The sequence below is a fragment of the Pseudomonas iranensis genome, from assembly GCF_014268585.2.
Taxonomy (GTDB): Bacteria; Pseudomonadota; Gammaproteobacteria; order Pseudomonadales; family Pseudomonadaceae; genus Aquipseudomonas; species Aquipseudomonas iranensis.
Genome location: NZ_CP077092.1, coordinates 3,833,110 through 3,946,974 on the forward strand (window position 1 = coordinate 3,833,110; position 113,865 = coordinate 3,946,974).

The following is a 113,865-nucleotide window of genomic DNA, read 5'->3' on the forward strand; positions in this document are numbered from 1 at the left end:
CAAGGGCGGCTGAATCTGCATGGCTGGGTGTATGACATCGAGACCGGCTCGATCGACGCGCTCTCTTCCGATCGCCGCACCTTTGTGCCGCTGGTCGAGCAACCTGAGACTTGCGCGATCAGCGCTAAGACTTCCAACGCAGCCTGACGCCCCGGCCGATGATCGCTCCCACGCTCCGCGTGGGAACGCAGCCCGTGACGCTCTGCGTCACTGGACGCGGAGCGTCCCTAGAGGCATTCCCACGCGGAGCGTGGGAACGATCAGATCAAAAGATCGCAGCCTTCGGCAGCTCCTACACGGCACGGTCCGGGTTTCAAGTCAGCGTTTCACCGTGAGATCAACCTGAGTCATCCGGCTACGCACGGTAAACACGCCATCCCCGGAAAGAATCGCACTGCGCGCAAACAGGCGCCCGCTCTCCCAGTTCGAAAGGCCCAGTTCCGGCTTGTTCAACGCGTACTGGCCATCGACCCAACGGGTGATGCCGTTGCCTACGAACGGCGCATTCACCGCGTTGTAGAAGCGCTCCTGAACCGCCGCATCCTCGCTGATCAACGACACGGTGAATTGCGGGCTGTAACGGTTGAACAGCGCAATCGCCTGATCCAGATCATCGACAATCATCAGGCTGACTTCCGGGGTTTCTTCCCATTCCCACTCGCGGCCCAGCTCCGACTCGGGCAAAGACTCGGCCAGCGCTTCGGTCTGGTAACCCTCGGCGCGATAAACCTCGACTGTTGCGTTCTGCCATTCGCTTGGCAGGCAACTTTCACTGCCCGCGACGATGTGCAATTTGCAGCCTTGGCCGCGCGCAGTACCGGCGTCTTTCAAGGCATTGAGGAACAGCGGCACCAGCTCATCGGCGCGTTCGCGCTGAATCAGACAGACGTTCAGGGTGTTGCAGACCTTGCGGTCCAGCGAGTTGCGCACCACCGCCGCAAAGCGTGTAGTGTCGGCGTCACGGTCGGCGATCAGCCACGCGCCGCCGGTGCCGTGCAGGCTGACGGCAGTGCCGGCCTGCTGAGCAATGCTGCCCAACTGACTGACCGCACGGCCCGAGCCGCGCGCCACCGCCAGCGACAGACGCCGGTCGGCAAACATCGCCCAACCGGCAGCATGATTGACACTTTCGACCAACGACACCGCCCCCACCGGCAAACCGGCTTCGGCCAGCGCCGGGTTCAAGGCGTGAGTGACGATGGCTTGCGCAGTGCCCAACGCATCGCTGCCGATGCGCAGCACAGCCGTATTACCGGTGCGCAACACCCCGGCGGCGTCGGCAAAGACGTTGGGTCGGCCTTCGAAGACAAAGGCGACGATGCCCAGCGGCGAGACCACTTGCTCAACCTTCCAGCCATCGTGCTCAACACTGCTGATCACTTTGCCCCGGGTCGGTGGCGCATCACGCCAGGCGCGCAGCCCGGCAATCATGTCGCGGCGCATGCGTTCATCAGCGAGCAAGCGTGTGGTCGAGCGACCGCGCGCCTTGGCTCGCTCGATGTCGGCGCGGTTGGCGGCTTCGATCTGCGTCCAGCATTCAGGACTTTCCAGGCGCTGAGCAAACAGATCGAAAAACTGGCTGATGGCTTCATCGGACACCGCCGACAACGCTGTGAATGCCGCAGCCGCACGCTCGATTGCCACCGAGGCGGCCTGTTGATCAGCCACGGGGATCAGCAACAACTCGCCACTGACCTGCTCGACCAGCAAATGGTCACCGGGCTGAAACCGCGCGGCCAGTTCGGGGCTGACCACGGTGACGCGGTTACCAGCGAAAGGGATCGGCGTGCCAGCGACTAGACGTTCGAGCGCAAGAGACATGAAGCGGATTCACCATGCAGAGGGCGGCCGGAAAATGTATAGAACACGATCCTGCAAAGCAACACTGCACCCGGTGGGAGCGAGCCTGCTCGCGAAAGCGTCCGACCAGACGACATCGATGCTGAATGTGCCGACCTCTTCGCGAGCAGGCTCGCTCCCACACTGGAAATCGTGGTGTGTCTTCAGAACACCGACCAGCCAATCCGCGAGCTCAGCAGTTCCAGCGCCGCCATCCCCGCCAGCGAGTTGCCGGCCGCATTCAACTCCGGCGACCACACGCACACGCTGAACTGCCCCGGCACCACCGCAACGATGCCGCCGCCGACCCCGCTCTTGCCCGGCAGGCCGACGCGATAGGCGAAATTGCCTGCCTCGTCGTACAAACCGCTGGTGGCCATGATCGAGTTGACCTGTTGGGTCTGGCGGCGCGTCAGTATCTGCTCGCCGCTGTGCTTGCAGAACCCGTCATTGGCCAGAAAGCAGAACGCCCGGGCCAGATCGATGCAGTTCATGCGCAGCGCGCAATGGCTGAAATAGCTACGCAACACCGCTTCGACATCGTTGTGAAAGTTGCCGAAAGACTGCATCAGATACGCCATCGCCGCATTACGCGCGCGATGCTGATATTCGGAGTCGGCGACCTTGCCGTCGATCATGATCTGCGGGTTGCCCGACAGACGCCGGACGAAGTCGCGCATCGACAGTGTCGGCGCAGCGAAGCGCGACTGGTTGATGTCGCAGATCACCAGCGCCCCGGCATTGATGAACGGATTGCGCGGGCGGCCGCGCTCGAATTCCAGTTGCACCAGCGAGTTGAACGGCTGGCCAGAAGGCTCGTGACCAAGCCGTTCCCAGATCGCTTCGCCGGAGTGATCGATGGCCTGCACCAGGCTGAATACCTTGGAAATACTCTGCACCGAGAACGGCGTTTCAGCGTCGCCGGCGCAATACATTTCGCCATCGTTACTGTACACGGCGATGCCCAACTGGTTGGCCGGCACCGTGCCGAGGGCGGGGATATAGTCAGCAACTTTGCCCTGCCCGATCAGGGGCCGGACGGCGTCAAGGATCTCGTTCAACAGCGCTTGCATGCCGGGTTCCGAAAGTCTCGCCCCATGGGATCGCGGGGACACTGGGGCTAGACGCTGCGCCCGCCGGTCGCATCACACCGGCAAGCGCCAGGCAAAATGTTTTAGGCTGAAGCGGACCATTCAGACACAGGAGAGCACCATGCACCTCGAAGGCTCCTGCCATTGCGGCGAAGTCACGTTCAGCCTCGACAGCGCCCATCCTTATCCCTATCAACGCTGCTATTGCTCGATCTGCAGCAAGACCCAGGGCGGTGGCGGTTATGCGATCAACCTTGGCGGCGACGCGACCACTCTCAAGGTTCGCGGGCGCAAAAACATCAGCATTTATCACGCGAAGATGAAAGCTGACGGCGATAACCGCGCCCATCGCAGCAGCGCCGAACGCCACTTCTGTTCGCTGTGCGGCAGCGGTTTGTGGCTGTTCAGCCCGGAGTGGCCAGAGCTGATTCACCCATTCGCCTCGGCGATCGACACGCCACTGCCGGTGCCGCCGGAACACACGCACCTGATGCTTGGCTCGAAAGCGCCGTGGGTTGAGGTCGAGGCGAAGCCGAAGGATCAGCAGTTTGATGTATATCCCGAAGAATCGATCGCCCAGTGGCATGAGCGACTCGGTGTAACTCGCTGAACACCGCGCCCTTCGCGAGCAGGCTCGCTGCCACATTTGGATTGCGATCACCTGTGGGAGCGAGCCTGCTCGCGAAGGGGCCGGGTCAGGCAATATCAATCAGTCCAGATGCGCCCAGGTCATCCTGAACAACGCCCCGCCCCACACCGATTCGCCAACCTCAACCTGCCCGCCATGGGACTGCGACACCCTCCGCACCAGCGCCAGGCCCAGCCCGAAACCGCCAGTACGCCGATCCCGGCTGGCATCCAGTCGGGAGAACGGTTCGAAGATTTTCTCCCGTCCCTCCAGCGGCACGCCCGGCCCGTCATCGCTGACCCGCACTTCATAGTCATCACCATTGCGCTGCAGCGACACCTCGACGCGCTGCTCGGCATAGCGAATGGCATTGCGCAAAAGGTTGATCACCGCCCGCGCCATGAAGCGCGGTTCGATGCTTACCGTGTCGACCTGGCAACCGGCGATCGACAACTGCACGCCCACTGCTTCGGCCTCAAGCGCCACACTGCCGACGACACTGTCGAGCCAGTCGGCCGCGTGAATATTTTCCCGCTTTATCACCGTCGCGCCGTGCTCGAGGCTGGCGTAGGTCAGCAGCTCCGAGACCATCTCCTCAAGCTCACCAAGGTCGGCATACATGTCGGCGATCAGCTCGCGATTCTGGCTAGCGTCGGGTTGCTGCTTGAGCTGATCGAGCTCAAACGAAAGCCGCGCAATCGGTGTGCGCAATTCGTGGGACACCGCGTTGGTCAGTTCGCGCTGGTTGGCGATCAAGCCCTCGATGCGCGCCGCCATCAGATTGAAGTGCTCGGCCAGATCGCGGATGTTCGAGCGCCGCGACAACTGAATGCGCACCGACAGATCGTTGTCGCCGAAACGCTCGGCCGCCAGCCGCAGCTTTTCCAGATCGCGCCAGTGCGGGCGCACCCAGAAAAACAGAACGATGCCGATCAACACCGCGAGCATCATGTAAGCCGCGGTGATGTAGAACGGCATCAGGCTCGGCTCTGGCGGCAGCTTGATGCTGAGCAACTGCGAGCCACCATCGATGTTGCTGATGAACTGCGTGTAATCGTCGCGGATCACCAACAGGTTCCGCGCGAGCTCAGCTTTTTCCTGCGGTGTGAGGGCCAGTTGATCGGCCTCGACCAGACTCAGCGATAGACCGTAGTGCGCCCGCAATGAATCGAGTTTCTGTTCACGCTCGGCGCCCTGGCGGCCTTGCAGATGATCGACCAGCGACCACGCCTGACCACGCACGGCTTCACGGTTGTAATCCTGCGTCTGGCTGTCGAGCAAGGCGTTGAAGGTGTGCTCAACCGTCTGCAAGGCCAGCACCAGACCCACCGTCATCACCAGAAACAGGCCGAGGAACAAGCGCAGCATCTAGAGCTCCCACGCGAATGGATTGAACAGATAGCCCTTGCCCCACACGGTCTTGATGCACACCGGCTCGCGAGGGTTGTCCTTAAGCTTGTTGCGCAACTTGCTGATGTAGACGTCGACGCTGCGATTGAGGCCGTCGAAGGCAATGCCGCGCATGCGACTGAGAATGTCATCGCGGGAAAGAATCTTGCCCGCCGCGCTGGCGAGCAACCAGAGCAATTCGAACTCCATGGTGGTCAGCTCGATCAGGTCACCGGTCAGGCGCACTTCCCGGCAACTGCGGTCGATGCTCAATTGCCCGAACTCGAGGAAACTGACAACGCTGGTGTCCGGCGTCTGCCGCCGTTGCAACGCCCGCAGCCGCGCGAGCAACACCGGCGGTTTGATCGGTTTGATCACGTAATCGTCAGCGCCGGATTCCAGACCGAGGATGTGATCGAGATCGTCTTCCTTGGCGGTGAGGATCACGATCGGCGTGTCCGAGACACTGCGAATTTCCCGGCAGACCTGCAAACCGCTCTGCCCCGGCAACATCAGGTCGAGCACCAGCACTTTCGGCTTGAATTCCAGGAATGCAGCCATGGCCAGATCGCCGCGATGCACCGTGCGCACCTCGTAGCCATGTTGCTCAAGAAAGTGTGCGATCAGTGCGGCGAGACGCTCATCGTCTTCGACCAGCAGAACTCTGCCGAAACCCAGGTTATCCATAACAACCGTTGCCAAGCCAAACGTGGAAGGGCCGATATTATGCTGGCATTCATCGAACACGCGATGACGGCAGACAGCAAAAACCGGCCACTCGGGCCGGTTTTCGGTGATGTTTCATACTCTTAAGAGTTTTTAACAAATTCAGGCGGGCACACCGCTGTGGAAGCGGAATTCCTCGTCCGGCGATTCGATCAGTTCCTGCTCGACCGCACGGACGCGGTCGATCACCTGCGCGACATCCTTAGCATCACCATACTGATAGGCCAATTTGAGATAACCCTGAAAGTGCCGCGCCTCGCTTTTCAGCAAACCGAAATAAAACTTGCCCAGTTCTTCGTCCAGATGCGGCACCAATGCTTCAAAGCGTTCGCAACTGCGCGCTTCGATGAAAGCACCAACCACCAGCGTATCCACCAGTTTCACCGGTTCGTGGCTGCGCACCACCTTGCGCAGGCCCGAGGCGTAGCGGCCGGCGTGCAGCTGACGCAACTCGATCTTGCGTCGTTTCATGATGCGCATGACTTGCTCGTGGTGCACCAGTTCTTCCCGGGCCAAGCGCGACATCATGTTGATCAGGTCGACATGGGCGTGGTACTTGGCAATCAGGCTCAGCGCCGTGCTGGCGGCCTTGAACTCGCAGTTCTTGTGATCGATCAGCAGGGTTTCCTGATCGGCCAGTGCCGCCAGGACCCAGGCGTCGGGCGTGCGGCAGCCAAGGAATTCGTGGATTTCGGGAAGGATCATGGGGCTCACGGTAAAAGGTGTTCGAGCGAAGGGCGCCGATTATACCGGCCTGCCCGCAGACCACCAGCAGCGGCTGTTGATATGCATCAAGTCGCAGACGTTCGGGTAGCAACTATAGTTGTGCAACGCCGTGCCTTTTCTTTGCTGGAGACTCCGCTCATGCAAGCCATTCGCAGCATTCTGGTGGTCATCGAACCTGAACATGCAGAAAGCCTGGCGCTCAAGCGCGCCAAGCTGATCGCCGGTGTCACCCAGGCCCACCTGCATCTATTGGTGTGCGACAAGAAGCATGACCACGCCGGCCTGCTCAGCGTGCTCAAGGCGGCATTGCTCGCCGAAGGGTACAGCGTGACCACCGAACAGGCGTGGAACGAGAGCCTGCACGAAACCATCATTGATGTGCAGCAGGCCGAAGGTTGCGGTCTGGTGATCAAACAGCACTTCCCCGACAGCTCGCTGAAAAAGGCCCTGCTGACCCCGGCCGACTGGAAGCTTCTGCGCCACTGCCCTACCCCGGTGTTGCTGGTTAAAACCGCCGGTTCGTGGAAGGACAAAGTGATCCTGGCTGCGGTCGATGTCGGCAATGCCGACGGTGAGCATCGGCATTTGCACAGCACCATCATTGATCACGGTTATGACATCGCCAGTCTGGCCAAAGCGCACCTGCATGTGATTACCGCGCATCCGTCGCCGATGCTCTCGGCGGCAGACCCGACGTTTCAGCTGAAATCGACCATAGAAGCCAAATACCGCGAGCAGTGTCGAGCGTTTCAGGCGGAGTTCGATGTCGATGACGAGAACTTGCACATCGAGGAAGGCCCGGCGGATGTGTTGATCCCGTTCATGGCGCACAAGCTGCAGGCGGCGGTGACGGTGATTGGCACGGTGGCGCGCAGTGGTCTGTCAGGCGCGTTGATCGGCAATACCGCTGAAGCGGTGCTGGATACGCTGGAAAGCGATGTCCTGGTGCTCAAGCCGCAGGAGGTTGAGGATCATCTGGTGGAACTGACGGCAAAACACTGAGGATTGCCATGCCTGACTGGCGCTTTCGCGAGCAGGCTCGCTCCCACATCTGGAATGCATTTCCCTGTGGGAGCGAGCCTGCTCGCGAAGCTTTTGCTGTTCAGGCGCCGAAGGCGTCTTTCAAAAAGCCCGGGGCGATGTAGCGCTGATAATGCGCTTCCGACAGCAGGAAGAATTCCCGATCAATGGCATCGCGCAGCTCCGGCAGGTTCCAGTCGCGGAACTCCGGCAGCAACACCATCCCGTACGCCTCAAGATTAATGATCACCCGCGCGCCCCGGGCAATCAGCTGATAGGCCCAGCAATATTCCGACTGATGCGGTACGAAGCGGATCTTGCGCTGTTCGAGCTGCTCGCGCAGGCGCGCCGGATCGAAGATTTCGACCTTGCTTGCCATCACTTGTGACAGCAATTGCTCCAGACGCAGCCACACAGCACGCTTTTCCTCCTCGTTGTACCCGTTCCAATGGATCACTTCGTGGTGGAAACGCTTGCAGCCACGGCACACAAGGTCACCGTAAACGGTGGAGCAGAGGCCGACGCAGGGGGTCTTGATGGTCTGATTGGGCATAAATGGGCAGAACACTGAAACGCGGAACAGGCCGGCATGTTAGCCCTTTGTCGGGCATTGATCACCCCTCAAACAGCAAGGTCTCGCCAGCGTCGCAGGTTTGCTCCGGCCGCGCTGATTGCCACGAAAGTCCAATAGAGCGCGACTTACCTTTAAATTTTTTTTGCCGTAGAATCAGCCAGCCTTTTAAGGCGCCAATGTCCGTTAGAAGCTGTTTTCAAAGCGTCACGAGCACAGTCGTTCCTTCAGAGCGGTGTTGGCGAAGGGTTTTTCCAGCGGGGAAAAGCCCAACGCCAACCCTCATCAGCTCCCCGTTCTGCAGGCGTAAAACTTTGAAAGCAGCTTCTGTAAGGAATTGCCGATAATTCTGGCCGAACGACCCACAACGTCGTGAGGCGCATGAGTACGGCAATTTCGGGATGAGCGTCCCGGACACCCATTTGGGACCACTGATGAGGGTAATAACTGTGCTTGAAGCCTACCGCAAACATATCGAAGAGCGTGCAGCCCTGGGTATCGTTCCCCAGCCGCTTAACGCCGAACAAACAGCAGGCCTGATCGAGCTGCTGAAGAACCCTCCGGCTGGCGAAGAAGCTTTCCTCGTTGACCTGATCACCAATCGCGTACCACCTGGAGTGGACGAAGCCGCCTACGTCAAGGCCGGTTTCCTGTCTGCCCTGGCCAAGGGCGAAGCCACCTCCCCTCTGCTGGACAAGAAACGCGCTGTAGAACTGCTCGGCACCATGCAGGGCGGCTACAACATCGTCACCCTCGTTGAACTGCTGGACGACGCCGAGCTGGCGCCAGTCGCCGCCGAAGAACTCAAGCACACCCTGCTGATGTTCGACGCCTTCCACGACGTCGCTGAAAAAGCCAAGAACGGCAACGTTCACGCCAAAGCCGTGCTTCAATCCTGGGCTGACGGCGAGTGGTTCAAGAAGCGCCCGGTCCTGGCCGACAAGATCAGCCTGCGCGTATTCAAGGTCACCGGCGAAACCAACACCGACGACCTCTCCCCTGCGCCAGACGCCTGGTCGCGTCCTGACATCCCGCTGCACGCCCTGGCCATGCTGAAAATGGCCCGTGACGGCATCGTTCCGGACGAGCAAGGCAAGACCGGCCCGATGAAGCAGATCGAAGAAATGCGCGGCCAGGGTTTCCCGATCGCCTACGTCGGTGACGTGGTCGGTACCGGTTCCTCGCGTAAATCGGCCACCAACTCGGTGCTGTGGTTCTTCGGCGACGACATCCCGTACGTGCCGAACAAGCGCGCTGGCGGTTTCTGTTTCGGCAGCAAGATCGCTCCGATCTTCTACAACACCATGGAAGATGCCGGCGCACTGCCGATCGAGTTCGACGTGTCGAACATGAACATGGGCGACGTGATCGACCTGTACCCGCACGCTGGCAAAGTCTGCAAGCACGGTACCGACGAAGTCATCACCACTTTCGAAATGAAAACCCCGGTGCTGCTGGACGAAGTCCGTGCCGGCGGTCGTATCCCGCTGATCATCGGCCGTGGCCTGACCGAGAAGGCTCGCGCCGAACTGGGTCTGCCAGCGTTCGACCTGTTCAAGAAGCCTGAAGCTCCAGCTGAAAGCACCAAGGGCTTCACCCTGGCGCAGAAAATGGTCGGCAAGGCTTGCGGTCTGGCAGAAGGCCAGGGCGTGCGTCCTGGCACCTACTGCGAACCGAAGATGACCACCGTGGGTTCGCAGGACACCACAGGTCCGATGACCCGTGACGAACTGAAAGACCTGGCGTGCCTGGGCTTCTCCGCTGATCTGGTGATGCAGTCGTTCTGCCACACGGCGGCTTATCCAAAGCCGATCGACGTGACCACCCACCACACCCTGCCTGACTTCATCATGACCCGCGGCGGCGTTTCCCTGCGTCCGGGCGACGGCATCATCCACTCGTGGCTGAACCGCATGCTGCTGCCGGACACCGTCGGTACCGGTGGTGACTCGCACACCCGTTTCCCGATGGGCATCTCGTTCCCGGCCGGTTCCGGTCTGGTCGCGTTCGCCGCTGCCACTGGTGTAATGCCGCTGGACATGCCGGAATCGATCCTGGTGCGCTTCAAAGGCAAGATGAAACCTGGCATCACCCTGCGTGACCTGGTTCATGCCATTCCGTACTTCGCTATCCAGAACGGTCTGCTGACCGTCGAGAAGAAAGGCAAGAAAAACGCCTTCTCCGGCCGCATCCTGGAAATCGAAGGCCTGGAAGGTCTGACCCTGGAGCAGGCGTTCGAACTGTCCGACGCCTCGGCCGAACGTTCGGCTGCCGGTTGCACCATCAAGCTGTCGAAAGAGTCGATCACCGAGTACCTGCAGTCCAACATCACCCTGCTGCGCTGGATGATCGGCGAAGGCTACGGCGATGCGCGTACCCTGGAACGCCGCGCTCAAGCGATGGAAGCCTGGATCGCCAATCCTGAGCTGATGGAAGCCGATGCCGACGCCGAATACGCCGAAGTCATCGAAATCGATCTGGCCGAGATCAACGAGCCTGTGCTCTGCGCGCCGAACGATCCGGACGACGCCCGTCTGCTGTCCAGCGTTGCTGGCGAGAAGATCGACGAAGTGTTCATCGGTTCGTGCATGACCAACATCGGTCACTTCCGCGCTGCCGGTAAACTGCTGGATCAGGTCAAGGGTCAGCTGCCAACCCGTCTGTGGCTGTCGCCGCCGACCAAGATGGACGCTCACCAACTGACCGAAGAAGGCTACTACGGCATCTACGGCAAGGCTGGCGCACGCATGGAAATGCCAGGCTGCTCGCTGTGCATGGGTAACCAGGCACGCGTTGAGCCGAACAGCACCGTGGTGTCGACGTCGACCCGTAACTTCCCGAACCGTCTGGGCGACGGCGCGAACGTCTACCTGGCCTCGGCCGAGCTGGCGTCCGTTGCTTCGATCCTGGGTCGCCTGCCGACCGTCGAGGAGTACATGGAATACGCTGGCAAGATCGACAGCATGGCGGCCGATGTCTACCGCTACCTGTCCTTCGACCAGATCGCCGAGTTCCGTGAAGCTGCTGCGAACGCCAAGATCCCGGTCGTTCAAGCCTAACGCTGCAAGGCCATAAAAAACGCCGCCCATCGTGAGATGAGCGGCGTTTTTTTTGATCGTTCCCACGCTCCGCGTGGGAATGCAGCCCCGGACGCTCTGCGTCCCCAAGCGTGACGCAGAGCGTCACAAGAGGCGTTCCCACGCAGAGCGTGGGAACGATCAGTCATTACACAGCCAGCTTGTAAACCAGCGCCGAAATCGCCACCAGTCCCACCGCCGTAACAAACACGTTCGATGCCTGACCGCGATAGCGCGCCATCGCCGGCACTTTGCGAATCGCGTACATCGGCATCAGGAACAGAATCGCCGCAATCACCGGCCCGCCGACGGTTTCGATCATGCCCAGGATGCTCGGGTTCAGCGTCGCTACGATCCAGCAGATCACTAGCATCAACGCCGCCACGATGCGATCCAGCGCCTTGGCGCCCGGGCGCTTGCCGCTCTTGACGATCAAGCCCTTGAGACCTTCGCTGGCACCAATGTAGTGACCGAGGAAGGATTTGGAGATCGCCACGAACGCAATCAACGGCGCCGCGAAGGCGATGGTCGGGTTGCTGAAGTGGTTGGCCAGGTACGACAGGATCGACAGGTTCTGGTCTTTGGCCTCAGCCAGTTGCTCTGGCGACAGGGTCAGCACGCAGCTGAACACGAAGAACAGCACCATCAGCACCATCAGTGCATGAGCGCGAGAGAGGATCTGCGAGCTGCGCTCTTCGGCATGCACGCCGTAGCGGCGCTTCTGATCGACCGCAAACGCCGAGATGATTGGCGAATGGTTGAACGAAAACACCATCACCGGAATCGCCAGCCACAGCGTGTGCAACAGCGCTGACGGCGCTGGCACTTGCGTGGCGGTGGCGAGGATGCCGCCGTTCCAGTGCGGAATCAGGTAAACGGCGAGGAACAGCAGCGCGACGATGAACGGATAGACCATCAGGCTCATGGCTTTGACGATCGCCTGCTCACCGCAACGCACGACGGCCAGCAGGCCGAGAATCAGCACCAACGACAGCAACGCGCGCGGCGGCGGCGTGATGTGCAGTTGATGTTCGAGGAAACTGGCGACCGTGTTGGTCAGGCCGACGCTGTAGATCAGCAGGATCGGGAAGATGGCAAAGAAGTACAGCAGCGTGATCAAGGCACCAGCCTTGATACCGAAATGCTGCTCGACCACTTCGGTGATATCGGCGCCTTCGCGACCGGACAGCACAAAACGGGTCAGGCCACGGTGCGCGTAAAACGTCATCGGGAACGCCAGCAGCGCGAGGATCACCAGCGGCCAGAAGCCACCCAATCCTGCGTTGATCGGCAAAAACAGGGTGCCGGCGCCAATGGCCGTCCCAAACAGTCCCAGCATCCAGGTGGTGTCCTGGCGATTCCAGCTCGAAAGTTCAGCGGGTGCTGCTGCGTCGAAACGCTTTTCGAGGCTATTGGCCTGATCATTCATCCGGTCGGATCTCCGCTTTCCGGTCACTTGCCACTCGGTCAGGATGCGTCGAAAAAACCGACAGACATGCTCCGTCCGAAACAGGGGCGCGATTCTCCGCGATAAATCAATGCAAGCAAAGACTTAGCTGAGGAATGGTTGTGCGGAGCAGATCCAAGGATGGTCGTTTATGGAAAAAACCAGGTCGTTTATGGATACGTCAGATGCCGCAAACGGATAGGTTTTGCACCCACCCATGCGTCATCGAATGCATCTAGAGCGATATGCCGAGCATGAAACCCAATAAAACGCAGTACAGCCCGAAGCCGAAAAGCAACCAGAGCTTGCCATTTTCGCGCTTGTCTCTATTGCGCACCGCTTCGTCATATTCTGCGAACTCTCGCTCAATTTGCTCCAATCGTGCCTTACGGTCATATGTGCTCATACTGATTAACCTTTGAATAATGCGTCTGACGGTTCCGAAGCAAGAAGACTCAAAATTTGAAGAAAACCCCTGCCACCGCAGTGATCGCTGTCAACACTCCACCAAACACTGCAATTGGATAGAGATTCGTCTCTATTGATAATTTTTTTTCTTCAGCCTGAAGCTTCTTCCATTCAGCCACGAGTTTCCTTGATTCGTTTTCCAGCCTGTCGAGCTCCAGATTTTCACGATCGTTATGGAACATTTGCCCTTCTTGGCTGCTGGCGGATCGGTGCCAGCATTTGCATGTACATCGACCGCTATCGTCATGCCCTTATCATCAAACTGTTCCATTCACGCTGACCAGCAGACGCATCTGCCATTCCCGTAGGCAAAATCCGCGAGTCACGTAAGCCCGCTCATACAATAAATCCGCAATATTCCGGACCGACTACCTGCCAGAACCCTGCCTTTGATCTAGCTTGATAGAAGCCACAATCCAAGGAGTCTCCCATGCCACTGGTTCGCGTCGACATCCAGAAGAATCCCGATCCCACTTTTGCCAGGCGCATCGGCGAACAGATCTATGCCGCCCTGCGCACCTGTATCGATGTGCCCGAACACGACAATTTCCAGATCCTCAGCGAGCACGACAGCCAGCACTTCGTGTATGACCCGCAATACCTTGGCATCCAGCGCAGCGACGGCGTGGTGTTCATCCAGATCACCATCAGCGAGGGGCGCACGGTGGAGAAGAAACAATTGCTGTTCAAAACCATCGCCGAAAGCCTGCATACGCAACTGGGCATCCGCCTGGAAGATGTGTTCATCAGCCTTGTAGAGGTTAAAAAAGAGAACTGGTCGTTCGGCAATGGCATTGCGCAATATGTGAGTTGATTCGGCAATGACAGTCGGCACGTTGGCTATCTCAACTCTTAGTTCGAGATGAAGCAACCGTTACTGCACTTTCAGAACTTTCCTACAAAACACACACACATTTAAAATCCTTTCCAAATAATACCTGACCAACCCAACACGCCACTTTGTTACAAGTAACTACGCAAGCCTTGAGCTCACTTTATCTATCTGCCTATATTCCTCCGCCTGAGGTTCAACGGATCGACTCCGCAACTTACTTATTCGGCAAAGAGGATTGAGTATGAAAAATCACCCGAGGAATTGTCTTCTGTTTGCGACATTGCTAATGTCGATCACAACAGCCAACGCCGACATCCGCGAGCTGGCCTCCTCCCCGCGCTGGCTGACGACCAAGGTCTACGTTGAAGGCGCCCCGCAAACCGATGTGAAAACGAGTTACCCTGGTGTTGTCGGCATATCGACGTGGGATCCCGAAACCAACCGCTATGAGTTCTTCTACACCGACACGGGTGAATCCAAATATGACAACGGTGGCGGCGGATACTTTTTTGTAACTGGCGACCAGCAACAACATGTCCTGGTACCGGACAAAGGCCCCGTCAAGACCATCGTCAGACGCTTGGAAACATTGAATAAAAACGAATTCACCTATTCCCGTGAAGTGCCACGCGACATGATTGAAAACAATCCGCCCGTACGCATTCACGTGGTTCACGCGCCCTATACCGGAAGTGTCGAAACAAGATCTGCCATTGCCCGATAAGTACGGAGTTCGATATGAAAAAAACAATAACGTCACTGCTGCTGTCCGCCTCCCTGATGTCCGCTGGTCTGCTTGCGGTCAGCACTGCGCAAGCCTCGACGGCCGCGACAAAGAATGCCGTCGCCGACAACACCATGATGCTGACGGTGTTTCTCAAACACGATCAATCGCGCCCGCTAAGTGAACTGAAGGCGCAACTTGCCCAGCAAGGCTTTTATAAAACCTTCCCGCCTGCCGGCGTCGAAGTGGTGAGTTGGAATATCATGATGGGCATCGGGCAGGTCGTCACCGTGCGCTTCCCGGCCTCCCGACTCGCAGAAGTGAACCTGGCGCTGGAAAATACCGCATGGGGCAGCTACCGCACCGAGTTCTACCCCACCTATGATTTCAAACCGATCGCACTTGCCGAACAGACCAACGCACAGGCAGCCCATTGAGATCGCCGGCACGCCGGATCATCGGTGTGCCGGCGTTCTTGCTTCCTGCCTGAACCCGTCCAGAATCAAAGCACCACTGCGCGAATGCAACGATTGCCAAGCCGCTGCGGATTCAGCACTCTGAGTCGACTTTCGCGACCCACCCGCCGCCAATCACAGGAGCCGCGCAATGCCCGCAACCGTTCTGGTACTGGTTGAAACGATCAATGACTATCTGCCGATTCTTGAACATCAGGGATTCCACCTGATCCTTGCACCAACGCCAGCCGAACGCGCGCAAGCCATCGCCACTCATGGCAGTCGCATCGACGCCGTGCTCACTCGCGGCCCGCTGGGCCTGACTGCGCAAGAGATCAGCGCCCTGCCCGCCCTGAAAATCATCACGGTGATCGGCGCCGGTTATGAACAGGTCGACCTGCAAGCGGCCAGCGACCGCGGGATCACCGTCACCAATGGCGCCGGAGTCAACGCCTCATCAGTGGCCGATCATGCGATGGCATTGCTGCTGGCATTGGTTCGCGACATCCCGCGCTGCGATGCCGCCGTGCGCCGCGGTGAATGGCCGAAAATCATGCGCCCGTCGCTGGCCGGCAAGCGTCTGGGCATCCTCGGGCTGGGCGCGGTGGGCATGGCGATTGCCAAACGTGCCGAGCTGGGTTTCGACATGCAGATCAGCTACCACAACCGCCAGGTGCGCAGCGACGTCGCTTATGCGTTCTGCTCGACACCGACCGATCTGGCGCGAGCCTCGGACTTTCTGGTCGTTGCCACGCCCGGCGGCATTGCTACTCAACATCTGGTGACGCGAGCCGTGCTCGATGCCCTCGGCCCCAAGGGTTTTATCGTCAACATCGCCCGCGCCAGTGTTATCGCAACGGCAGATCTGATCACCGCACTTGAACAACGTCGTATTGCCGGCGCAGCGCTGGATGTGTTCGATCACGAACCGGAAGTGCCTGATGCCCTGAAACACCTCAGCAACGTTGTGCTGACTCCCCACGTCGCTGGGCTTTCCCCTGAAGCCACCCAAGGCACCGTTGAACTGGTGGGGAAGAACCTGATGGCGTTTTTCTCCGGGCAACCGGTGCTGACGCCTGTCGCCCTGCCGCCAAAACTGAGTAACCAGCGCGTGCATTAACGCGCCAGGCATCGTCGAACCGCGCCGATCCTTGGCCCATTCTCAAAGTTGATTATCCAGCAACACGCTAACCTATAAGACCGATCCGCGCTTGTGAGCACCCGAGCGCACCATTAGATTAGCCAATGATGTCTGGCCTCCAAAATAAGCAGAAGGGATAAGCATGGCGCTTACTGACCAGTCCACCCGGATCCGTGCAGGCGAAGAACTTGATGCCAGCCTGATCGATCCGTATCTCAAGGCGCACATTCCCGGCCTGACCGGCACGCCGCAGATCAGCCAGTTTCCTGGCGGCGCGTCGAACCTGACCTACCTGCTGGAATACCCGGAGCAGGAATTCGTTCTGCGCCGCCCGCCGTTCGGCCACAAGGCCAAATCCGCCCACGACATGGGCCGTGAATTCCGCATTCTCAACCAACTGCGCGACGGCTTTCCGTATTGCCCGAAAGCGTATGTGCACTGCACCGACGAATCGGTGATTGGCGCCGAGTTCTATGTGATGGAACGGGTCAAGGGCATCATCCTGCGCGCTGAGCTGCCGCCGGAGCTGGGCCTCGATTCGGCGAAAACCGAAGCATTGTGCAAAAGCTTCATCGACCGTTTCGTTGAACTGCATCGGGTTGATTACAACGCCTGCGGCCTCGGCGATCTGGGCAAGCCTGAAGGCTACGTCGCGCGGCAGATCAAGGGCTGGAGCGAGCGCTACGAAAAAGCCCTGACCCCGGACGCGCCGCACTGGGAAGCAGTCAAAGCCTGGCTCAACGACAAGATGCCGGCCGACCACCCGACCTCCAGCATCGTCCACAACGACTATCGCTTCGACAACGTCATCCTCGACCCGGCCAATCCGATGCAGATCATCGGCGTGCTCGACTGGGAACTGACCACCCTCGGCGACCCGCTGATGGACCTGGGCAACACCCTAGCCTACTGGATCGAAGCCGGCGACCCGGCACCGGTGCAACTGATGCGTCGCCAGCCAAGCCACGCACCGGGCATGCTGACCCGCCGCGAATTCGTCGACTACTACGCCGAGCGCTCGGGCATCCGCATCGACAATTTCGACTTCTACTACACCTACGGCCTGTTCCGCCTGGCCGGCATCGTGCAGCAGATCTACTACCGCTTTTACCATGGCCAGACGCAGGACAAACGCTTCGCGCAGTTCATTCACATGAACAAACTGCTGGAGCAGATGAGCCTGCAGGTCATCCAGAAATCCAGCCTCTGATCCGGGCCAATAACAAGACTTCCAACAAGGGAAACCCATGTCCAAGACTCAGTTGTTCGACCTCGACGGCAAAATCGCTTTCGTCTCCGGTGCCAGCCGTGGCATCGGTGAAGCCATCGCCAAACTGCTGGCCCAGCAAGGCGCCCATGTGATCGTCTCGAGCCGCAAGCTCGAAGGCTGCCAACACGTCGCCGACGCCATCACCGCCGCCGGCGGCAAGGCAACAGCCGTGGCCTGCCACATCGGTGAGATGGAGCAGATCAGCCAGGTCTTCGCCGGGATCAAGGAACAATTCGGCCGCCTCGACATCCTGGTCAACAACGCCGCAACCAACCCGCAATTCTGCAACGTGCTCGACACCGATCTCGGCGCGTTCCAGAAGACCGTCGATGTGAACATTCGTGGCTATTTCTTCATGTCGGTCGAAGCCGGCAAGCTGATGCGCGAAAACGGTGGCGGCAGCATCATCAACGTCGCCTCGATCAACGGCATCTCCCCGGGTATCTTCCAGGGCATCTATTCGGTGACCAAAGCCGCGGTCATCAACATGACCAAAGTCTTCGCCAAGGAATGCGCGCAATTCGGCATCCGCTGCAACGCCCTGCTCCCCGGCCTGACCGACACCAAATTCGCCTCGGCGCTGGTCAAGAACGATGCGATTCTGAAACAGGCACTGACCCAGATCCCACTCAAACGCGTAGCCGACCCAAGCGAAATGGCTGGCGCAGTGTTGTACCTGGCCAGCGATGCGTCGAGCTACACCACCGGCGTGGCGCTGAATGTGGATGGCGGGTTCCTGTCCTGATTTGCACAGCAAATTGCTAACCCATGTGGGAGCGAGCCTGCTCGCGAAAGCGTTGAGTCAGTCAGCTACGTTTTGACTGATACCACGCATTCGCGAGCAGGCTCGCTCCCACAGGGTCACTGCAGGATTGCAGGCCTCGTGCAATCGAGGAATCGCGAATCTTATTGGGTTATGCAACGGGTAGTGGTGATGTGGCGCGTTACTTGCCCATCGACATACATATCCCCGGCAACCTCAGTATTCTCCAGCACCTCACACCGACGTTCCGGCGGTGGCGGCGGCGCGACAGGCGCAGGGGGTGGAGGACTGGAACAACCGGCCAACAGCACAGCAAGAAAAGCCAACGGCAATACGCGTTTCCCAGGATTATTCATAGGACGACCCGCGGTAATGGAAGACAAACTCCCGCAACCCGACCGGCCGCGGAAGACCTGACCACTCATTCTTTATAGCTGAGCACTTTGTTAGCGCCAGTGGATTGGGGTGATTGGCGGGGATTGGCTGTCGGTTTTGCGCAGATTTTCCAGCAGAAGCCTGGATTGGGATTATGGTTGTCGCCGAGGGCCTCATCGCGAGCAGGCTCACTCCTACAGTTTTGATCGAGTGAGTTCAGTAACAACCAGGTCGGCTGTCAGGCCGCCTTCGCGAGCAGGCTCGCTCCCACAGAAAAGCAAAAAGCAAAGCTCATCCGCTCTTCATCACTCAAAACAATGAGCGTTAGCTCGAGTACCGCTTTTGATCTTGATTCACAGGCGACGTCGGAAGGCTGAGTGGAGGGATTGATCCGGGCGTGGGAGCGCAGCGACCGTACGACGCAGTCGTACACAGCGCAAGGAGGTGCAGCGAAGCAAACCGTAGCCGCTGCGCCCGGATCAGTCCCGGAGCGAAGGAACCCGAGCCTGCGAGGGCCGAACGCAGGAGCAAGCCTTTTCGGTTACCTTTTTGCTGGGCCGGCACTCCGGCGTTTGGAAAAGGTGACTCGCCGTAAGGGCGAAACCGCCAGCCGCGACACCCAAAAAAACGGATATACACCCAAAACCCTAAGAGCATGGCCGGCCCAAAGGCCGCCAAGACCAAAGCGCACTAAGCCAAATCCGGATCCCGCGAAGAACGCAAGGAATTGCTCTCAAGCTCATACCGCAACTCATCCACCAACGCCTCGACCGCCCCAGGCGTACGCAGCGAAGCCAGATCCAGCCCGCTGATCACCAGATCCACCTGCCCCGAATCCCGGTGATACAACTTGACCGTCAGCGAATGATCACCATCCACCGAACACTCACAAGCCAGCGGCGCAAAACTGTGCTCGAGCCGAGCGCGCAACTGCGCAAGATTCATCATTGACGTTGTTCCTATGACTGTTTCAGAAGGGGCACGATCGCAAACCCGAAATGGTCTACACCGCACCCCACCAGCCTAAGAACACAACGTCTTGGCCAATACATGAATTTGCACCCTTGTAACTAGTGCATTTGCACCCCTCAGCGCTGGCCCTTGGTGCCCCACTCTCCCGAAAACAAACCGCGCTCCCGAGCCCAGACGATCGCCTCGCTGCGGCTATGCACATCGATTTTCGAGTACACGGTGGCCACATGATTACGCACGGTATTGGGTGCCAGCTTCAACCGCGCAGCGATCTCCTTGTCCGCCAGTCCTTCACAGATCAAGCCCAGCACATCGCGCTCACGGGCCGTCAGGTCAGTGAACGAGGCACTTGGCAACTGCGGCGAGTTGATCTTCTTCACATTGGCCAGCTTCTCGATCAGCGTCCGGCTGAACCACGACGCATCCTTCATCACCTCTTCAATCGCCGCGACCAGCTCCAACTCAGTGCGCTTGCGCTCGGTCATGTCCATCAGCACCAGCAGATAGCAGGACGTGTCGTGAATGTTCACGGTGTCGGCCGAGACCGCACACTCCAGCAACTCCTCGTCCTTCTTGCGCACCGGCACGTCGACCCGATCGACCCGACCGTTCTTCGCCAACGCCGACAATAACCGGGTGCGCGCCCCGTCATCGTGGATAAAGCTCAACTGCGTCACGGTTTTCCCGAGTACGTCATCGCTGTCATAGGCGAGGGTATCGAGGAATGCCTGATTGACGTCGATGACCTCCTGCTTGTCAGCGGTGCAGATCAGAATCGGTACCGGAGTCAGACGAAAAGCCTTGGCAAAGCGCTCCTCGCTCTGACGCAAGGCCACTTCGACCCGGCGCCGAGGCTCCATGTCGACGAAGGAGAACAGCATGCAATTTTCGTCATTGAGCAGCAGCGGTTGACCGGCAACGATCACCTGTTTACTGCCACCGTCGGGGAGGCGCAGTTCCGCCTGCATCTGCGGAATGGTCGCGACATCGCGCAAGCGCTGAACGGCCAGATCGCGGTGATCGGCCTGCTCGAAGATATCGATTTCGTAAGCCGAGGTGCCGATCACCTGATCGCGGGTATAGCCGGTCATTTCCAGAAAGCCCGGGTTGACCTTGATGTAGCGCAAATCGCTGAGACGACAGATCACTGCCGGCGCGGGGTTGGCGTTGAAGGTTTTTTCGAAACGCTGCTCGGCGTTGGCCCAGTCGGTGACGTCGCTCATGATCAGCACCAGCGACTCGGGCTGGCCGACGCGGTCGGTCAGCACCATGCTGCGCACGCTGTGCACCCAGACCCGCTCCGGGTCGTCCACGGACGAGACTTCGATCAGCACATCATTGAACGCCTCGCAGCGGGCGACGCGGCTGATCGGGTAGTTGTCCGGCGGCAAGACATGATTGTTGCGATAGCGCAGCGTGAAGCGTTTGGCGTACTCGTCGGCGTTGCTGCCCAGATCACCGATGGTGCTGACACCGTGCATGGTCAGCGCCGCTTCGTTGGCCCAGAGGATGCTTTTGTCGAGTTCCAGCAGAATCACCCCGTCCGACACCCCGGCGATGATCTGCTGCAACTGGCGACGGTTGGTTTCGGTGGTCAGGACTTCCTGGCTCATTGGATCTCCACACTGTGATGCGGCTAGGTGAAGAGTACGACCGCAGCGGTTCGGGATCGTGCCACGGCCTCAAAATCGCCAGAAATCCCCTGTGGGAGCGAGCCTGCTCGCGAAAGCGCTGGGTCAGATAGGCCATTCGGTGACTGACCCGGCGCATTCGCGAGCAGGCTCGCTCCCACAGGTTTACTGGGTGTGTTTACCTTAGGCGGCACGCTCGCTGTCCGCCACCATCGCCGAAGCCGCGAGCATCGCCCTTAGCAACACCGCGCACCCCGCCGCGAGATCATCCGGTGCGGCATTCTCTATTTCGTTATGGCTGATCCCACCCTCGCATGGCACAAAGATCATTCCCGCCGGGCCTAACTCAGCGAGGAAGATCGCGTCATGCCCGGCGCCACTGACAATGTCCATGTGCGACAGACCCAGCCCTTTCGCGGCGCCGCGCACCGCCTCCACGCAGCCCTTTTCGAAGTACAGCGGCGGGAAGTCGGCGGTCGGGGTCAGTTCATAGGTGAGGCCGTGCTCTTCGCAGGTCGCATCGATCACTTGTTTCACTTCGGCAATCATCGAATCCAGCCGCGCCGGCTCCAGATGCCGGAAGTCGAGGGTCATGCGCACTTCGCCGGGGATCACGTTGCGCGAGCCGGGATAGGCTTGCAGGCAGCCGACCGTGCCGCAGGCGTGAGGCTGATGGCCGAGGGCGGCGCGGTTGACGGCGCCGACGATCACCGAGGCGCCGACCAGGGCATCCTTGCGCAGGTGCATCGGCGTCGGGCCGGCGTGGGCTTCGACGCCGCGCAATTTCAGGTCGAACCACTTCTGCCCTAGCGCGCCGAGTACCACGCCGATGGTTTTCTCTTCGTCTTCAAGGATCGGGCCTTGTTCGATGTGCGCTTCGAAATACGCGCCGACCGCGTGCCCGCTGACCTTGCGCGGGCCGGCGTAGCCGATCGCATTCAGCGCTTCGCCGACGGTGACACCGTCGGCGTCGACCTTGGCGAGAGTCTCTTCGAGGGTGAATTTCTCGGCGAAGACCCCGGAGCCCATCATGCACGGGGCGAAGCGTGAGCCCTCTTCGTTGGTCCAGACCACCACTCCCAGCGGCGCTTCGGTTTCCACGCCGAGGTCGTTGAGGGTACGCAGCACTTCGACGCCGGCGAGCACGCCGAAGCAACCGTCGAACTTGCCACCGGTGGGCTGGGTGTCGATGTGGCTGCCGGTCATCACCGGCGGCAGGCTCGGGTTGCGCCCGGCGCGCCGGGCGAAAATGTTGCCGACGGCATCGACCGTGACGCTGCAACCGGCGTCCTTGCACCACTGCACGAACAGGTCGCGGGCCTGGCGGTCGAGGTCGGTCAGGGCCAGGCGACAGACGCCGCCCTTGACCGTTGCACCGAGTTTCGCCAGTTCCATGAGCGAGGCCCAGAGGCGATCGCGGTTGATGTGCTGATGGGTGGATTGCAGAACGTCTACGGCTGCGTTCATGGGGATCTCCTCAATGCTGATGCCGATAGTGCCCATGCTCTGCGTGGGCATTCATCCATGGACGCTTTGCGTCCGCTGTTGGGACGCGGAGCGTCCCGGGCTGCGTTCCCACGCAGAGCGTGGGAACGATCAGTTTCGGCGGTGTATGGCGCATCGGCTTCGCGAGCAGGCTCGCTCCCACAGTGAGAATGCATTTCCAATGTGGGAGCGAGCCTGCTCGCGAAAAGGCCCTTGCTCACACCGCTGTTTTCACGACCGTAGGCTGCGCCCGCATCACACACAGCCCGTAATAAATAATCCCGCCCAGCGCCGAGCCGGTGAACCAGCCATAGCTGTAAAACCAGCTGAACGCGTCGCTGCCCAGCGACAGCAGGGTCAGCGCCACCGGCACGCCAAAGGCGAGAAAACCCGCCCAGTTCCACGCCGGATACACGTCATCGCGGTACAGCCCGGCGAGGTCCAGCCGCTGTTTCTTGATCAGGAAATAATCCACCACCATGATCCCGGCGATCGGCCCGAGCAGGCTCGAGTAGCCCAGCAGCCAGTTCGAGTACACGGTTTCCAGGCTGATGTCGGAAACGATCAGGCCAAGCTTTTTCAGCAGTTCATGGCCCATCAGCACCAGCCCGACCAGACCGGTGAGCAACACCGCTTTGGTGCGGTTGATCACCTTCGGCGCGATGTTCTGGAAGTCATTGGTTGGCGAGACGATATTCGCGGCAGTGTTGGTCGACAGCGTGGCAACGATGATCAGCGCCATGGCCACAGCGACCCACACCGGGCTCTGGATATGGCCGATCAGCGTGACCGGGTCGGACACGGTGACGCCGACCAGTTTCACCGATGCGGCGGTCATCACCACGCCCAGCGCAGCGAAGAGGAACATGGTCAACGGCAGGCCGAAAATTTGCCCGAGGATCTGATCCTTCTGGCTCTTGGCGTAGCGACTGAAGTCGGGAATGTTCAGCGACAGCGTGGCCCAGAACCCGACCATCGCCGTCAGCCCTGCTGCGAAATAACTGACCACGCTGGCGCCTTCCGGACGCTTGGGCGGGATCGCCAGCAATTCAGTCATCGACACATTGGGCATCGCCCACATCAGCAGGCCAATGCCCACCGCCACCAGCAACGGCGCCGACAAGGTTTCCAGCCATTTGATCGACTCGGCACCGCGAATCACCACCCACAGATTCAGCGCCCAGAACACCATGAAACCGATCACCTCGCCGGTGCCGCCGAGGGATTTCCAGCCCTCGAACACCGAGCCGAGAAACAGGTGAATCGCAAGTCCGCCGAACATGGTCTGGATGCCGAACCAGCCACACGCCACCAACGCGCGGATCAGGCACGGCACGTTGGAACCGAGAATGCCGAACGACGAGCGCAGCAGCACCGGAAACGGAATGCCGTACTTGGTGCCGGGAAAAGCATTGAGGGTCAGTGGAATCAACACGATGACGTTGGCAAACAGAATCGCCAACAGCGCTTCGCCGACGCTCAAGCCGAAATAAGCGGTGAGCACGCCGCCGAGGGTGTAGGTCGGCACGCAAATCGACATGCCGACCCACAGCGCGGTGATGTGCCATTTGTTCCAGGTGCGTTCGCGCACCTTGGTCGGTGCCATGTCGTGGTTGTAGCGGGGACTGTCGAGGACATCACTGCCCGCTTCGAGCTCGAACAAGCCGTCGCGCTCGGTCACTTGTGATCTGGTCTGTTGCATGGCCGCTCCACTGTTCTTCTGATTATTTTTTGCTCATCAGGCGGCTGGCGCATACGGCGCCAGCCGGACGATGGCCGGAGGAACTGACAACTTTCATGCACCGGCCATGGTGTCAGCGGCGGCATCAATAAACGTGCCGTATCTGGCGCTTAACGCGTTGGCGGTGCACTGCACGCTTTGCAACTTTCTGATATTCATCAGTTTTAATTGAATATTCGATGAGTCCGGGAAAACTTGTCTGAACGCTCAGGCTAAACGTCGGGCAAGTTGTCCGAAGTGTCAGGACTCAAACTGGTGCACTGCATTTATTTTTGTCGGTGAACCCGCAACCGCAGCACAACTTCAAGCGGCTGATTTCACATAGGAAATCTTGCTCATATTTCCATCCTGTCAAGTGCGTCAAAATGGTGAGCAGCCTCACCATTTTGGTGATTTTCATTATTTATCTTTATTTATCAGTAGGTTGAAAGAGCCATAAGCTTATAAAAAATATTCTTGATCATTCTTGAAATCGCGACTAGTTTCTATTCCTGACAGCGATGACAGGAATACGAACTGCGCCGCTGTACTTCAATAAAACATCTAGAACCGGCACAAGTCGGTCATGCCTGCGAGGAATCCGGAATGTCTCTGTTGATCCGTGGCGCCACCGTTGTTACCCATGATGAAAGTTACCGCGCCGACGTCTATTGCGCTGACGGCGTGATCAAAGCCATTGGTGAAAACCTTGACATTCCCGCCGGCGCCGAAGTGCTCGACGGCAGTGGCCAGTACCTGATGCCCGGCGGCATCGACCCGCATACGCATATGCAACTGCCGTTCATGGGCACCGTTGCCAGCGAGGATTTCTACAGCGGCACCGCTGCCGGCCTGGCCGGCGGCACTACCTCGATCATCGATTTCGTCATTCCCAATCCGCAGCAATCGCTGATGGAAGCGTTTCATCAGTGGCGCGGCTGGGCGCAAAAGTCTGCGTCGGACTATGGCTTCCACGTCGCGATCACTTGGTGGAGCGAGCAGGTGCGCGAGGAAATGGCCGAGCTGGTCAGCCACCACGGCATCAACAGCTTCAAGCATTTCATGGCCTACAAGAACGCGATCATGGCCGCCGACGACACTCTGGTGGCGAGTTTCGAGCGCTGCCTGGAACTTGGTGCGGTGCCGACCGTGCACGCGGAAAATGGCGAACTGGTCTATCACCTGCAACGCAAGCTGATGGCCCAGGGCATTACCGGGCCGGAGGCGCATCCGCTGTCGCGACCTTCGCAGGTCGAAGGTGAAGCCGCGAGCCGGGCGATCCGTATCGCCGAAACCATCGGCACGCCGTTGTACCTGGTGCACGTTTCCACCAAGGAAGCTCTGGACGAAATCACCTATGCCCGCAGCAAGGGCCAGCCGGTGTACGGCGAGGTGCTGGCCGGCCACTTGCTGCTTGACGACAGCGTCTATCAACACCCGGACTGGCAGACCGCCGCCGGCTACGTGATGAGCCCGCCGTTCCGTCCACGCGGCCATCAGGAGGCGCTGTGGCACGGGCTGCAGAACGGCAATCTGCACACCACCGCCACCGACCACTGCTGCTTTTGCGCCGAGCAGAAAGCCGCTGGCCGCGACGACTTCAGCAAGATTCCCAACGGCACCGCCGGCATCGAAGACCGTATGGCGGTGCTGTGGGATGAAGGGGTCAACTCCGGACGATTGTCGATGCAGGATTTCGTCGCGCTGACCTCCACCAACACCGCGAAGATTTTCAATCTCTATCCACGCAAAGGTGCGATCCGAGTGGGCGCCGACGCCGATCTGGTGCTGTGGGATCCGCAAGGCACACGGACCATTTCCGCCAAGACCCACCATCAGCAGGTGGACTTCAACATCTTCGAAGGCAAGACCGTGCGCGGCGTGCCGAGCCACACCGTCAGCCAGGGCCGCGTGGTCTGGGCCGACGGCGACCTGCGCGCCGAACGCGGCGCCGGACGCTACATCGAACGGCCGGCCTACCCGGCGGTGTTTGATTTGTTGAGCAAGCGGGCGGAGTTGCATAAACCGACTGCCGTTAAACGCTGACCCCTAGTGATCGTTCCCATGCTCTGCGTGGGAATGCAGCCCGGGACGCTCTGCGTCCCATTGGAACGCAGAGCGTCCCTTGAGGCATTCCCACGCAGAGCATGGGAACGATCAACCACTGCCCACCAGAGGCAGCACCTCAATTAGCCATGAGGCCATAAACCGTGATCGAGACCCTGAACCACCTTCCCCACCCGCACGAAAGCGCGGCCGCCCTCGCCGGCCATTTCACTGATCTGGCGCCGCCGCTTAATTCACGGCAAGCGCACCTGGAGGCCTCGCGCTGCCTGTATTGCTACGACGCGCCTTGCGTCAATGCATGCCCCAGCGAAATCGACATTCCGTCGTTCATCCGCAATATCCATCAGGACAACGTCCAAGGCGCGGCGCAGAAAATCCTTTCGGCAAACATCCTCGGCGGCAGTTGCGCGCGGGTCTGTCCGACGGAAATCCTCTGCCAGCAGGCCTGCGTGCGCAACAACGCGCAGGAATGCGCGCCGGTGCTGATTGGTCTGCTGCAACGTTACGCCGTGGACAATGCGCATTTCGCTGAACACCCGTTCCAGCGCGCCCCGGCCACGGGCAAACGTATCGCCGTGGTCGGCGCCGGGCCGGCCGGGTTGTCCTGCGCCCATCGCAGCGCGATGCACGGACATGACGTGGTGATTTTCGAAGCACGGGAAAAGGCCGGCGGGCTCAACGAGTACGGCATCGCCAAGTACAAACTGGTCGATGACTACGCGCAGAAGGAGCTGGACTTTCTCCTGCAGATTGGCGGCATTGAAATCCGCCACGGCCAGAAACTCGGCGCAAACCTCACCCTGAGCGAACTACATCAGCAGTTCGACGCGGTATTCCTCGGCCTCGGCCTGAATGCCAGCAAGCAACTCGGTGTGGCCCACGAAGACGCGCCGGGCCTGCTCGCCGCCACCGACTACATCCGCGAACTGCGCCAGGCCGATGACCTCACGCAACTGCCCTTGGCTGAACGCTGCATCGTTCTCGGCGCCGGCAACACCGCGATCGACATGGCCGTGCAAATGGCCCGCCTCGGCGCGCGCGACGTCAATCTGGTGTATCGCCGTGGTGCCGCAGACATGGGCGCCACCCACCATGAGCAGGACATCGCCAAAGCCAATCAGGTGCGATTGCTGACCTGGGCGCAGCCGGAGCAAGTGTTGGTCGATGATCAGGGCCGCGTGCGCGGCATGCGTTTCGCCCGCACCGATCTGGTTGAAGGCCGTCTGCAAACCACCGGAGAAACCTTCGAGCTGGCTGCCGATGCGATCTTCAAAGCGATCGGCCAGAGCTTCGATGACAATGCTCTCAGCGATCCGTTGGCGCGCGAACTCAAGCGTCAGGGCGAACGCATCGCAGTCGATGAGAACCTGCGCACCAGCGTCCCCGGCGTGTATGCCGGCGGCGACTGCACCAGCCTCGATCAGGACCTTACCGTGCAAGCGGTGCAGCACGGCAAACGCGCCGCCGAGGCGATCAACGCTCAACTGATGCTCAACGTGGAGGCTGCGTAAATGGCCGATCTCTCGATAGTCTTCGCCGGTATCAAAGCGCCCAACCCGTTCTGGCTGGCCTCTGCGCCACCCACCGACAAGGCCTACAACGTGGTCCGCGCCTTCGAAGCGGGCTGGGGTGGCGTGGTCTGGAAAACCCTGGGTGAGGATCCGGCGGCGGTCAACGTTTCCTCGCGTTATTCGGCGCATTACGGCGCCAATCGTGAAGTGCTGGGCATCAACAACATCGAACTGATCACCGACCGCTCGCTGGAAATCAACCTGCGCGAAATCACCCAAGTGAAGAAGGATTGGCCGGATCGCGCGCTGATCGTGTCGCTGATGGTGCCGTGTGTCGAGGAGTCGTGGAAACACATCCTGCCGCTGGTCGAAGCCACCGGCGCCGACGGCATCGAACTCAACTTCGGCTGCCCCCACGGCATGCCCGAACGCGGCATGGGCGCGGCGGTCGGCCAGGTACCGGAATATGTCGAGCAGGTGACGCGCTGGTGCAAGACGTACTGCTCGCTGCCGGTGATCGTCAAACTCACCCCGAACATCACCGACATCCGCGTCGCTGCCCGGGCGGCGCATCGTGGTGGCGCCGATGCGGTGTCGCTGATCAACACGATCAACTCGATCACCAGCGTCGACCTCGACCACATGGTCGCCCTGCCCACCGTCGGCAGCAAAAGCACCCACGGCGGTTATTGCGGTTCGGCGGTCAAGCCGATTGCGCTGAACATGGTCGCGGAAATTGCCCGTGATCCGCAGACCCAGGGTTTGCCGATCTGCGGCATTGGCGGCATCGGCAGCTGGCGCGACGCCGCTGAGTTCATGGCGCTGGGCAGCGGCGCGGTGCAGGTGTGCACGGCGGCAATGCTGCATGGTTTCCGCATTGTCGAAGAGATGAAGGACGGCTTGTCGCGGTGGATGGACAGCCAGGGCTACGCCAATATCGCCGAGTTTTCCGGGCGTGCGGTGGGCAACACCACGGATTGGAAATACCTGGATATCAACTATCAGGTCATCGCAAAGATCGACCAGGAGGCGTGCATTGGTTGCGGGCGTTGCCACATCGCTTGTGAAGACACCTCACACCAGGCGATCGGCAGTCTGAAACAGGCCGACGGTACGCATAAATATGAAGTGATTGATGAGGAATGTGTGGGCTGCAACCTGTGCCAGATCACCTGCCCCGTGGCCGACTGTATCGAGATGGTGCCGATGGAAACGGGCAAGCCGTTTCTGGACTGGAATCATGATCCGCGCAACCCCTACCACGTCGCAGTCTGAAAAACCCCCTCACCCTAGCCCTCTCCCCAAGGGAGAGGGGACTGATTGGGGGATGCTGACAAACTTCGCCGACCTGAAAGAGTTGTTGTGAATCCATAATCGACACGGTCTTTCAGGTCGATGTACCTCTCAATACACCTCGGTCGGCCCCCTCTCCCTCTGGGAGAGGGCTGGGGTGAGGGTAAGCCCTTGATGGTGCTCTTCAAGGCTCCAGCCCGATCCCGCGCAAAATCACACCCGTCACGGTCTGCACCGCCCGCTCGAACTGCATATCCGACAACGGCTGATGATCATTGAGAATGTTCACCTGATGATCGAAGTCGGCGTAGTGCTGGGTCGACGCCCAGATCATGTACAGCAACCCCGAGGGCTCCACCGGCAGAATCCGCTTGTCCTCGACCCACTGACGAATCTTCGCTTCCTTCATCTTCGCCCAGTCATACAGGCTCGCATCCAGCGCCTCGCCCAGGGTCGGCGCGCCGTGGATGATTTCGTTGGCCCAGACCTTCGAGCCATAGGGCCGGCTGCGTGAGTGGTTCATCTTGGCGCGGATGTAACTGCTCAGCACCACGCGCGGGTCGTCGAACATCTCGAAGCACAGCGCGTCCTGCTTCCACACTTCCAATAAATCGAACAGCACTGCGCTGTAGAGCTCGCTCTTGGTGCTGAAGTAGTAATGCAGATTGGAACGCGGCAACTGCACTTCGGCAGCGATGTCCGCCATGGCGGTGCTGCCGAAGCCTTTTTCGGCGAAAACCTTTTCCGCCGCCAGCAGGATTTTCTCGACGTTACTGCGGCGAATTTCGATCTTGTGATTGCCCATGTGGGCTCCCTGACAACAGCGTTGCGCAAGACTAGCATCCGCTCTGATCCGGGCGCGACCGCCGCCAACAAAACTTCGCAGGTACAAGCGCTATGGCACAGCGCTCACATCGATAGGCGTGGGTTCACTCACGCCCAGATTACCTTCGACCTGCCCGGCCATGTGCAGCGTGCCGGCCATCACCCCCGTGGTCGGATTCTGCAGCAGCTTCTGCCAGGCCTTGTCGAAGGTGTTGCCGAGGCTGCTGCGGATCAGCGCTTCGCTGTCGGGGCGGTCGTTGGCCTGGATGATGGCGCGAATGCCGGCAACGCCGACCGAAATCATCGCCCCGGCCAGTTTTCCGGCTGCTGCCGCCACTGCACTGGCGGCGCCGCGCGGGGCCATTTCCGCTTCGATGCGCTGGCTGGCGCGCTTGGCCACCGGGGCCATCGCCGCGTCGGTGGAAGAGATGCCCTTGGCGCCGCCGTCGGTGTGGATCTTGTCGATCAGTGCGGCGTACGCCGGGAGGGTGTTGAGCGGCTCGGTGCTGATGACTTTGAACAGCGACGCATCCCGCGCCGGCGGCGGGCCTAGGGCGATGGCCGGGATCTTCTGCAAGCGTCCGTTGAGCTGCGCAATCGGCACACCGTGACGCTGGGCGATGAGCGGCATCTGCTGCGCCATCAACTGCGCATAGAACGCCGTGGCCTGCGCCAGAATCGCATCCGGATCGATCTCCACGGCGACCGGCGCGAGGACTTTTTCCTGATATTGCTCAAGCAGATACGCCGCCAGCCGTTTCGCCGAAGCGTCCTGCTCGCCGCCGGCGCTGATCGTGTACCAACTGACCTTCATCGACAGCCATTCCTGGGTCCAGTAGCTGCTGAACCAGGGGATGAAATTTTCTTCAGTTTGCTGATAGACCCGAGTGCGCCAATGTTCCATCGAGCCACGGGCGAACAGCTTGACCTGCTCGGTGGCCTGCTGCGAAGCGCTGAGGATCTCGCGGTCGATCTGCTGCCAGGTTTGCGCCGACACCACCACCGCCTGCGGCGCACTCACCGGCGCCCGGGCCGAAGTGGCGCAGCCGGCCAGCAAAAGCAGTGCGGCGACGACCAGCGCGCGCGGGTTCACGGTGGTGGTGTCCTTTGGCTTGGGGAGGTGCAGGTTTGAGTATAGGTGGGTCAGTCGATTTCGATGCTGAAGGTTCCGGCCTCTTCGCGAGCAGGCTCGCTCCCAAATTTGAAATGTGTTGCACCTGTGGGAGCGAGCCTGCTCGCGAAGGCGCCAACAGCAGCACCACAAACCTCAACCATCACCACCATCGATATCCACCATCGCCACGATTGCCTTCCGCCCTCCCATGATGAAAGGCACGATTGACTCATCCGAAACACAGAGGCGTTCACACCATGATCCACACCCAAGTCACCCTCTCCGTGAGTTTCCCGGTGTTCGGCAGCAACTACTACCAACAGCACGTCGTGCCGCGCAAGGCGCAGACGCTGGTGTTCAACAAGGATTTCGACGATCTGCTGATGCCCGCCGCCAGCAACCATTTCAGCAATGAAGTGGTCGGCCTCAACGATCAGTTCCGTTTTCTGAGCGACATACTCGCCACCCATTTGCTCGATCACGAGGCCTCGGTGCCTGCGCGATCCCGCGTCCAGGCGAACGCTCGTTTTTTCAGCTGAAGGCTGATGCACAGAGGGCGTTCCTTTGACGGGAACGCCCTCTTCATTCAATCAGTCATCATCGCGATCACGGTGATAACGACGGCCATCGCGGCGGTCGTCATCGCGGTCGTCCCAGCGCCGGTCATGGTCGTAATAGCGGCCATGGTCGCGGTCGTAGTGCCGGCCATGGCGGTGGTCATCATCAAAATCCGCAATACAGCCGCTCAGCAATACGGCGGCGGTCACAGTGAGCAGCATGGTTGTCGCTTGCTTCATTCAACACTTCCCTAAAACCCAAGGTCTTGACGACGGAAATCGCCACGCTGCCCGCGTCTTCGGGACGCAGTGCGCGCAGCCGCAGATACGACCGGGCAAAAGCGCGTTGATTCAGTGGCCACTATCGACCGTTTGTCGGCTCGTTCGTCGCAGCCGAACAGCGGCGTAACGCCACCTATACTGCTTGCAACCTACCCCCATGCAATGGATCTGCGCCCTCAATAACAATAAGCAGAGGTGGATCATGGTCTGGCAGCAAATCTACGACCCGTTCGGCAACCCGGTACTCTCCACGCTGATGGCCGCAGTGCCGGTAGTGGTGATGCTCGCGGCGCTGGCGTTCTTTCACGTCAAGGCGCATCTGGCGGCGCTGTTGGCGCTGGCGTCGGCCCTGCTGATCTCGATCTTCGCCTTCGACATGCCGGCGGGCATGGCCGGTTCGGCGGCATTGTTCGGCGCGGCGAATGGCTTGCTGCCGATCGGCTGGATTGTGCTCAACATCATCTTTCTGCATCGCCTGACCACCGAAAACGGTTCGTTCAAAGTGCTGCAGGACTCCCTCGCGCGCATCACCGATGATCGACGCTTGCAGTTGCTGCTGATCGCCTTCTGCTTTGGTGCATTCTTCGAAGGTGCGGCAGGCTTTGGCACGCCGGTGGCGGTGACCGGGGCGATTCTGATCGGCCTGGGTTTTTCGCCATTGGCCGCATCGGGTCTGGCGCTGATCGCCAACACTGCGCCAGTGGCTTTCGGTGCGCTGGGCACGCCGATCATCACCCTGGCCAAAGTCACCGGGCTGGACGAGATGGAGCTGTCGATGATGGTCGGCCGGCAGTTGCCGTTCTTCTCGGTGTTGGTGCCGTTCTGGTTGATCTGGGCGTTTGCCGGGTGGCGCAAGATGCTTGAGGTGTGGCCGGCGATTCTGGTGGCTGGAGTGAGTTTCGCCATCCCGCAATTTCTCGTCTCGAACTACCACGGGCCGATGCTGGTGGACGTCATCGCTGCGCTGATTTCCATGGCCTGCTTGACGCTGTTCCTCAAGGTGTGGAAACCGGCGACCATCCACACTTCGGCAGCGCTGTCCGGGCGCGTCGACAACTCCAAGGTCGACGAAGAAACAGTCACCGCCAGCGCTGCGTTCAGCGATCAGGCGCGCCCGGCCGTGATGCGTGCGTGGATGCCGTGGATCATTCTCACGGTGTTCGTGTTTGCGTGGGGCACGCAGGGCTTCAAGAACATGTTCGATACGCGCCCGGTGATCGACCCGGTCACGCAATCGGCCAAGCTCGACCCGCAAGGCAAACCGGTGCGCGAGGCCAACCCGATCTTCGCCCCAGCGGTGACCTTCACCGGTCTGCACCTGCAAATAGAAAAAGTACCGCCGGTTGTCGCGGCGCCGAAAGCCGAGGAAGCGATTTACAAGTTCACCTGGCTGACCGCGACCGGCAGCGGGATTTTGCTGGCGGCGATTGTCGGCGGTCTGCTGATGGGTTATTCGATCCCGCAACTGATCAAGCAGTACCTACGCACGTTGTGGGTGGTGCGATTTTCGTTGATCACGATTGCGGCGATGCTGGCGCTGGGCTTCCTCACGCGCTATTCGGGGCTGGATGCGACCATGGGCCTGGCATTTGCGGCGACGGGGATTTTCTACCCCATGTTTGGCACCCTGCTCGGCTGGCTGGGGGTGGCGCTGACCGGCTCGGACACCGCTTCGAACGTGCTGTTTGGCGGCCTGCAACGAGTGACCTCGGAACAGCTGGGTATCAGTCCGGTGCTGATGGCGGCGGCGAACAGTTCCGGTGGCGTGATGGGCAAGATGGTCGATGCGCAGTCGATCGTCGTCGCCTCCACCGCGACCCGCTGGTACGGGCATGAGGGCGAGATCCTGCGTTACGTGTTCTTCCACTCGATCGTACTGGCGATCCTGGTCGGCGGGCTGGTGACGTTGCAGGCGTATGTCGCACCGTTTACCTCGATGGTTGTAGGTGGGCATTAGATTCAGAGTGAACGCGTCGGCCTCATCGCTGGCAAGCCAGCTCCCACAGGTTTTGATGTTGTGAATGCAATTGGATTAACAAGTCGGAACCCTGTGGGAGCTGGCTTGCCAGCGATAGCGGTGTGTCAGTCGAATCAGTATCAACTGACACACCGCTATCGCGAGCAGGCTCACTCCTACAGGTTTTTTGTGTGATCTGCAGATTGATGAGCTCAGCACATAACTCTTTAGCGCAAATCCGACAAAACCTTTTCCCTCCCGCTGCGGTCACTCCTTTTACGAGACTGGCATGCATGCCGGCGCGCCCGTTTGGGCCTTTTGCAATCCTGCCGCCCGATGAGAGACAAGGAATCGAACCATGCCGATTTCCCGACGCAATTTCATGATCCTCGGCGCCGTAACCGCGACGGCGTTCGCCATGCCCCCCTTTATCAGCCTCAAGGCCTACGCGGCCAGTCTGGAGCAACCGGCCATGAGTAAAGTGACCCTGCAAGTCAACGGTAAACCGCAAACCCTCGAAGTAGACACCCGCACTACCCTGCTCGACGCCCTGCGCGAACACCTGCACCTGACCGGCACCAAGAAAGGCTGCGACCACGGCCAGTGCGGCGCCTGCACGGTGATCGCCGATGGTCGGCGGATCAACTCCTGCCTGACCCTGGCAGTGATGCACGACGGCAGTGAGGTGACCACCATCGAAGGCCTCGGCATGCCGGACAAGCTGCACCCGATGCAGGCCGCGTTCATCAAGCACGACGGTTACCAGTGCGGCTATTGCACCCCTGGGCAGATCTGCTCGGCGGTCGCCGTGCTCAAGGAAATCCGCGACGGTATCCCCAGCCACGTCAGCCCGAGCCTGACCGAGCCGCCGAAACTGATTGCCGCCGAACTGCAGGAGCGCATGAGCGGCAATATCTGCCGCTGTGGCGCTTACTCGAACATCATCGAAGCCATCACTGAAGTCGCGGAGGTGCCGGCATGAGAGCCTTCAATTACAGCCGCGCCGACTCGCCTGCCGCAGCCGCTTCCCAGGCTGCGCAAGTCGAGGGCGCCAAGTTCATCGCCGGCGGCACCAACCTGCTCGACCTGATGAAACTCGACATCGAAACCCCGGTACACCTGATCGACATCAACCACCTCGGCCTGGACCAGATCGAAGCCACGCCCGAAGGCGGACTGCGCATCGGTGCGCTGGTACGCAACACCGATTTGGCCGCCGACGCGCGCGTGCGCAAGGACTACGCCCTGCTCTCCCGCGCCTTGCTCGCCGGGGCTTCCGGGCAGCTGCGCAACATGGCGACCACCGCCGGCAACCTGCTGCAACGCACCCGCTGCCCGTACTTTTACGACACCCACCAGGCCTGCAACAAACGCAACCCCGGCAGTGGCTGCGCGGCGATCGGCGGGGTCACCCGGCAACTCGGAATCATTGGCGTCAGCGACGCTTGCATCGCCACCCACCCGAGCGACATGGCCATCGCCATGCGCGCGCTGGATGCGCAGATCGAAACGGTCAAGCCTGACGGCAGCACGCGCAGCATTCCCATGGCGGATTTCCATCAATTGCCGGGCAACACGCCGCACATCGAAACCAGTCTCACACCCGGTGAATTCATCACCGCCGTGACCCTGCCGGCACCGGTCGGCGGCACGCACATTTATCACAAAGTCCGCGACCGCTCGTCTTACGCGTTTGCCTTGGTCTCGGTCGGTCTGATCCTGCAAAAGGACGGCACCGGGCGCGTCGCCGTCGGCGGCGTTGCGCCGAAACCGTGGCGGGTCGAAGCCGCTGAAGCGCTGTTGCCCAAGGGCGCCAAAGCGGTCAGCGAACGCCTGCTTGAGGGCGCAACACCCACCGATGACAACCAATTCAAACTGACACTGGTCGAGCGCACGCTGGCTTCGGTGTTGGCGCAAGCGAGGGAAACCGCATGAAATTCGACACGCCCGCCACCACCAATCCCATCGACCGCCTGAGGGTCGTCGGCCAGCCCACCGAGCGCATCGAAGGCCCGTTGAAAACCAGCGGCCAGGCCACTTACGCCTACGAGCAACATGAAGCAGCGGCCAATCAGGCCTACGGCTTCATGGTTGACTCGGCGATTGCCAAAGGCCGAATCAAAGCCATTCATCTCGACGAAGCCAAAGCCGCGCCCGGCGTGCTGGCGATCGTCACTGCCGAGAACGCCGGCAAGCTCGACAAAGGCGATTACAACGCCGCGCATCTGCTCGCGGGTCCCGAAGTGCAGCATTACCAGCAAGCCGTTGCGCTGGTGGTTGCCGAAACCTTCGAACAGGCCCGTGCCGCCGCGCAATTGGTCAGGGTCGATTACGAGACCAGCGAAGGCAAGTTCGATCTCGCCAGCGTCAAAGACCTCGGCGTCGAGCCGAAAGACGAACTGCCGGACGTCAATCACGGCGACTTCGACAAGGCCTTCACCGCCGCGCCGGTGCAGTTCGATCAGACCTACACCACACCAGACCAGTCCCACGCGATGATGGAACCGCACGCCACACTCGCCGCGTGGAAAAACGATCATCTGACCGTGTGGACTTCGAACCAGATGGTCGCCTGGAGTGTCGGTGACATCGCGAAAACCCTCGGCCTGCCGAAGGAAAAAGTCCGATTGGTCTCGCCGTACATCGGCGGTGGTTTCGGCGGCAAGCTGTTCATCCGCGCCGACGTGATCCTCGCCGCTCTCGGCGCGCGCATGGCGGGGCGGCCGGTGAAAGTCGCCCTCGCCCGCCCGCAAATGGCCAACAACACCACCCATCGCCCGGCAACGATTCAGCGCATCCGCATGGGCGCCACGGCGGACGGCAAACTGACCGCCATCGCCCATGAAGGCTGGTCAGGCAACCTCGCTGACGGCAAGGTCGAACTGGCCGCGCAACCGAGCCAGTTGCTCTACGCCGCAGAAAACCGCCGCGTCAGCATGCGCCTCGCACCGCTCGACCTGCCTGAAGGCAACGCCATGCGCGCGCCGGGTGAAGCGCCGGGGCTGATGGTGCTGGAAATCGCCATGGACGAAATGGCCGAACAACTGAAGATGGACCCGGTGCTGTTCCGCATCGCTAACGACACACAAGTCGACCCGGTGAAAACCGAGCGGCCGTTCTCCCAACGCCAACTGGTCAAATGCCTGCAGATCGGCGCGGAGAAATTCGGCTGGGATCAGCGCAAGGCGCAACCGGGCAGCCGTCGTGAAGGCCGGTGGCTGATCGGCATGGGCGTGGCGGCGGCGTTTCGCAACAACCTACTGGTCAAGTCCGGCGCCCGCGTACGCCTGGAGCGCGACGGCAAGGTGGTTGTCGAAACGGACATGACCGACATCGGTACCGGCAGCTACACGATCATCGCGCAGACCGCTGCCGAGATGATGGGCGTTGGTCTCCATGATGTGGTGGTGCGTCTGGGCGATTCGGACTTCCCGGTGTCGGCCGGTTCCGGTGGCCAGTTCGGCGGCAACTGCTCGACCGCCGGGGTCTACGCTGCGTGCGTGAAACTGCGCGAAGCGGTGGCGCAGAAGCTGGGGCTGGCGGCAGATCAGGCGGAGTTTGCCGATGGTCAGGTGCGCGTCGGCAGCAAGAGCCTGCCGCTGCGCAACGCGGCTGAAGACGGCGCATTGGTCGGCGAGGACAGCATCGAGTTCGGTGATCTGGCCGAGAAATATCAGCAATCGACCTTCGGCGCGCATTTCGTCGAAGTCGCCGTCGATGCCGCCACTGGCGAAGTTCGCGTACGGCGCATGCTCGCGGTTTGCGCTGCCGGGCGAATTCTCAACCCGACGTCGGCGCGCAGTCAGGTGATCGGCGCGATGACCATGGGCGTCGGCGCGGCGTTGATGGAAGAGCTGGCGGTGGACAAGCGCCTGGGCTTTTTCGTCAACCATGACCTCGCCGGGTATGAGGTGCCGGTGCACGCCGACATTCCGCATCAGGAAGTGATTTTCCTCGAAGAAACCGACCCGATTTCATCACCGATGAAGGCCAAAGGCGTGGGTGAATTGGGGATTTGCGGCGTGAGCGCGGCGGTGGCGAATGCGATCTACAACGCCACCGGCGCGAGGGTGCGGGAATATCCGATTACGCTGGACAAGATTCTTGATTCGTTGCCGGAGATGATCTGAAGCGAAAAGCCTCACCCTAGCCCTCTCCCAAAGGGAGAGGGGACCGATCCGGGTATATTCAGGATGTGCAGCGACGTGAAAGTCTTTCTGTGTATCCATAATCGCAACGGCAAGTTCAGGTCGATGCACATCGCAAGACACCTCGGTCGGCTCCCACTCCCCGGGAGACGCCTGGGGTGAGTCGCATGCTGTTAGCGCACCTGCATGGGGTGCTAGGGGTCGAGTGGATTCACCACCACGCTTGCAGAATGCCGAACGTCTCGAGCATCCCCCAATCGGCTCCCTCTCCCTCGGGAGAGGGCTGGGGTGAGGGACGCGGTTTCACTCGGTCTTTGGATATTGCTCATCACCGACCTGCTCCATCCAGTCCACCACCTTGCCATCCAGCACTTCGGCAATCGCAATGTGACTCATCGCCGTCGTCGGCGTTGCCCCGTGCCAATGCTTGGCGCCCGGGGCAATCCACACGGTATCGCCCGGCCGGATTTCACGCACTGGCTGACCCCACTCCTGCACGAACCCTGCCCCTGAAGTGACGATCAATGTCTGCCCCAGCGGATGGGTATGCCACGCCGTTCGCGCGCCAGGCTCAAAGGTCACGGTCGCGCCGCTGATCCGCGCCTCATCGGTGCCTTTGAACGGCGCATCCACCCGCACCGTGCCGGTAAACCATTCAGCCGGTCCTCTGGCCGACGGTTGCGAGCCATTCGGTGTGACCGTGACACGCGGATTTTCAGTGGCATACACCTCGCCAGCCAGCAGCGAGAGCGTCAGTGCAGAAGCAGCAATCGGGTTCATGGCATTTCCTCCAATAAGTGATGCAACCACTGTAGCGATCCGCACTCTTTGGATAATCGACTAGAATCCGAAAAAACTTATGCAGGACGATCATCAATGCTCCGGGAAAACGCCACCGACCTGCTCGCCTTTCTCGCCGTTGCCCGTGAACGCAGCTTCACCAAGGCCGCCGCCAAACTCGATGTGTCGCAATCGGCGCTCAGCCACACCATTCGCAGCCTCGAAGCGCGTCTCGGCCTGCGCCTGCTGACCCGCACCACGCGCAGCGTGTCGCCGACCGAGGCCGGCGAACACTTGCTGCAAACCATCGGCCCGCGCTTCGAGGAAATCGAAGTGGAACTGGCCGCCCTGAGCAACCTGCGCGAAACCCCGGCGGGCAAGATCCGCATCAGCGCCACCGACCATTCGCTGAACTGGATCCTGCGTCCGGTGTTGCAGGAATTCCTGCCGCAGTACCCGGATGTCGCCGTCGAGGTCTGCTGCGATTACGGTTTCGTCGATATCGCCGGCCAGGGCTTCGATGCTGGTGTGCGCTTGGGCGAAGACGTCGCTCAAGGCATGATCGCTACGCGCATTGGCCCGGACATGCGCATGGCCGTGGTCGGCTCGCCCGCCTACTTCGCCCGACGCGATCCGCCGCAAACCCCGCGCAACCTGACCAACCACGCCTGCAACAACCTGCGCCTGCCAACCAATGGCGGGCTGTATGCGTGGGAGTTCGAAAAGGACGGTGAAAGCCTGAAGGTGCGCGTCGCCGGGCAGGTCACCCTGAATGGCGTGTACCCGTTGCTCGACGCCGCGCTGGATGGTTTCGGGCTGAGCTACATCCCGGAAAACGTCGTCGCGCCCTTTCTGGCGGACGGTCGCCTGGTCCAGGTGCTGGGAGACTGGTGCCCGGCATTTTCCGGTTATCACCTGTACTACCCGAGCCGACGCCAGGCAGCGCCGGCGTTCGCGTTGTTGCTGGAGGCGTTGCGCTATCGCGGTTGACCCGGCTCAGCCCAGCAACGCAATCAACTGATGCCGCTGCGCATCAGTCAGCATCGGCCCAAAACCGGCTCCGGCGTTGTCAGCCATGTAGCGCGGATTGCTGGTCCCCGGAATCACACAGGTCACGGCCGGATGCGCCAGGAGAAATTTCAGCGCCAGTTGCGGCCAGCTGTTGACCTGCACATCCGAGACCCACGCCGGCAGCGGCTTGCCCTTGAGCCGGGTGAGCAAATCGCCGCCGCCAAACGGCCGATTACAAATCACCGCCACCCCACGCTCGCGGCACAGCGGCAGGATGCGTTTCTCGACCGCACGATCATCGAGGGCGTAGTTGATCTGCAGAAAATCCAGCTTTTCGGCTTTCAGCACGGCCTCGACCTCGTCATAGGCCGACGAGGTGTAATGGGTGATGCCGATGTAGCGAATCCGCCCCTGCTCCTGCCATTCGCGCAGGGTAGGCAAATGGGTTTGCCAGTCGAGCAGATTGTGGATCTGCATCAGGTCGATGCGCTCGGTTTGCAGCAGTCTGAACGACTGCTCCATCTGCGTAATGCCCTCCTTGCGCCCGCGCGTCCACACCTTGGTGGCGAGAAACGCCGGCGAGCGCGGTTCGTGGATCGACAGCAATTCACCGGTGGTTTGCTCGGCGCGGCCGTACATGGGTGAGCTGTCGATCAGCGTGCCGCCCTTCCTGAACAGCGCTTCGAGGACGGCGGGCAACTGCCGGTAAACCGGATCGCCCGGGGCGACGTCGAAACCGCGATAGGTGCCCAACCCGACCATGGGCAGTGCCTCGGAGCTGGAAGGGATGGCGCGGGTCTGCATGGTCTGGTCTCCTGCCGTGGGCGGCGCAGTGGCGGTCGGCGCTACGCTGCCGGCCAACGCCCGATCAATGGTGAGCAGCGCCGCAGCTTGGGCCGCCAGCGTGAGCAAGCGGCGACGTGAGTAACCCTCAGTGTGGCGCATGCGAGTCCTCCTGCTGCGCGGATCTGTTGCACGGTGTGTGCGCCGGCTGTCAGGCGCAGTCGCTGAACTACACTGCCACAGCCAACCTCTCTCCCCGTTAAAAGTAGCCGAATGTCCCGAACCCTGATGTCACTCGTCGTTTTCATCATTGCCGTGTACTTGGTGCTGTGCGCCGCGCTGTTCGTATTTCAGCGCTCGCTGATCTGGTTTCCCCAGCCTGCCGCCGTGGTTACAGCGGAGTCGCGAATGAAACTGTCGATGCCGGATGCCGAGGTCTGGGTGACAACCCGAGAGCGCAGCGGATCGCGCGCACTGATCTATTTCGGCGGCAATGCCGAGGACGTCTCGCGCAATCTGCCGGAATTCACTGAGGCGTTTCCTGACTACGCGCTGTATTTCCTGCATTACCGGGGTTTTGCTGGCAGCACCGGCTCGCCATCGGAAGCCGCCATTTCCGAAGATGCGCTGGCGCTGTTCGATCAGGTCTATGCCACTCATTCGCAAGTCGCCGTGGTCGGTCGAAGCCTCGGTTCGGGGGTGGCGGTGCGCCTGGCCAGTCAGCGGCCGGTGCACAATCTGATTCTGGTGACGCCGTTCAACAGCCTCGAGGAAATCGCCGCACGGCAATACCCATGGGTGCCGGTGAAATGGTTGCTCAAGGATCGTTTTGAATCGGGCAAGTACGCGGCGCATATCCGCACGCCGACATTGCTGTTGGCGGCCAGTGATGACGACGTGATTGGACGCAGCAGCACGCAGCGCTTGTTCGAGAATTTTCCTGCGGGCGTGGCGACGCTGAAGGTGGTGCCGGACTCGGGGCATAACTCCATTTCCGAGCGGGGGGAGTATTTGCGGTGGATGGGGGATGTGTTGAATCGCTAGTGGTTGTTTGCCAGTGATAGAGAGGTCGACCGGGGCGGCGTCTTCGCGAGCAGGCTCGCTCCCACAGTTGTTCCGAGTACGCCGTAAGTGCGATGTGGGAGCGAGCCTGCTCGCGAAGGCAGCGGTTCGAACAACAGCAATTCAATTGCATTTGCCGCCACTGAACCAAGTCCAAAAAACCCAGTCCTATCCGCGCCGCCACACACGGCTCCCTCACTCTAGCGCTGTCCCCTTTCAGAGCTGTCCGTCCCATGCGCCACGCCGTTCGTTCGTCTCGCTTCGTTTCGCTGTGCCTGCTGAGCCTGTTCCCCTTTTTCACTGAATCCGCCCACGCCAGTGCAGAGCGCGAACTGGTGGCCGCCATCAATGATTACCGCGCCCATCCGCAACGCTGCGACCGTCGCCCTGCGCAGCGTCTGGCGCCTTTGGCTTTGAAATCGAATCTGGCCTTGCCGATCGGCTATCGCTACGGCGGCGGCATGCGCGAGGCGTTGAAGTCTTCCGGCTATTCAGCAATCACGGTGCGCAGCATCCGCATTATCGGAGCCGAAGACGCCGACGAGGCCTTCGATCAGTTGCAGAGCGATTATTGCGGCGCCTTGCTGGATGCGAACTACGCCGACATCGGCGTCAGCCATTCGCGCAATCAATGGCAGGTGGTGCTGGCGCAACCGGTGCTCGACAGCCGCGTCGGTGACAACCGCAGCGTCGGCAAGGCGCTGCTCGCCGAGGTCAACGCTGCCCGCGCCCGGCCGCGTATGTGCGGCCGCCAGCGCTTTGCCGCCGCGCGGCCATTGAGCTGGAATGCCGCCCTCGGCGCAGCGGCTCAGGGCCACAGCAAAGCCATGGCTTACGGCAATTATCTCGCCCACCGCGATCCCGACGGTGACATGCCGGCCGACCGCGCCCGTGCTGCCGGTTATCGCGGCCGTCAGGTCGGGGAAAACATCGCTGCCGGACAAAGCTCACCAAGCAAAGCCATGGCCGGCTGGCTGGCCAGCCCGGGCCATTGCGCCAACCTGATGAACCCGATGTTCACTCAGGTCGGCGCCGGATTCGCCAGTGAAGCGCGCAGCGACGAAGGCGTTTACTGGACGATGCTGTTCGGCGCGCCGTAAATCACGGCTGACTCCGAGCATTCTCATCGCTTGGCGTGGCCGGGCGCGGCATGACGTGTTGATGGCCGGTCGGGTCGTTGAGCTGGATGACATTACCCTTCTGCCACGCATCAGCCCCCGTTGCGACAGGCGCCGGTTTGATCTCGGCGCGGGCCTTTTTCTTTTCGGCGCTATCAATGCCCAGACGCTGATCGCGCTGGCGGACCATTTGCGCATCGGCCTGACCGTCAGCGGTAAAGCCCATCATCAACTGCGGCACGCCCAGCGGCAGTTGCTTGTCCTGATCGGTATGCCAGGTGTGCCAGGTCTTGCCGTAGGTATTGGCGAATTTTTCCATCAAGCGCGTTTCTGCCACTTGCGGGATGCCCGGCGCCACCAACTGGCCAGAACTGACTTCGTGAGCGTGGCTGTGCCACAAGGCTTTCTCTTTTGCCGGCAATTGCGTGAACAGGCGCTGGCTGATGATGTATTCGACGCCCATCAGCTTGGCTTCAGCGGTGTTGCCGTCGTAAATCACGCACTGGAACACTTCTTCATTGAGCGCCGAGCAGTAGTGGTGCGCTTCCATCTGCGCGCCGGGATGGCCGTTGTAAAAATGGAAACCATCGAGGTACATGTTCAACGCGCGAATTGGCGGCTTGTCCTGCAACCACTGCGCGCCGACTTCGAGCATTTCCGTGTCGGACGCCTTGGCCTGACCCGGTGTCTGCACCGGTGAATCGGTGTTGCTCATCGCGCATCCGGTCAACGCGGCAACCATCAAACCGACGGGAACCCAACGTCCCTGCGAGGTTGAATTACGCATGTTTCGCTCCTCAAACATTCAGTGACGGGCGCGTGCTGGCCCTGTTCTGCAACTGAAAGCAGGAGAACGGCAGAGTTCGAAAAAGCTGCGCGTGGATCAGACTGGAGAGATCGTCGCCAATACACCGATCAGAATGGTCAAGGTCAGAAAGCCGCCGAGAAAAATCGCCATCTTGTACATGTTGCGCTCCTTGAGGCTGGGTGTGCGGTGCACCGGACGCTGCGGGATGAGGTCGGAGGGTGACTGGCCGCACTGCCGGGGCATTCTGAGCCTGTGGCTGTACTGAATACAGAGGCAGATGAAACAGAAAAATACGGATCAGATGCGCATCTGATCCGCTTCGGGGATGAAGCGGTATTCAGCCTGAGATTTGAGGATCCACTTTCGGCGCGGTTGATCTACAGTCATTGCCGACCGACAACAAGAAAAACCGGAGTGACCATGCCCGACCTCGCCTTGCAGCCCAACGTCGCCGCGTCCCTCGAGCGCTGGCACGAGATGATCCGCAGCGGCAATCTCAAAGCCCTGCCCGAACTGCTCGATCCGCAAGCTGTGTTCCGCTCGCCCATGGCCCACACGCCCTACCCCGGCGCGCCGGTGGTGGCGATGATCCTCAACACCGTGTTCGAAGTCTTCGAAGATTTCGCCTATCACCGCGAGTTGGCGACGGCGGATGGCCTGAATGTGATTCTCGAATTCAGCGCCAGGGTCGGCAGCAAGGAACTCAAGGGCATCGACATGATTCGCTTCGATGAGCACGGCAAGATTGTCGAGTTCGAAGTGATGGTGCGGCCGCTGAGCGGGTTGCAGGCACTGGGCGAAGAAATGGGTCGGCGCTTGGGGGCTTATCTGGCCTCCACAAAAGCCTGAGTCCAATCACCGCAGCGTTGGAGCTGACGAGTGCAACGAGGCTGCGATCTTTTGATCCTGATCTTGATCTTCAAACGTCAAAGTCAAAGTCAAAGTCAAAGTCAAAAGATCGCAGCCTCGTTGCACTCGTCAGCTCCTACCAACCAGGAATAAAAAACCCACTGACCGTCGCCGGTTCAGTGGGTTTTGTGTGTCAGGGTTCTGCTTACAGAGCCATGTCACGTGCAGCGTTTTCCTTCGGCGCTACGGCTTTGTCAGCCACAGGTGCCGCCGGAGCAGCTACCTGACCGATCGCTGGAGGCGTCGGCAGTTCGAGGATTTTCGCGGTGTAAGCCCACTCGGCAGCCACTTTGGCCGGATCGCTGTTCAGCTGGGTGCCGTAGCTCGGCACGATCTGGTGCAGCTTGGTCTGCCACTCAGGGGTTGCGACTTTGTCTTTGAAGACTTTCTGCAGCACGCTCAGCATGATCGGTGCAGCGGTCGACGCGCCTGGCGATGCGCCCAGCAGGCCGGCGATCGAGCCGTCTTGCGAAGCAACGATCTCGGTGCCCAGCTTCAGCACGCCACCAGCGGCTTCATCACGCTTGATGATTTGCACACGCTGGCCGGCTTGCCACAGGCGCCAGTCTTCGGCCTTGGCGTTCGGGAAGTATTCCTTCAGCGCGTTCAGACGGTCTTCATCCGACAGCATCAACTGACCGGCAAGGTACTCGACCAGCGGGTATTCCTTGATGCCGACCTTGGTCATTGGCCAGATGTTGTGGGTGGTGGTGCTGGTCAGCAGGTCGAAGTACGAACCTTCCTTGAGGAACTTGGTGCTGAAGGTCGCGAACGGGCCAAACAGAATGACGCGCTTGCCATCCAGAACACGGGTGTCCAGGTGCGGAACCGACATCGGTGGCGCGCCAACCGAAGCCTTGCCGTAGGCCTTGGCCAGGTGCTGCTCGGCAATCGTCGGGTTCTCGGTCACCAGGAACGAACCGCCAACCGGGAAGCCTGCGTATTCCTTGGCTTCAGGAATGCCCGACTTCTGCAGCAGGTGCAGGGCACCGCCGCCAGCGCCGATGAACACGAACTTGGCGTCGGTTTCGGTCTTGCTGCCGTCTTTGAGGTTTTTGTAGCTCACACGCCAGGTGCCGTCGGCGTTCTTGGTGATGTCTTCGACTTCGCTCGACAGTTTCAGATCGAAGTTGGGTTTGGTTTGCAGGTGAGCGGCGAACTGGCGGGTGATTTCGCCGAAGTTCATGTCCGTACCCAGCGGACTCCAGGTAGCCGCGATTTTCTGGTTCGGGTCACGCCCTTCCATCATCAGCGGTACCCACTTCTTGATTACCGCCGGATCTTCGGAGTACTGCATACCGGCGAACAGCGGGCTCGCCTGCAGGGCTTCGTAGCGCTTTTTCAGGAACTTGATGTTGTCATCGCCCCACACGAAGCTCATGTGCGGTGTGGTGTTGATGAACGAGCGAGGGTTCTTCAGCACGCCCTGCTGAACCTGCCAGGCCCAGAACTGACGGGAAACCTGGAACGCTTCGTTGATCTCGACAGCTTTCGGGATCGTTACGTTACCCTTGTCGTCTTCCGGGGTGTAGTTCAGCTCGGCAAGAGCCGAGTGACCGGTACCGGCGTTGTTCCAGCCGTTGGAGCTTTCCAGGGCGACGCCATCGAGGCGCTCGACCATTTCCATCGACCAGGTCGGTTCCAGCTCATTGATCCACACACCCAGGGTGGTGCTCATGATGCCGCCGCCGATCAGCAGGACGTCAACTTTCTTGGCTTCGGCAGCATTGGCAGACGACATCCCCATCGCCAAAGCCAGACCGAGCAAGGCTGTGTTCACTTTCTTAAACATCTGTTGCACCTATGATAAAACGCCTTCCGCCCGTCGTTGTTATCAGTCTGCGTTGCGCTGTGTTGACGCTCAGGCTGGCGTCGCGCAATCCGGCACACTTCAATATTGACGGGTGGGCACACAAGGCCGACATGTGGCATCGACCTCAGTTAATGTCCCTTCTGAACTGACTTCTTATCGTTATTGGCTTCAGCTGCTTGAGCGACAGGGATCCCGTCGGCCCGCCCGAAAGGCCAGCCAACCGAATTAAGTCAAAGCAAATTTGGCGCGGAGAATATCACGTCAGGGCGAACCCGCGCGTCTGTTCCCGACTTGAAAGTCTTTTTCCGCTCAGAGACTTATCGGCCACCAAGGGCTAAACATGACCCTGATCAGGCATCTGCTTGCAAACTTTTTTGCGCGACCTGCATCGCAACTCCGCGAATCAGTACATACGCCTCGTTGCTCATTCAGAAAATAACCTGCTACGTTGTACGATGACTGATGAATTCAACCTCAGTCATTCCCACCCAATAACAACAAGGAAACACCATGACCAAGTCCCGTCTTCTGATCGGCTTTTTCTGCGCCTTCAGCGCCTGCGCCATGGCCGCCCCGGCACCAGCGGAAAAAGAAGTGGCCCAAGCGGTTGATCACCTCACCCAGGCGATGCTGCACAAAGACATCGCCGAACTGAACGCTCTGACCGCGCCGAACCTGACCTACGGCCACTCCAGCGGCAAGATTCAGGACAAGCAGGAATTCATCGCCGACATCGAAACCGGCCGCAGCGCATTCAAGACCCTCGAAATGCAAAAGCAGACGATCACGATGTCCGGCGATACCGCATTGGTGCGCCACCACTTCTCCGCACAGGCGTTGAAGGGGACCGAGGTGATTCCGACCGAGATCGAGAATTTCCAGATCTGGCAGAAACAGGGTGGGAAATGGTTGTTGGTTGGGCGGCAGGCGTTCAGGTTTTGATTGAGGGCACATTGGCCTGATTCAATCCTGTCAGAGCTGGCCTATTCGCGAGCAGGCTCGCTCCCACAAAGGACTCGACACTGGCGAACCTTGTGGGAGCGAGCCCGCTCGCGAAAGCGCTCGCTCAGGCAATGGAAAACCTGCTGGTCTCCCCCAACATCACAACCGAAACCGATCCACCGACTGCGCCAACTGCCCCGCCAGATTCGATAATTCATCGGTAGTCGTCGCCGTCTGCCCGATCACCCGGCTATTGTCCTCGCTCATCCCCGCAATCATTTCCACCTGATGGGCGATCTCGTTACTGGCCTGGCTCTGTTCGCCAATCGTGCGAGTGATGTCATTGACCAGTTGCGTGGTGTTCAGCGTGGCGTCGAGGATTTCGCGAATCGCCCGCTCGACTTCCGCCGTCACCGCCATGCCCTTGTCGACCTGCGCCACACCGGCCTCCATGCTGCTGACCGCCTCGCGCGTGCTGCTCTGGATGCGCGCGACCATGGCGGCGATTTCCTGGGTCGAGGCGCTGGTGCGTGCGGCCAGGCTGCGCACTTCATCGGCGACCACGGCAAAGCCACGGCCCTGCTCACCTGCCCGCGCCGCCTCGATCGCAGCGTTGAGGGCCAGCAGGTTGGTCTGGTCAGCGATGCTCTTGATCACTTGAATGATGTTGAAGATCGCCTCGGATTCCTGATCCAGCGTGCGGATCACCTGCGCCGACTGCTGTGCCGAGCGGGCGATGTCGTCCATGTCGCTGACCACTTGATGAATCACCCCGCCACCCTCCTTGGCCAGGTTTTCGGCCTGATTGGCCATGCTCAGGGCACGTTCGGCGTGGCGGGTGATTTCTTCGATACTGGCGGTCATCTGGCTGGCGGCAGCGGCCATGGTCCCGGCGGCGACGCTTTGCTGCTGGCTGCTGTCGGCGACCTGATGGCAGCCGTGGCTGAGCTGCTCGCTCATGCCACTGACGCCGTGAGCGTTGCGCCGGACCACGTCAATCATATTGCGCAGATCACGCTGCATGGTCGCCAACGTGCGGATCAAAACGCTGGCTTCGTCCTTGCCGGCGGGCTCGACAATCGGTTCGCTGAGATTGCCATGGGCAATGCTTTCGGCGATGCGGCTGGCGGATTTGAGCGGCCCCATGATACTCAGGATCACCCAGCGCCCCTGAATCAGCAGCAGCAACAGACTGACGGCCAGCACCACTGCCAGCGCAAGATTGGCGTGGCGGATGGCCGCTTCGGTGCCTTCGCTGGTGTGCAGGGTGTTGTTTTCGATCAGTTCGCTGAGCGCGCCCATCTGCTCTTCGAGCTGAGTAAAGGCGCTATTGAACGTGCCGAGCTGTTGTTGGGCGGCATCCGGATTGTCCAGCGCCACGCCGACGATCTGCTCGGCGGATTTGATGTAGGTATCGAGGCTCGGCTTGATCTGCTCCAGCGCCGTGCGCAATTCCGGATTGATCGGCAATTTCAGGTTGTCATCCAGCACTTCACGAAAATGCCCGGCGTGCTCGGTGAGCGAATCGCGCACCTCGGTGGCGGTGGCGGTGCTTTTGCCCAGGCCGACCAGCATCGCCGAATAGACATCGGCACGCAGGGCGTCGTGCATCATGTCCGCTTCCATGTGATTGCGCAGCGCGCTCATGCTCACCGTGTTATCGCCGACCGCCGTGGCCATCCGCAGATTGCCGACGTAACTGACCAGACTCACGATCAGCGCCGTCAGCAGGCTGGTCGCAATCAGCAACACCAAACGCAGTTTGATCGACACCGTGGAATCTCCCGTGGGCACGCTGGATTGCGCTTGTCGGATTTCAGTTAAGCCTATGTACAGGGAACTGCCGACACAGAGCGTATCGGCTGATGTCAGCGGCGACTTGAATCCGGCAAAACTTTTCAAACGCGAACCCGGTCACACATTGCAGCGCCGCTGGATAATGCCTTCATCGCCGGTTAACCCCGGTAGGCTATCAATCCAGCGCTTCGAACATTCATGCAGCTGAAGGAAACGCTTATGAAACGCGCACTGTGGTTTGGTCTGCTCGGCACCCTGGCAATCGGCACCGCACAAGCGGCAACGGAGAAAGTCGCGATCAACCTGGTCAGCGCCGACGGCGCGCCGCAGGCGATCGGCTCGGTAACAGTCAGCGAGACGCCGTACGGCCTGCTGTTCACCCCCGACCTGAAATCGTTGCCGGCCGGCATCCACGGCTTCCATGTTCATGAAAACGGCAGCTGCGAAGCGGGCACCAAGGATGGCGTCAAAGGCGCAGCGCTGGCCGCTGGCGGGCATTTCGATCCGGCGAAAACCGGCAAGCACCTTGGCCCTTACGCCGATGGGCATCTGGGCGATCTGCCGGCGGTGTATGTGATGGCTGATGGTGTCGCCAACTACCCGGTGCTGGCGCCGCGCCTGAAGAAGATTTCCGAGATCAAGGGCCACGCCCTGATGATTCACGCCGGCGGCGACAACCATTCCGACATGCCCAAGCCTCTGGGCGGTGGGGGTGATCGCATGGCTTGCGGGGTGATCTGATCCCTCAGCGCGGCGCTCGACGCCAGCGCGTCAACACCAGCAAGGACAGCCCGGCGCCGAACAGCGCCAGGGCCATGTCCTTCTGCGAATCCCACGGATCATTCTGCGCACCGACGAAGGCCTGGCCAGTGTCGTCGCCCAGGTAAGCGCCGCCGACCCATTCGATCAATTCGTACAACGCCGACGTCGCCAGCACTACATTCAGGGTCAACAGCGCCAGCCAGGCGCCACGCAACGGCGTCAGGCGCAGCAGCACTTCGCGAATCGGCCAGACCAGCAGCAATCCATAGCTAAGGTGCACCAGCCGATCATAGTGATTGCGTTCCAAGCCAAGAACTTTGTTGACGCTGACCCCGGTTAACAGCGTGCCCCACTGATCGTAGGGCACCCGCGAATAGGTGTAATGCGCGCCGACTTCATGGATGCACAGGAAGGCGAAAATCATCCCCAGCGACAGCGTCGACAGGCGAAAACGCCGATGCGCCAGCAACAGGGTCAACACCAACGCCAACGCCAGGACATTTTCCAATAGCCAGTCGACGCGGCTGCGCGGGAACAGGCCGAGCGCGATGGTCAGGCAGACAAATCCAGCGAGCAAAAGCGCTTCGATTCGCACATCTGCCGGTTGGGCAACGTTATCGCTGACTCTGACGAGCATGGGTCGATTCTCGGCAATACAGGCAAGCGGTAGACCCTTGCCGGTTTTGCCCGGTTCCTCGCCGCTACGTTTTTGCGGCCTACGGAACTCCCGCGCGCCGTTCACCTCTGAGGTTATGTAGTCCCTTCCCTTTTTGCTTAGCGCTTGTGGAGGAACACGTCATGCGCAAGTTAGTTCTGATTTCTTCTCTTATGCTTTGCCTGCCGGTCGGTTCGGCGCTGGCCCGCGTTGACGCGGGTGATGTCGCCACCTCGGCGGGTGTGTCTGCGTCGCTGTACTCGACCTTCAAGGATGACAAAATGGTGATTCCGGCCCGTGACGACGTGTCTGCATTTGTCGCCAGCGGCGGGGCCATTCGTGGGGTTTATCTCGAGTCGGTACTGCAACAGGTGCGTCAGGCCAACCCTGGCTTGAACGCCAGCGATGAAGACCTGGCCAACGCCATTCTGGTGCACTACGAAGGCGTGCAGCAGTAGTCACGAGGGAAGCAGCGGCCGATGGACGGCCGCTGAGTGCGCATAGGCAAACATGTCCGACGGCCTCTATGATGGAGGCCATGACGACCACCGTGCCCTTGCGCTCACCCTGCCCTCCCGGCGCCTGCATCTGCGGGCGCGATCCGTTGCTGGAAACGCCCGGCGCGGATGTGCGCATCCTGCGCTTGACTCGCGCTGAGGAAAAAATTCTTCTGGCGCGCCTGGAACAACTCAAAGACCTCGCCGACCTCAAACGCCTGCAACAGCGTATGTACGAGCAACTCGGCATCCGTGTCGACGTCGCCCCCGGTTTCAACGAAGTGCGCACCATGCGCGGTATCGCCATTCAGATCGACGAGCTGCCAGGCCTGTGTCGCAAGACTCGCGCGGCAATTCCGGCGGCGATTCGCAAGGGCTTGGAAAACCACCCGCAAATCGCCTTCGAACTGCTCAACGCCCACGACTTGCTGCGCGACACCTGATCACTTTTTCATGCCGACGCGTTTGCGCATCTCGGCGGTGATGGTCTGGCGGGTTTTCTTCATGTCCGCCCAAGGCTCATCACCGACTTCGGTCAGACGCTCGTGAACGTTGTAGATGTTCCAGTGATTACCGCCCTTGATTTCAGCGACTTCCTCTCGGTACAGCGGCACCGACACCGGCATGCCTTCCCGCGCCCGTGCGGCGTAGGCGCAAATGGTGGTGGCGCCGAGGCCGTTGCGCAGGTAATCGATGAAGATCCGCCCGACGCGGTTTTTCGGCCCGGACACCGCTGAAATACGATCCGGCAGCAACTTGGCCATATGGCTGACGATGGCGTGGCTGAAGTCCTTCACTTCGTCCCAGCCATGCTTGCGCGTCAACGGCACCACCAAGTGAATGCCTTTGCCGCCGCTGGTTTTCAGGAAGGCTTTGAGGCCCAACTCATCGAGCACGGTGAGGGTCAGCGCGGTGGCTTCAACCATGCTTTTCCATGGCAGCGCCGGATCCGGGTCGAGGTCGAGGACGAAGCGATCGGGCTTGTCCAGATCCACCTTTGTAGCGTTCCAGGTGTGCAGTTCGACGGTGCTCATCTGCACCGCGCCGACCAGCGCTTCGGGATTGTTGATCATCATCACTGGCTGGCCGGTGACGTCCTTGTCCAGAGCAGTGATACCGGGAATGGCCAGGCGTTCGGCGTTCTTTTGGAAGAACAATTCGCCGGCGATGCCGTCCGGTGCACGCACCAGCGCCACGGGGCGATCCTTGAGTTGCGGCAGGATGTATTCGGCGACACTGGCGTAGTACTGCGCCAGTTGCATTTTGGTAGTGCCACTGACCGCGTCAATCACCCGATCCGGATGGGTGATGCGTACTTTGCCGCCGGCCAGTCCTGATTGCGACGGTGCGGTCTCGGCCTTTTTGCTGGCGGCGGTTTTCTTTGCCGGCTGCTTGTCGGCGGTTTTGGTTTTTTCGTTTTTTTCGGTCTTTTCGGACTTGGCAGCTTTCACAGGCTTCGCTCGCTCCTCGGTAATGTCCTTGGCCGGTTTGTCATCGCGCAAACCATGGAATACGGCGTGGCGCACCGAGCCGTCCTTGGTCATCTCGGCGAACGCCACCTCCGCCAGCAATTTCGGCTTGAGCCAGTGCACGCCTTTGGCCTCGAAACCGCTGGGCGGATTGACCACTGCGGCGCTTTTGGTCTGCAACGGCTTGAGTTGGGCGAGGATGCTTTTCAATGTGGTTTCGTTGAAACCGGTGCCGACCTTGCCGGCATAGCGCAACTCGCCGCTGTCACGGTCGTGCAGGCCGAGCAGCAACGCACCGAAGGCACTGCGCGCACCTTTCGGATCGGTGTAGCCGACGATGACGAATTCCTGGCGATGCTTGCATTTGAGCTTGATCCAGTCGCCGCTGCGCCGCGACACGTAAGGCGAGCCGAGGCGTTTGCCGATCAGGCCTTCCATCTGCATCTGGCAAGCGCTGTTGAGCAGCGCGTCCGGGGTTTCTTCGAAGGCTTCGGAGAAGCGCAGCGTTGAGGATTCTTTCTGCGCACCGAGGATGGTGCTCAGCGCAGCGCGGCGTTCTTCCACCGGCACATCGCGCAGGTCGACGCCATTCAGATACGGCACGTCAAACAAGTAATAAACAATGTTGCCGCTGCGCCCGGCATCGAAGGCATTCTGCAACGCCTGAAAGTCCGGCACGCCTTGCTCATTGGCCACGACCATTTCGCCGTCGAGCCATGCCGATTCCAGACCCAACGCCGCCAGTGCCTTGGCCTGCTGCGGCAGCTTGTGCGTCCAGTCGTGACCATTGCGGGTGAATAGCTGCACCTCATCGTGATCGATCCGCGCCATGATCCGGTAGCCGTCGAACTTGATCTCGTAGCTCCACTGCCCTTCGGGTGCGCTGTCGACCAGCGTCGCCAGTTCCGGCTTGATCAGCGCTGGGAGCTTGGCCTTGCGCGCGCCGGTAAGCTGCCCGGACGCCTGCTTGCGCGGCTTGGCCGGGGCCTTTTTTACCGGTTTGGCTTTATCGGCAGCAGTCGCCGATTTGCCGACAATCGTGCGCTCGCTGAGCACGCTGTCGGGCTCGGCAACCAGCACATCGAAATCATCCTGCGGTCGCGCGGCGTTGTCCTGATGCTTGATCAGGAACCATTGTTCTTTCTTGCCCGGCATGTGCGTGCGCACCAGATTCCACACGCCGCCGAGCTTCTCGCCCTGCAGCTCGAACTTCAGTCGGCCCTTGGCATAGGCCTTGTGCGGATCCTCCAGCGGAATCCACACGCCGCGGTCCCAGACGATCACATCACCGGCGCCGTAATGCCCCTCGGGAATGCTGCCTTCGAACGTCGCGTAATCGAGCGGATGATCCTCGACATGAATCGCCAGACGCTTGACCGACGGGTCTAGCGACGGCCCCTTCGGCACCGCCCAGCTCTTCAAAGCGCCGTCGAGTTCGAGGCGAAAGTCGTAATGCAGGTGCGAAGCGTCGTGCTTCTGGATGCAGAACTGCAACGCATGATCCTTGGCCGACTTACGGCCCGAGCGCTTGACTGCGGCCGGTTCCGACGTCGCGGAAAAATCACGCATGCGGTTGTAATCGTCGAGGTTCCTGTTCATGAGCACACCGATGGCAGACGGGTTCTGTTATGCAGAAGAGCGACACGGCGGCGGAAAAATTCAATCGAGGTAAAAAAGCCCCGGACGGATGGAGCGGCCGGGGCTGGCAGTGTCAGGGATTTTTACAGCGGGTCAGGCTTGCGCTCTTGCCTGCTGTTCCAGATGCACCTGCAAGTCGGGATCGATGTTCAAGGCTGCGGCCAGCTCATCGAGATAGCTGCGTTCGGCGTCCTGTTGGTCGTCCACCAGCATGACGCTGGCCAGGTACATTTCGGCGGCTACGGCAGGATCGCCGTCAGCGGATTGCGCCACTTCGCGGGCATCCAGCGGCTTGGCGACTTCGGCGTCGAGCCATTGTTGCAACTGCGGGTCGGCGGTGCGTTTGCCGATTTCGCTGCTGATGAGGTGTTTTTCCGCTTCATCGATGCGGCCGTCAGCCTTGGCGGCGGCGATCAGGGCGCGCAGCACCGCGTGGCTGTGGGTTTCGATTTGCGGGCCGGCGAGCAGGTCGGCGGTTTGTGGCAGATCTTGCGGCGCCTTGCTGGCCTGGCTGCGTTGCCAGGCTTGATACGCCTGGTAGGCCATCATGCCCAGCGACGCGAGTGCGGCGTAATTGGTCCCGCCGGTACGGCTTCGGCTGCCGCCACCGAGGGCGCTTCCCAAGCCGCCACCGCCGAGCAGGCCACCAAGTAAACCACCCAGGCCGCCGAGGCCACCCGAAGCAGCCGCGCCGCCCGCTCCGGTCTGACTGCCGCCGCCCAACAGGCCACCAAGCAATCCGCCCAGACCGTCACTGGCCGAAGCCCCGCGTTGTTGTCCCGCCGAGGCCTGGCCTCGCAGCAGTTGTTCAAGCAAATCGCTGGTGTTCATGACGTTATCCTCCGAGGCCCCGGCCTGATTGCGTCTGGCAACGATAGACCGACGCAGCCATAGCGCCAGCACCGTTGGGCTGACGCCGGGTAACCGATGAAATCGCACCCGAGAAATTTTCCGCGAGCCAGCTAAGATTCATGGGTGGTGAACCTTATCCCGGCCAAACCGGTCGATAGCTGCAACCCGACCCGGTTTGCCGACGCCCTTTCTGACGATGGGCGATACCCGGCTTGCTTCACTTTCTGGAGAACGCCCCCGTGATATCCACCGTACACATCGCCAGGCTCAAAGCATGGGGCGCCCATGGTTTTACCGCGACCGGCGTGGTCACCGCCTTCCTCGCCACCCTCGCCCTGCTGGAAAACCAGCCGATTCATTGCCTGATGTGGCTCGGCGTGGCGCTGATCGTTGACGGCCTCGATGGCGCGCTGGCGCGCAAGGTCAATGTGCAATCGGTGCTGCCGAGTTTCGACGGTTCGATCCTTGATCTGGTCATCGATTACCTGACTTATGTATTTATCCCGGCACTGTTTATCTACCGCTACATTCCCTTGCCTGATTACACCCTGCTGCTGACGGTGTCGGTGATTCTGGTGTCGTCGCTGTTCTGCTTCTGCAACGTCAACATGAAGAGCAAGGATAACTATTTTGTCGGCTTCCCGGCGGCCTGGAACGTGGTTGCGCTGTGCCTGTACATCATTGGCCCGGGGCCGTGGATTACCTTTCTCACCGTGATCGGGCTGGCGCTGCTGACGGTGACGCGGATGAAGTTCCTGCACCCGTTTCGCGTGCGGCGTTTCATGCCAATCAATATCGCGGTGACGGCGATCTGGCTGTTGTGCAGCCTGTCGCTGGTACTCAATCACCCGGTGATCAATCCGCTGGTGATGGGCTTGTGGTTGTTGATGTCGGCTTATTTCCTGGGGATCTGCATCTGGCGCACGGCGCTGGAGTGGTTTGATCGCAGCCATTTGAAATAAGCACATCCCCCTGTGGGAGCGAGCCTGCTCGCGAATGCGGTGGTTCCATCAACATCAAGGTTGTCTGGCACACCGCTTTCGCGAGCAGGCTCGCTCCCACAGAGATCTTCATCGATCAGGAAATCCGATCTGGACTAGCGCTTGGTAATCACCACCTCCAGATACTCACTCGGCACCACCAGCGACGCCTCCCCGGCGCGATTCGATCGGTTGAGCAACTCGGTCAGTTCATCCTCCAGCGCCTGCCCGGCCTCCGCCGACAACACCGCAAAAGCCTTGTGCACCGGCCCGTACCAGTGGCGAAAGATGTCAATGAAATGCGCCGCCGAGCGGTAGCGGAAGTTGAAGTGGCTGCGGGTCACGCGCACGACAAAATCGCGGTCATCGAAATGCTTGTGCAGCCACGCATCCGAGCCCCAGTTCGATGGCGGCTGAGCAACTGCGGGCGGTGGCAGATGCTGGCCGAGTATCTTGAACATCTGGCCGACGAAGCCCTCCGGCGTCCAGTTCGCCATACCGATCCGCCCGCCCCGCCGACAGACCCGCCCCAGTTCAGCAGCAGCGGTGATCTGGTCAGGCGCGAACATCACGCCGAACGTCGACAACACGGCGTCGTAGCTTTCATCGGGAAAAGGCAAAGCCTCGGCATCGGCCACCTGAAAAATCACCTCCAGATGCTCGGCCCGGGCGCGATCCTGACCACGCTCCAGCAGTGCCGCGACGTAATCGGTGGAGGTCACCACACAACCGCGCCGCGCCGCTGCAAGGGTGGCGTTGCCGTTACCGGCGGCGACATCCAGCACCTGTTCATCACAGCGCAGATCGCAGGCCTCGGCGAGGCTTTCACCGACGATCTGCAAAGTCGTGCCGATCACGGCGTAGTCGCCACTGGCCCAAGCGACTTTCTGACGTTCCTTCAGGGCAGTGAGATCAATCGGGGTACTCATGACAGCGAGCTCCGTGGCAGAGAGAAAGCACAGGCTGCGACGCAGACCGTGCTTGCTCACTATCGCGCCGAGGCTGTCCGGCGTCCCTGTCAATCGTCCGGCAACCCCGTAAACCGGGCACTTTGCCGATGAGTGGCGGAAATCTGTCAAGCACCTGATACACCTTGTGCATTGCCAGCGTCGCGGGATTGGTTTCTGATGCCGGTTCGCCTCTGGAACGGATCTGACTGATGTCATTGCAACTGGATTGGCTCGCCGCACACATGCAGTACAGCGATCGCTATGCGGCGTGGATTCACCAACAATTTCATTACGAATACGCCGATCAACCTTTGGCTCGATGGCAGCGAGAATTTGCCGAAGGCCAAAGCAATGGCGATTGGTCATGCCTGATTGCCATGGACGGTGAGCGGCTGCTCGGCGGTGCGGCACTGGCGCGCGATGACCTCACTGATCGATCCGATCTCGGACCCTGGCTGGCCTGTGTCTTCGTGGATCCCGAAGCGCGGGGTCAAGGCCTGGCCGAGCGGTTGATTGAAGGAATATGCGAAGAGGCGAAAAAACGAGGGGTGGCGCGCCTGTATCTGCACACGCAGGACAAACACGACTACTACGGCAAACGCGGCTGGCAGGTTCTGCAGCAGTTTCAAGCGTGGGGCAAAACGCAATGGCTCATGGTCCGCGACCTCTGAGCCATTGCGTTGTCTTGATCAGGCAGCCGGTGCCTTGGCCTCCTCCAGCAACTGCTTGATCATCTGCTCCTGCTCGGCATAACGACCTTCACCGAAGTGGCTGTAACGCATCTGGCCCTTGGCGTCGATCAGGTAATGCGCCGGCCAGTACTGATTGTCGAAGTTGCGCCAGATCGCATAGTCGTTGTCGATCGCTACCGGGTAGGTGATGCCGAGTTTTTTCACCTGATCCTTGACGTTGTTGATGATGCGCTCGTAGCCGTATTCGGGGGTGTGCACGCCGATCACTATCAGGCCGTCCTTCTCGTATTTCTTCGCCCAGTCTTTGACGTACGGCAGGGTGTGCTGGCAGTTGATGCAGTCGTAGGTCCAGAAGTCCACCAGCACCACTTTGCCGCGCAGGGATTCGGCACTGAGCTCTGGTGAATTGAGCCACTGCACAGCGCCCGACAGCGACGGCATCGCGCCCCGGGCCTCGTCCATCATCGAATCGGCGCGGACCTTGCTGACGAAGTAGTCGACCACTTTCGGCACGTTTTCCAGGACGTTTTTCTCGACGCTGGCCACGCCCTCCGAAGACGTATTGGCGAGCAGGGTTTTGTCGGCGCCCGTCGAGATCACCGCGACCGTAGCAAGCACCGCAACCCCGGCACCGCGACGCAACCAGCCGCTGAACGGGATCGACGGTTTCAGCCGATTGACCAGACCGCGCCCGGCGAAGATCAACGTGCCCAGCGACAAGGCACTGCCGACGCCGTAAGCCAGCAGCAACAGGCTGGTCTGGGCATTGGCGCCTTGCAACATCGCGCCGGTCAGAATCACCCCAAGGATCGGCCCGGCACACGGCGCCCACAACAGGCCGGTGGCGACACCGAGCATGATCGAGCCCATCGGTCCTGCACGTTTACGCGTGTCCTGATCGAGACGATTGCCCAGCGCGACAAACGGCCTGGTCAGCCAGTCACCGACGCGGGCCGAGATCAGCGACAGAGCGAACAGCGCCATGACCAGCAAGGCAACGTGGCGGCCGGTGTTGCTCGCCTGAATCACCCACTCGCTGCTGACCACGGCAAGGCTGGAGATCAGCGCAAAGGTCAGCGCCATGCCGGCGAGAGTCAGGAAGATCGAGGAACGGGTACGGTTGGCGCCAGCGAACAGAAACGGCACCACCGGCAGGATGCACGGACTGAGAACGGTCAGCAGACCGCCGAGAAATGCGATGAGGTACATAAGGGGTCACCTTGAAGTGGGGGCTGGGCACGCAACCGGGCAGCGAGGGAAACGTCCCCTCGCTAGCTCGCTTTATTTACACCGTGGCTCATGCAGTCTGGCCGTCGAGCAACCGTCCTTGAGGCGTACGACTGGCACCGTTTTCCGCGACCAGTTGGCCTTGCGGTGTACGGCTGGAACCATCAGCAGCAACCATCTGCCCCTGCGGTGTGCGGCTGGAACCATCAGCGGCAACCAACTGCCCCTGCGGTGTGCGGCTGGAACCATCAGCGGCAACCATCTGCCCCTGCGGCGTGCGGCTCGATCCGTCAGCGGCGATCAAGGCATCGCTGCCCTCCTTCGCCACGGTGGTCAGCTGGAAGCAGGTGCTGCTGGCGCAACTGCTCTGCTCCACAGCACTGTTGGCGTGGGCGGCGGCACCGGTGAAGGCGAAGGCTGCTGCGGTCAAAAAGCGCGAGACGTTGTTCATGGCAAAACTCCTTGCAGAAAAAGTAGGGATGACTCAGTTCTGGTTGTTGCAGCCGTCAGCGAATTTGCTGTAATCCAGCTCGCGGGTTTTGCCGGCGGAATCGAGGTAGGTCATGCGCGCCTCGGTGATGCCGCAGGTCACCGAGGTGTCTTCGGTCATCGACAGCACTTTCTGGATATCCAGATGGGTGCCGTAGGTGTAGGTTTGCCGGCTGACGTCAGCTTCGGCGTGGGCCGACAGGGTGCAGATGTTCAGAGCGGCGAACAGGCAGGCGGCAAATACGGATTTGTTGTTCATGGTGTAGTCCTCAAGGCTTCGGTGGGTTTGAGCCGAGGCGGTCTGTGTGTGCCTCGATGGAGCCTATTTGAGGCCTTCGAGGTATCGCGTCTGTGTCAGGAAAGGACGAGAATCACTCGTTGTGTATCCATGCAGCGTGTAGATACAGAGCGATACAAAACCCCGAAAAAATCGTGATTTTGCGTCGGTGTGTATCCGCCGCTGCGGCAGATACACTGCAATACAAAGGCAGGCAGGCGTGCGGTCTACGGCGCTATAGACTGCACGGCATTCCCCCTTTGACAGAGGCTTGAACCGATGGAACATGTCGATCACATTCTCATCGTCGACGACGACCGCGAGATCCGTGAACTGGTAGGCAACTACCTGAAGAAGAACGGCCTGCGCACAACAGTGGTCGCCGATGGCCGGCAGATGCGCAGCTTCCTTGATGCCAACACCGTCGACCTGATCGTGCTCGACATCATGATGCCCGGCGACGATGGCCTGCAGCTGTGCCGTGAATTGCGCGTGGGCAAACACAAGGCGACGCCGGTGCTGATGCTCACCGCGCGCAACGATGAAACCGACCGCATCATCGGTCTGGAAATGGGCGCCGACGATTACCTGACCAAACCCTTCGCCGCCCGCGAGCTGCTGGCGCGGATCAACGCCGTGTTGCGCCGCACACGCATGTTGCCGCCAAATCTGGTGGTCACCGAAGCCGGACGCCTGCTGGCGTTCGGTCGTTGGCAGCTGGACACCTCGGCCCGCCACCTGCTCGACAGCGACGGCACCATGGTTGCCCTCAGTGGCGCCGAATACCGCCTGCTGCGGGTGTTCCTCGACCATCCGCAACGGGTGCTCAGCCGCGATCAACTGCTCAACCTGACCCAGGGCCGCGAGGCCGATCTGTTCGATCGCTCCATCGATCTGCTGGTCAGTCGTCTGCGTCAACGCCTGCTGGACGATGCTCGGGAGCCGGCCTATATCAAGACCGTGCGCAGTGAAGGTTATGTGTTTTCGCTGCCGGTCGAACTGCTCGGGGCGTCGGCATGAAACTCAAGCTGCAATGGCCGCGCACCCTCGCCTCGCGCCTGTCGCTGATCTTCCTGATCGGGCTGATCCTGGCGCAGGGTCTGTCATTCGGCGCGCAATATTACGAGCGTTACCAGAGCGCGAAAAGCACCATGCTCGGCAACCTCGAAACCGACGTCTCGACCTCGATGGCAATCCTCGATCGCCTGCCCGCCGCCGAACGCGAAGCGTGGTTGCCGCGTCTGGCCCGGCGCAACTACGGCTACCTGCTCAACGAGGGCGAACCGGGCATGCCGGTGACCTCGGCTGAAAAGTCCGTCGCGATTGCCTCGATTACAGCGGCCATCGGCGACACTTATCCCATCGTGTTTACCGAAGTTCCCGGCGGTCCGAGACAACACTTCCAGGGCCACCTGCGCCTGAGCGACGGCAGCCCGGTGACCATCGATATCCGTCCGGCGATGGTGCCGCTGTCACCGTGGTTGCCGGTGGTGCTGCTCGGCCAACTGGCGTTGCTGATCCTCTGCACCTGGCTCGCCGTGCGCATCGCCATCCGTCCCCTCACCCGCCTCGCCAACGCGGTGGAAACCCTCGACCCCAACGCGCACCCGATCAAACTCGACGAGCAAGGGCCGACCGAAGTGGTCCACGCCGCGCGGGCGTTCAACGCCATGCAAACGCGCATCGCCGCCTACCTGAAAGAACGCATGCAACTGCTCGCGGCGATTTCCCACGACCTGCAAACGCCGATCACCCGGATGAAACTGCGCGCAGAATTCATGGACGACTCGGTCGAGAAAGACAAACTGAGCAGCGACCTGGGCGAAATCGAGCATCTGGTGCGCGAAGGCGTGGCGTATGCCCGCAGCATTCATGGCGCCACCGAAGAAAGCCGCCGTACCGATCTCGACTCGTTCCTTGACAGCCTGGTCTTCGACTATCAGGACATGGGCAAGGACGTGCAGCTCGGCGGCAAAAGCAAAGCGGTAATCGAAACCCGTCCGCAAGCCCTGCGCCGGGTGCTGGTGAACCTGACCGACAACGCCCTGAAATTCGCCGGCGCCGCGCAATTGCAGGTCGAAGCGCAGGGCAACAGCCTGTCGGTGAAAGTCCTTGATCGCGGCCCGGGCATCGCCGAGGCCGAACTGGCGCAGGTGCTGGAACCGTTCTATCGCGTGGAAAACTCGCGCAATCGCGACACCGGCGGTACCGGGCTCGGATTGGCGATCGCCCAGCAATTGGCGTTGGCGCTCGGTGGCTCGCTTGTGTTGAGCAATCGTGAAGGTGGCGGGTTGTGCGCTGAACTGAAGTTGCCGCTGCCACGCTGAGAAAAACACCGACTAGACTCATTCATTACCCAGTCGAGGGGGCCGCAGGACGTCTGCTGTGCCCTGCCCCAATCCGTGACCACCGCCCGGTGGCGCCTGCCTCGACACTCAACGCCGCCGGACGGTGATCCTGTTTCAGGAGCACACGTGATGAATGAGGCGAAGCTCAACGAATTCATGGGCAAACTGGTCAACGACATGGGCGGCGCGGCGATGCTGGCCAATGTCATTGTCGGCGAAGAACTCGGTCTGTACCGGGCAATGGCCGACAGCCAACCGATCAGCCCCGAAGCCCTCGCAGCCAAAACCACCTGCAATCCGCGCCTGGTGCGCGAATGGCTCAGCGCCCATGCCGCATCGGGCTATATGGAACACGTTGACGGTCAGTTTCGCTTGCCGGAAGAACAGGCACTGGCGCTGGCCGTGGAGGAATCCCCCGTGTACGTCGCTGGCGGTCTCGGCGTGGTGGCGTCGTTTTTCCATGACAAGGACAAACTGGTCAAGGCCATGCGCGGCAATGGCGCCTTGTCTTGGGGCGATCACCATCCGTGCATGTTCAGCGGCACTGAACGCTTCTTCCGCCCCGGCTACAAAGGTCACCTGATTGCCGAATGGCTTCCGGCCCTGGAAGGCGTGGTGGCCAAGCTGGAACGCGGCGCCAAGGTTGCCGACATCGGCTGCGGCCACGGCGCCTCGACGGTGATCATGGCCCAGGCGTTTCCGAAATCGCAGTTTGTCGGCTTCGACTTCCACGCGCCGTCAGTCACCGTCGCCACGCAACGGGCCGAAGAAGGTGGCGTGGGCAATCGCGCCAGATTTTTCGAGGGCACGGCGAAAAACTATCCCGGCGGCGACTACGACCTGATCTGCTTTTTCGACTGCCTGCACGACATGGGCGACCCGGTCGGCGCCGCTCGCCACGCTTATGAGTCGCTGAAAGACGACGGCACGGTGTTGTTGGTCGAACCGTTCGCCAACGACAAACTGGACGACAATCTCAACGCGGTCGGGCGTCTGTTCTACGCCGCCTCGACATTTATCTGCACACCCAATTCGCTGTCTCAGGAAGTCGGCCTGGGGCTCGGTGCGCAGGCCGGGGAAATGCGCCTGCGCAAAGTCTTTGTCGAGGCCGGGTTCAAGCAGTTCCGCCGCGCCACGCAAACGCCGTTCAATCTGATTCTGGAGGCGCGCAAGTAACCCGTGCGGATCGCGTGCTAACCTGCCAGCACTGCCCATTCTGGAGTGCTGAGCATGCTCGATAGCCCGATCCGCGAACATCTCGATACGCTGTTGCAGGCCATGGCCGACGATAACTTCCTGATATTGACCGGCGCCGGCATCAGCACGCCATCGGGCATTCCGGACTATCGCGACAGTGACGGCGTGCGTCGTGGGCGGCAGCCGATGATGTATCAGGAATTTCTCGCCGCCCCGGAATCACGCCGGCGCTACTGGGCGCGAGCGATGCTCGGCTGGCCGCGCGTGCGTCAGGCCAGACCGAATGCCGCGCATGAGGCGCTGGCGACATTGCAACAGCGTGGCCGAATCAGCGACTTGATCACGCAGAACGTCGACACCCTGCACGATCAGGCCGGCAGCCACGATGTGATCGAACTGCACGGCAGCCTGCATCGAGTGCTGTGCCTGGATTGCGGGCAGCGCAGCGAGCGCGACGCGATCCAGCAGCAGATGGAGGCACACAATCCCTACCTGAGTGGTGTTGATGCGGTGCAGGCGCCGGATGGCGATACCTTGCTGGACCCGGCATTTGAAGCGCGCTTTCAGGTACCCCGGTGCCCGCATTGCGCAGGTGAGCGGATGAAACCGGATGTGGTGTTTTTCGGCGAGAACGTGGCGCAACCGACGGCCGCGCGGGCCTTGGCCGCTGCCGAGAATGCGGAGGGGTTGCTGGTGGTGGGATCGTCGTTGATGGCGTATTCGGCGTTTCGCTTGTGTCGGGTGATTGCCGAGCGTGGCAAGCCGTTGATGGCGATCAATCTGGGCAAGACCCGGGCGGATGATTTGCTCGATTTGAAGATTGAAGGGTCGTGTGAGGAGCTTTTGCCTTGGTTGGTGGAGAAGCTGGATCGGTGAGATTTTGAGTAATGGGTTCGACTTGAAATCGGCCCCTCACCCTAGCCCTCTCCCGAGGGAGAGGGAACTGATCGAAGTGCTCTTGCTTAGTGCGCCCGATCCAGGCCCGCCAGCAATGCGCTGTCGTGGCTGTAGATGTCCGGCGCATAACGAACATGGCCGCTGCTGTCGACTTGCGCCGTCCAGTAGGTCATCAGGATCGGCACCGGCGCCGACAGGCGAAATTCATGGGTGGTGCCGGTTGCCAGCAAAGTCTCGGTGCGAGCTTTTTCCGCCGGGGACAGCAGCAGATCGCGCAGTTGCAGCGGGTGCTCGACGCGCACACAACCGGAACTGAACGCCCGTGGGCCTTTGTCGAACAGCGCCTTGCTCGGCGTGTCGTGCAGGTACACCGAAAACGGGTTGGGGAAACGGATGACCATTTTCCCCAGCGGATTGCGCGGGCCGGCGTCCTGACGCAGGAGGATGTTGCCCGGGTTGTCCCAGTCGATATCGGCCGCTGCCAGAGGCTGGCCGTTGGCGTCGAGCACTTGCAGGTTCTGGCGGCTGAGGAAGGTCTGGTCCTTGCGAATTTCCGGCAGTTTGTCTTCCTTCCAGATAGTCGGCGGAACAGTCCAGGTCGGGTTCAGCGTCAGGCGGGTGACGCGGGATTTGAGCAGCGGCGTCTGGCGCTCGGCACGGCCGACCTGGGTGCGGGTCTGCCACACTGGTTGGCCGCCCTGATACAGCGTCAGCTCAGCGGCCGCCACGTTGACCACCAGCCCACTGGGCTCCATGTCCTGGGCCATCCAGCGGAAACGTTCGAGATTGACGCGCAGCTGATCGCGGCGGGTCAGCGGGCTGATGTTCAGCTCGGCAATGGTGCCCGGCCCGACCACGCCGTCAGCCTGCAACGAATGGCTGGCCTGAAAGTGCTTCACGGCTTCCACCAGCACGTCATCGTAGGCGTTGTCAGGTGTCACCAGTGCGTGTGCCAGATAACCTTCGCTGTACAAGCGTCGGGCCAGTTCCGGCACGCGCGGGTCTGCCATCGCCGGACGCAGCAACGGGCCGTTGCCCACCGGCTGCCATTGCGGCAGGGCTTGCAAGCGTTGCGCGGCGTACAGCTGACGCAGGCTTTGATATTGCGGTAGATGCGGACGCGCCAGGTCGAACGCCGCAGCAATATCGTTCATGCCCGGCACGGCAATACTGAGCAGTTGCGCCTGACGATCGGTCGGCGGGCCGTCGACACGCCACAGCGGTTCGAAATGCGATTGCAACAGACGGCCGTAATGCAGATCCTGCAAGGCCTGCAGGTAGTTGCGGCTGATGTCGATGTCGGCGCACAACTCGCCATCCTGCGGCGGCGTAGTGGCCACGGCGTAGCGATTCGGATTCAACCCATCATCGGCCAGCAGCTGCAATTGCGCGCGCAATGCCGGCAAGCGTGCCGACTCACTCGCCCACACCGGCATCCAGTCCTGCTGTTCATAAAACGCCTGCAATTGGCTCAACGCCGGGCCATTGAGACGCGGAGCGATGGCCGGGCACGACTGCGCCAGGCTGATCAAAACCGCCTGCAACGGGCTGCGCGGCTCGACCGGCAATTGCGTTTCAGGCGTCGGCAGGGTTTCGAGCGGGGGCAGCGGCTCATCGGCGCAAGCGACAAACGGCGCTGCGAGCAAACAAATGCTCAAGTAGCATGCGTACTTTTTGAACAACTGCTTTACTCCAATCCATGGCCGTCCAGATGACGGTCAACCTTACATCAGGTGCGCTGAACAGTCAGGCTCGAACCACGAGCCTGCGGGTATTGACTGGGAGTCAGGAGCCAAAGTGCCGTTTATGTAGCAAGTTGAGGACACTTTATAAAATGTTGACGTTTTTGCGCCGACTTCTGTTGAGCACCGCGACCCTTGTCGCCGTGACCAGCCCAGTATTTGCCGCCGGCAAGCCATCGCCGGTTCTCTACAACAGCCTCGCCCACGCCGCGCCGGAACTCAATCCCCAGGCGCTCAAAGGTGCATTGAACGCCATGCAATGCGCGGTCAACAACGGCGCGAAACCCTCACGGCATCTGGCGATCATCGATTATTCGCAACCGTCCACCGAACGCCGCCTGTGGATCTTCGACCTGAGCAAAAAGAAACTGGTGCTGCGTGATCTGGTTGCCCACGGTTCCAACTCCGGGGAAAACTTCGCCACGCAGTTTTCCAATCGCGAAGGCAGCTATCAGTCCAGCCTCGGCCTGTTCCGCACTCAGGAAAGCTACGAAGGTACTCACGGCTATTCGCTGCGCATGGATGGTCTGGAACCCGGTTTCAATGATCTGGCCCGTGATCGCGCGATCGTGATTCATGCCGCCAGTTACGTGAACCCGCTGTGGAGCAAGCGTCAGGGGCGTATCGGCCGCAGTCAGGGTTGCCCCGCCGTGCGGCCGCAGATCGCCAAACAGGTGATCGATCGCCTGAAGAACGGCCAGTTCATGTTTTCCTGGTATCCGGATCAGCGCTGGCTGCAAAAGTCACCGTATCTGAACTGCCAGCCGCAGCAGGTGGCGAGCATTCTCAACACCCACGCCAGTTAACGCGCGTCGCCGCCGGCGGGTTTGTAGAACAGGAACCTGCCGGTCTGCGCGGTGTTGCGATAGGCCTTGGCCCAGCTCGGGTGCACGCCGCGATCGTGAAAATACAGGGCGCCGCGCGTGCGGTCCTTGAGCTGACGGTTCAACGCCTTGCCAGCGATTTCCTTGGCCAATGCGTATTCGGAATCCTCCTTGACCTGATCGGGCTTGCCATCGCACCACCAGGAAAACTGGCAGTTGCCGCTTTCCGATCCTTGCTTGACCACCGCGCACACTGTGTCGGGAAAGCCGTCGTGGCCGAGGCGATTCATCACCACGCTGGCGACGGCTTCCATTTCCGGGGTGTCCTTGCCCTTGGCTTCCCAGTAAATACTGCGCGCCAGACAGGTCAGCGGATCGTCCAGCGGCGCGGCGCCGGCCGGGTCCACCGCCTGCGCTTCGGTCGGGGTGATGGCTTCGGATTTCGGCGCCGGCGCGGCGCTGACTTTATCTGCCGCTTTTTCCTCCAGCACCTCGGCTTTCTGTTCGGCCTTGGCCTCGATCGGCGCCTGCGCCCCGGCCCATGCCGCGCCGGTCAAAAAGATCCACAACAAACCGCCCACCAAGCCTTTCAATCCCATGTCGGTTCTTCCGTCAGCGCCCGCCCGGGGCAAGATGTTACGTAGGTGAGACGCCCGGTTTGCGGGGTCTTCGCAGAGTGTAGCGAGCAAATGCGCGGGCACACCAGCGCAGAAAAAAATCCGCCGCAAAGAAAAACACATTCACTCACCGGGGGCCTTTCGCGCATCATGGGCGCATTCAGCTCAAGGGAGATTTCCATGCGCTTCATGCCGTCCGTTTTGCGTTGTGCCGCACTGTCGCTGGGCGTGGTGTTCTCCACCTCGGCGCTGGCTGCCGATGAACTGCAATTGATCGAGTCGATCAACAGCTATCGCAGCCAGCCGCAGCGTTGCGGCACGCAGGCATCGAACGAGTTGCCACCGCTGTCGGCCGATCCACGTCTGCGCCTGCCGGCCAGCGGCGCGGTCGATCTGCAGCAGGCCATGACCAGCGCCCAGTACCCGATGGTCAACGTGCAGGCGATCACCCTCAACGGCCCGCGCGATGCAGCGGCGGCGATGCAGGCGATCAAGGAAAGCTTCTGTAAGGTGGTGCTCGATCCGCAGTTCGTCGATATCGGCGTCAACCGTGTCGACCGCGACTGGCGCATCGTTCTCGCGCGGCCGTTGCTGAGGGCGAAACTCGGCGATGCACAAAGCGAAGGGCAAAAGCTGCTGGCGCAACTCAATACCGCGCGCGGCCAGGCGCGCCAGTGCGGCGGGCAGTCCTTCGCGGCGGCGGCACCGCTGGCCTGGAACGCCACGCTGGGCACGGTCGCTCAGGATCACAGCCGCGACATGGCCAATAATAACTACCTCGACCACAAGGACCGCGACGGCCGCACCCCGGGCGACCGCGCCGAGCTGTCCGGTTACAGTGGGCAACTGGTCGGCGAGAACATCGCCGCCGGGCAAGACACCGTCGGCAAGGTCGTTGACGGCTGGCTCGCCAGCCCCGGGCATTGCGCCAACGTGATGAACCCGCAATATCAGGAACTGGGCGCCGCCTACGCGACCGATCCGAAAAGCAACGCCGGCATTTACTGGACGGCGATGTTTGGCGCACCGTAAGGCATCATCGACGCCGTCAATCACTCGGTCAGCCAGAGTGATTGGACGGCATGGCGAGCGCAGCCTACCCTGCGCGATCTGCGCCCGCTGACGGCGTTCCACATCCACGAGGCGAGCCCATGACACAGCGTGAATTGATCGATGGTCACAACCGCCGCGTGGATTATCTGCGCCTGTCGGTCACCGACCGCTGCGATTTTCGCTGCGTCTATTGCATGGCCGAGGACATGCAGTTCCTGCCGCGCCAGCAGATCCTCACCCTCGAAGAGCTGTTCCAGGTAGCGCAAAGCTTCGTTGCCCTCGGCACGCGCAAGATCCGCCTCACCGGTGGCGAGCCGCTGATCCGGCCTGGTGTCGTGAAACTTTGCGAACAGATCGCCGCCCTGCCCGGCCTGCGCGAACTGTGCCTGACCACCAACGGCTCACAATTGGGCCGACTGGCCCAGCCGCTGTTCGACGCCGGGGTCAAGCGCCTGAACATCAGCCTCGACAGTCTCGATCCGCAGCGCTTCAAAGAGCTGACCCGCACTGGCGATCTGGCGCAGGTCATCGACGGCATCGATGCCGCGCGTGCCGCCGGTTTCACCCGTACCAAGCTCAATTGCGTGGTGATGCAGGGCCGCAACGATCACGAGATCAACGATCTGGTCAGTTTCGCCATCGAGCGTGATCTGGATATTTCCTTCATCGAAGAGATGCCGCTGGGCGCGATCGCCGAACACAGCCGCGCCGAATCCTTCTACTCCAGCGCGCAAGTACGCGAACGCATCGCCGAACGTTTTACCCTGATCGACTCGACCGAATCGACGCAAGGGCCGTCGCGCTACTGGCGTGTGGCCGAAGCGCCGAACATTCGCCTGGGCTTCATTTCACCGCACAGCCATAACTTCTGCGGTACCTGCAACCGCGTGCGCCTGACCGTCGAAGGTCGCTTGCTGCTGTGCCTGGGCAACGAGCATTCGATGGACCTCAAAGCGGTGCTGCGCGCCCACCCGGGCCACCCGGAACGTCTGGAGAACGCGATCATCGAGGCGATGAAACTCAAGCCGTATCGACACAACTTCCAAGTCAACGACGACGTGCAAGTGGTGCGTTTCATGAACATGACCGGCGGCTGATTCGCCGCGCAACCGGGACCGCGAGATGATCGTCAGACCGAGACCCAATCAGTTCGCCGTGCTGTTCACCCTCAGAGGCTCGATCGCCAAACGCATCGCCGTGCGCACCTTGATGCTGACACTGCTGGCGGCAGCGATTGTGCTGATCGAACTTCTGGTGCCGAGCTACTTCGCCCAGATCAATTCGACGCCGTTCACCCTGCTCGGTCTGTCGCTGTCGATCTTCCTGAGCTTTCGCAACAACGCCTGTTACGACCGTTGGTACGAGGGCCGCAAGGCCTGGGGCGAGGTGCTGCTGCGGGTGCGCTCGGTGATGCGCGAAACCCAAGGCATCGATGACTCGCGCCTGCGTGGACAACTGTTGCGCAACCTGTGCGGTTTCGCCCACGCGTTGAATGCGCGGTTGCGTGGAGACAGTGAGGAGCAGGCCAGTGCCGACTGGGTCAGCCCGCCGATCGGTGGTGCGGCGCCGGATCACTGCGGACAGATTCTTCATCAGGTCGGGCGCCAGTGTTCCGAGCTGGAAACGGCCGGTGTGCTGTCGCCATGGCGTTATCAATTGCTGGCCAATCACCTGACCTGCCTGAGCCAGGCACAGGCCGTGTGCGACCGCATCAAGAACACGCCACTGCCCTTCCCTTACACCCTGCTGCTGCACCGCACCATTTACCTGTTCTGCCTGTTGCTGCCCTTCGCCATGGCGCAATCGCTGGGATGGTTGACGCCGCTGTTCACGGCAATTGTCAGCTACACCTTCTTCGGCTTCGACGCGATTGCCGATGAACTCGAAGACCCGTTCGGCCGCGATGAGAACGATCTGCCGACCGATGCGCTGGTGCGTACCCTGGAGCGCGATGTGCTGTACGAACTCGGCGTCTCGCCTTTGCCGCCAGCGCCGGAACCGGACGATTACGTGCTGCGCTGATGACACAACGGCAAGTAACGAGATGGCCCGGCGCGTCCGCTCGGGACCGAGGTGCGGCCATTCGCGAGCAGGCTCGCTCCCACAGTTGAAATGCACTCTCCTGTGGGAGCGAGCCTGCTCGCGAAAAAGGCAACTCGGTCAAGCAGCCCAAACGCCGGAAAGCGCCACCGACGAATCTTCCATTTACACGCGCGCAAATTCCCCCTTACTATCCGGGCACACCGGTCGCCGGGCCTCCCCTGCCGCCGACGCTTTCCGCCAACGGAAACACGCGTTATGAGTACGTCACCACAACAACCGCAAAGGTTGCACGTCTCTGCTGTACGCGCCCACTGCAACAGGGGCCGCGTATGAACCGCATCGTCAATCTGCCCATGGCCCTGCGCCGTTCCAAGCTGCGTCACTCCGCACGCCCGCCGGATATCGCCGTTCCTGCCTGATCGCGTGAGCTGAAACCGCGACAGTCAATTTCCCGATTTTCCTGATATCCCTGCCGGGACACTTACGCGTTTTTGTCGCGTCGTGTCCGGCCGAATCTGCGCGCCTGTGCGGCGCCACCGTGAGTGATTTGCCATGAAATTCGCAGCCATCGAAGACGCACGCCTGTTCCTCGAACAGAACCCCGATATCGACATGATCGAACTGTTCATCCTCGACGCCAACGGCGTGCCGCGCGGCAAGCTGTTGCACCGTGAAGAACTGCTCGCCGTGTACGAAAGCGGCCGACCGCTGCCGAGCACCATCCTCGGCCTGACCGTACAGGGCGAAGACGTTGAGAACTCCGGACTGGTCTGGGACGTCGGCGACATCGACTGCCGCGCCTATCCGCTGCAAGGCAGTCTGGTGCGCCTGCCGTGGCGGCAGATTCCGACCGCTGCGGTGCAGGTCAGCATGCACCCGAGCGAGGGCATGCCGGCGAGTATCGCTGACCCTCGGCACCTGCTGATCAAGGTCATCGACGGGCTCAAGGCCGAGGGCTATCACCCGATCATGGCCTGCGAGCTGGAGTTCTATCTGCTCGATGCCAAACGCGACCACAACGGCCGCCCACAACCGGCGCTGGACGCCGACGGCGGGCGACCGCGACACACGCAAGTCTACGGCTTACGCGAGCTGGAGCAGATCGAGCCGTTCCTCGCCGACCTCTACAGCGCCTGCAAACTGCACGGCATTCCGGCGCGCACGGCGATTTCCGAATACGCCCCGGGGCAAGTGGAAATCACTCTGGAACACGGCGATGCGCTGGAAGCGATGGATCAGGCGGTGCGCTACAAGCGTCTGGTCAAAGGCGTGGCGCACAAGCACGGCATGCAGGCGACGTTCATGGCCAAGCCGTTCGATGATCTGGCCGGCACCGGCATGCACATGCACGTCAGCCTGGCCGATGCCGAGGAGCGTAATTTGTTCGCTTCTGAAGACCCGGCCGGCACACCGCTGTTGCGCACGGCGATCGGCGGCATGCTCGCCTCGCTGCTCGATTCGCTGCTGCTGTTCTGCCCCAACGCCAACTCTTACCGGCGCTTTCAGGCCAACAGCTACGCGCCACTGGCGCCGACTTGGGGTGTCGATAACCGCACCGTCAGCCTGCGCGTTCCTGGCGGCCCGGCGCCGACGCGACACATCGAACACCGCATCTGCGGCGCCGACGCCAACCCGTATCTGGCAGCGGCAGCGATCCTCGCCGGCATTCATCGCGGCATTCGTGAAGAGCTGGATCCGGGGGCACCGGTCGAGGGCAATGGTTATGCCCAGGCGAAAGAACTGCTGCCGACCGATTGGCTGACGTCGCTACAAGCGCTTGAAAATTCACAGTGGGCACGGGAGGCGTTGGGGCAGGAATTCCTTGGGGTGTATCTGGCGGTGAAGCGTGCCGAGTATCGCCAGTTCATGGCTGAAGTGGGTGAGCAGGATTGGCGGTGGTACCTGACCGAGGCTTAACGATCCGACACCGAACCTGTGGGAGCGAGCCTGCTCGCGAAGGCGTCATCACATTCAACATTTTGGGTGACTGACACACCGCTTTCGCGAGCAGGCTCGCTCCCACAGGGAATGCACTTCGAACCTGGAATTTTTTGTGGACCCAGACATGACCATTCGCTGCAATTCCTACTACACCGCCACCCTCAACCACGACACCGACTACCCGACCCTGCAAGGCCGGCACAAGGTCGATGTGGTGATCATCGGCGGCGGTTTCACTGGCGTCGCCACTGCCGTCGAGCTGGCGGAAAAAGGCCTGAAAGTCGCCATCGTCGAAAGCCACAAGATCGGCTGGGGCGCCACCGGGCGCAATGGCGGGCAAGTCACCGGCAGCCTTTCCGGCGACGGCGCGATGCGCAAGCAGATGCGCGCGAAACTGGGCGATGACGTGGACGATTTCATCTGGCATCTGCGCTGGCGCGGGCATGAAATCATCCGCCAGCGCGTCGAGAAATATGCGATCCAGTGCGACCTCAAACACGGCCACTTGCACGCGGCGTACAAGCCGAGCCACATGGTCGATCTGCGCAAGGATTACGACGAAGCCGTGCGTCGCGGATTAGGCGATGAAGTGAGCCTGCTCGACCGCAGCCAGGTTCGCGACCTCCTGCAAAGCGAGCTCTACCACGGCGCCATCAAGAACACCCGCAACATGCACCTGCACCCGCTCAACCTGTGCATTGGCGAAGCACGCGCAGCCGAAAGCCTGGGCGCGCAGATCTTCGAAAACAGTGAAGTGCTGGAGATCATTCACGGCGACACACCTGGCGTGCGCACCGCCCACGGCCAGATCGACGCCAATCAGGTGATGCTCGCCGGTGACGACTATCACAAGCTCGAACCGGGTCAGCTCAAGGGCAAGATCTTCCCGGCCATGGGCGGCATCGTCACCACCGCGCCGCTCGGTGATCTGGCGCAACAGATCAACCCCGAAGACCTCGCCGTGTACGACTGCCGCTTCGTCCTCGATTACTACCGGCTCACCGCCGACGGCCGGTTGCTGTTCGGCGGCGGCGCCAACTACAGCGGCAAGGATTCGCGCGACATCGCCGCCGAACTGCGCCCGTGCATCGAACGCACGTTCCCGGCGCTAAAAGGCGTGGCGATCGATTACCAGTGGAGCTGCGCGATGGGCATCGTCATCAACCGCATCCCGCAACTGGGCAAGCTTTCGGACAACGTCTGGTATTGCCAGGGCTACTCGGGACATGGCATCGCCACCACGCACATCATGGGCGAGATCATGAGCCGCGCGATCACCGGGCAAATGGAGCAATTCGACACTTTCGCCGCGTGCCAGCACATTCGCGTGCCAATGGGCGACCTGCTGGGCAACCCGTTGCTGGCGGCGGGGATGTGGTATTACCAGATGCTTGAGCGGTTGCGCTGAATTCACTGGCCCTATCGCGAGCAGGCTCGCTCCCACATTGGATTTGTGCACGACACAACACTCTGTGGGAGCGAGCCTGCTCGCGAAGAGGCCCTCAAACCCCACACAAACTCAATCCGCCAACTGCTCCACGACAATCCCCAACCGCCGATAATCCTCCACACTCCCCGACCCCGGATGCCGCTCGGTAATCAACCTATGCAGGCGCGTACACGGCGCCACCACAAACGGCTCCACCGCGCCCAGCTTGTCCGCCGTAGTCACTGCAATCACCCGCTTTGCGCTGTCGAGCATCGCCTGTTTGATCGGCACTTCATCGAAATGCAGCGAGGTGATCCCCACTTCGGGATGAATCGCACACACCCCGGTAATCGCCAGATCCGCCTTGATCCCCGCCAGCAGTCGCAGCGCTTCCTGACCACTGGCCGACATCGAATGAGCATTCAATTCACCACCCGCCAGAATCACTTTCACGCCTTTATATTCGGACAAGGCAATCGCCGTCAGCGGTGAAGCGGTCACGGCGGTGATGCGGATGTCGGACGGTAATGCGCGCGCCACCTGCAACGTGGTCGAGCCGGAATCGAACAGCACAATCTGCCCGTCCTCGATGTGCTGCGCCGCCAATTGCGCCAGGCGCACCTTGACCTCGTCGGTCTCATCCAGACGGGTGAAGTAATCCTTGCCCGAATCCTTCGGTCGCGGCAACGCCCCGCCATGCACCCGCTGCACCAGCCCGGCGCTGTCCAGCTCGGCAAGGTCGCGGCGGATGGTGTCTTCGGACACTGCGAAATGCTGGCTAAGCTCGGAGGCCATGACCTTGCCGTCACGTTCGAGAAGCAAAAGGATTTTCTGCCGGCGCAGGGACGGCAGCTCAGCGATGGAGTGGTCGTGCATGGTTGTGCCTGTTTATGCTTGTAGTTGCAGGTTTCAGCGACACTAGCGAAAGTCTCAGGCAAATACAAACGCAACGGCTATCAATGCTTTCGATCATTGGAATCAACACGGCGAATTTTTTCTTTGCGCTGCGCCTGTTCACAATGGCCCCACTCTCAATAGCTCAGGATGAACAGCCCATGAATCTCAACTTCGCCTTCGCCTGCATGATTGTCGTGTCGTTCGCGATTGCCTTGGGCCACGCCTGACAGCGCCTCAAACCGAGGCCAGCAATTGCTCACGAAGCCGTTTATGCGCCGCAGCCGCCCTGGGGGAGAGGGCTGGGGTGAGGGGGATGGATCTGACTGACACGCAGCAATCGCCAGCCACCACTGGCTTGCTTCAGGTTTCCTGGCGCACCCGCCTGACCTGCACCAACAACGCCGGGGCAAAATGCAGCAGCACCATCCGGCTCAGATGATGCGTCAGGATAAACACCACATTCAGCCCGCCGCCAAACGCGACAATCGCAATCGTCTCGATCGCGCCCGGCATGTACGCCAGCCACAGCGACAGCGGATCACTGCCCAGCCAGCGCGCGACCACCTCGGCAAACACCGCTGCGACGACGATCATCAAACCCACCGAGACCAAAGCGGTGCGCCCATGACGCGCCAGCTCTGCAATGCCGAGTCCCTGGAAACGTGAGCCGATGCGCACGCCAAGAATCAGTGCGGCCAGGTCCAAACTCCACTCCGGCATGTGAAAGCCGTGCAGCCAACCCGACTTCACAAACGCGGCGGTGATGATGATCGCAGTGAGCATGAACGGCGCCGGGACGCCGATCAGCAACAGCAGGCGGCCGAGCAATACGCTCAGCGCGATGACAGCGAGTGCGGTCAGTGCCATGCCGGTGGTCAACGGATCGCTGACGACTTCAGCCACCGCTGTTTGCCCGGGGATAAGCAAACTCACCAGCACGGTGATCAACAGCAGCCGCATTAGATGCACGATGATGACTTTGCTCGAAGCCTTTTCCGACTCAAGCAAATCGAACACTGCGGCCAACGCGCCGGGATACACCGCCAACAATGCGTCGGTACGGTTCCAGCCGGCACCGCGTGTCAGCCACCATCCGGCGAGTGCGATTTGTACGGTCAGGCAGATCAGCAACACGCCAAGGCTGGGCAACATCGTCGTCGCCGTTTCGCTGTCCCATGCTTCGAACATCAGCCCGGTGGCGATGCCCAGCGTGACCTGGATGTAGCCCAGTCCATAAGGAGTTGCCGGGGCGATGCCGGTTTTACTGGCAAACAACGCGGTAACGACAATCGAGCCCAGCAGCAAGCCGTGGGGTACGCCTTCAAACTGCAACAACGCGCCGAAACCGGCCGCAATCAACAAGCACACAATGGATTTCATAGTTCGCCTTCCTGGCTATTTTGTGAGACACCACCATTCCCTGGTAGGAGCTACCGAAGGCTGCGATCTTTTGGGACGCAGAGCGTCCCCGGCTGCATTCCCACGCAGAGCGTGGGAACGATCAGAATAACTGATCTATCGCCTTCGCGAGCAGGCTCGCTCCCACGAGAATCCAATACGTCTTACATACGCAAGCGTGCAATCGCCCGCCGATATTTCTCGATCCGCTCCAGATCCTCCCAACCCGGCGAGGCAATCCGCGAGATATCGCTGTTCTCCTCCAGATCCGCCAGCTTCACCACTCGCCCGATCGGGTTTTGCGCGGCGCGGTCGACAAAATCCTCGTAGGACTCGCCGGGCACTTTGGTCACCGCTGCAATCGCCGCCAGCACCTCTTCGCTGAAACCTTCCCCGCGCAAATCATCCAGACTCACCCCGCAATCCTCGACCACGTCGTGCAGCACAGCGACGATGCGCTCTTCCAGCGTATTCATGCGCAACATGACTTTCAGCGGATGCAGAATGTACGGCGCCCCGCCCTTGTCCACCTGCCCGGTGTGGGCCGTGGCGGCAATGGCGATGGCGCGTTCGAGGGTTTGGGCCATGGGAATCGAATCCTGCGCTGAATGTTTCTGATTGTTGCGCAGTGTACGCGAAGATCGCTCAGCGCAAACCGATTGAACCTTGCCCGCCCTCGCCGCCTCGAAACCAGACAAGCGCCAAATCACCGATCAGACGCGGCGCCATTGGAGAGGAATTGCCGATGAAAACCCGACTGCTGCTCCTGATCGCCACGTTTGCCATCATCCCCACCTGCGTCATGGCTGAAGGCTGCGACGTGCAGACCCGCTCCTCCAGCGCCTCGGTGCCAGCGGTGGAAACCCACAGCTGCTACGAATACGAAGGCATGCCCGTGGACTCCATCAACTGGTCCTGCAGCAACGAAAGCAAGGACACCCTCAACGCCACCAAGAAAAAAGTCGATCGCTGCGACGACCACTACCAGGCCACCTGCACCGCCCGCCTCACCCAGGAATCACTGGCCAACCCGCACTCGACCAGCAAAGACAAAAGCGCCAAACCGCTGAACATGCCCGACAACGCCAAAGCCACCACGTATTACTACGACGTTGAGCACCTGGCGCAGGCAAAGATTGATTGCGAGAACAGCGGCGGGAACTGGAAGGCTAAATAGCTTCGGTTATCGAGGAATACCTGACAGAGAGCCCGGCTTGATGCCGGGCTTGCTATATCTGCAAACAGCTTCAACCCTCACCAGCACCGCTGCTGGTGCCGCTGTCGTTCGATTGCTTCGAACCGCTGGGCTTGGAGCCCGCAGGTGTCGAGCCGTCATTGTTGGTGGTATTGCCCTGCGTGCCTTTGGGCACGGTGGCGCCGTTGGAATGAATGTCCTCCGGTGCACTCGGATTGGTTTGGCTGTTGCCGTCGTTAGCGGTGGGTGCCGGGGTGTCGCTGGCGGCGGTCGCGTAGAGCGAAGTGGCGGATAACAGCGTGGCCAGGGTGAATGCTGCGAGACTGGATTTATGCATGTCGGCGGTTCCTTTGCGGGGTTGGGTTATGCATTGGAAGCGCGTGCGCGGGGAAAATGCGGGAGGGCTGACGAATGGCAGGAACAAACAACCCGACACCTCGTAAAAGATGCCGGGTCAACAAAAAAATATGCGTTATCCGATCAGAAATTCGCCGGCGTATTCGCACTAATAATCTCCGCCTCATCCGCGCCGATATTCCGGAATTTATGCGGCAACGTCGTCGGAAAGTAATAACCATCCCCGGCACTCAGCACACTCACCTGCCCGTCCACGGTCAGTTCCACCGTGCCGCGCGTGACCAATCCGCACTCTTCGCCTTCGGCATGCACGATCGGCTCTTCGCCGGAGCTGGCGCCGGGGGCGTATTGCTCGCGGAGCAGGCGCATCTGGCGGCTGGGGACGGAGGCGCCGATGAGCAGCAGGCGCAGGCCGTGGCGGCCGAGGTCGGGTTGTTCGTTGGCGCGGAACACGTATTGGTGTTCGCGCGGGGGCTGGTCGAAGGTGAAGAAGTCGGCCAGAGACATCGGTATGCCTTCGAGCAGCTTTTTCAGCGAGCTGACGGAGGGGCTGACGCGGTTCTGTTCGATCAGCGAGATGGTCGCGTTGGTCACGCCGCTACGCCGGGCGAGTTCGCGCTGGGAGAGTTTGTAGCTTTCGCGTACTAGTTTGAGTCGAGAACCCGTATCCATGACTGCCTTATGTAAAAGGGGCGATGGGGGTGGGTGGCGGGTGACGCGCAGGTCGCGCGGATCACGTTGCTCCCGTGTCCCGGAACCGTGAAAGGCGGCTATTAAATCACGTTTGCAAGTGTTGCTCAGCAGGTTCGATGGATGGTGCGGCAAAAGTCCTGTTGGCCTTGGCAATACAGTCACTGTGGGAGCGAGCCTGCTCGCGAAAGCAGTGTGTCAGACAACGAAGATCTTGGCTGACATGGCCCCTTCGCGAGCAAGCTCGCTCCCACATTTGGTTTTGAGCAGGTCAGCAAAAGCGAGTGTGGCTGGGCTGGCCTCTTCGCGAGCAGGCTCGCTCCCACAGTGGACATCAGTGCTTTTGCATAAGTGAAAAACCGGCGGGGTCTTTCGGGCCGCCGCCGGGAGGTAAGTCAGACGCCGAAACGGTCGCGCAGGGAGTAGTAGACGGCGCCCAACGCGGTGAGCGGTGCGGAGAAGGTGCGGCCGCCGAGCATTGGCATGTGCGGCAGCGAGGCGAAGGCGTTGAAGCGTTCGGCGTCGCCGCGGATCATTTCCGAGATCAATTTGCCGGCCAGGTGCGAGCAGGTGACACCGTGGCCGCTGTAGCCCTGCATGTAGTAGGCGTTCTTTTCGATGCGGCCGAATTGCGGCATGCGCGACATGGTCAGCAGGAAATTGCCGGTCCAGCGGTAGTCGATCTTCACGTCCTTGAGCTGCGGGAAGGTCTTGAGGATCTTCGGCCGGATCAGTTGTTCGATATCGTCCGGCTCGCGCGCGCCGTAGACCACACCGCCGCCGTAAAGCAGCCGGTTGTCGGCAGTGAGGCGGTAGTAATCCAGCAGATAGTTGCAGTCTTCGACGCAATAGTTGTTGGTGATCAGGCTGCGTGCCTGCTGCTCGGTCAGCGGTTCGGTGACGACGATCTGCGAGCCGCACGGCATGCTTTTCGCGGTGACGCGATTATCGAGACCTTGCGGCAGATAAGCGTTGCCGGCGATCAGCAGGTATTTGGCGCGGACCAGGCCCTTGGCGGTGCGCACGGTGATCGGCTCGCCGTAGGTGATTTCCACCGCTGCCGATTGCTCGTAGATCTTGCCGCCCAAGCGCACGATGGCAGCGGCCTCCCCTAGTGCCAGATTCAGCGGATGAACGTGGCCGCCCTGCATGTCCAGCAAGCCGCCAACGTAAGCGTCGGAACCCACTTCGCGACGAATGTCCGCTGCATCGAGCATCTTCAGATTGCGGTTGCCGTAGCGTTCCCAGTTGCGCTTCTGCTCGGCCAGGCCGTTGTGCTGTTTCTTGTTCATCGCTGCGAAGATGCCGCCCGGGCGGTAGTCGCACTTGATGTCGTAATCCTTGATGCGCGAACGAATGATGTCGGCGCCTTCGAAGATCATGCTGCCGAGGATTTCTGCAGTCTTGTCGCCGTAGCGCTCTTCGATGACATCGACGTCGCGGCTGTAGGAGTTGACCAGTTGCCCGCCATTGCGCCCGCTGGCGCCGTAGCCGACTTTCGCCGCTTCCAGCACGGTGACTTTGTAGCCGGCTTCGCTGAGGAACAGCGCCGAGGACAGGCCCGTGTAGCCGGCGCCGATGATGCAGACATCGCAGTCCACTGCCTCTTCGAGAACCGGGAAGTCGATGACTTCGTTGCGGGTGGCGGCGTAGTAGCTGTTTACGTGTTGCTGTTTCATAGGTTTCTCCGAGGGCCACCAACCAGGGACGGCCGCCGCTGTAAAAGAATCAGAGCTTGATCCAGGTCGCTTTCAGTTCGGTGTACTTGTCGAACGCGTGCAGCGATTTGTCGCGACCGTTGCCCGATTGCTTGAAGCCACCGAATGGCGCGGTCATGTCGCCGCCGTCGTACTGGTTGACCCAGACACTGCCGGCGCGCAAACCGCGGGCGAAGGTGTGCGCCTTGCTCAGGTTGCTGGTCCACACCCCGGCGGCGAGGCCGAAAATGCTGTCGTTGGCGATCTGCAGGGCTTCTTCGGCAGTGTCGAAGGTGATCAGCGACAGCACCGGGCCGAAGATTTCTTCCCTAGCGATAGTCATCGCATTGGTCACGCCGTCGAAAATCGCTGGCTGCACGTAGAGGCCGCCGGTTTCTTCGAGGGTGCGTTGGCCGCCGGCAATCAACTCGGCGCCCTGCTCGCGGCCGATGCTGATGTAGCGCAGCACGTTGTCCAGTTGACGCTGGTCGACCACGGCGCCGACGGTGGTCGCCGGATCCAGTGCATGCCCCGGTTTCCACGCTTGCAGGGCTTCCACCAGCAGCGGAATGAACTGCTCGCGAATCGAGCGCTCGACCAGCAGACGCGAGCCGGCAGTGCAGACTTCGCCCTGATTGAAGGCGATGGCACTGGCTGCTGCCTGGGCTGCCGCGCGCAGGTCCGGTGCGTCGGCGAACACCACGTTCGGGCTCTTGCCGCCGGCCTCGAGCCAGACGCGTTTCATGTTGCTCTGCCCGGCATAGATCATCAGCTGCTTGGCGATCGCCGTGGAACCGGTGAAGGCCAGCACGTCGACGTCCATGTGCAACGCCAGTGCCTTGCCGACGGTGTGACCGTAGCCCGGCAGCACGTTGAACACGCCCTTCGGAATACCCGCCTCCAGCGCCAGTTGCGCGATGCGGATGGCGGTCAGCGGTGATTTTTCCGAAGGCTTGAGGATGAACGAGTTTCCCGCCGCCAGCGCCGGGGCAAACTTCCAGCTGGCCATGATCAGCGGGAAATTCCACGGCACGATCGCTGCGACCACACCCGAGGGCTCACGGGTGACGAGGCCAAGTTGGTCGTGTGGCGTGGCGGCGACTTCGTCGTAGATCTTGTCGATGGCCTCGGCGCTCCAGCGGATCGCGTTGGCGGTCGCCGGGATGTCGATGCTCATCGAATCGCTGATCGGCTTGCCCATGTCGAGGGTTTCCAGCAGCGCCAGTTCTTCCTGGTGTTGCAGGATCAGATCGGCGAAGCGGATCAGCACGCGCTTGCGCTCGGCCGGGGCTTTTTTCGCCCAGATGCCGGAGTTGAAGGACTGGCGCGCCGCTTCGACGGCCAGGTTGGCGTCGGCTTCATCGGTGCTGGCGACGGCGGCAAGAAAGCGGCCATCGACCGGGCTCAGGCATTCGAAGGTGTCGCCGCTGATCGCCGGGCGATATTCACCGTCGATGAAGGCGCGGGATTCGATGGACAGGGACTGGAAGCGTTGTTCCCAGTCGTTGCGGGTTGTGGTCATTGTTTTTGAGCTCGACAAGGGGGAATTTGGGGGTTGGTCTGGTTGCTTTGCCTGGCCGGGAATCGCTGCCCTCACCCTAGCCCTCTCCCAGAGGGAGAGGGGACCGATCGGGGGATGTCTGGTAACTGCGCCGACCTGAAAAATCTTTGCCGAATCCATCATCGACTGGATCGTTCAGGTCGCCGGATATCTCCAGACGACGCGGTCAGTCCCCTCTCCCTCCGGGAGAGGGTTAGGGTGAGGGGCTTTTGATCTTCAGACCGTATGCAGATACCAGTTGTACTCAAGATCAGAAATCGAGTTCTCGAACTCCGCCAGCTCGCTTTCCTTGCACGCGACGAACACGTCGATGTACATCGGGTCGATGTAGCGCGCCATGACTTCGCTGTCGTCGAGCTCGCGCAAGGCGTCGCGCAGGTTGTTCGGCAGGCTCTGCTCGTTCTGCTCGTAGCTGTTGCCTTCGACCGGGGCGCCGGGCTCGATCTGGTTGGTCAGGCCGTGGTGGATGCCGGCCAGCACCGAAGCCATCAGCAGGTATGGGTTGGCATCGGCACCGGCGACGCGGTGTTCGATGCGCACGGCATCCGCCGAACCGGTCGGCACGCGCACGGCCACGGTGCGGTTGTCGATGCCCCAGCTCGGCGAGTTCGGTACGTAGAACTGCGCGCCGAAGCGGCGGTACGAGTTGACGTTCGGGCAGAGGAACGCCATTTGCGCCGGCAGGGTCTCGAGCACACCGCCGATCGCGTGACGCAGTGCGGCGTTCTGCTCGGGATCCTCGCTGGCGAAGATGTTGTTGCCTTCTTTGTCCAGAATCGAAATGTGCACGTGCAGACCGTTGCCGGCCTGGCCCGGATACGGCTTGGCCATGAAAGTCGTGTCCATCTCGTGGTCGTAGGCGATGTTCTTCACCAGACGCTTGAGCAACACCGCGTAATCGCAGGCCTTGATCGGGTCGGAGACGTGATGCAGGTTGACTTCGAACTGTGCCGGGGCGCTTTCCTTGACGATGGCGTCAGCGGGAATGCCCTGCTCTTTCGCGCCTTCGAGAATGTCTTGCAGGCAGTCGACGTATTCGTCGAGATCGTCGATCAGGTAGACCTGGGTCGACACCGGACGCTTGCCGGATACAGGTGAACGTGGCGATTGCGGACGGCCATTCACGTTGTCCTGGTCGATCAGGTAGAACTCGAGTTCGAACGCCGCGCATATGGTCAGGCCGAGGTCGTCGAATTTGCGCACAACGTTGGCCAGCACTTCACGCGGGTCGGCGAAGAACGGCTGGCCTTCGATCTCGTGCATGGTCATCAGCAGTTGAGCGGTCGGGCGTTTTTGCCACGGCTCGATGCTCAGGGTGCCGGGGATCGGGTAGCAGATGCGATCAGCATCGCCAATATCCAGGCCTAGGCCGGTGCTTTCCACCGTCGAGCCGTTGATGTCCAGCGCGAACAGCGACGCCGGCAGGTTGATGCCTTTTTCGTACACCTTATGAAGACTGGTGCGTTCGATGCGCTTGCCGCGCACCACACCGTTCATATCCGCAATCAGAAGGTCGACGTACAAAACCTCAGGATATTTCTTAAGGAATGCGTTGGCTTCGTTGAGTTGAACGGTACGCAGAGGGACCGACATGATGCACCTATTTAGCTGTTAATTATTATGTTCACCGCTGTGTTGCGCAGCCAGTCAATCCGAAAGGCAAAGTGAAGTCAATAGCGAACACCCTGCCCTGCAGCCTTTATTTTTCGGGCTTTTTTTAACACTCTCGTGCCATATCCGCCGGCAAACCCCGGTAAACCTGAGCGATTTGATGAACGGCGTTTAGAATTTTTTACATGGCAGTTGTTAATTAAAATCAACGAGGCTAAGCTCCGGAAAAGCTCGTTCAAGTGACAGACTTCGAGGTGAATAAAAATGGCATTCAAGCCATTGATCGGCGTTACTGCGTGCGTCAAACAGATTGGCCTGCACCCCTATCACATCAGCGGTGACAAGTACCTACGTGCTGTCAGCGTTGGCGCCCAAGGGTTGCCAGTGGTCATTCCTTCCCTCGGCAACCTGACTGAAATCGATGACCTGCTCGGTCAGCTCGACGGTCTGTTGCTCACCGGCTCTCCCTCGAACGTGGAGCCCTTCCACTATCAAGGCCCGGCCAGTGCCCTCGGCACGGATCATGATCCGGCCCGTGACGCCACTACCCTTCCCTTATTGCGTGCAGCCATTGCGGCGGGCGTTCCGGTGCTCGGTATCTGCCGTGGCTTCCAGGAAATGAATGTGGCGTTCGGCGGCAGCCTGCATCAGAAGGTGCACGAGCTGCCCGGCATGCTCGATCACCGTGAAGCCGACAGCCCGGATGTGGCGGTGCAATACGCCCCGGCCCATGCGGTCAGCGTGATCGCTGGCGGTGTGTTCGAAGCGCTGGAGCTGCCCGACGAATTTCAGGTCAATTCGATTCACAGTCAGGGCATCGACCGCCTCGCCCCCGGGCTGCGTGCTGAAGCCGTGGCGCCGGACGGTTTGATCGAAGCGATCTCGGTCGAGCACAGCCCGACCTTCGCCCTCAGCGTGCAATGGCACCCGGAATGGCAAGTGCTGGACAACCCGAACTACCTGAAGATTTTCCAGGCGTTCGGCGCAGCGTGCCGGCAACGGGCGGCGAAGCGCAGTCAGCGCTGACGCAATCCCAAACCAGATAACGATTTACTGCCCCCACGCTTGGCGGGTGTGCGTTTGCACATCCGCCAGTCGTGAACTGCAACACCCGTGATAACAACAAGTACGACCCAGGCAGCCAGGACGGCGGCGCCGAACAAGCCGGATCGGTACGGACAAAGGCCACTCAGGTCAACGCATATCCCCTGTGGGAGCGAGCCTGCTCGCGAAAGCGGTGTATCAGCAAACGATGATGTCGACTGACACTCCGTATTCGCGAGCAGGCTCGCTCCCACAGGTTCTGCGCCAGCTGACAGGCATTCCGGACCGCTCCGCAATCCACTTAAGCCCGGCCACATTGGCCAGGCACACGACACCTGTTGGGAGTTTCACATGGCAAACGCCTCCAGCACTTACCGCAAGGCACTCGAAGGTCAGCAGCAACCAAAAAAGGTGCTGGTGAAAGTCGATCGTGTCACCAAGAAGTTCGACGAAACCGTGGCCGTGGACGATGTGTCCCTGGAGATCCATCAGGGCGAGATTTTCGCGCTGCTGGGCGGTTCCGGGTCGGGCAAATCGACTCTGCTGCGCATGCTCGCCGGTTTCGAGCGGCCGACCGAGGGGCGGATTCTGCTCGATGGCGTGGACATCACCGACATGCCGCCGTACGAGCGGCCGATCAACATGATGTTCCAGTCCTATGCGCTGTTCCCGCACATGACCGTGGCACAGAACATCGCCTTCGGCCTCAAACAGGACCGCTTGCCGGCCAGCGAAATCGATGCCCGTGTCGAAGAAATGCTGCGCCTGGTGCACATGACCCAATACGCCAAGCGCCGCCCGCACCAGTTGTCCGGCGGCCAGCGGCAGCGCGTGGCGCTCGCCCGCTCGTTGGCCAAACGGCCGAAACTGTTGCTGCTCGACGAGCCGATGGGTGCGCTGGATAAAAAGCTGCGTTCGCAGATGCAGCTGGAGTTGGTGGAGATCATCGAGCGCGTCGGCGTGACCTGCGTGATGGTGACCCACGATCAGGAAGAAGCCATGACCATGGCCCAGCGCATCGCGATCATGCACCTGGGCTGGATCGCGCAGATCGGCAGCCCGGTGGACATTTATGAAGCGCCGGTCAGCCGCATGGTCTGCGAATTCATCGGCAACGTGAACGCTTTCGACGGCACGGTGGTGGAAGATCTCGAAGGCCACGCGATCATTCACAGCCCCGACTTGCAGCAGAAGATCTATGTCGGTCACGGCGTCAGCACCTCGGTGCAGGACAAGTCGATCACCTACGCCATCCGCCCGGAAAAAATGCTCGTCAGCACCACCCAACCGGAGTTCCGCTACAACTGGTCCGAAGGCAAGGTCCACGACATCGCCTACCTCGGCGGCCATTCGGTGTTCTACGTCGAGCTGCCCGGCGGCAAGATCGTCCAGTCGTTCATGGCCAATGCCGAACGCCGTGGCGCGCGGCCGACCTGGGACGACAAGGTCTACGTCTGGTGGGAAGACGACAGCGGCGTGGTGCTGCGCTCATGAGAACTTTCAATCAGCAATTCTTGCGCCTGGTGCCCAGCGGACGAAAACTGGTGATCGGCATTCCGTTCATCTGGCTGTTCCTGTTCTTCATGCTGCCGTTCTTTCTGGTGATGAAGATCAGCTTCTCGGAAGCCGCGCTGTCGATCCCGCCGTACTCGGAGATCTACACCTTCGCCGAACAGAAATTCCAGCTGCTGCTGAACATCGGCAACTACACCCTGCTCGGCGAAGACGAGCTGTATCTGTCCGCATACCTCGGCTCGCTGAAGGTCGCGGCACTGAGCACGCTGATGTGCCTGGTGATCGGTTTCCCGATGGCCTACGCGATCACCAAGACCGGCAAGGAAACGCAAAACGTCCTGCTGCTGTTGATCATGATGCCGACCTGGACGGCGATCCTGATCCGCGTGTATGCGTGGATGGGCATCCTCAGCAACAACGGTCTGCTCAACGGGTTCCTGATGTGGACCGGGCTCACCGATCACCCGATCGAGATCCTCAACACCAACACTGCCGTCTATATCGGTGTGGTTTACGCCTATCTGCCGTTCATGGTCCTGCCGCTCTACGCCAACCTCGTCAAGCACGACAACAGCCTGCTGGAAGCCGCGCAGGATCTGGGTTCGAGCAACTTCAACAACTTCTGGAAGATCACCGTGCCGCTGGCCAAGAACGGCATCATTGCCGGTTGCATGCTGGTGTTCATTCCGGTAGTCGGCGAGTTCGTGATCCCGGAACTGCTGGGTGGCCCGGAGACGCTGATGATCGGTCGCGTGCTGTGGCAGGAGTTCTTCAATAACCGCGACTGGCCGGTGGCTTCTGCGCTGGCGGTGGTGATGCTGTTGATCCTGATTGTGCCGATTCTGCTGTTCAACCGCAGCCAGGCCAAAGAGATGGAGGCACGGGGATGAAACGCTTCAACTTTTCCAAATTCATGCTGATCTTCGGCTTGATGTTCATTTATCTGCCGATGCTGATCCTGGTGATCTACTCGTTCAACGCCTCGAAACTGGTGACGGTGTGGGGTGGCTGGTCGATCAAGTGGTATGTCGGCCTGCTCGACAACACGCAACTGATGGGCTCGGTGCTGCGCTCGCTGGAAATCGCCTGCTACACCGCGATTGCCGCTGTGGCACTGGGTACGCTGGCGGCGTTCGTGCTGACGCGGGTGACGCGCTTCAAGGGTCGCACGCTGTTTGGTGGCCTGGTGACCGCGCCGCTGGTGATGCCGGAAGTGATCACCGGTCTGTCGCTGTTGCTGCTGTTCGTGGCGATGGCGCAGCTGATCGGCTGGCCGCAGGAGCGCGGCATCGTCACCATCTGGATCGCCCACACCACCTTTTGTGCCGCTTATGTGGCGGTGGTAGTCTCCGCGCGCCTTCGCGAGCTGGATCTGTCGATCGAAGAAGCGGCGATGGACCTCGGCGCCAAACCATTCAAAGTGTTTTTCCTGATCACCATTCCAATGATCGCGCCGTCGCTGGCCGCCGGCGGGATGATGTCGTTTGCCTTGTCGCTGGACGATCTGGTGCTGGCGAGTTTTGTCTCCGGGCCGGGCTCGACGACGCTGCCGATGGAGGTGTTCTCGGCGGTGCGCCTGGGCGTGAAACCTGAGATCAACGCCGTGGCCAGCCTGATTCTGCTGGCAGTGTCGCTCGTGACTTTCCTGGTCTGGTACTTCGGCCGCAAGGCAGAGGCCAACCGCAAAAAAGCGATCCAGGAAGCGATGGATCAGACCGCGAACGAGTCGTGGCAACAGCCAGCAGCGGCGACAGCCTGAGCAACACCAATAAACAACTGTGGCGAGGGGATTTAACCCCGTTGGGCTGCGAAGCGGCCCCTGCAGGTCTACCTGAAGACTCCGTATTCAGGTTTTGCGACTGCTTCGCAGCCGAGCGGGGATAAATCCCCTCGCCACAAGGTTCAAGTGCACCGAGCTTTTGTTTTGTTGAATAAGAAGAAGGGAGTTGTACCGATGAAAATGTTTGGCAGGACTCTGCTGACACTGTCCTTAATGGGCGCGATGGTCATGGGCGCCCAGGCCAACGACAAGGTGCTGCGTGTTTACAACTGGTCCGATTACATCGCGCCGGACACCGTGAAAAAGTTCGAAGACGAGACTGGCATTCGCGTGACCTACGACGTCTTCGACAGCAACGAAACCCTGGAAGCGCGCCTGCTCGCGGGCAAATCCGGCTATGACATCGTCGTGCCGTCGAACAGTTTCCTGGCCAAACAGATCAAGGCCGGCGTCTACCAGCCGCTGGACAAGTCGAAGCTGCCGAACTGGAAGAATCTCAACCCGGTGCTGCTGAAAAACGCCGCCGCCAGTGATCCGGACAACGCGCACGCGTTCCCGTACATGTGGGGCTCGATCGGCATCGGTTTCAATCCGGCCAAGGTCAAGGAAGTACTCGGCGCCAACGCCCCGACCAACTCCTGGGACTTGCTGTTCAAACCGGAGAACGCGGAAAAGCTCAAAGCCTGCGGCATCAGTTTCCTCGATTCGCCGACCGAAATGCTCCCGGCCGCCCTGCACTATCTGGGGTATCCGGTGAACGACAAGGACAAGGCGCACATTGCCGAGGCCGAAGCGCTGTTCATGAAAATCCGTCCTTACGTGGCGTACTTCCACTCCTCGAAGTACATCTCCGATCTGGCCAACGGCAACATCTGCGTGGCGGTCGGTTACTCCGGCGACGTCCTGCAGGCCAAGGCCCGTGCGGTTGAGTCGGGCAACAACGTGGTGATCGACTACAGCATTCCCAAGGAAGGCGCCGGCAGTTTCTACGACATGGTCGCCATCCCCCGTGATGCGGCGAACGTCGACAACGCCTACCTGTTCATGGACTTCCTGATGCGCCCGGACATCATAGCCGAAGTCACCAACAGCATCGGCTACAGCAACGCCAACGCAGCGGCCACGCCACTGGTGGACGAAGCGATCCGCAACGAACCGGGCTCGTATCCTTCGCAAGCGGTGATGGCCACGTTGTATGCAGTGCCGGATCAGCCGATTGCCACACAGCGGATCATGACGCGTGGCTGGACGCGGGTGAAGCTTGGTAAATAAAAACACCGATGATCAAAATGTGGGAGCGAGCCTGCTCGCGAAGGCGCTGTGTCAGGCAATTGAGATGCCGGATGTGCCGACGCTTTCGCGAGCAGGCTCGCTCCCACAATGAAGCAATGCAGTGCTGAAAATTTCCGTTCACGCAGCGCCTTACCACCGCTGCACCCTGCTCTGAACGGCCTCACCCGGCTCCCTCGGCTCGGGTGAATTTGCAGGCGCCCTCGGGCGCCTTTTTTTGTTCGTTCAGATCAGCGGCCAGTCCTGCACAACCCGATAGCGGCCCTTGTGCGATTCGAACAAAGCGAAGCGTTCAGCACGCAGAAAGAACTCCGGCGGTGTGCGCGCTTCCGGCTCCGGCGCGCGGTACTCCCGCGCCAGTGTCAGGTGCGGGCGGAACTCGTGGGTGGGCTCGTCAAAACCGAACGGCAGCATCGCCTGTTCCAGCGCGTAGACCAGGCGCAACAACGCCGGCGGCGCCTGTTCCGGTGCCAGCGATAGCACACCGGCGCGATGCCAGACCTGCAAGCGATCCAGCTCAATGCGCAACGTTTCGCCGGGAATACGCACATTGCCCGCTGCTTCGCAGACGCCATGGATTTGCGCCAGCGGCACCGCTCCAAGAAACAGCAGAGTCAGATGAAAGTTATCCGCCGGCACCGGTTTGCCGCTGCGCAGACCCAGCTCCGCGCGCCACTGGGCGATTGCCTTGCGCTGCGCCGGCGGGCAGTCCAAAGCGAAAAACAGCCGTTTCGACGGTTCATCCCTGCGCACTTCATCAATCATCGCCCTGCCCCCCATATCGTCATGATCGCGCCGATTCTACACAGCCTGTTCTGACGACTCGCGACAGGAAGCTATAGTTCAAGGATTGCCATCAACCGGAGGCTGCCATGCGCGAGATCCTCAGCAAAGAACCCTGGTGGGCCCGGCCACCGCATCCCGGACAGGACGAAAGCGAACTGGAATGGGGCTGGCTAGTGCATTACAGCGAAGGCGAACCGCGCTTCGAATTCGTTCGCGAGAGACCCAGCGACGAGCAGATCCGCAACCGCAAAAGTTGCCGGGTCACCCCCTCGCCCGAATGAATAGAGCTCGTGAGCACTAATCCTGTGGGAGCGAGCAGGCTCGCTCCCACAGGGTCATGCATTGATCAGTGGGGTTGGGTGTCGCCGGCGGCGGTGTCGATGCTGACAACCACTGACATCCCCGGCCGCAAGCGTTCTGCTTCCTGCTGATCGGGATCGATGGTGATGCGTACCGGCACCCGCTGGGCGATCTTGACGAAGTTGCCGGTGGCGTTGTCGGCCTGCAGCAAGGCAAATTCAGAACCGGTGCCCGGCGAAATATGCTGCACATGGCCGGTGAATCTGCGGTGGTTCAAGGCGTCGACGGTGAAGCGTACCGGTTGCCCGACACGCACGTTGGCCATCTGGGTTTCCTTCATGTTGGCGATCACCCACTTCTGGTCCGGGACCAATGCCATCAGCTGCGCGCCGGAGTTGACGTAGGCGCCGAGGCGCACGCCGATCTGCCCGAGCTGGCCGTCGCGCGGGGCGACGATGCGTGTGTTGGACAGATCGATCCGTGCCAGTTGCACCGCAGCTTCGGCGCTGGCCACGGCGGCCTCCAGCGAGCCGCGATTGACGATCACCGTTTGCAGATCCTGCCGGGCTATTTCCAGATTGGCCTTGGCCTGCGCCACAGAAGCCGTGCTTTGCGCGTTGGCAGCGAGGGTCACGTCGAATTCGCGCTTGGACACCGAGCCGTCGCGCACCAGCTCCTGATTACGCCGCAGATCGGCCTCGCTCTTGCGCAACTGCGCCTGGCTGTCGGCGAGCACCGCCTGACGCAATTTGATCGTCGCTTCGGCACTGTTGCGCTGCTGCACGACGTTGGCCAGTCCGGCCTTCTGCACTGCCAGTTGCGCCAGGGACTGGTCGAGGCGTTGCTGATAAATGCGGTCGTCCAGACGCACCAGCAGATCCCCGGCCTTGACGTACTGGAAGTCCTGCACCGGCACCTCGAACACATAGCCGCTGAGCTGCGGCCCGATGATCGTCACCTGCCCGCGAATCAAGGCGTTTTCGGTGGTTTCGACCGCACTGCTGAATGGCGGCAGTTGCCAGGCATACAACACGATCAGCACGCCGACGATGGCGATTGCGGCAAAGCCCAGCGAAGAAATGATCCGCACCCGCAGCGAACGCGGCGCGGTATTCGGTGACGATGGCGGCGCCTCCCCTTCAGGCGTGGCGGCGATGGCATTGGTGGTTGTGGTGGTCGGTTCGGTCATGAAGAAGTGGCACCGCTGGGTGGTACGGAAGGTGTCGGTTCAATGGCTTTGGTGGTGCTCATCAGCCACAACGCACGAATCGAAAGCCAGATCATAGTCAGGACGGCAATGACCGCGATCAGCATGAAGACATCGTTATAGGCCAGCACGTTCGCTTCGCGTGTCGCCGCATTGGCGAGGCTGCGCATGCCGGCCAGATTGCGCAGGCTCGGGTCCGCCAGCAAACCGCCGAAGGCCGAGCCGCCGCTCTGCACCCGCGCGGCCACCAACGGATCGGACATCACCAGGTGATCGACGATGTGGCTGGAATGGTACTTCTCCCGCACGATCTGAAAAGTGCCGAGCAACGCCGCACCGAGCAGTCCGCCGAGGTTGTTGCAGATCCCGAACAGCACGGAAAAGCTCACCAGGTTGCGCGGATTGGTCAGCACGTTGCGCGTGCCGAAGACCATGGTCGGGCCGAGAAAAAACGTGCTGCCGAATGCCAGCAGGAACTGGCTGAAATACATGTTGGCGGGACGGGTCAGGTTATTCGAGAAACTGTCCATCACCGAACCGGTGGCCATCAGCGCCAAGGAAATGATCAACGGCATCAGCAAATGTTTGGGGTCGATGGTCAACGCGCTGGTGGCAAGCCCGGCGATGCTGCCGATCAGCATCACCACATACAGACTGTGCAACTGCTCATAGCCCATGTTGAGGTTCTGCATGAACCCCACGGCGCCGGTGGATTGCTCCGAGGTGACCATGCGAATCAGTGTCACCGCCAGCGCCAGGCGGATCATCGTTCCGCTGCCCAGCCAACGGGTCATCAACATCGGGTTGCTGCGGTTGTGCTCGATGGCCAGGCCCATGATGATCAGCGCGATCGAACAGGCCAGCGCCACGCCGATCCAGTCTGCCTCCAGCCACCAGTCGATCCGCCCGAGCGACAGCACCGCGCACAACAACGCCACACCGGTAGCGAGGATCGCGAAGGTGAGGAAATCGAGTTTTTCAAAGGTCTTGAAACGGTCACCGGGCGGCAACTTCAGTAGCAACACGCAGCCGAGTGACAGCAGGGCCATGCCCAGTTCGAACAAGTACAAGCCGCGCCATTCGGCGATCTGCAACAGGTCTTCGGAAAACAGTCGCGCCAGCGGTAACGCCAATTGCGACGTGCCGAGGCCGAGTACCAACGCTTTGAGCCGCCATTTCGCCGGGAACGCCTGGACCATGTAATACAGACCCAGCGAGCTCAGCGCCGCACCGACCATGCCGTGGGCAGCCCGCACCGCCACTGCCGAGTTGAGATCGTTGACGAACAAATGGCCGAAGGTCACCAGCGCGTACAGCACCAGAAATACTTCGGTGAACGCGCGCAATCCGAACTGCTGGCGAAACTTCACCAACAGCAGGTTCATCGACACGTTGGTCATCACATACGCCGCCGGCAGCCAGGCCATCTCCGCCGTGGTCGCGCCAAGCGAGCCTTGCAGGTAAGGCAGGTTGGCAACCACCAGCGAGTTGCCCAACCCACCAGTCACCGCCACCAGCACGCCAACCGCCGCATAAGCCAGGCGCTTGGGCGTGGAGTGTAACGGGGTCGACGGGGAACCGGGCAGGCTGGGCTTTTCGTGGGGTTGCCAGTTGCGCGGGGCGTATTTATCCATGGATCGGCCTGGTGCTGGGGGTGGAGGAAGTTTGCCGCAATTTGACGGGCAATACACGACTCGACGGACACCAAGGAACCCGGTGGGAGCGAGCCTGCTCGCGAAAGCGCTGTGTCAGTCGACAACTTCATTGAAGGAAAGTCCGCATTCGCGAGCAGGCTCGCTCCCACAGGGGTTCTGCGTCGCATGGGAGGTCATCGTATAACTTCCAGTTGACAATCCCCGTAAATCTGGGAAATATCCGCATCGATGTTGTACGACGACGTATGACAAATAATAAAAACAACAAACGATCCAGGGAGCGTCACAGTGAGCCCACTCGCCCGCAATTCCGTCCGCCCTTCACGTTTTGCCCATTTCAAACCGCGTTCGACCCTCAGCCTGATCGGTTGCAGCAGCCTCGCTCTGGCCCTGCCGATGAGCGCCGATGCCGAAGGCTTTCTTGACGACAGCAAAGCCACGCTGAACCTGCGCAACGCCTACTTCAACCGCAACTTCGTCAACCCGGCCAATCCGCAGGGCAAGGCAGAAGAATGGACGCAGAACTTCATTCTCGACGCCAAATCCGGCTTCACCCAAGGCACGGTCGGCTTCGGCCTCGATGTTCTCGGGCTGTATTCGCAGAAGCTCGATGGCGGCAAAGGCACTGGCGGTACGCAGTTGTTGCCGATCCACGATGACGGCCGCCCGGCCGACAACTTCGGCCGCCTCGGCGTTGCGCTGAAAGCCAAAGTCTCGAAGACCGAATTGAAAGTCGGTGAATGGATGCCGGTGCTGCCGATCCTGCGCTCCGACGACGGCCGCTCCCTGCCGCAGACCTTTCGCGGTGGCCAGATCACGTCCACCGAGATCAACGGCCTGACCGTTTACGGCGGCCAGTTCCGTGGCAACAGCCCGCGCAACGACGCGAGCATGGAAGACATGTCGATGAACGGCCGCGGTGCGTTCACCTCCGATCGCTTCAACTTCGGCGGCGGCGAATACAGCTTCAACGAAAAGCGCACGATGGTCGGCGTGTGGTACGCCGAGCTCACCGACATCTACCAGCAGCAGTATTTCAACCTCAGCCACAGCCAGCCGATGGGCGACTGGACGCTGGGCGCCAACCTCGGTTTCTTCACCGGCAAGGAAGACGGCAGCGCTCAGGCGGGCGACCTCGACAACAAGACCGCGTTCGCCCTGCTCTCGGCCAAGTACGGTGGCAACACCTTCTACGTCGGCCTGCAGAAACTCACCGGCGACGATGCCTGGATGCGCGTCAACGGCACCAGCGGCGGCACCCTGGCCAACGACAGTTACAACGCCAGTTATGACAACGCCAAAGAGCGCTCCTGGCAGGTGCGTCACGACTACAACTTCGTTGCGCTGGGCGTGCCTGGCCTGACCCTGATGAACCGCTACATCAGCGGCGATAACGTACACACCGCCAGCACCAATGACGGCAAGGAATGGGGCCGCGAATCGGAACTGGCCTACACCGTGCAGAGCGGCCCGCTGAAGAATCTCAACGTGAAATGGCGCAACGCGACCATTCGCCGGGACTTCAGCACCAACGAATTTGACGAGAACCGGATTTTTATCAGCTATCCGATCTCGTTGCTGTAACGGTTGGCGGTTTGCCCTGTGGGAGCGAGTCTGCTCGCGAAAGCGCCGGACCAGTCGACTTGTTCTGACTGGCACACCGCATTCGCGAGCAGGCTCGCTCCCACAAGGGGATTGCATTGCAATTCAGGTATCGGGTCTTGAGAAAATGAATCGCCCCTTCCGTCATCTACACCAAAAGTCGCGTTGACAAGATCCGGATACCCTACCGATACTTCAGCGCAGTCATACGACAACCTACAACAAACCTAATAACAATGTGTTCAGGGATTGCCATGACGTCTACCTCTACCCCCCGCGCTCCTTTCAACCGCCTGCTGCTGACCGGTGCCGCCGGAGGCCTCGGCAAAGTCCTGCGCGAACGCCTGCGCCCTTACGCCAATGTGCTGCGCCTGTCCGACATCGCCGCCCTCGCCCCGGCCGTCGATGATCACGAAGAAGTCGTGCTCTGCGACCTCGCCGACAAGCAAGCCGTGCATCAACTGGTCGAAGGGGTCGATGCAATCCTGCATTTCGGTGGCGTCTCGGTCGAGCGCCCGTTCGAAGAAATCCTCGGTGCCAACATCTGCGGCGTGTTCCACATTTACGAAGCGGCGCGCAAGCACGGTGTGAAGCGGGTGATCTTCGCCAGCTCCAACCACGTCATCGGTTTCTACAAACAGGACCAACAGCTCGACGCCACTTCAGCGCGTCGTCCCGATGGTTACTACGGCTTGTCCAAGTCCTACGGCGAAGACATGGCCAGTTTCTACTTCGATCGCTACGGCATCGAAACCGTCAGCATCCGCATCGGCTCCTCGTTCCCCGAACCGCAAAACCGCCGGATGATGCACACCTGGCTGAGCTTCGACGATCTCACGCAACTGCTCGAACGCTCGCTGTACACACCGAACGTCGGCCACACCGTGGTCTACGGCATGTCCGCCAACAAAGACGTCTGGTGGGACAACCGCTACGCCAGCCACCTCGGTTTCGAAGCCAAGGACACCTCGGAAGTGTTCCGCGACAAGGTCGAAGCGCAACCGATGCCGGCCGACGATGATCCGGCGCGGATCTATCAGGGCGGCGCCTTCGTCGCAGCAGGCCCGTTCGGCGACTGACCGTTCGACTTGATCCCCTTTAATAAAAACCATGGGAATGAGTATGCAAGCCGAATTGATCGTCGACGCCCGCAACGCGGTCGGTGAAAGCCCGGTCTGGGTGCCGCAGGAAAACGCCTTGTACTGGGTCGATATTCCCAACGGCGGGCTGCAACGCTGGAGCGCTGACAGCGGGCATGTTGCCTCGTGGAAGGCCCCGGAAATGCTCGCCTGCATCACCCGCCACCGCAGTGGCGGCTGGGTCGCCGGCATGGAAAGCGGTTTCTTTCGCCTGCACCCGCACAGCGACGGCAGCCTCGACAGTGAGTTGCTCGCGACTGTCGAGCACAGCCGCGCGGACATGCGCCTCAACGACGGTCGCTGCGATCGCCAAGGGCGTTTCTGGGCGGGCAGCATGGTGCTGAACATGGGCCTGAACGCGCCTGAAGGCCGGCTCTATCGCTACAGCGCCGGGCAGACGGGCGTGATCGAAGCGCAGCTGGATGGCTTCATCGTGCCCAACGGCCTCGCTTTCAGCCCTGACGGTAAAACCATGTACCTGTCGGATTCGCACCCCAATGTGCAACTGATCTGGGCCTTCGATTACGACACCGAGACCGGCACGCCATCGAATCGCCGAATCTTCGTCGACATGAATCATTTCCCCGGCCGCCCCGATGGCGCCGCCGTGGATGCCGAAGGCTGCTACTGGATCTGCGCCAACGACGCCGGCCTGATCCACCGCTTCGCCCCGGATGGCCGACTGGATTTCTCCCTGGAAGTGCCGGTGAAGAAACCGACCATGTGCGCTTTCGGCGGCAGCAACCTGGACACCTTGTTTGTCGCCTCGATTCGCCCCGGCGAAGACCACGACCCGCAATCGCTGGCCGGCGGCGTGTTCGCCCTGAAGCCGGGCGTCAAGGGCCTCGCCGAACCGCAATTCAACGATTTGCTTTAGACCCTCTGCTGCACCGCTGCGCCTTGAACACAAAAATAACAAGACTGGAGACTCACCCCCCATGAACTTCAAACGCACCTTGCTCGCCGCTGCACTCCCGCTGATGTTCACCTTCGCCGGTGCCGCTCAGGCGGAAATGAAACTCAAATTTGCCGACATTCACCCCGCCGGTTACCCAACCGTGGTGGCTGAAAAATCCATGGGCGATACCCTGACCAAGGAAACCAACGGCGAGCTGACCTTCCAATACTTCCCGGGCGGTGTGCTCGGTTCCGAGAAGGAAGTCATCGAGCAGATGCAGGTCGGCGCGGTGCAGCTGTCGCGTGTCAGCCTGGGCATCGTCGGCCCTGTGGTGCCGGATGTGAACGTGTTCAACATGCCGTTCATCTTCCGCGACCAGCAACACATGCGTAACGTCATCGATGGCCCGGTGGGCGATGAGATTCTCGACAAGATCACCAACTCCGAATTCGGCCTGGTGGCCCTGGCCTGGATGGACGGCGGCACGCGCAACATCTACACCAAGAAACCGGTGCGCAAGCTCGAAGACCTCAAGGGCATGAAGATCCGCGTACAAGGCAATCCGATGTTCATCGACATGATGAACGCCATGGGCGGTAACGGCATCGCCATGGACACCGGGGAGATCTTCAGCGCCCTGCAGACCGGCGTGATCGACGGCGCGGAAAACAACCCGCCGACCCTGCTCGAACACAACCACTTCCAGAACGCCAAGTTCTACAGCCTGACCGGTCACTTGATCCTGCCGGAGCCGATCGTGATGTCGAAAATCACCTGGGAAAAACTCACTCCGGATCAACAGCAACTGGTGAAAAAAGCCGCCAAGGCTGCCCAGGCTGAAGAGCGCGTGCTGTGGGACAAGAAGTCCGCTGCCAGTGAAGAAAAACTCAAGGCCGCTGGCGTCGAGTTCATCGAAGTCGACAAAAAACCCTTCTACGACGCCACCGCTCCAGTACGGGAAAAGTACGGCGCGAAGTACGCCGACCTGATCAAAAAGATCGAAGCCGTTCAGTAACGCCTCCCGCTTTGTACTCATGAAAAAGGCCCGGCGCGCCAGCGGTTCAGGCGCGCCCGGTTACGGTGGAACCCGATGAAGAATCTGCTGCTGCGTATCAACGACAAAATCTACATGACGTGCATCTGGGTCGCCGGCCTTTCCGTCCTGGCGATTTCCCTGATGATTCCCTGGGGCGTGTTCGCCCGCTACGTGCTCGGCACCGGTTCGAGCTGGCCTGAGCCAACGGCGATCCTGCTGATGATGGTGTTCACCTTCATCGGCGCCGCCGCCAGTTACCGCGCCGGTGCGCACATGGCCGTGGCCATGCTCACCGACCGCATGCCACCGCAGCTGAAATCCGCAGCAGCGATTTTTTCGCAACTGCTGATGGCGGCCATCTGCATCTTCATGACCATCTGGGGCACCAAGCTGTGCATGTCCACCTGGAACCAGTTCATGGCCGCCCTGCCCGATCTGCGGGTTGGCGTGACCTATCTGCCGATCCCCCTGGGCGGCTTGCTGACGCTGATTTTTGTCGTGGAAAAACTCTTGCTCGGTGACCAGAGCAAACGTCGGGTCGTGCAGTTCGACCTGGTTGAAGAAAGTGAAGGTGCCGTTTAATGGACGCTCTGATCCTGCTGGGCAGTTTTATCGTATTGATCCTGATCGGCATGCCGGTCGCTTACGCGTTGGGCGCCGCTGCGCTGATCGGCGCTTGGTGGATCGACATTCCCTTCCAGGCGGTGATGATCCAGGTCGCCTCGGGGGTGAACAAATTCTCGCTGCTGGCCATTCCGTTCTTCGTCCTGGCCGGCGCGATCATGGCCGAGGGCGGCATGTCCCGGCGGTTGGTGGCGTGTGCCGGGGTGCTGGTAGGTTTCGTCCGTGGTGGTCTGTCGCTGGTCAACATTGTTGCCTCGACGTTCTTCGGCGCGATCTCCGGTTCGTCGGTCGCCGACACCGCGTCGGTGGGTTCGGTGCTGATTCCCGAGATGGAACGCAAGGGCTATCCACGGGACTTCTCCACCGCCGTGACCGTCAGCGGTTCGGTGCAAGCCCTGCTGACTCCGCCAAGCCACAACTCGGTGCTCTACTCGCTGGCCGCTGGCGGTACGGTGTCGATCGCTTCGCTGTTCATGGCCGGCATCGTCCCGGGCCTGCTGATGAGCGCCTGCCTGATGGTGCTGTGCCTGATCTTCGCGAAAAAGCGCAACTACCCCAAGGGCGAAGTGATTCCGATGCGCCAGGCGCTGAAGATCGTCGGCGAAGCCCTGTGGGGCATGATGGCGATGGTGATCATCCTCGGCGGCATCCTCTCGGGTATTTTCACCGCCACTGAATCGGCGGCCATCGCGGTGTTGTGGTCATTCTTCGTGACCATGTTCATCTACCGCGATTACAAATGGAGCGAGTTGCCCAAGCTGATGCATCGCACGGTGCGCACCATCTCCATCGTGATGATCCTGATCGGTTTCGCCGCCAGCTTCGGCTACATCATGACGCTGATGCAGATCCCGGCGAAAATCACCACGCTGTTCCTGACCCTGTCGGACAACCGCTACGTGATCCTGATGTGCATCAACGTCATGCTGCTGTTGCTCGGCACGGTGATGGACATGGCGCCGCTGATCCTGATCCTTACGCCGATCCTGATGCCAGTGATCATGGGCATCGGTGTCGACCCGGTGCAGTTCGGCATGATCATGCTGGTCAACCTAGGAATCGGACTGATAACACCGCCGGTGGGCGCGGTGCTCTTCGTCGGCTCGGCGGTGGGCAAGGTCAGTATCGAAAGCACCGTGAAAGCGCTGCTGCCGTTCTATGGCGTGCTGTTCCTGGTGCTGCTGCTGGTGACCTACGTTCCGGCGATTTCGCTGTGGCTGCCGCACCTGGTGTTGTAACCCGCTGAAAAGATCGCAGCTCCTGCAGGAATCGCATTCCCCTGTAGGAGCTGTCGAGTGCAACGAGGCTGCGATTTGTTGATCTTCACGCCCGCACCAACATGTACCCCGCGACCACCAGACAGACACTGGCAAACCCCACCTGCAACGCTCGCGCCGGCACCTGCGCGCACAGCCTGCGACCGATGATCATGCCAACGATGCTGGCAACGATGAACGCCGCGCCCTGGCTGTCGATACGCACCCCCGCATGAAACGCGCCGATCACCCCGATCGCGGAAATCAGACTGATCACCATCAATGACGTCGCAACGATGCCGCGCATCTGCACATCGGTCAGTTGCTTGAACGCCGGCACGATCAGAAAGCCGCCGCCGACGCCCAGTAAACCCGAAACCACGCCAGTAACCGCTCCCAGTGCAGCCAGGGTGGCGGTGCATTTGGCGGTCCAGTCGAAGCGCCCGGTCTGCTCGTTGAGCATGCAGTTTTTCTGCCCCCAACTGGCATGGCCGTGATCGCTCGGCCCGGCTTGCTGACGCTCTTTTCTGAACATTCGCCAAGCGACCAAGACCATCAGCAGGCTGAACAGCATCATCAGAATCTTTTCCGGCAACTGATGTGCGAAGTAGATCCCCAGCGGCGAAAACACCGCGCCCAACGCGGCGATCAACAGCGCCGCGCGGTAACGCACCAGGCCATGGCGCAAACCGTCGATCGCCCCGACCGCCGCCGCGCTGCCGACCGCAAACAAGGCCACCGGCGCCGCTTGCGTCATCGTCCAGCCGAGCCCGAGCACCAGCGCCGGCACCGCGAGAATCCCGCCGCCTGCGCCGGTCAGGCCGAGGACCAACCCCATCACCACGCCAAACAGACTTGCCAGCAACATAGGGGTTTTCTCAGTCGACCCTGGACAGACGCGTTAGCCACTCGCGGCCCTTGAGCATGCCGTGCCAGTAGAACCACGGCAGCAGCGTCGCCTTCAGCCACCACGCCGAACGGCGGGCCACGGTCGGGTCCAGCGGGAAAGTCGGCAGCAGTTTGCCGCCATAGCCGAACTCGGCGAGGATCACCTTGCCCTTCTCCACCGTCAGCGGGCACGAGCCGTAGCCGTCGTACTTTAGCGGCAGCGGCTGTTGTTTGCGCGCGGCCAGCAGGTTCTGTGCAACGACGACCACCTGCTTGCGCACCGCTGCGGCGGTTTTCGCGTTGCTGGTGCCGCAGATATCGCCCAGCGCGAACACCTCGCGATAGCGCGGATGCTGCAAGCTGTGCGGATCGACTTCGCACCAACCGCCGGCATCGGCCAGCGCACTCTGGGCGATGAAATCCGGCGCGACTTGTGGCGGCACGACGTGCAGCAGATCGAAGGTTTTCGCGACCCGGCTGACATTGCCGTCGGCGTCCTTGACGTCAAACCACGCGATTTTCGCCGGGCCATCGACCTTGACCAGATTCGAGTTGAACGCCAGTTGCGCGTCGTACTGTTCGATGTACTTCATCAACGGCGGCACGAAGGTCGGCACGCCAAACAGCGCAGTGCCAGCGAGATTGAATTCGACGTTGATGTCTTTCAGCACGGCGGATTTGCGCCAGTAATCGCAAGACAGATACAGGGCCTTCTGCGGTGCGCCGGCGCATTTGATCGGCATCGCTGGCTGGGTGAACAGCGCCCGGCCGTCGCGCAGTTTCTGCACTTGATCCCAGGTGTACTGGGCGTGTTGATAGCTGTAGTTGGAGGTGACGCCGTGCTGACCGAGGCTTTCCTGCAAGCCTTCGATTTTCTCCCAGGCCAGGCGCAGGCCGGGGCAGACGATCAGGTTCTGATAGCTGACGGTGCGTTGGTCGTCGAGGGTGAGTTGGCGGCTTTGCGGGTCGATGGCGCTGACGCTGGCCTGAATCCACGTTGCCTGACGTGGCATGACTTGGCTCATCGGCCTGACGGTGTCTTTCACATCAAACGCACCACCACCGACCAGCGTCCACGCCGGTTGATAGTAATGCTGTGAACTCGGTTCGATCACGGTGACTTTGAGCTGCGGGTCACGCTTGAGCAGGCTGGCAACAAAACCGATGCCGGCCGTGCCGCCGCCGATGACCACGATGTCCGCACTGATGGATGGGCCCCAGTGTTGATCGTTCATTGCTTGTTCCTTTTGCTGCACGCAAGGTTTTTTTTGGCTCACCACAACAACTAATGTGGGAGCGAGCCTGCTCGCGAAAGCGGTGGCTCAGTCAACTATTTGTCGGCTGACACGCCGCCTTCGCGAGCAGGCTCGCTCCCACAAGAGGTGTTTGTAAGGGCTGGCATTTATGGCTGTTCCCAGCTCTTGAGTACCGCTCCGCAATACAACCCCGACAGGGTTTTCATCACCTGGATCACTTCGTGACTGGCCAGGCCGTAGAAAATGTATTTGCCTTCGCGGCGGGTCGCGACCAGCCCTTCGTCGCGCAAGATGCCCAGTTGCTGGGACAGCGTCGGCTGGCGTACGCCGGTCATTTTTTCCAGCTCGCCGACGTTGCGTTCGCCCTGGGTCAGTTGACAGAGAATCAACAGACGATCCTCATTGGCCAGGGCTTTGAGCAAGGCGCAGGCTTTGGACGCCGAGGCGCGCAGTTGGGCGACTTCACATTCGGTCAGACTGGATTGCATTTGCACGAGGCCTTGAAGGTCACTTAAGCTGCGAACATTATGTTTTTACATAAACTGTTGCAACCCGAAATTCCCCAGCACAGGTTTTCGCCATGCCCGCCCAGATTGAAGCGTTCCTCGACCCCGCCTCCTCGACCTACAGCTACGTGGTCTATGAAGCCGACGGCGGCCAGTGCGCGATCGTCGACCCGGTGCTCGACTATGATGGCGCCGCCGGGCGCACCGGCACGGCGCAGGCGGACAAGATCATCGCTTTCGTGCGTGCGCACCGGCTGCAAGTGCAATGGCTGCTGGAAACCCACGCCCACGCCGATCACCTGTCTGCCGCGCCGTACCTGCGTCGAGAACTGGGCGGCAAGATCGCCATCGGTGAGTCGATCAGCAAAGTGCAGAATGTGTTCAAGGCGCTGTTCAATCTGGAGCCGGAATTTTGCGTCGATGGCTCGCAGTTCGATCATCTGTTTGCACCGAACGAATCGTTCATGATCGGCAATCTCAAGGCCACCGCCCTGCACGTCCCCGGCCATACGCCAGCGGACATGGCGTACCTGATCGACGGCGAACAGATCCTCGTCGGCGACACGCTGTTCATGCCCGACGTCGGCACGGCGCGCTGTGATTTCCCCGGCGGCAACGCGCAGCAATTGTTCAAGTCGATCCAGAAGCTGCTGGCTTTTCCGGCCAGCGTGAAGCTCTACGTCTGCCACGACTACCCGCCCGAGGGCCGCGCGTCACAGTGCCAGACCACTGTCGGCGAACAGCGCAAAAGCAATATTCATGTGCATGACGGGATTGATGAAGCGGCTTTCGTCGAGATGCGCACGACACGTGACGCTGGGTTAGGCATGCCGACGTTGCTGCTGCCGGCGATTCAGGTGAATGTGCGGGCGGGGAATATGCCGGCGCCTGAGGGGAATGGCGTGGTTTACCTGAAAATTCCGCTCAACAAACTCTGACCCCTAGTCAGGCGCCCTAAGTCTGATCGTTCCCACGCTCTGCGTGGGAATGCATCCCGTGACGCTCTGCGTCACTTCTTGAGGCGGAACGCGGAGCGTCCCTGGCGGCATTCCTTTGCTGCGCGTGGGAACGGTCGGCGTCGGCGGGTCGGGTGCATCAGGTCAGGTTATGCGCCCAGGGTCAACCCATTCGCCGGCAATGGCAACGCCGTCTTGTAGCGCACCTGCTTCAGCGCAAAGCTGGAGCGGATGTTCGCCACACCCGGCACCTTGGTCAGAAAATCCATCATGAAGCGTTCCAGCGACTGAATGCTCGGCACCAGCACGCGAATCAGATAATCCGGATCACCCGCCATCAAGTAGCACTCCATCACCTCAGGCCGATCGGAAATCGCTTCCTCGAAATGCTGCAACGCCTCCTCTACCTGCTTTTCCAGGCTGACGTGAATGAACACGTTCACGTGCAGCCCCAGCAGATCGGCATCCAGCAGCGTGACCTGCTCGCGAATCAAGCCCAATTCTTCCATGGCCTTGACCCGGTTGAAGCACGGCGTCGGCGACAGGTTCACCGAGCGAGCGAGGTCGGCGTTGGTGATGCGCGCGTTCTCCTGAAGGCTGTTGAGAATGCCGATGTCGGTACGGTCCAGTTTGCGCATGAGACAAAACCACCTGTTTTTTATGTTTATGCAGAATTTCTATCTGCAAATGGTCGCCAGCGCAACGAAACACAGAGAAATATTCTTCTTGGCCACGCCTATGATTGTTGTAGGACAAGATTTCCTCATCCCGGAATGACTGCCAGCTCACTACAAGAAATTCACAAGATCGAGCGTAGAAGCCATGACCCAAGCGTATGAACCGCTGCGCCTGCACGTCCCTGAACCCTCGGGCCGTCCCGGCTGCAAAACCGATTTCTCCTACCTGCATCTGACCGATGCCGGTACGGTGCGCAAACCTCCTGTCGATGTAGAACCCGCTGACACCGCCGACCTCGCCCGTGGCCTGATTCGCGTGCTCGACGATCAGGGCAACGCCCTCGGCCCGTGGGCCGAAAACGTGCCGGTCGAAATCCTGCGCAAAGGCATGCGCGCGATGCTCAAGACGCGCATCTACGACAACCGCATGGTCGTCGCCCAGCGGCAGAAAAAGATGTCGTTCTACATGCAGAGCCTTGGCGAAGAAGCCATCGGCAGCGCCCAGGCGTTGGCACTGAACATCGACGACATGTGCTTCCCGACCTACCGCCAGCAAAGCATCCTGATGGCCCGCGATGTGCCGCTGGTCGACCTGATCTGCCAACTGCTGTCCAACGAGCGCGATCCGCTCAAGGGCCGCCAGTTGCCGATCATGTATTCGGTCAAGGACGCCGGTTTCTTCACCATCTCCGGCAACCTCGCCACTCAGTTCATTCAGGGCGTTGGCTGGGGCATGGCCTCGGCGATCAAGGGCGATAACAAAATCGCCTCGGCGTGGATCGGTGACGGCGCCACCGCCGAATCGGACTTCCACACCGCCCTCACCTTCGCCCACGTTTATCGCGCGCCGGTGATCCTCAACGTGGTCAACAACCAGTGGGCAATTTCCACCTTCCAGGCCATCGCCGGCGGTGAAGCCACGACTTTCGCCGGACGCGGCGTCGGTTGCGGCATCGCCTCGCTGCGGGTCGATGGCAACGATTTCTACGCGGTCTACGCTGCGTCCGCCTGGGCTGCCGAACGCGCCCGGCGCAACCTCGGCCCGACCATGATCGAATGGGTCACCTACCGCGCCGGCCCGCACTCGACCTCCGACGACCCATCAAAATACCGCCCTGCCGATGACTGGAGCCACTTCCCGCTCGGCGATCCGATCGCGCGTCTGAAACAGCACCTGATCAAGGCCGGCCACTGGTCGGAGGAAGAGCACAGCGCCGTCAGCGCCGAACTCGAAGCCGAAGTGATTGCCGCGCAGAAACAGGCCGAACAGTACGGCACCCTCGCCGGCGGGCAGATTCCAAGCGCCGCGACCATGTTCGAAGACGTCTACAAAGAGATGCCGGAGCACTTGAAGCGCCAGCGTCAGCAGTTGGGGATCTGACATGAACGATCACAACAACAATATTCAGTTGGAAACCGCCATGACCACGACCACCATGACCATGATCCAGGCCCTGCGCTCGGCCATGGATGTGATGCTTGAGCGTGATGACAACGTCGTCGTGTTCGGTCAGGACGTCGGCTACTTCGGCGGCGTGTTCCGCTGCACCGAAGGCCTGCAGACCAAGTACGGCACCTCGCGGGTGTTCGACGCGCCGATCTCGGAAAGCGGCATCGTCGGCGTGGCCGTCGGCATGGGCGCCTACGGTTTGCGTCCGGTCGCCGAAATCCAGTTCGCCGACTACGTCTACCCCGCCTCCGACCAGATCATCTCCGAAGCAGCGCGTCTGCGTTATCGCTCGGCCGGTGAATTCACCGCACCGATGACCCTGCGCATGCCTTGCGGCGGCGGCATCTACGGCGGCCAGACCCACAGCCAGAGCATCGAGGCGATGTTCACTCAGGTCTGCGGTCTGCGCACGGTCATGCCGTCCAACCCGTACGACGCCAAAGGCCTGCTGATCGCTTCCATCGAAAACGATGACCCGGTGATCTTCCTTGAGCCGAAACGCCTGTACAACGGCCCGTTCGATGGCCATCACGACCGCCCGGTAACCCCGTGGTCGAAACACCCGCAAGCCCAGGTGCCGGACGGTTACTACACCGTGCCGCTGGACGTTGCCGCGATCACTCGTCCGGGCAAGGACGTGACCGTGCTGACCTACGGCACCACGGTATACGTCTCGCAAGTCGCTGCCGAAGAATCCGGCGTCGATGCCGAAGTTATCGACCTGCGCAGCCTGTGGCCGCTGGACCTGGAAACCATCGTCAAGTCGGTGAAGAAAACCGGCCGCTGCGTGGTGGTTCACGAAGCCACCCGCACCTGCGGTTTCGGCGCCGAGCTGGTGTCGCTGGTGCAAGAGCATTGCTTCCATCACCTGGAAGCGCCGATCGAGCGCGTCACCGGTTGGGACACCCCCTACCCGCACGCGCAGGAGTGGGCGTATTTCCCAGGGCCGTCCCGAGTGGGCGCGGCGTTGAAACGGGTCATGGAGGTCTGAATGGGCACGCACGTTATCAAGATGCCGGACATCGGCGAAGGCATCGCAGAAGTAGAACTGTCGCAGTGGCACGTCAAGGTCGGCGATCTGGTGGTTGAAGATCAGGTGCTGGCGGACGTGATGACCGACAAGGCGATGGTCGATATTCCATCGCCGGTACACGGAAAAGTGATAGCGCTCGGTGGTCAGCCGGGTGAAGTGATGGCGGTCGGCAGTGTGCTGATCAGCATTGAAGTCGAAGGGGCTGGCAACCTTAAAGAGTCCGCCGCGCCCGCGCCGGTCAAAGAAGCACCGGTTGCGCCGAAGGTTGAAGCCGCTGTCGAAAGCAAACCCGCCGCAGCCGCCGCACCACGTCCGGCTGCCGTTTGCCAAGGCCCGATGGTTGCTCGCGAAGCGGATGAACGCCCGCTCGCATCGCCGGCCGTGCGCAAACATGCGCTGGATCTGGGTATTCAATTGCGTCTGGTGCGCGGTTCCGGCCCGGCCGGTCGTGTGCTGCACGAAGACCTTGAAGCCTATCTGGCGCAAGGTCAGTCGAACGCTTCGGCACCGGTTGCCGCCGCGTACGCCCAGCGTAACGACGAAGAACAGATTCAAGTGATCGGCATGCGCCGCAAGATTGCCCAGCGCATGCAGGACGCTACTCAGCGTGCCGCGCACTTCAGTTATGTTGAAGAAATCGACGTCACCGCGATCGAAGAACTGCGTGCGCATCTGAATGAAAAGCATGGCGCCAGCCGTGGCAAGTTGACCTTGTTGCCGTTCCTCGTTCGCGCGCTGGTCGTCGCCCTGCGCGACTTCCCGCAGATGAACGCCCGTTACGACGACGAAGCGCAAGTCATTACGCGCCTGGGCGCGGTGCATGTCGGCGTCGCCACGCAAAGCGATGTCGGCCTGATGGTGCCTGTGGTGCGTCACGCCGAAGCGCGCAGCCTGTGGGACAGCGCCGCGGAAATTTCGCGTTTGGCCAACGCCGCGCGCAATGGCAAGGCCAGCCGCGATGAGCTGTCCGGTTCGACCATTACTCTGACCAGCCTCGGTGCGCTGGGCGGCATTGTCAGCACGCCGGTGCTGAACCTGCCGGAAGTGGCCATTGTCGGCGTGAACAAAATCGTCGAGCGGCCAATGGTGGTCAAAGGCCAGGTGGTGATCCGCAAGATGATGAACCTCTCCAGCTCCTTCGATCACCGCGTGGTCGACGGCATGGACGCGGCGCTTTTCATCCAGGCCATTCGTGGCTTGCTCGAACAACCTGCCACTCTGTTTGTGGAGTAAGCCCGAATGCAATCTCTGAGCACCACCCTGCTGATCATCGGCGGCGGCCCCGGCGGTTACGTCACGGCAATCCGCGCCGGGCAACTGGGCATCCCGACCATCCTGGTCGAAGGCCAATCGTTGGGCGGCACCTGCCTGAATATCGGCTGCATTCCGTCGAAAGCGCTGATTCATGTGGCAGAGCAGTTTCATCAGACGCAGCATCACAGCCAGCATTCGGCGTTGGGCATCAGCGTTGCCGCACCGACCCTGGATATCAGCAAAAGCGTCGAGTGGAAGGACGGCATCGTTGATCGCCTGACCACTGGTGTCGCCGCGCTGCTGAGGAAAAACAAGGTTCAGGTCATCAACGGCTGGGCGAAAATCATCGACGGCAAAACCGTGGAAGTCGGCGAAACGCGCATCCAGTGCGAGCACTTGGTACTGGCCACCGGTTCGACCAGCGTCAACCTGCCGATCCTGCCGATTGGCGGACCGATCATCTCCTCCACCGAAGCGCTGGCGCCGACGTCTGTGCCGAAACGTCTGGTGGTGGTCGGCGGTGGTTACATCGGCCTGGAGCTGGGCATCGCCTATCGCAAGCTCGGCGCCGAGGTCAGTGTGGTCGAGGCACAGGATCGAATTCTTCCGGCTTACGACGCGGAGCTGACACAACCGGTGCATGAGGCGCTCAAGCAACTGGGGGTGAAGCTGTACCTCAAACACAGTGTGCTGGGTTTCGACGGCACATTGCAGGTGCGCGATCCTGAAGGCGAAACCCTCAATCTGGAAACCGATCAGGTACTGGTCGCGGTCGGACGCAAACCCAATACACAGGGATTCAATCTCGAAGCGTTGAATCTGGACATGAACGGTTCGGCGATCAAGATCGACAGCGGTTGCCAAACCAGCATGCGCAACGTCTACGCCATTGGCGACGTGAGCGGCGAACCGATGCTGGCCCACCGCGCTATGGCTCAGGGCGAAATGGTTGCCGAGCTGATCAGTGGCAAGCGCCGCGAATTCAACCCGACCGCCATCGCCGCCGTGTGCTTTACCGACCCGGAACTGGTGGTGGTCGGCAAAACTCCGGACGAGGCCAAGGCTGCCGGGCTGGACTGCATCGTTGCAAGCTTCCCGTTCGCCGCCAACGGCCGCGCAATGACCCTGGAATCGAAAAGCGGCTTCGTCCGGGTGGTCGCACGTCGTGACAATCATTTGATTGTCGGCTGGCAAGCGGTGGGTGTCGGGGTTTCCGAATTGTCGACGGCATTCGCGCAGAGCCTGGAAATGGGCGCGCGCCTGGAAGACATCGGCGGCACCATTCATGCCCACCCGACCTTGGGCGAAGCGGTGCAGGAAGCGGCGTTGCGGGCGCTGGGGCATGCGCTGCATCTGTGACAGATGCAGCCGAATGCCGCTGTGGCGAGGGGATTTATCCCCGCTGGGTTGCGCAGCAACCGCAAAATCGGCCACCGCCGAACGTCAGATATCTGAGCCAAAGGGGCCGCTTCGCAGCCCAGCGGGGATAAATCCCCTCGCCACAAGCTGCGAAACCGCTCAAGAATGAAGTATTGTTGTGCCCATCCAAAAAAACGTCAGAAGCCTTGAACCGTTTCGGCGGTTGTTCAGTGATAGAGGGTGTCATGGGTAACGAAAGCATCAATTGGGACAAGCTGGGTTTTGACTACATCAAGACCGACAAGCGCTATCTGTCGTACTTTCGCGATGGCGAGTGGGACAAAGGCACCCTGACCGAAGATAACGTCCTGCACATCAGCGAAGGCTCCACTGCCCTTCACTACGGTCAGCAGTGCTTCGAAGGCATGAAGGCCTATCGCTGCAAGGACGGCTCGATCAACCTGTTCCGCCCGGACCAGAACGCCCTGCGCATGCAACGCAGCTGCGCGCGTCTGCTGATGCCGACGGTCGACACCGAGCAGTTCATCGAAGCCTGCAAAGCCGTGGTTCGCGCCAACGAGCGTTTCATCCCGCCGTACGGCACCGGCGGCGCGCTGTACCTGCGCCCGTTCGTGATCGGCGTCGGTGACAACATCGGCGTACGCACTGCGCCCGAGTTCATCTTTTCGATCTTCTGCATCCCGGTCGGCGCCTACTTCAAGGGCGGCCTGACTCCGCACAACTTCCAGATCTCCAGCTACGACCGCGCGGCGCCGCAAGGCACCGGCGCGGCCAAGGTCGGTGGCAACTACGCCGCCAGCCTGATGCCGGGTTCGAAAGCCAAGAAAGCCAACTTCGCCGACGCGATCTACCTCGATCCGATGACCCACACCAAGATCGAGGAAGTCGGTTCGGCCAACTTCTTCGGAATCACTCACGACAACAAGTTCGTCACCCCGAACTCGCCATCGGTCCTGCCAGGCATCACCCGCCTGTCGCTGATCGAACTGGCCAAATCGCGTCTGGGCCTGGAAGTGGTTGAAGGCGACGTGCTGATCGACAAGCTGTCGGACTTCAAGGAAGCCGGTGCCTGCGGTACCGCTGCGGTGATCACGCCGATCGGTGGCATCAGCTACAACGATCACCTGCATGTGTTCCACAGCGAAACCGAGGTAGGCCCGGTGACCCAGCAGCTCTACAAAGAGCTGACTGGCGTGCAGACCGGCGACATCGAAGCGCCAGCGGGCTGGATTGTCAAGGTTTGATCTGACGACTGCTGATGCACAAAAGCCCTCCACCGAGTGATTGGTGGGGGGCTTTTTTGATTGTGGTTGTTGGTTTTTTTTGTGTAAGGCTGGAGATCTTTTCCCCCTCACCCCAGCCCTCTCCCCCAGGGGGGCGAGGGGGAAAGGGAGCCGACTTGTGCGCTTTTCAAAAATCGCATTCACCTCGGCCATTCAGGTCGATGGAGTTCGCAAGAACACCTCGGTCGGCTCCCTCTCCCTCCGGGAGAGGGCTGGGGTGAGGGTAGGCTTTTCGCTCTTCAAGGCAATCCGTTTACCAAGTCGATCAGCAATCCCGCTCGCCTGCCCATTCTGCTGCTTGCCCATCCGCGCCTGGGTGATCAATCCCGGTATCAACTCGCCCTCCGGCAGATTCTTCCAGAACCGCACCGGCAAATGCCCTTGCATGACCTTCGGGTTCAACCGCGCCGGGTTGAAGATGTGGCTGTAGTAGGTCAACCACAAATCGCCGTGGGGGTCGTCGACGTTCTGTGCCAGTTGCTGCCATTCAATCGGGCATTGCCGCTCGTGAATCAATTGCTCACCGTCGTAGTACACACCATCGCGCGGCGTGGCGATCAACCAGCGATGCTGGCCCATGCGCCCGATGAAATGCTCGCTGGCGCTGTGCAGGATGTCATGGGCCGGTTCGTGCCACGCCACATATTGTGGACCGGGCTGATCCTTCGGCCGCTCGATGAAACGCACAAACGCATGCAGATGATGGGCCTCGCGGCTGACCTGCTTGATGCGCCGCTGCAATTCGCTGCCGAGCTTGTCGCCGGCCATCATCGCCGTGCGGTCGCCGTGACTGACGCGCCAGAGCACTTCATACAACAGGCTCCAGCGCTGTTCGCCGCGATAGCGCGCCGCTTGTTCGAGGGTGGCGAGCAGCGCACGGGGAATACGCGCCTGAAACGGCCCCTGCTCTTCGGGCACGTGATCATCACTGGCAAACAGATCGCCAACGCCCTCCACCGCCCAGCTCACCAGACTCGGATCGATCTCATGGCTGAGCAACCAGCGCGCCTGCTGGCGCCAGGTGTCGAACAGATCGTCACAATCGAGACTGATCATCCCCACAACCCCATCTGCTGCGGCATCGGCCGGTCGCGCAATTGCTGGTAGAGCATGTGACTGGTGACTTCCGCCTGTTGCGGGTGGTAATCGCTGGTGATGATGAACGGCTTGGCCTTGGCGAGCACACAGCGCATCCGTGCCACATCTTCGTAACGGATGCGGCGCTGACGGCGCAACTCGACCAGGCGCTCGGTGGTGCGCAAGCCGATGCCCGGGATCCGTGCGATCAACGTCGCGTCAGCACGGTTGAGGTCGAGCGGGAACACTTCGCGATTTTCCAGCGCCCAGGCCAGCTTCGGGTCGATATCGAGCGCCAGATTGCCCGGGCCTTTGAGCAATTCGTCAGCGCTGTAGCCGTAGCTGCGCAGGAGGAAATCAGCCTGATACAAACGGTGCTCGCGCATCAGCGGTGGCGCGGCGAGCGGTACGCTTTTCGGGCTGTCGGGGATCGGACTGAATGCCGAGTAATAGACCCGGCGCAAACGGAAGTTGCCATACAGGGACTGGGCGCTGTGCAGGATGGTGCTGTCATCGGTGTCATCGGCACCGACAATCAATTGCGTGCTTTGCCCGGCCGGGGCGAACTTGGCCGAGCGCGGTTCGTTCAACACTGTTTGCACGCCGGTGTAGATGGTGTTCATCGCTTGCTTGATCGAGGTGATGTCCTTCTCCGGCGCCAGCGTCTGCAGACTGGCATCGGTGGGCAATTCTATGTTGACGCTGAGGCGGTCGGCATAACGCCCGGCTTCTTCGATCAAGGCCGGATCGGCTTCCGGAATGGTCTTCAAATGGATGTAGCCGCGAAATTCGTGCTCTTCACGGAGCAACTTCGCCACCCGCACCAGTTGCTCCATGGTGTAGTCCGCCGAGCGAATGATCCCGGAGCTGAGAAACAGCCCGCTGACGCAGTTGCGCCGGTAGAAATCCATGGTCAGCGTCACGACTTCTTCCGGGGTGAAGCGCGCACGCGGCACATCGCTGGAACGGCGATTGACGCAATATTGACAATCGTAAAGACAGAAGTTGGTCAGCAGGATTTTCAGCAACGACACACAGCGCCCGTCCGGCGTGTAGCTGTGGCAAATGCCCATGCCGTCCGTCGAACCGAGCCCGCTCTTGCCCTCGGAGCTGCGCTTGGGCGCACCACTGCTGGCGCAGGAGGCGTCGTACTTGGCGGCGTCGGCGAGGATGCTGAGCTTGTCGATGATTTGCATGGCGCGGGCTCTTTACTGTGTGCATATACAGTATAGGCTCGCCCGCCGCGAAACAAGTTGATGGATGACCCCTCGTCGGCTGCCCATCCAGATTGCGGCGTGTGGGAGCGAGCCTGCTCGCGAAGAGGCCCTGCCAGCTACCGCAACTCAGCGATCAAACCGCCCACTGCAATATCAACCAACTGTTCGCCCCGCTGATCAACACAAACAGCCCCCAAGCCAGCACCCGCGTGGGCCAGCGATTGACGAACGGCCCCATCAATTGCCGATCGTTGGTCATGCGAATCAGCGGGTACAAGGCGAACGGCAGTTGCAGACTGAGCACCACCTGGCTCAACACCAGCAATTTGCCTATAGCGCCATCACCGAGCAGCCATACGCCGATGAACGCCGGAATCAGCGCCAGCCCGCGAGTGATCAAACGCCGCTGCCAGCACGGGATGCGCAGGTTCAGATAGCCTTCCATGATGACCTGCCCGGCGATGGTCCCGGTGAAGGTCGAACTCTGCCCCGACGCGAGCAGCGCCACGCCGAACAACACACTGGCCAGCGCACCGCCCACCAGCGGATCGAGCAGGTGATAGGCGTCCTGAATGTCGACCACATCGGTGTGCCCGGACTGGTGAAACGCCGCCGCCGCGAGAATCAGGATCGCCGCGTTGACCAGCAGCGCCAGGGCCAGCGAACCGATGGTGTCGATGCGCGCCAGTTTCACCGCGTCCTGTTTGCTCGCCAGGTCCTTGCCGATCATCCGCGTTTGCACGATCGAGGTGTGCAGATACAGGTTATGCGGCATCACTGTGGCGCCGAGGATGCCGATGGCCAGATACAGCGGCGCCGCATCGCTGATCGCGGACAGCGAGGGTTTGAAGCCCAGCGCCACGTCTGGCCAGTACGGTTTGATCAACAACAATTCGACGAAGAAACACACACCGATGGTCGCGACCAGCACCAGCATGATCGCTTCGAGACGGCGAAATCCCCGGTTCTGCAGGGCCAGCACCAGCAGCGTGTCGAACGCCGTCAGAGCGATACCGAAGGTCAGCGAGCAACCGAGCAGCAAGTGAAACGCGAGAGCGCAGCCAAGCACTTCGGCGAGGTCGGTGGCGATGATCGAGATCTCCGCCAGTATCCATTGCAGGCGCGCGGTCGGCGTGCTGTAGCGCTCGCGGGACAACTGCGCCAGATCGCGCCCGGTGGCGATGCCTAGCCGCGAACACAGGCACTGCACCACCATGCCGGCCAGACTCGCCAGCAACACGACGAATAAAAGACTGTAGCCGAAACGCGAACCGGCCTCGATCGCGGTCGCCCAGTTGCCCGGGTCCATGTAGCCGATCGACACCAGCAAACCGGGACCGGCGAAACGCAGCACACGTTTGAAGAACGAGGCAGTCGGATCGACCGCAACACTGCCGGCCACTTCCGGCGGGCAAAACGGCGCGGTGGCGATTTTGGGCAGACTGAATTTCACGCACACATCCAGAAACAAAAACGGGAGCCCGGCAGCTTAGTCGTTTCGCCTAGTGCCTTGAAGCGCAAGATCACTGAACCTATGGGTTCACCCCCAACAACTGCTCGCGCAACTCGGGACTGCGTGTTCGCGGATCCAGCCAGATATCGAAAAACGCCTTGGCAAACTGTGGATCCTCAATCTCATGC

105 protein-coding genes and 3 pseudogenes (2 of these 108 cut by a window edge) are annotated in these 113,865 nt (G+C 60.8%); 57 read left to right on the forward strand and 51 right to left on the reverse strand.

Annotation, left to right across the window (positions count from 1 at the left end):
• Positions 1-147 carry the 3' portion of a carbonic anhydrase gene (locus HU724_RS17065; protein ID WP_186566621.1) on the forward strand. Its footprint begins 513 nt before the window's first position, so the window shows 147 of its 660 coding nt (coding positions 514-660); its start codon lies beyond the left edge, outside the window; it ends in the stop codon at positions 145-147.
• Positions 148-318: 171 nt separating this feature from the next.
• Here HU724_RS17065 and HU724_RS17070 read toward each other — a convergent pair whose 3' ends face one another.
• Together HU724_RS17070 and glsB are read right to left on the reverse strand one after the other, a co-directional pair.
• A complete protein-coding gene (locus HU724_RS17070; RefSeq protein ID WP_186566619.1) occupies positions 319-1,821 on the reverse strand; it encodes an aldehyde dehydrogenase family protein in 1,503 nt (500 codons plus the stop codon).
• 182 nt (positions 1,822-2,003) lie between these two features.
• On the reverse strand, positions 2,004-2,912 hold the full coding sequence (gene glsB, locus HU724_RS17075; protein ID WP_024013269.1) for a glutaminase B: 909 nt from the start codon (positions 2,910-2,912) through the stop codon (positions 2,004-2,006).
• Between the two features lie 139 nt (positions 2,913-3,051).
• Between glsB and HU724_RS17080 the strand changes: the two genes are divergently transcribed.
• A complete protein-coding gene (locus HU724_RS17080) occupies positions 3,052-3,540 on the forward strand; it encodes a GFA family protein (RefSeq protein ID WP_186566617.1) in 489 nt (162 codons plus the stop codon).
• Positions 3,541-3,639: 99 nt separating this feature from the next.
• Here HU724_RS17080 and HU724_RS17085 read toward each other — a convergent pair whose 3' ends face one another.
• The 3 genes from HU724_RS17085 to HU724_RS17095 form a co-directional block, all read right to left on the reverse strand.
• Positions 3,640-4,926 (reverse strand): ATP-binding protein, encoded by a 1,287-nt coding sequence (locus tag HU724_RS17085; protein ID WP_186566615.1) that lies wholly within the window; start codon positions 4,924-4,926, stop codon positions 3,640-3,642.
• Positions 4,927-5,634: a response regulator gene (locus tag HU724_RS17090; RefSeq protein WP_186566612.1), complete on the reverse strand. Its 708-nt coding sequence runs from the start codon at positions 5,632-5,634 to the stop codon at positions 4,927-4,929. It lies immediately after the preceding gene.
• Positions 5,635-5,775: 141 nt separating this feature from the next.
• A complete protein-coding gene (locus HU724_RS17095) occupies positions 5,776-6,378 on the reverse strand; it encodes a MiaE family protein (RefSeq protein WP_186566610.1) in 603 nt (200 codons plus the stop codon).
• Between the two features lie 159 nt (positions 6,379-6,537).
• Between HU724_RS17095 and HU724_RS17100 the strand changes: the two genes are divergently transcribed.
• Positions 6,538-7,401 (forward strand): universal stress protein, encoded by an 864-nt coding sequence (locus HU724_RS17100; protein ID WP_186566608.1) that lies wholly within the window; start codon positions 6,538-6,540, stop codon positions 7,399-7,401.
• Between the two features lie 100 nt (positions 7,402-7,501).
• Here the strand turns inward: HU724_RS17100 and HU724_RS17105 are convergent, their stop codons facing one another.
• On the reverse strand, positions 7,502-7,972 hold the full coding sequence (locus tag HU724_RS17105; RefSeq protein ID WP_024013275.1) for a DUF1289 domain-containing protein: 471 nt from the start codon (positions 7,970-7,972) through the stop codon (positions 7,502-7,504).
• 467 nt (positions 7,973-8,439) lie between these two features.
• On the opposite strand from HU724_RS17105, the gene acnB reads away from it, so the two are divergent.
• A complete protein-coding gene (acnB, locus tag HU724_RS17110) occupies positions 8,440-11,049 on the forward strand; it encodes a bifunctional aconitate hydratase 2/2-methylisocitrate dehydratase (RefSeq protein WP_024013276.1) in 2,610 nt (869 codons plus the stop codon).
• A gap of 166 nt (positions 11,050-11,215) precedes the next feature.
• On the opposite strand, the gene HU724_RS17115 is transcribed toward acnB, so the two are convergent.
• The 3 genes from HU724_RS17115 to HU724_RS17125 form a co-directional block, all read right to left on the reverse strand.
• Positions 11,216-12,496, reverse strand: coding sequence for a serine/threonine transporter (locus HU724_RS17115; RefSeq protein WP_186566606.1), 1,281 nt, complete (start codon positions 12,494-12,496; stop codon positions 11,216-11,218).
• A gap of 253 nt (positions 12,497-12,749) precedes the next feature.
• Positions 12,750-12,920 carry a hypothetical protein gene (locus tag HU724_RS17120; protein WP_163032915.1) on the reverse strand — a complete coding sequence of 57 codons (171 nt, stop codon included), beginning with the start codon at positions 12,918-12,920 and terminating at the stop codon, positions 12,750-12,752.
• A gap of 49 nt (positions 12,921-12,969) precedes the next feature.
• Positions 12,970-13,164, reverse strand: coding sequence for a hypothetical protein (locus HU724_RS17125; protein ID WP_186566604.1), 195 nt, complete (start codon positions 13,162-13,164; stop codon positions 12,970-12,972).
• Positions 13,165-13,412: 248 nt separating this feature from the next.
• Between HU724_RS17125 and HU724_RS17130 the strand changes: the two genes are divergently transcribed.
• The 6 genes from HU724_RS17130 to HU724_RS17155 all read left to right on the forward strand — a co-directional run bounded on the left by HU724_RS17130 (position 13,413) and on the right by HU724_RS17155 (position 18,152).
• A complete protein-coding gene (locus HU724_RS17130; protein WP_186566602.1) occupies positions 13,413-13,796 on the forward strand; it encodes a tautomerase family protein in 384 nt (127 codons plus the stop codon).
• A gap of 262 nt (positions 13,797-14,058) precedes the next feature.
• Entirely contained in the window at positions 14,059-14,541 is a 483-nt protein-coding gene (locus tag HU724_RS17135) for a DUF4822 domain-containing protein (protein WP_133336574.1), read from the forward strand.
• A gap of 14 nt (positions 14,542-14,555) precedes the next feature.
• Positions 14,556-14,978 (forward strand): hypothetical protein, encoded by a 423-nt coding sequence (locus HU724_RS17140; protein ID WP_186566600.1) that lies wholly within the window; start codon positions 14,556-14,558, stop codon positions 14,976-14,978.
• Positions 14,979-15,147: 169 nt separating this feature from the next.
• Complete coding sequence (locus HU724_RS17145) at positions 15,148-16,116, forward strand: 2-hydroxyacid dehydrogenase (protein WP_024013281.1); 969 nt, start codon at positions 15,148-15,150, stop codon at positions 16,114-16,116.
• A 163-nt stretch (positions 16,117-16,279) separates the two neighbouring features.
• Entirely contained in the window at positions 16,280-17,347 is a 1,068-nt protein-coding gene (locus tag HU724_RS17150) for a phosphotransferase family protein (RefSeq protein WP_122698659.1), read from the forward strand.
• Positions 17,348-17,384: 37 nt separating this feature from the next.
• Entirely contained in the window at positions 17,385-18,152 is a 768-nt protein-coding gene (locus HU724_RS17155; RefSeq protein ID WP_024013283.1) for an SDR family oxidoreductase, read from the forward strand.
• Positions 18,153-19,235: 1,083 nt separating this feature from the next.
• Here HU724_RS17155 and HU724_RS17160 read toward each other — a convergent pair.
• From HU724_RS17160 to HU724_RS17175, 4 genes are all read right to left on the reverse strand, one after another.
• Positions 19,236-19,493, reverse strand: a complete 258-nt coding sequence (locus HU724_RS17160; protein ID WP_024013284.1) for a DUF1652 domain-containing protein — start codon at positions 19,491-19,493, stop codon at positions 19,236-19,238.
• Positions 19,494-19,633: 140 nt separating this feature from the next.
• Complete coding sequence (locus tag HU724_RS17165; protein ID WP_186566598.1) at positions 19,634-21,130, reverse strand: helix-turn-helix transcriptional regulator; 1,497 nt, start codon at positions 21,128-21,130, stop codon at positions 19,634-19,636.
• Between the two features lie 201 nt (positions 21,131-21,331).
• Complete coding sequence (locus HU724_RS17170) at positions 21,332-22,615, reverse strand: Zn-dependent hydrolase (protein WP_186566596.1); 1,284 nt, start codon at positions 22,613-22,615, stop codon at positions 21,332-21,334.
• A 235-nt stretch (positions 22,616-22,850) separates the two neighbouring features.
• Positions 22,851-24,335: an NCS1 family nucleobase:cation symporter-1 gene (locus HU724_RS17175; RefSeq protein WP_186566593.1), complete on the reverse strand. Its 1,485-nt coding sequence runs from the start codon at positions 24,333-24,335 to the stop codon at positions 22,851-22,853.
• Positions 24,336-24,959: 624 nt separating this feature from the next.
• Between HU724_RS17175 and hydA the strand changes: the two genes are divergently transcribed.
• The 3 genes from hydA (at position 24,960) to preA (ending at position 29,206) form a co-directional block, all read left to right on the forward strand.
• On the forward strand, positions 24,960-26,399 hold the full coding sequence (gene hydA, locus HU724_RS17180) for a dihydropyrimidinase (RefSeq protein ID WP_150741059.1): 1,440 nt from the start codon (positions 24,960-24,962) through the stop codon (positions 26,397-26,399).
• A 164-nt stretch (positions 26,400-26,563) separates the two neighbouring features.
• Positions 26,564-27,931, forward strand: a complete 1,368-nt coding sequence (locus HU724_RS17185) for an NAD(P)-dependent oxidoreductase (RefSeq protein WP_186566591.1) — start codon at positions 26,564-26,566, stop codon at positions 27,929-27,931.
• The gene (gene preA, locus HU724_RS17190) at positions 27,932-29,206 is read left to right on the forward strand and encodes an NAD-dependent dihydropyrimidine dehydrogenase subunit PreA (protein WP_076563397.1); all 1,275 of its coding nucleotides are present in this window, start codon (positions 27,932-27,934) and stop codon (positions 29,204-29,206) included.
• Between the two features lie 202 nt (positions 29,207-29,408).
• Here the strand turns inward: preA and HU724_RS17195 are convergent, their stop codons facing one another.
• Positions 29,409-30,029 carry a TetR/AcrR family transcriptional regulator gene (locus HU724_RS17195; protein WP_024013291.1) on the reverse strand — a complete coding sequence of 207 codons (621 nt, stop codon included), beginning with the start codon at positions 30,027-30,029 and terminating at the stop codon, positions 29,409-29,411.
• 90 nt (positions 30,030-30,119) lie between these two features.
• Positions 30,120-31,142, reverse strand: coding sequence for a hypothetical protein (locus tag HU724_RS17200; protein WP_186566589.1), 1,023 nt, complete (start codon positions 31,140-31,142; stop codon positions 30,120-30,122).
• Positions 31,143-31,420: 278 nt separating this feature from the next.
• Here HU724_RS17200 and HU724_RS17205 point away from each other — a divergent pair, with 278 nt between their 5' ends.
• The gene (locus tag HU724_RS17205; protein WP_071172799.1) at positions 31,421-31,702 is read left to right on the forward strand and encodes a hypothetical protein; all 282 of its coding nucleotides are present in this window, start codon (positions 31,421-31,423) and stop codon (positions 31,700-31,702) included.
• Positions 31,703-31,753: 51 nt separating this feature from the next.
• Here the strand turns inward: HU724_RS17205 and HU724_RS17210 are convergent, their stop codons facing one another.
• Positions 31,754-31,960: a hypothetical protein gene (locus HU724_RS17210; RefSeq protein ID WP_016775135.1), complete on the reverse strand. Its 207-nt coding sequence runs from the start codon at positions 31,958-31,960 to the stop codon at positions 31,754-31,756.
• Positions 31,961-32,204: 244 nt separating this feature from the next.
• On the opposite strand from HU724_RS17210, the gene HU724_RS17215 reads away from it, so the two are divergent.
• From HU724_RS17215 to paoC, 4 genes are all read left to right on the forward strand, one after another.
• Positions 32,205-33,959 carry an L-lactate permease gene (locus HU724_RS17215; protein WP_016775136.1) on the forward strand — a complete coding sequence of 585 codons (1,755 nt, stop codon included), beginning with the start codon at positions 32,205-32,207 and terminating at the stop codon, positions 33,957-33,959.
• 358 nt (positions 33,960-34,317) lie between these two features.
• Entirely contained in the window at positions 34,318-34,941 is a 624-nt protein-coding gene (paoA, locus tag HU724_RS17220; RefSeq protein WP_016775137.1) for an aldehyde dehydrogenase iron-sulfur subunit PaoA, read from the forward strand.
• Complete coding sequence (locus HU724_RS17225; protein WP_016775138.1) at positions 34,938-35,894, forward strand: FAD binding domain-containing protein; 957 nt, start codon at positions 34,938-34,940, stop codon at positions 35,892-35,894. Before paoA ends, HU724_RS17225 begins: the two co-directional genes overlap by 4 nt.
• On the forward strand, positions 35,891-38,089 hold the full coding sequence (gene paoC, locus HU724_RS17230; protein ID WP_186566587.1) for an aldehyde oxidoreductase molybdenum-binding subunit PaoC: 2,199 nt from the start codon (positions 35,891-35,893) through the stop codon (positions 38,087-38,089). The genes HU724_RS17225 and paoC overlap by 4 nt, the downstream gene beginning before the upstream one ends.
• 321 nt (positions 38,090-38,410) lie before the next feature.
• Here paoC and HU724_RS17235 read toward each other — a convergent pair whose 3' ends face one another.
• Positions 38,411-38,887: a (R)-mandelonitrile lyase gene (locus tag HU724_RS17235; RefSeq protein ID WP_186566585.1), complete on the reverse strand. Its 477-nt coding sequence runs from the start codon at positions 38,885-38,887 to the stop codon at positions 38,411-38,413.
• A gap of 96 nt (positions 38,888-38,983) precedes the next feature.
• Between HU724_RS17235 and HU724_RS17240 the strand changes: the two genes are divergently transcribed.
• A complete protein-coding gene (locus HU724_RS17240) occupies positions 38,984-39,877 on the forward strand; it encodes a LysR family transcriptional regulator (RefSeq protein ID WP_186566583.1) in 894 nt (297 codons plus the stop codon).
• Positions 39,878-39,883: 6 nt separating this feature from the next.
• Here the strand turns inward: HU724_RS17240 and HU724_RS17245 are convergent, their stop codons facing one another.
• On the reverse strand, positions 39,884-40,843 hold the full coding sequence (locus tag HU724_RS17245) for an aldo/keto reductase (RefSeq protein ID WP_186566581.1): 960 nt from the start codon (positions 40,841-40,843) through the stop codon (positions 39,884-39,886).
• A 111-nt stretch (positions 40,844-40,954) separates the two neighbouring features.
• Here HU724_RS17245 and HU724_RS17250 point away from each other — a divergent pair, with 111 nt between their 5' ends.
• Positions 40,955-41,725 carry an alpha/beta hydrolase gene (locus HU724_RS17250; protein WP_186566579.1) on the forward strand — a complete coding sequence of 257 codons (771 nt, stop codon included), beginning with the start codon at positions 40,955-40,957 and terminating at the stop codon, positions 41,723-41,725.
• A 251-nt stretch (positions 41,726-41,976) separates the two neighbouring features.
• A complete protein-coding gene (locus tag HU724_RS17255; protein WP_186566577.1) occupies positions 41,977-42,843 on the forward strand; it encodes a CAP domain-containing protein in 867 nt (288 codons plus the stop codon).
• A gap of 1 nt (position 42,844) precedes the next feature.
• On the opposite strand, the gene HU724_RS17260 is transcribed toward HU724_RS17255, so the two are convergent.
• Together HU724_RS17260 and HU724_RS17265 are read right to left on the reverse strand one after the other, a co-directional pair.
• Complete coding sequence (locus HU724_RS17260; RefSeq protein ID WP_186566575.1) at positions 42,845-43,648, reverse strand: OBAP family protein; 804 nt, start codon at positions 43,646-43,648, stop codon at positions 42,845-42,847.
• Between the two features lie 96 nt (positions 43,649-43,744).
• Positions 43,745-43,912, reverse strand: a complete 168-nt coding sequence (locus tag HU724_RS17265) for a hypothetical protein (protein WP_024013301.1) — start codon at positions 43,910-43,912, stop codon at positions 43,745-43,747.
• A gap of 177 nt (positions 43,913-44,089) precedes the next feature.
• On the opposite strand from HU724_RS17265, the gene HU724_RS17270 reads away from it, so the two are divergent.
• Complete coding sequence (locus HU724_RS17270) at positions 44,090-44,518, forward strand: nuclear transport factor 2 family protein (protein ID WP_186566573.1); 429 nt, start codon at positions 44,090-44,092, stop codon at positions 44,516-44,518.
• A gap of 205 nt (positions 44,519-44,723) precedes the next feature.
• Here the strand turns inward: HU724_RS17270 and mqo are convergent, their stop codons facing one another.
• Entirely contained in the window at positions 44,724-46,370 is a 1,647-nt protein-coding gene (mqo, locus tag HU724_RS17275) for a malate dehydrogenase (quinone) (protein ID WP_186566571.1), read from the reverse strand.
• Positions 46,371-46,901: 531 nt separating this feature from the next.
• Between mqo and HU724_RS17280 the strand changes: the two genes are divergently transcribed.
• A complete protein-coding gene (locus tag HU724_RS17280) occupies positions 46,902-47,333 on the forward strand; it encodes a nuclear transport factor 2 family protein (protein WP_186566570.1) in 432 nt (143 codons plus the stop codon).
• Positions 47,334-47,492: 159 nt separating this feature from the next.
• Here the strand turns inward: HU724_RS17280 and HU724_RS27985 are convergent, their stop codons facing one another.
• Complete coding sequence (locus HU724_RS27985) at positions 47,493-48,356, reverse strand: methyl-accepting chemotaxis protein (protein ID WP_437180363.1); 864 nt, start codon at positions 48,354-48,356, stop codon at positions 47,493-47,495.
• Positions 48,351-49,127: pseudogene (locus HU724_RS27990) on the reverse strand (MCP four helix bundle domain-containing protein); the annotation flags it as partial. The pseudogene HU724_RS27990 and the gene HU724_RS27985, both read right to left, overlap by 6 nt.
• A gap of 222 nt (positions 49,128-49,349) precedes the next feature.
• Here HU724_RS27990 and sodC point away from each other — a divergent pair.
• Positions 49,350-49,871, forward strand: coding sequence for a superoxide dismutase family protein (gene sodC / locus HU724_RS17290; protein ID WP_122698673.1), 522 nt, complete (start codon positions 49,350-49,352; stop codon positions 49,869-49,871).
• Between the two features lie 4 nt (positions 49,872-49,875).
• On the opposite strand, the gene HU724_RS17295 is transcribed toward sodC, so the two are convergent.
• Positions 49,876-50,529 (reverse strand): DUF2238 domain-containing protein, encoded by a 654-nt coding sequence (locus tag HU724_RS17295; protein ID WP_186566566.1) that lies wholly within the window; start codon positions 50,527-50,529, stop codon positions 49,876-49,878.
• A gap of 161 nt (positions 50,530-50,690) precedes the next feature.
• Here HU724_RS17295 and HU724_RS17300 point away from each other — a divergent pair, with 161 nt between their 5' ends.
• Positions 50,691-51,005 carry a DUF2388 domain-containing protein gene (locus tag HU724_RS17300; protein WP_024013308.1) on the forward strand — a complete coding sequence of 105 codons (315 nt, stop codon included), beginning with the start codon at positions 50,691-50,693 and terminating at the stop codon, positions 51,003-51,005.
• An 80-nt stretch (positions 51,006-51,085) separates the two neighbouring features.
• Positions 51,086-51,487, forward strand: coding sequence for a hypothetical protein (locus tag HU724_RS17305; protein ID WP_174823844.1), 402 nt, complete (start codon positions 51,086-51,088; stop codon positions 51,485-51,487).
• Here the strand turns inward: HU724_RS17305 and ligD are convergent, their stop codons facing one another.
• Together ligD and HU724_RS17315 are read right to left on the reverse strand one after the other, a co-directional pair.
• Positions 51,488-54,112, reverse strand: coding sequence for a DNA ligase D (gene ligD / locus HU724_RS17310; RefSeq protein WP_186566564.1), 2,625 nt, complete (start codon positions 54,110-54,112; stop codon positions 51,488-51,490).
• Between the two features lie 132 nt (positions 54,113-54,244).
• Positions 54,245-54,982 (reverse strand): tellurite resistance TerB family protein, encoded by a 738-nt coding sequence (locus HU724_RS17315; RefSeq protein WP_186566562.1) that lies wholly within the window; start codon positions 54,980-54,982, stop codon positions 54,245-54,247.
• Positions 54,983-55,242: 260 nt separating this feature from the next.
• Between HU724_RS17315 and pcsA the strand changes: the two genes are divergently transcribed.
• Positions 55,243-55,965, forward strand: coding sequence for a phosphatidylcholine synthase (gene pcsA, locus HU724_RS17320; RefSeq protein ID WP_016775154.1), 723 nt, complete (start codon positions 55,243-55,245; stop codon positions 55,963-55,965).
• 134 nt (positions 55,966-56,099) lie between these two features.
• On the opposite strand, the gene HU724_RS17325 is transcribed toward pcsA, so the two are convergent.
• Positions 56,100-56,912, reverse strand: coding sequence for a class I SAM-dependent methyltransferase (locus HU724_RS17325; protein WP_186566560.1), 813 nt, complete (start codon positions 56,910-56,912; stop codon positions 56,100-56,102).
• Positions 56,913-57,142: 230 nt separating this feature from the next.
• Between HU724_RS17325 and HU724_RS17330 the strand changes: the two genes are divergently transcribed.
• Positions 57,143-57,604 (forward strand): GNAT family N-acetyltransferase, encoded by a 462-nt coding sequence (locus tag HU724_RS17330; protein ID WP_186566558.1) that lies wholly within the window; start codon positions 57,143-57,145, stop codon positions 57,602-57,604.
• 18 nt (positions 57,605-57,622) lie between these two features.
• On the opposite strand, the gene HU724_RS17335 is transcribed toward HU724_RS17330, so the two are convergent.
• The 3 genes and pseudogenes from HU724_RS17335 to HU724_RS17345 form a co-directional block, all read right to left on the reverse strand.
• Positions 57,623-58,834 carry a cytochrome c biogenesis protein DipZ gene (locus tag HU724_RS17335; protein ID WP_130888744.1) on the reverse strand — a complete coding sequence of 404 codons (1,212 nt, stop codon included), beginning with the start codon at positions 58,832-58,834 and terminating at the stop codon, positions 57,623-57,625.
• 232 nt (positions 58,835-59,066) lie between these two features.
• Positions 59,067-59,303, reverse strand: a pseudogene (locus HU724_RS27995) (hypothetical protein); the annotation flags it as partial.
• A gap of 33 nt (positions 59,304-59,336) precedes the next feature.
• The gene (locus HU724_RS17345; RefSeq protein ID WP_016775158.1) at positions 59,337-59,600 is read right to left on the reverse strand and encodes a DUF2790 domain-containing protein; all 264 of its coding nucleotides are present in this window, start codon (positions 59,598-59,600) and stop codon (positions 59,337-59,339) included.
• Positions 59,601-59,897: 297 nt separating this feature from the next.
• Between HU724_RS17345 and HU724_RS17350 the strand changes: the two genes are divergently transcribed.
• The 4 genes from HU724_RS17350 (at position 59,898) to HU724_RS17365 (ending at position 64,039) form a co-directional block, all read left to right on the forward strand.
• Positions 59,898-60,638 carry a response regulator gene (locus HU724_RS17350; protein ID WP_039762337.1) on the forward strand — a complete coding sequence of 247 codons (741 nt, stop codon included), beginning with the start codon at positions 59,898-59,900 and terminating at the stop codon, positions 60,636-60,638.
• On the forward strand, positions 60,635-61,945 hold the full coding sequence (locus HU724_RS17355) for an ATP-binding protein (RefSeq protein WP_186566554.1): 1,311 nt from the start codon (positions 60,635-60,637) through the stop codon (positions 61,943-61,945). The genes HU724_RS17350 and HU724_RS17355 overlap by 4 nt, the downstream gene beginning before the upstream one ends.
• A gap of 150 nt (positions 61,946-62,095) precedes the next feature.
• Positions 62,096-63,142 carry a class I SAM-dependent methyltransferase gene (locus HU724_RS17360; RefSeq protein ID WP_186566552.1) on the forward strand — a complete coding sequence of 349 codons (1,047 nt, stop codon included), beginning with the start codon at positions 62,096-62,098 and terminating at the stop codon, positions 63,140-63,142.
• Positions 63,143-63,196: 54 nt separating this feature from the next.
• Complete coding sequence (locus HU724_RS17365; protein WP_186566550.1) at positions 63,197-64,039, forward strand: NAD-dependent protein deacetylase; 843 nt, start codon at positions 63,197-63,199, stop codon at positions 64,037-64,039.
• Between the two features lie 86 nt (positions 64,040-64,125).
• On the opposite strand, the gene HU724_RS17370 is transcribed toward HU724_RS17365, so the two are convergent.
• Positions 64,126-65,742, reverse strand: a complete 1,617-nt coding sequence (locus tag HU724_RS17370; protein ID WP_186566548.1) for a L,D-transpeptidase family protein — start codon at positions 65,740-65,742, stop codon at positions 64,126-64,128.
• 152 nt (positions 65,743-65,894) lie between these two features.
• Here HU724_RS17370 and HU724_RS17375 point away from each other — a divergent pair, with 152 nt between their 5' ends.
• Entirely contained in the window at positions 65,895-66,608 is a 714-nt protein-coding gene (locus HU724_RS17375; protein ID WP_016775166.1) for a murein L,D-transpeptidase catalytic domain family protein, read from the forward strand.
• Here HU724_RS17375 and HU724_RS17380 read toward each other — a convergent pair.
• Complete coding sequence (locus HU724_RS17380; RefSeq protein ID WP_186566546.1) at positions 66,605-67,225, reverse strand: cell wall hydrolase; 621 nt, start codon at positions 67,223-67,225, stop codon at positions 66,605-66,607. The two genes, HU724_RS17375 and HU724_RS17380, sit on opposite strands and share 4 nt — an antisense overlap.
• Before the next feature lie 198 nt (positions 67,226-67,423).
• Between HU724_RS17380 and HU724_RS17385 the strand changes: the two genes are divergently transcribed.
• The 5 genes from HU724_RS17385 (at position 67,424) to HU724_RS17405 (ending at position 73,688) form a co-directional block, all read left to right on the forward strand.
• Positions 67,424-68,275: a CAP domain-containing protein gene (locus tag HU724_RS17385; protein WP_186566544.1), complete on the forward strand. Its 852-nt coding sequence runs from the start codon at positions 67,424-67,426 to the stop codon at positions 68,273-68,275.
• A gap of 119 nt (positions 68,276-68,394) precedes the next feature.
• Positions 68,395-69,393: a GTP 3',8-cyclase MoaA gene (moaA, locus tag HU724_RS17390; protein ID WP_186566542.1), complete on the forward strand. Its 999-nt coding sequence runs from the start codon at positions 68,395-68,397 to the stop codon at positions 69,391-69,393.
• A 25-nt stretch (positions 69,394-69,418) separates the two neighbouring features.
• Positions 69,419-70,318, forward strand: a complete 900-nt coding sequence (locus HU724_RS17395) for a bestrophin family protein (RefSeq protein WP_186566540.1) — start codon at positions 69,419-69,421, stop codon at positions 70,316-70,318.
• Between the two features lie 573 nt (positions 70,319-70,891).
• Positions 70,892-72,256, forward strand: coding sequence for a glutamine synthetase family protein (locus HU724_RS17400; protein WP_186566538.1), 1,365 nt, complete (start codon positions 70,892-70,894; stop codon positions 72,254-72,256).
• A 148-nt stretch (positions 72,257-72,404) separates the two neighbouring features.
• Positions 72,405-73,688, forward strand: coding sequence for an NAD(P)/FAD-dependent oxidoreductase (locus HU724_RS17405; protein ID WP_186566536.1), 1,284 nt, complete (start codon positions 72,405-72,407; stop codon positions 73,686-73,688).
• 111 nt (positions 73,689-73,799) lie between these two features.
• Here HU724_RS17405 and HU724_RS17410 read toward each other — a convergent pair whose 3' ends face one another.
• The 3 genes from HU724_RS17410 to HU724_RS17420 form a co-directional block, all read right to left on the reverse strand.
• Complete coding sequence (locus tag HU724_RS17410; RefSeq protein WP_186566534.1) at positions 73,800-74,585, reverse strand: DeoR/GlpR family DNA-binding transcription regulator; 786 nt, start codon at positions 74,583-74,585, stop codon at positions 73,800-73,802.
• A gap of 381 nt (positions 74,586-74,966) precedes the next feature.
• Positions 74,967-75,986 carry an AbrB family transcriptional regulator gene (locus HU724_RS17415; protein WP_186566532.1) on the reverse strand — a complete coding sequence of 340 codons (1,020 nt, stop codon included), beginning with the start codon at positions 75,984-75,986 and terminating at the stop codon, positions 74,967-74,969.
• Between the two features lie 182 nt (positions 75,987-76,168).
• Positions 76,169-76,591: an HD domain-containing protein gene (locus HU724_RS17420; RefSeq protein WP_186566530.1), complete on the reverse strand. Its 423-nt coding sequence runs from the start codon at positions 76,589-76,591 to the stop codon at positions 76,169-76,171.
• 158 nt (positions 76,592-76,749) lie between these two features.
• Between HU724_RS17420 and HU724_RS17425 the strand changes: the two genes are divergently transcribed.
• Positions 76,750-77,181 carry a hypothetical protein gene (locus HU724_RS17425; protein ID WP_186566528.1) on the forward strand — a complete coding sequence of 144 codons (432 nt, stop codon included), beginning with the start codon at positions 76,750-76,752 and terminating at the stop codon, positions 77,179-77,181.
• 70 nt (positions 77,182-77,251) lie between these two features.
• On the opposite strand, the gene HU724_RS17430 is transcribed toward HU724_RS17425, so the two are convergent.
• The 5 genes from HU724_RS17430 to HU724_RS17450 form a co-directional block, all read right to left on the reverse strand.
• Positions 77,252-77,536 carry a hypothetical protein gene (locus HU724_RS17430; RefSeq protein ID WP_110645556.1) on the reverse strand — a complete coding sequence of 95 codons (285 nt, stop codon included), beginning with the start codon at positions 77,534-77,536 and terminating at the stop codon, positions 77,252-77,254.
• Positions 77,537-77,679: 143 nt separating this feature from the next.
• On the reverse strand, positions 77,680-78,228 hold the full coding sequence (locus HU724_RS17435) for a cupin domain-containing protein (RefSeq protein WP_011333561.1): 549 nt from the start codon (positions 78,226-78,228) through the stop codon (positions 77,680-77,682).
• Positions 78,229-78,641: 413 nt separating this feature from the next.
• Positions 78,642-79,925, reverse strand: coding sequence for an NAD(P)/FAD-dependent oxidoreductase (locus HU724_RS17440; protein ID WP_186566526.1), 1,284 nt, complete (start codon positions 79,923-79,925; stop codon positions 78,642-78,644).
• A gap of 49 nt (positions 79,926-79,974) precedes the next feature.
• Positions 79,975-81,465 carry an aldehyde dehydrogenase gene (locus HU724_RS17445; protein WP_186566524.1) on the reverse strand — a complete coding sequence of 497 codons (1,491 nt, stop codon included), beginning with the start codon at positions 81,463-81,465 and terminating at the stop codon, positions 79,975-79,977.
• A 255-nt stretch (positions 81,466-81,720) separates the two neighbouring features.
• Positions 81,721-83,097, reverse strand: coding sequence for a glutamine synthetase family protein (locus HU724_RS17450; protein WP_007918694.1), 1,377 nt, complete (start codon positions 83,095-83,097; stop codon positions 81,721-81,723).
• Between the two features lie 282 nt (positions 83,098-83,379).
• On the opposite strand from HU724_RS17450, the gene HU724_RS17455 reads away from it, so the two are divergent.
• From HU724_RS17455 to HU724_RS17475, 5 genes are all read left to right on the forward strand, one after another.
• Positions 83,380-84,141 carry a gamma-glutamyl-gamma-aminobutyrate hydrolase family protein gene (locus tag HU724_RS17455; RefSeq protein ID WP_186566522.1) on the forward strand — a complete coding sequence of 254 codons (762 nt, stop codon included), beginning with the start codon at positions 83,380-83,382 and terminating at the stop codon, positions 84,139-84,141.
• Between the two features lie 369 nt (positions 84,142-84,510).
• Positions 84,511-85,653 carry a polyamine ABC transporter ATP-binding protein gene (gene potA, locus HU724_RS17460; RefSeq protein ID WP_024013333.1) on the forward strand — a complete coding sequence of 381 codons (1,143 nt, stop codon included), beginning with the start codon at positions 84,511-84,513 and terminating at the stop codon, positions 85,651-85,653.
• Positions 85,650-86,564: an ABC transporter permease subunit gene (locus tag HU724_RS17465; protein ID WP_024013334.1), complete on the forward strand. Its 915-nt coding sequence runs from the start codon at positions 85,650-85,652 to the stop codon at positions 86,562-86,564. The genes potA and HU724_RS17465 overlap by 4 nt, the downstream gene beginning before the upstream one ends.
• A complete protein-coding gene (locus tag HU724_RS17470; RefSeq protein ID WP_186566520.1) occupies positions 86,561-87,433 on the forward strand; it encodes an ABC transporter permease subunit in 873 nt (290 codons plus the stop codon). Before HU724_RS17465 ends, HU724_RS17470 begins: the two co-directional genes overlap by 4 nt.
• 195 nt (positions 87,434-87,628) lie before the next feature.
• The gene (locus HU724_RS17475; protein ID WP_095182000.1) at positions 87,629-88,726 is read left to right on the forward strand and encodes a polyamine ABC transporter substrate-binding protein; all 1,098 of its coding nucleotides are present in this window, start codon (positions 87,629-87,631) and stop codon (positions 88,724-88,726) included.
• Positions 88,727-88,969: 243 nt separating this feature from the next.
• Here HU724_RS17475 and thpR read toward each other — a convergent pair whose 3' ends face one another.
• Positions 88,970-89,509, reverse strand: coding sequence for an RNA 2',3'-cyclic phosphodiesterase (thpR, locus tag HU724_RS17480; RefSeq protein ID WP_186566518.1), 540 nt, complete (start codon positions 89,507-89,509; stop codon positions 88,970-88,972).
• Positions 89,510-89,616: 107 nt separating this feature from the next.
• Here thpR and HU724_RS17485 point away from each other — a divergent pair, with 107 nt between their 5' ends.
• The gene (locus HU724_RS17485) at positions 89,617-89,811 is read left to right on the forward strand and encodes a hypothetical protein (RefSeq protein WP_024013337.1); all 195 of its coding nucleotides are present in this window, start codon (positions 89,617-89,619) and stop codon (positions 89,809-89,811) included.
• 65 nt (positions 89,812-89,876) lie between these two features.
• On the opposite strand, the gene HU724_RS17490 is transcribed toward HU724_RS17485, so the two are convergent.
• Together HU724_RS17490 and HU724_RS17495 are read right to left on the reverse strand one after the other, a co-directional pair.
• Complete coding sequence (locus HU724_RS17490; RefSeq protein WP_122612196.1) at positions 89,877-91,019, reverse strand: HlyD family secretion protein; 1,143 nt, start codon at positions 91,017-91,019, stop codon at positions 89,877-89,879.
• Positions 91,016-92,671 (reverse strand): MFS transporter, encoded by a 1,656-nt coding sequence (locus HU724_RS17495; protein WP_016775184.1) that lies wholly within the window; start codon positions 92,669-92,671, stop codon positions 91,016-91,018. The genes HU724_RS17490 and HU724_RS17495 overlap by 4 nt, the downstream gene beginning before the upstream one ends.
• Positions 92,672-92,980: 309 nt before the next feature.
• On the opposite strand from HU724_RS17495, the gene HU724_RS17500 reads away from it, so the two are divergent.
• From HU724_RS17500 to HU724_RS17525, 6 genes are all read left to right on the forward strand, one after another.
• Positions 92,981-94,276 carry an OprD family porin gene (locus HU724_RS17500; RefSeq protein WP_186566515.1) on the forward strand — a complete coding sequence of 432 codons (1,296 nt, stop codon included), beginning with the start codon at positions 92,981-92,983 and terminating at the stop codon, positions 94,274-94,276.
• 272 nt (positions 94,277-94,548) lie between these two features.
• Positions 94,549-95,373, forward strand: coding sequence for an NAD-dependent epimerase/dehydratase family protein (locus tag HU724_RS17505; protein ID WP_016775186.1), 825 nt, complete (start codon positions 94,549-94,551; stop codon positions 95,371-95,373).
• 43 nt (positions 95,374-95,416) lie between these two features.
• Entirely contained in the window at positions 95,417-96,310 is an 894-nt protein-coding gene (locus tag HU724_RS17510) for an SMP-30/gluconolactonase/LRE family protein (protein WP_186566513.1), read from the forward strand.
• A gap of 61 nt (positions 96,311-96,371) precedes the next feature.
• Positions 96,372-97,346: a TRAP transporter substrate-binding protein gene (locus HU724_RS17515; RefSeq protein ID WP_130888723.1), complete on the forward strand. Its 975-nt coding sequence runs from the start codon at positions 96,372-96,374 to the stop codon at positions 97,344-97,346.
• A gap of 75 nt (positions 97,347-97,421) precedes the next feature.
• Positions 97,422-97,949, forward strand: coding sequence for a TRAP transporter small permease (locus tag HU724_RS17520; RefSeq protein WP_016775190.1), 528 nt, complete (start codon positions 97,422-97,424; stop codon positions 97,947-97,949).
• Complete coding sequence (locus HU724_RS17525) at positions 97,949-99,229, forward strand: TRAP transporter large permease (RefSeq protein WP_016775191.1); 1,281 nt, start codon at positions 97,949-97,951, stop codon at positions 99,227-99,229. Before HU724_RS17520 ends, HU724_RS17525 begins: the two co-directional genes overlap by 1 nt.
• An 85-nt stretch (positions 99,230-99,314) precedes the next feature.
• On the opposite strand, the gene HU724_RS17530 is transcribed toward HU724_RS17525, so the two are convergent.
• The 3 genes from HU724_RS17530 to HU724_RS17540 form a co-directional block, all read right to left on the reverse strand.
• Positions 99,315-100,115 (reverse strand): sulfite exporter TauE/SafE family protein, encoded by an 801-nt coding sequence (locus HU724_RS17530; protein WP_186566511.1) that lies wholly within the window; start codon positions 100,113-100,115, stop codon positions 99,315-99,317.
• A 10-nt stretch (positions 100,116-100,125) separates the two neighbouring features.
• A complete protein-coding gene (locus HU724_RS17535) occupies positions 100,126-101,370 on the reverse strand; it encodes an NAD(P)/FAD-dependent oxidoreductase (RefSeq protein ID WP_186566509.1) in 1,245 nt (414 codons plus the stop codon).
• Positions 101,371-101,537: 167 nt separating this feature from the next.
• A complete protein-coding gene (locus tag HU724_RS17540) occupies positions 101,538-101,879 on the reverse strand; it encodes an ArsR/SmtB family transcription factor (protein ID WP_016775194.1) in 342 nt (113 codons plus the stop codon).
• Between the two features lie 92 nt (positions 101,880-101,971).
• Here HU724_RS17540 and HU724_RS17545 point away from each other — a divergent pair, with 92 nt between their 5' ends.
• Complete coding sequence (locus HU724_RS17545; RefSeq protein WP_186566507.1) at positions 101,972-102,835, forward strand: MBL fold metallo-hydrolase; 864 nt, start codon at positions 101,972-101,974, stop codon at positions 102,833-102,835.
• A gap of 167 nt (positions 102,836-103,002) precedes the next feature.
• Here the strand turns inward: HU724_RS17545 and bkdR are convergent, their stop codons facing one another.
• Entirely contained in the window at positions 103,003-103,491 is a 489-nt protein-coding gene (bkdR, locus tag HU724_RS17550; RefSeq protein WP_041476986.1) for a Bkd operon transcriptional regulator BkdR, read from the reverse strand.
• Positions 103,492-103,675: 184 nt separating this feature from the next.
• On the opposite strand from bkdR, the gene HU724_RS17555 reads away from it, so the two are divergent.
• The 5 genes from HU724_RS17555 (at position 103,676) to HU724_RS17575 (ending at position 109,891) form a co-directional block, all read left to right on the forward strand.
• Complete coding sequence (locus tag HU724_RS17555; protein ID WP_186566505.1) at positions 103,676-104,911, forward strand: 3-methyl-2-oxobutanoate dehydrogenase (2-methylpropanoyl-transferring) subunit alpha; 1,236 nt, start codon at positions 103,676-103,678, stop codon at positions 104,909-104,911.
• A 1-nt stretch (position 104,912) separates the two neighbouring features.
• Complete coding sequence (locus HU724_RS17560) at positions 104,913-105,971, forward strand: alpha-ketoacid dehydrogenase subunit beta (RefSeq protein WP_003224000.1); 1,059 nt, start codon at positions 104,913-104,915, stop codon at positions 105,969-105,971.
• A complete protein-coding gene (locus HU724_RS17565) occupies positions 105,972-107,246 on the forward strand; it encodes a dihydrolipoamide acetyltransferase family protein (RefSeq protein ID WP_186566503.1) in 1,275 nt (424 codons plus the stop codon). It abuts the gene before it with no gap.
• Positions 107,247-107,252: 6 nt separating this feature from the next.
• Positions 107,253-108,626: a dihydrolipoyl dehydrogenase gene (lpdA, locus tag HU724_RS17570; protein ID WP_186566501.1), complete on the forward strand. Its 1,374-nt coding sequence runs from the start codon at positions 107,253-107,255 to the stop codon at positions 108,624-108,626.
• A 245-nt stretch (positions 108,627-108,871) separates the two neighbouring features.
• Complete coding sequence (locus tag HU724_RS17575; protein WP_016775201.1) at positions 108,872-109,891, forward strand: branched-chain amino acid aminotransferase; 1,020 nt, start codon at positions 108,872-108,874, stop codon at positions 109,889-109,891.
• 276 nt (positions 109,892-110,167) lie between these two features.
• Here the strand turns inward: HU724_RS17575 and HU724_RS17580 are convergent.
• From HU724_RS17580 to HU724_RS17595, 4 genes and pseudogenes are all read right to left on the reverse strand, one after another.
• Positions 110,168-110,986: pseudogene (locus tag HU724_RS17580) on the reverse strand (TIGR03915 family putative DNA repair protein); the annotation flags it as partial.
• Complete coding sequence (locus tag HU724_RS17585; RefSeq protein WP_024013352.1) at positions 110,983-112,203, reverse strand: putative DNA modification/repair radical SAM protein; 1,221 nt, start codon at positions 112,201-112,203, stop codon at positions 110,983-110,985. The pseudogene HU724_RS17580 and the gene HU724_RS17585, both read right to left, overlap by 4 nt.
• 154 nt (positions 112,204-112,357) lie before the next feature.
• Complete coding sequence (locus HU724_RS17590; protein ID WP_371915140.1) at positions 112,358-113,626, reverse strand: Nramp family divalent metal transporter; 1,269 nt, start codon at positions 113,624-113,626, stop codon at positions 112,358-112,360.
• A gap of 130 nt (positions 113,627-113,756) precedes the next feature.
• A protein-coding gene (locus HU724_RS17595; protein WP_024013354.1) for a chalcone isomerase family protein crosses the window boundary here: on the reverse strand, positions 113,757-113,865 show its 3' end. Its footprint extends 428 nt past the window's final position; only the last 109 of its 537 coding nucleotides appear in the window; its start codon lies off the right edge, out of view; its stop codon occupies positions 113,757-113,759.

Excerpts from the sequence above, each read along its gene's own strand:
- HU724_RS17525 (WP_016775191.1), top strand. The coding sequence starts at position 97,949 with ATGGACGCTCTGATCCTGCTGGGCAGTTTTATCGTATTGATCCTGATC.
- HU724_RS17335 (WP_130888744.1), bottom strand. The coding sequence starts at position 58,834 with ATGTACCTCATCGCATTTCTCGGCGGTCTGCTGACCGTTCTCAGTCCG.
- HU724_RS17450 (WP_007918694.1), bottom strand. The coding sequence starts at position 83,097 with ATGTCGGTCCCTCTGCGTACCGTTCAACTCAACGAAGCCAACGCATTC.
- hydA (WP_150741059.1), top strand. The coding sequence starts at position 24,960 with ATGTCTCTGTTGATCCGTGGCGCCACCGTTGTTACCCATGATGAAAGT.
- HU724_RS17100 (WP_186566608.1), top strand. The coding sequence starts at position 6,538 with ATGCAAGCCATTCGCAGCATTCTGGTGGTCATCGAACCTGAACATGCA.
- HU724_RS17160 (WP_024013284.1), bottom strand. The coding sequence starts at position 19,493 with ATGATGAATCTTGCGCAGTTGCGCGCTCGGCTCGAGCACAGTTTTGCG.
- moaA (WP_186566542.1), top strand. The coding sequence starts at position 68,395 with ATGACACAGCGTGAATTGATCGATGGTCACAACCGCCGCGTGGATTAT.
- HU724_RS17265 (WP_024013301.1), bottom strand. The coding sequence starts at position 43,912 with ATGCCCCGGCAGTGCGGCCAGTCACCCTCCGACCTCATCCCGCAGCGT.
- HU724_RS17255 (WP_186566577.1), top strand. The coding sequence starts at position 41,977 with ATGCGCCACGCCGTTCGTTCGTCTCGCTTCGTTTCGCTGTGCCTGCTG.
- HU724_RS17210 (WP_016775135.1), bottom strand. The coding sequence starts at position 31,960 with ATGAAGCAAGCGACAACCATGCTGCTCACTGTGACCGCCGCCGTATTG.
- HU724_RS17080 (WP_186566617.1), top strand. The coding sequence starts at position 3,052 with ATGCACCTCGAAGGCTCCTGCCATTGCGGCGAAGTCACGTTCAGCCTC.
- HU724_RS17135 (WP_133336574.1), top strand. The coding sequence starts at position 14,059 with ATGAAAAATCACCCGAGGAATTGTCTTCTGTTTGCGACATTGCTAATG.
- HU724_RS17380 (WP_186566546.1), bottom strand. The coding sequence starts at position 67,225 with ATGGGATTGAAAGGCTTGGTGGGCGGTTTGTTGTGGATCTTTTTGACC.
- HU724_RS17405 (WP_186566536.1), top strand. The coding sequence starts at position 72,405 with ATGACCATTCGCTGCAATTCCTACTACACCGCCACCCTCAACCACGAC.
- HU724_RS17505 (WP_016775186.1), top strand. The coding sequence starts at position 94,549 with ATGACGTCTACCTCTACCCCCCGCGCTCCTTTCAACCGCCTGCTGCTG.
- HU724_RS17430 (WP_110645556.1), bottom strand. The coding sequence starts at position 77,536 with ATGCATAAATCCAGTCTCGCAGCATTCACCCTGGCCACGCTGTTATCC.
- HU724_RS17215 (WP_016775136.1), top strand. The coding sequence starts at position 32,205 with ATGGTCTGGCAGCAAATCTACGACCCGTTCGGCAACCCGGTACTCTCC.
- HU724_RS17280 (WP_186566570.1), top strand. The coding sequence starts at position 46,902 with ATGACCAAGTCCCGTCTTCTGATCGGCTTTTTCTGCGCCTTCAGCGCC.
- HU724_RS17395 (WP_186566540.1), top strand. The coding sequence starts at position 69,419 with ATGATCGTCAGACCGAGACCCAATCAGTTCGCCGTGCTGTTCACCCTC.
- HU724_RS17540 (WP_016775194.1), bottom strand. The coding sequence starts at position 101,879 with ATGCAATCCAGTCTGACCGAATGTGAAGTCGCCCAACTGCGCGCCTCG.
- HU724_RS17140 (WP_186566600.1), top strand. The coding sequence starts at position 14,556 with ATGAAAAAAACAATAACGTCACTGCTGCTGTCCGCCTCCCTGATGTCC.
- HU724_RS17195 (WP_024013291.1), bottom strand. The coding sequence starts at position 30,029 with ATGGGCAATCACAAGATCGAAATTCGCCGCAGTAACGTCGAGAAAATC.
- HU724_RS17535 (WP_186566509.1), bottom strand. The coding sequence starts at position 101,370 with ATGAACGATCAACACTGGGGCCCATCCATCAGTGCGGACATCGTGGTC.
- HU724_RS17120 (WP_163032915.1), bottom strand. The coding sequence starts at position 12,920 with ATGAGCACATATGACCGTAAGGCACGATTGGAGCAAATTGAGCGAGAG.
- HU724_RS17225 (WP_016775138.1), top strand. The coding sequence starts at position 34,938 with ATGAGAGCCTTCAATTACAGCCGCGCCGACTCGCCTGCCGCAGCCGCT.
- HU724_RS17415 (WP_186566532.1), bottom strand. The coding sequence starts at position 75,986 with ATGAAATCCATTGTGTGCTTGTTGATTGCGGCCGGTTTCGGCGCGTTG.
- HU724_RS17445 (WP_186566524.1), bottom strand. The coding sequence starts at position 81,465 with ATGACCACAACCCGCAACGACTGGGAACAACGCTTCCAGTCCCTGTCC.
- HU724_RS17435 (WP_011333561.1), bottom strand. The coding sequence starts at position 78,228 with ATGGATACGGGTTCTCGACTCAAACTAGTACGCGAAAGCTACAAACTC.
- HU724_RS17070 (WP_186566619.1), bottom strand. The coding sequence starts at position 1,821 with ATGTCTCTTGCGCTCGAACGTCTAGTCGCTGGCACGCCGATCCCTTTC.
- HU724_RS17115 (WP_186566606.1), bottom strand. The coding sequence starts at position 12,496 with ATGAATGATCAGGCCAATAGCCTCGAAAAGCGTTTCGACGCAGCAGCA.
- HU724_RS17555 (WP_186566505.1), top strand. The coding sequence starts at position 103,676 with ATGACCCAAGCGTATGAACCGCTGCGCCTGCACGTCCCTGAACCCTCG.
- HU724_RS17510 (WP_186566513.1), top strand. The coding sequence starts at position 95,417 with ATGCAAGCCGAATTGATCGTCGACGCCCGCAACGCGGTCGGTGAAAGC.
- HU724_RS17165 (WP_186566598.1), bottom strand. The coding sequence starts at position 21,130 with ATGAGCCAGGAAGTCCTGACCACCGAAACCAACCGTCGCCAGTTGCAG.
- HU724_RS17270 (WP_186566573.1), top strand. The coding sequence starts at position 44,090 with ATGCCCGACCTCGCCTTGCAGCCCAACGTCGCCGCGTCCCTCGAGCGC.
- HU724_RS17475 (WP_095182000.1), top strand. The coding sequence starts at position 87,629 with ATGAAAATGTTTGGCAGGACTCTGCTGACACTGTCCTTAATGGGCGCG.
- paoC (WP_186566587.1), top strand. The coding sequence starts at position 35,891 with ATGAAATTCGACACGCCCGCCACCACCAATCCCATCGACCGCCTGAGG.
- HU724_RS17205 (WP_071172799.1), top strand. The coding sequence starts at position 31,421 with ATGATCCACACCCAAGTCACCCTCTCCGTGAGTTTCCCGGTGTTCGGC.
- potA (WP_024013333.1), top strand. The coding sequence starts at position 84,511 with ATGGCAAACGCCTCCAGCACTTACCGCAAGGCACTCGAAGGTCAGCAG.
- HU724_RS27985 (WP_437180363.1), bottom strand. The coding sequence starts at position 48,356 with ATGCAGCGTGATCTGCGCAATATGATTGACGTGGTCCGGCGCAACGCT.
- HU724_RS17375 (WP_016775166.1), top strand. The coding sequence starts at position 65,895 with ATGTTGACGTTTTTGCGCCGACTTCTGTTGAGCACCGCGACCCTTGTC.
- preA (WP_076563397.1), top strand. The coding sequence starts at position 27,932 with ATGGCCGATCTCTCGATAGTCTTCGCCGGTATCAAAGCGCCCAACCCG.
- HU724_RS17150 (WP_122698659.1), top strand. The coding sequence starts at position 16,280 with ATGGCGCTTACTGACCAGTCCACCCGGATCCGTGCAGGCGAAGAACTT.
- HU724_RS17585 (WP_024013352.1), bottom strand. The coding sequence starts at position 112,203 with ATGCAAATCATCGACAAGCTCAGCATCCTCGCCGACGCCGCCAAGTAC.
- HU724_RS17385 (WP_186566544.1), top strand. The coding sequence starts at position 67,424 with ATGCGCTTCATGCCGTCCGTTTTGCGTTGTGCCGCACTGTCGCTGGGC.
- HU724_RS17125 (WP_186566604.1), bottom strand. The coding sequence starts at position 13,164 with ATGTTCCATAACGATCGTGAAAATCTGGAGCTCGACAGGCTGGAAAAC.
- HU724_RS17350 (WP_039762337.1), top strand. The coding sequence starts at position 59,898 with ATGGAACATGTCGATCACATTCTCATCGTCGACGACGACCGCGAGATC.
- HU724_RS17465 (WP_024013334.1), top strand. The coding sequence starts at position 85,650 with ATGAGAACTTTCAATCAGCAATTCTTGCGCCTGGTGCCCAGCGGACGA.
- HU724_RS17455 (WP_186566522.1), top strand. The coding sequence starts at position 83,380 with ATGGCATTCAAGCCATTGATCGGCGTTACTGCGTGCGTCAAACAGATT.
- HU724_RS17300 (WP_024013308.1), top strand. The coding sequence starts at position 50,691 with ATGCGCAAGTTAGTTCTGATTTCTTCTCTTATGCTTTGCCTGCCGGTC.
- HU724_RS17095 (WP_186566610.1), bottom strand. The coding sequence starts at position 6,378 with ATGATCCTTCCCGAAATCCACGAATTCCTTGGCTGCCGCACGCCCGAC.
- HU724_RS17520 (WP_016775190.1), top strand. The coding sequence starts at position 97,422 with ATGAAGAATCTGCTGCTGCGTATCAACGACAAAATCTACATGACGTGC.
- HU724_RS17235 (WP_186566585.1), bottom strand. The coding sequence starts at position 38,887 with ATGAACCCGATTGCTGCTTCTGCACTGACGCTCTCGCTGCTGGCTGGC.
- HU724_RS17545 (WP_186566507.1), top strand. The coding sequence starts at position 101,972 with ATGCCCGCCCAGATTGAAGCGTTCCTCGACCCCGCCTCCTCGACCTAC.
- thpR (WP_186566518.1), bottom strand. The coding sequence starts at position 89,509 with ATGATTGATGAAGTGCGCAGGGATGAACCGTCGAAACGGCTGTTTTTC.
- lpdA (WP_186566501.1), top strand. The coding sequence starts at position 107,253 with ATGCAATCTCTGAGCACCACCCTGCTGATCATCGGCGGCGGCCCCGGC.
- HU724_RS17400 (WP_186566538.1), top strand. The coding sequence starts at position 70,892 with ATGAAATTCGCAGCCATCGAAGACGCACGCCTGTTCCTCGAACAGAAC.
- HU724_RS17485 (WP_024013337.1), top strand. The coding sequence starts at position 89,617 with ATGCGCGAGATCCTCAGCAAAGAACCCTGGTGGGCCCGGCCACCGCAT.
- HU724_RS17560 (WP_003224000.1), top strand. The coding sequence starts at position 104,913 with ATGAACGATCACAACAACAATATTCAGTTGGAAACCGCCATGACCACG.
- HU724_RS17410 (WP_186566534.1), bottom strand. The coding sequence starts at position 74,585 with ATGCACGACCACTCCATCGCTGAGCTGCCGTCCCTGCGCCGGCAGAAA.
- HU724_RS17360 (WP_186566552.1), top strand. The coding sequence starts at position 62,096 with ATGAATGAGGCGAAGCTCAACGAATTCATGGGCAAACTGGTCAACGAC.
- glsB (WP_024013269.1), bottom strand. The coding sequence starts at position 2,912 with ATGCAAGCGCTGTTGAACGAGATCCTTGACGCCGTCCGGCCCCTGATC.
- HU724_RS17565 (WP_186566503.1), top strand. The coding sequence starts at position 105,972 with ATGGGCACGCACGTTATCAAGATGCCGGACATCGGCGAAGGCATCGCA.
- sodC (WP_122698673.1), top strand. The coding sequence starts at position 49,350 with ATGAAACGCGCACTGTGGTTTGGTCTGCTCGGCACCCTGGCAATCGGC.
- HU724_RS17090 (WP_186566612.1), bottom strand. The coding sequence starts at position 5,634 with ATGGATAACCTGGGTTTCGGCAGAGTTCTGCTGGTCGAAGACGATGAG.
- ligD (WP_186566564.1), bottom strand. The coding sequence starts at position 54,112 with ATGAACAGGAACCTCGACGATTACAACCGCATGCGTGATTTTTCCGCG.
- HU724_RS17085 (WP_186566615.1), bottom strand. The coding sequence starts at position 4,926 with ATGCTGCGCTTGTTCCTCGGCCTGTTTCTGGTGATGACGGTGGGTCTG.
- HU724_RS17145 (WP_024013281.1), top strand. The coding sequence starts at position 15,148 with ATGCCCGCAACCGTTCTGGTACTGGTTGAAACGATCAATGACTATCTG.
- bkdR (WP_041476986.1), bottom strand. The coding sequence starts at position 103,491 with ATGCGCAAACTGGACCGTACCGACATCGGCATTCTCAACAGCCTTCAG.
- HU724_RS17420 (WP_186566530.1), bottom strand. The coding sequence starts at position 76,591 with ATGGCCCAAACCCTCGAACGCGCCATCGCCATTGCCGCCACGGCCCAC.
- HU724_RS17155 (WP_024013283.1), top strand. The coding sequence starts at position 17,385 with ATGTCCAAGACTCAGTTGTTCGACCTCGACGGCAAAATCGCTTTCGTC.
- HU724_RS17345 (WP_016775158.1), bottom strand. The coding sequence starts at position 59,600 with ATGAACAACAAATCCGTATTTGCCGCCTGCCTGTTCGCCGCTCTGAAC.
- paoA (WP_016775137.1), top strand. The coding sequence starts at position 34,318 with ATGCCGATTTCCCGACGCAATTTCATGATCCTCGGCGCCGTAACCGCG.
- HU724_RS17575 (WP_016775201.1), top strand. The coding sequence starts at position 108,872 with ATGGGTAACGAAAGCATCAATTGGGACAAGCTGGGTTTTGACTACATC.
- HU724_RS17365 (WP_186566550.1), top strand. The coding sequence starts at position 63,197 with ATGCTCGATAGCCCGATCCGCGAACATCTCGATACGCTGTTGCAGGCC.
- HU724_RS17470 (WP_186566520.1), top strand. The coding sequence starts at position 86,561 with ATGAAACGCTTCAACTTTTCCAAATTCATGCTGATCTTCGGCTTGATG.
- HU724_RS17245 (WP_186566581.1), bottom strand. The coding sequence starts at position 40,843 with ATGCGCCACACTGAGGGTTACTCACGTCGCCGCTTGCTCACGCTGGCG.
- HU724_RS17170 (WP_186566596.1), bottom strand. The coding sequence starts at position 22,615 with ATGAACGCAGCCGTAGACGTTCTGCAATCCACCCATCAGCACATCAAC.
- HU724_RS17105 (WP_024013275.1), bottom strand. The coding sequence starts at position 7,972 with ATGCCCAATCAGACCATCAAGACCCCCTGCGTCGGCCTCTGCTCCACC.
- HU724_RS17240 (WP_186566583.1), top strand. The coding sequence starts at position 38,984 with ATGCTCCGGGAAAACGCCACCGACCTGCTCGCCTTTCTCGCCGTTGCC.
- HU724_RS17330 (WP_186566558.1), top strand. The coding sequence starts at position 57,143 with ATGTCATTGCAACTGGATTGGCTCGCCGCACACATGCAGTACAGCGAT.
- HU724_RS17425 (WP_186566528.1), top strand. The coding sequence starts at position 76,750 with ATGAAAACCCGACTGCTGCTCCTGATCGCCACGTTTGCCATCATCCCC.
- HU724_RS17440 (WP_186566526.1), bottom strand. The coding sequence starts at position 79,925 with ATGAAACAGCAACACGTAAACAGCTACTACGCCGCCACCCGCAACGAA.
- HU724_RS17130 (WP_186566602.1), top strand. The coding sequence starts at position 13,413 with ATGCCACTGGTTCGCGTCGACATCCAGAAGAATCCCGATCCCACTTTT.
- HU724_RS17515 (WP_130888723.1), top strand. The coding sequence starts at position 96,372 with ATGAACTTCAAACGCACCTTGCTCGCCGCTGCACTCCCGCTGATGTTC.
- HU724_RS17305 (WP_174823844.1), top strand. The coding sequence starts at position 51,086 with ATGACGACCACCGTGCCCTTGCGCTCACCCTGCCCTCCCGGCGCCTGC.
- HU724_RS17315 (WP_186566562.1), bottom strand. The coding sequence starts at position 54,982 with ATGAACACCAGCGATTTGCTTGAACAACTGCTGCGAGGCCAGGCCTCG.
- HU724_RS17530 (WP_186566511.1), bottom strand. The coding sequence starts at position 100,115 with ATGTTGCTGGCAAGTCTGTTTGGCGTGGTGATGGGGTTGGTCCTCGGC.
- HU724_RS17175 (WP_186566593.1), bottom strand. The coding sequence starts at position 24,335 with ATGCAACAGACCAGATCACAAGTGACCGAGCGCGACGGCTTGTTCGAG.
- HU724_RS17355 (WP_186566554.1), top strand. The coding sequence starts at position 60,635 with ATGAAACTCAAGCTGCAATGGCCGCGCACCCTCGCCTCGCGCCTGTCG.
- mqo (WP_186566571.1), bottom strand. The coding sequence starts at position 46,370 with ATGTTTAAGAAAGTGAACACAGCCTTGCTCGGTCTGGCTTTGGCGATG.
- HU724_RS17250 (WP_186566579.1), top strand. The coding sequence starts at position 40,955 with ATGTCCCGAACCCTGATGTCACTCGTCGTTTTCATCATTGCCGTGTAC.
- HU724_RS17260 (WP_186566575.1), bottom strand. The coding sequence starts at position 43,648 with ATGCGTAATTCAACCTCGCAGGGACGTTGGGTTCCCGTCGGTTTGATG.
- HU724_RS17325 (WP_186566560.1), bottom strand. The coding sequence starts at position 56,912 with ATGAGTACCCCGATTGATCTCACTGCCCTGAAGGAACGTCAGAAAGTC.
- HU724_RS17490 (WP_122612196.1), bottom strand. The coding sequence starts at position 91,019 with ATGACCGAACCGACCACCACAACCACCAATGCCATCGCCGCCACGCCT.
- HU724_RS17295 (WP_186566566.1), bottom strand. The coding sequence starts at position 50,529 with ATGCTCGTCAGAGTCAGCGATAACGTTGCCCAACCGGCAGATGTGCGA.
- HU724_RS17495 (WP_016775184.1), bottom strand. The coding sequence starts at position 92,671 with ATGGATAAATACGCCCCGCGCAACTGGCAACCCCACGAAAAGCCCAGC.